The sequence below is a fragment of the Polaromonas sp. P1_F2 genome (assembly GCF_056405735.1).
The window spans coordinates 394,113-503,385 of sequence record NZ_JBFUBN010000003.1; the positions used below are offsets into that span (position 1 = coordinate 394,113).

Annotated in this window: 111 protein-coding genes and 14 tRNA genes (2 of these 125 only partly in view); 62 read left to right on the forward strand and 63 right to left on the reverse strand. The window is 64.3% G+C overall.

Features of this window, described 5'->3' with window-relative positions; genetic code table 11:
• The 5 genes from ctaD to AC1D0O_RS08830 form a co-directional block, all read left to right on the forward strand.
• Positions 1 to 1,541 carry the 3' portion of a cytochrome c oxidase subunit I gene (gene ctaD, locus AC1D0O_RS08810; RefSeq protein WP_477653153.1) on the forward strand. 94 nt of this gene lie to the left of the window's left edge, so 1,541 of the gene's 1,635 nt are visible here — the last part of the coding sequence; its start codon lies off the left edge, out of view; the stop codon is at positions 1,539 to 1,541.
• Positions 1,542 to 1,563: 22 nt separating this feature from the next.
• Positions 1,564 to 1,677, forward strand: coding sequence for a cytochrome oxidase small assembly protein (locus tag AC1D0O_RS08815; RefSeq protein ID WP_477653154.1), 114 nt, complete (start codon positions 1,564 to 1,566; stop codon positions 1,675 to 1,677).
• A 21-nt stretch (positions 1,678 to 1,698) separates the two neighbouring features.
• The gene (locus tag AC1D0O_RS08820) at positions 1,699 to 2,310 is read left to right on the forward strand and encodes a cytochrome c oxidase assembly protein (protein WP_477653155.1); all 612 of its coding nucleotides are present in this window, start codon (positions 1,699 to 1,701) and stop codon (positions 2,308 to 2,310) included.
• Between the two features lie 2 nt (positions 2,311 to 2,312).
• Positions 2,313 to 2,519 carry a DUF2970 domain-containing protein gene (locus AC1D0O_RS08825; RefSeq protein WP_477653156.1) on the forward strand — a complete coding sequence of 69 codons (207 nt, stop codon included), beginning with the start codon at positions 2,313 to 2,315 and terminating at the stop codon, positions 2,517 to 2,519.
• A gap of 77 nt (positions 2,520 to 2,596) precedes the next feature.
• Positions 2,597 to 3,514: a cytochrome c oxidase subunit 3 gene (locus AC1D0O_RS08830; protein ID WP_477653157.1), complete on the forward strand. Its 918-nt coding sequence runs from the start codon at positions 2,597 to 2,599 to the stop codon at positions 3,512 to 3,514.
• A 191-nt stretch (positions 3,515 to 3,705) separates the two neighbouring features.
• On the opposite strand, the gene AC1D0O_RS08835 is transcribed toward AC1D0O_RS08830, so the two are convergent.
• Entirely contained in the window at positions 3,706 to 3,936 is a 231-nt protein-coding gene (locus tag AC1D0O_RS08835; protein ID WP_477653158.1) for a twin transmembrane helix small protein, read from the reverse strand.
• 18 nt (positions 3,937 to 3,954) lie between these two features.
• Here AC1D0O_RS08835 and AC1D0O_RS08840 point away from each other — a divergent pair, with 18 nt between their 5' ends.
• From AC1D0O_RS08840 to AC1D0O_RS08860, 5 genes are all read left to right on the forward strand, one after another.
• Positions 3,955 to 4,716 (forward strand): SURF1 family protein, encoded by a 762-nt coding sequence (locus AC1D0O_RS08840; RefSeq protein WP_477653159.1) that lies wholly within the window; start codon positions 3,955 to 3,957, stop codon positions 4,714 to 4,716.
• A gap of 86 nt (positions 4,717 to 4,802) precedes the next feature.
• Positions 4,803 to 5,435 (forward strand): hypothetical protein, encoded by a 633-nt coding sequence (locus tag AC1D0O_RS08845; RefSeq protein ID WP_477653314.1) that lies wholly within the window; start codon positions 4,803 to 4,805, stop codon positions 5,433 to 5,435.
• A 39-nt stretch (positions 5,436 to 5,474) separates the two neighbouring features.
• Entirely contained in the window at positions 5,475 to 6,608 is a 1,134-nt protein-coding gene (locus AC1D0O_RS08850) for a COX15/CtaA family protein (protein WP_477653160.1), read from the forward strand.
• A gap of 10 nt (positions 6,609 to 6,618) precedes the next feature.
• Positions 6,619 to 7,539 carry a heme o synthase gene (gene cyoE / locus AC1D0O_RS08855; RefSeq protein ID WP_477653161.1) on the forward strand — a complete coding sequence of 307 codons (921 nt, stop codon included), beginning with the start codon at positions 6,619 to 6,621 and terminating at the stop codon, positions 7,537 to 7,539.
• A gap of 13 nt (positions 7,540 to 7,552) precedes the next feature.
• A complete protein-coding gene (locus AC1D0O_RS08860; protein ID WP_477653162.1) occupies positions 7,553 to 8,182 on the forward strand; it encodes an SCO family protein in 630 nt (209 codons plus the stop codon).
• 18 nt (positions 8,183 to 8,200) lie between these two features.
• Here the strand turns inward: AC1D0O_RS08860 and AC1D0O_RS08865 are convergent, their stop codons facing one another.
• The 3 genes from AC1D0O_RS08865 to AC1D0O_RS08875 form a co-directional block, all read right to left on the reverse strand.
• Positions 8,201 to 10,000: a 7TM diverse intracellular signaling domain-containing protein gene (locus AC1D0O_RS08865; RefSeq protein ID WP_477653163.1), complete on the reverse strand. Its 1,800-nt coding sequence runs from the start codon at positions 9,998 to 10,000 to the stop codon at positions 8,201 to 8,203.
• A 209-nt stretch (positions 10,001 to 10,209) separates the two neighbouring features.
• On the reverse strand, positions 10,210 to 11,145 hold the full coding sequence (gene rpoH / locus AC1D0O_RS08870) for an RNA polymerase sigma factor RpoH (RefSeq protein ID WP_477653315.1): 936 nt from the start codon (positions 11,143 to 11,145) through the stop codon (positions 10,210 to 10,212).
• Positions 11,146 to 11,382: 237 nt separating this feature from the next.
• Complete coding sequence (locus AC1D0O_RS08875) at positions 11,383 to 12,159, reverse strand: IclR family transcriptional regulator (protein WP_477653164.1); 777 nt, start codon at positions 12,157 to 12,159, stop codon at positions 11,383 to 11,385.
• Between the two features lie 94 nt (positions 12,160 to 12,253).
• Between AC1D0O_RS08875 and AC1D0O_RS08880 the strand changes: the two genes are divergently transcribed.
• The 3 genes from AC1D0O_RS08880 to AC1D0O_RS08890 are packed head-to-tail and all read left to right on the forward strand — an operon-like array spanning position 12,254 to position 14,892.
• Positions 12,254 to 13,225 carry a Bug family tripartite tricarboxylate transporter substrate binding protein gene (locus AC1D0O_RS08880; protein ID WP_477653165.1) on the forward strand — a complete coding sequence of 324 codons (972 nt, stop codon included), beginning with the start codon at positions 12,254 to 12,256 and terminating at the stop codon, positions 13,223 to 13,225.
• A 45-nt stretch (positions 13,226 to 13,270) separates the two neighbouring features.
• Positions 13,271 to 13,954: an RraA family protein gene (locus AC1D0O_RS08885; protein WP_477653166.1), complete on the forward strand. Its 684-nt coding sequence runs from the start codon at positions 13,271 to 13,273 to the stop codon at positions 13,952 to 13,954.
• Complete coding sequence (locus tag AC1D0O_RS08890; RefSeq protein WP_477653167.1) at positions 13,951 to 14,892, forward strand: NAD(P)-dependent oxidoreductase; 942 nt, start codon at positions 13,951 to 13,953, stop codon at positions 14,890 to 14,892. The genes AC1D0O_RS08885 and AC1D0O_RS08890 overlap by 4 nt, the downstream gene beginning before the upstream one ends.
• A 175-nt stretch (positions 14,893 to 15,067) precedes the next feature.
• Here AC1D0O_RS08890 and AC1D0O_RS08895 read toward each other — a convergent pair whose 3' ends face one another.
• The 7 genes from AC1D0O_RS08895 to AC1D0O_RS08925 form a co-directional block, all read right to left on the reverse strand.
• Entirely contained in the window at positions 15,068 to 15,355 is a 288-nt protein-coding gene (locus tag AC1D0O_RS08895) for a hypothetical protein (protein WP_477653168.1), read from the reverse strand.
• A gap of 81 nt (positions 15,356 to 15,436) precedes the next feature.
• Entirely contained in the window at positions 15,437 to 15,901 is a 465-nt protein-coding gene (locus AC1D0O_RS08900; RefSeq protein WP_477653169.1) for an Mpo1 family 2-hydroxy fatty acid dioxygenase, read from the reverse strand.
• Between the two features lie 135 nt (positions 15,902 to 16,036).
• On the reverse strand, positions 16,037 to 17,011 hold the full coding sequence (locus tag AC1D0O_RS08905) for a Bug family tripartite tricarboxylate transporter substrate binding protein (RefSeq protein ID WP_477653170.1): 975 nt from the start codon (positions 17,009 to 17,011) through the stop codon (positions 16,037 to 16,039).
• A gap of 26 nt (positions 17,012 to 17,037) precedes the next feature.
• Complete coding sequence (locus tag AC1D0O_RS08910) at positions 17,038 to 18,048, reverse strand: Ldh family oxidoreductase (protein WP_477653171.1); 1,011 nt, start codon at positions 18,046 to 18,048, stop codon at positions 17,038 to 17,040.
• Complete coding sequence (locus tag AC1D0O_RS08915; RefSeq protein ID WP_477653172.1) at positions 18,048 to 18,974, reverse strand: hydroxyacid dehydrogenase; 927 nt, start codon at positions 18,972 to 18,974, stop codon at positions 18,048 to 18,050. The genes AC1D0O_RS08910 and AC1D0O_RS08915 overlap by 1 nt, the downstream gene beginning before the upstream one ends.
• Positions 18,975 to 18,987: 13 nt before the next feature.
• Positions 18,988 to 20,163: a UxaA family hydrolase gene (locus AC1D0O_RS08920; protein WP_477653173.1), complete on the reverse strand. Its 1,176-nt coding sequence runs from the start codon at positions 20,161 to 20,163 to the stop codon at positions 18,988 to 18,990.
• A 148-nt stretch (positions 20,164 to 20,311) separates the two neighbouring features.
• Positions 20,312 to 20,593 carry a UxaA family hydrolase gene (locus AC1D0O_RS08925; protein WP_007862870.1) on the reverse strand — a complete coding sequence of 94 codons (282 nt, stop codon included), beginning with the start codon at positions 20,591 to 20,593 and terminating at the stop codon, positions 20,312 to 20,314.
• A gap of 68 nt (positions 20,594 to 20,661) precedes the next feature.
• On the opposite strand from AC1D0O_RS08925, the gene AC1D0O_RS08930 reads away from it, so the two are divergent.
• The 3 genes from AC1D0O_RS08930 to AC1D0O_RS08940 are packed head-to-tail and all read left to right on the forward strand — an operon-like array spanning position 20,662 to position 23,356.
• Positions 20,662 to 21,510: a GntR family transcriptional regulator gene (locus tag AC1D0O_RS08930; RefSeq protein ID WP_477653174.1), complete on the forward strand. Its 849-nt coding sequence runs from the start codon at positions 20,662 to 20,664 to the stop codon at positions 21,508 to 21,510.
• Between the two features lie 2 nt (positions 21,511 to 21,512).
• Positions 21,513 to 22,292, forward strand: coding sequence for an inositol monophosphatase family protein (locus tag AC1D0O_RS08935; RefSeq protein ID WP_477653175.1), 780 nt, complete (start codon positions 21,513 to 21,515; stop codon positions 22,290 to 22,292).
• A 50-nt stretch (positions 22,293 to 22,342) separates the two neighbouring features.
• Positions 22,343 to 23,356 carry a YeiH family protein gene (locus AC1D0O_RS08940; protein WP_477653176.1) on the forward strand — a complete coding sequence of 338 codons (1,014 nt, stop codon included), beginning with the start codon at positions 22,343 to 22,345 and terminating at the stop codon, positions 23,354 to 23,356.
• 9 nt (positions 23,357 to 23,365) lie between these two features.
• On the opposite strand, the gene ftsY is transcribed toward AC1D0O_RS08940, so the two are convergent.
• Positions 23,366 to 24,490, reverse strand: a complete 1,125-nt coding sequence (gene ftsY / locus AC1D0O_RS08945; RefSeq protein ID WP_477653177.1) for a signal recognition particle-docking protein FtsY — start codon at positions 24,488 to 24,490, stop codon at positions 23,366 to 23,368.
• 73 nt (positions 24,491 to 24,563) lie between these two features.
• Here ftsY and AC1D0O_RS08950 point away from each other — a divergent pair, with 73 nt between their 5' ends.
• The 5 genes from AC1D0O_RS08950 to AC1D0O_RS08970 all read left to right on the forward strand — a co-directional run bounded on the left by AC1D0O_RS08950 (position 24,564) and on the right by AC1D0O_RS08970 (position 28,984).
• A complete protein-coding gene (locus tag AC1D0O_RS08950; RefSeq protein WP_477653178.1) occupies positions 24,564 to 26,060 on the forward strand; it encodes a M16 family metallopeptidase in 1,497 nt (498 codons plus the stop codon).
• Positions 26,047 to 27,471 (forward strand): M16 family metallopeptidase, encoded by a 1,425-nt coding sequence (locus AC1D0O_RS08955; RefSeq protein WP_477653179.1) that lies wholly within the window; start codon positions 26,047 to 26,049, stop codon positions 27,469 to 27,471. Before AC1D0O_RS08950 ends, AC1D0O_RS08955 begins: the two co-directional genes overlap by 14 nt.
• Positions 27,468 to 28,121, forward strand: coding sequence for a 16S rRNA (guanine(966)-N(2))-methyltransferase RsmD (gene rsmD / locus AC1D0O_RS08960; protein ID WP_477653180.1), 654 nt, complete (start codon positions 27,468 to 27,470; stop codon positions 28,119 to 28,121). The genes AC1D0O_RS08955 and rsmD overlap by 4 nt, the downstream gene beginning before the upstream one ends.
• A 90-nt stretch (positions 28,122 to 28,211) precedes the next feature.
• Positions 28,212 to 28,712, forward strand: coding sequence for a pantetheine-phosphate adenylyltransferase (gene coaD / locus AC1D0O_RS08965; RefSeq protein ID WP_477653181.1), 501 nt, complete (start codon positions 28,212 to 28,214; stop codon positions 28,710 to 28,712).
• Positions 28,713 to 28,714: 2 nt separating this feature from the next.
• Positions 28,715 to 28,984, forward strand: coding sequence for a YfhL family 4Fe-4S dicluster ferredoxin (locus tag AC1D0O_RS08970; RefSeq protein ID WP_477653182.1), 270 nt, complete (start codon positions 28,715 to 28,717; stop codon positions 28,982 to 28,984).
• Between the two features lie 11 nt (positions 28,985 to 28,995).
• Here AC1D0O_RS08970 and pth read toward each other — a convergent pair whose 3' ends face one another.
• From pth to AC1D0O_RS09005, 7 genes are all read right to left on the reverse strand, one after another.
• A complete protein-coding gene (pth, locus tag AC1D0O_RS08975; protein ID WP_477653183.1) occupies positions 28,996 to 29,619 on the reverse strand; it encodes an aminoacyl-tRNA hydrolase in 624 nt (207 codons plus the stop codon).
• A gap of 149 nt (positions 29,620 to 29,768) precedes the next feature.
• Positions 29,769 to 30,464 (reverse strand): 50S ribosomal protein L25/general stress protein Ctc, encoded by a 696-nt coding sequence (locus AC1D0O_RS08980; RefSeq protein WP_477653184.1) that lies wholly within the window; start codon positions 30,462 to 30,464, stop codon positions 29,769 to 29,771.
• Positions 30,465 to 30,576: 112 nt separating this feature from the next.
• The gene (locus AC1D0O_RS08985) at positions 30,577 to 31,551 is read right to left on the reverse strand and encodes a ribose-phosphate pyrophosphokinase (RefSeq protein ID WP_477653185.1); all 975 of its coding nucleotides are present in this window, start codon (positions 31,549 to 31,551) and stop codon (positions 30,577 to 30,579) included.
• A gap of 231 nt (positions 31,552 to 31,782) precedes the next feature.
• A tRNA-Gln gene (locus tag AC1D0O_RS08990) sits at positions 31,783 to 31,859 on the reverse strand.
• An 85-nt stretch (positions 31,860 to 31,944) separates the two neighbouring features.
• Positions 31,945 to 32,865, reverse strand: a complete 921-nt coding sequence (gene ispE, locus AC1D0O_RS08995) for a 4-(cytidine 5'-diphospho)-2-C-methyl-D-erythritol kinase (protein WP_477653186.1) — start codon at positions 32,863 to 32,865, stop codon at positions 31,945 to 31,947.
• A gap of 36 nt (positions 32,866 to 32,901) precedes the next feature.
• Entirely contained in the window at positions 32,902 to 33,423 is a 522-nt protein-coding gene (locus AC1D0O_RS09000) for an outer membrane lipoprotein LolB (protein ID WP_477653187.1), read from the reverse strand.
• 15 nt (positions 33,424 to 33,438) lie between these two features.
• On the reverse strand, positions 33,439 to 35,229 hold the full coding sequence (locus tag AC1D0O_RS09005) for a tetratricopeptide repeat protein (protein WP_477653188.1): 1,791 nt from the start codon (positions 35,227 to 35,229) through the stop codon (positions 33,439 to 33,441).
• Between the two features lie 136 nt (positions 35,230 to 35,365).
• On the opposite strand from AC1D0O_RS09005, the gene mutM reads away from it, so the two are divergent.
• The 3 genes from mutM (at position 35,366) to mutY (ending at position 39,381) form a co-directional block, all read left to right on the forward strand.
• Positions 35,366 to 36,181: a bifunctional DNA-formamidopyrimidine glycosylase/DNA-(apurinic or apyrimidinic site) lyase gene (gene mutM / locus AC1D0O_RS09010; RefSeq protein WP_477653189.1), complete on the forward strand. Its 816-nt coding sequence runs from the start codon at positions 35,366 to 35,368 to the stop codon at positions 36,179 to 36,181.
• A 78-nt stretch (positions 36,182 to 36,259) separates the two neighbouring features.
• Complete coding sequence (locus tag AC1D0O_RS09015; RefSeq protein ID WP_477653190.1) at positions 36,260 to 38,236, forward strand: dynamin family protein; 1,977 nt, start codon at positions 36,260 to 36,262, stop codon at positions 38,234 to 38,236.
• Positions 38,237 to 38,298: 62 nt separating this feature from the next.
• The gene (gene mutY, locus AC1D0O_RS09020) at positions 38,299 to 39,381 is read left to right on the forward strand and encodes an A/G-specific adenine glycosylase (protein WP_477653191.1); all 1,083 of its coding nucleotides are present in this window, start codon (positions 38,299 to 38,301) and stop codon (positions 39,379 to 39,381) included.
• 13 nt (positions 39,382 to 39,394) lie between these two features.
• Here the strand turns inward: mutY and rapZ are convergent, their stop codons facing one another.
• From rapZ to AC1D0O_RS09035, 3 genes are read right to left on the reverse strand one after another with little or no spacing between them, the layout of a single operon-like run.
• Positions 39,395 to 40,261, reverse strand: coding sequence for an RNase adapter RapZ (rapZ, locus tag AC1D0O_RS09025; protein ID WP_477653192.1), 867 nt, complete (start codon positions 40,259 to 40,261; stop codon positions 39,395 to 39,397).
• Positions 40,261 to 41,904: a DNA repair protein RecN gene (gene recN, locus AC1D0O_RS09030; protein WP_477653193.1), complete on the reverse strand. Its 1,644-nt coding sequence runs from the start codon at positions 41,902 to 41,904 to the stop codon at positions 40,261 to 40,263. The genes rapZ and recN overlap by 1 nt, the downstream gene beginning before the upstream one ends.
• A gap of 17 nt (positions 41,905 to 41,921) precedes the next feature.
• Positions 41,922 to 42,797 (reverse strand): NAD kinase, encoded by an 876-nt coding sequence (locus tag AC1D0O_RS09035; protein WP_436156629.1) that lies wholly within the window; start codon positions 42,795 to 42,797, stop codon positions 41,922 to 41,924.
• A gap of 48 nt (positions 42,798 to 42,845) precedes the next feature.
• Between AC1D0O_RS09035 and hrcA the strand changes: the two genes are divergently transcribed.
• The 5 genes from hrcA to greB all read left to right on the forward strand — a co-directional run bounded on the left by hrcA (position 42,846) and on the right by greB (position 45,100).
• Positions 42,846 to 43,865: a heat-inducible transcriptional repressor HrcA gene (hrcA, locus tag AC1D0O_RS09040; protein ID WP_477653194.1), complete on the forward strand. Its 1,020-nt coding sequence runs from the start codon at positions 42,846 to 42,848 to the stop codon at positions 43,863 to 43,865.
• A 46-nt stretch (positions 43,866 to 43,911) separates the two neighbouring features.
• Positions 43,912 to 43,988: transfer RNA gene (locus AC1D0O_RS09045), tRNA-Ile, on the forward strand.
• Positions 43,989 to 44,015: 27 nt separating this feature from the next.
• A tRNA-Arg gene (locus tag AC1D0O_RS09050) sits at positions 44,016 to 44,092 on the forward strand.
• A 139-nt stretch (positions 44,093 to 44,231) separates the two neighbouring features.
• Positions 44,232 to 44,486, forward strand: a complete 255-nt coding sequence (locus AC1D0O_RS09055; protein ID WP_477653195.1) for a hypothetical protein — start codon at positions 44,232 to 44,234, stop codon at positions 44,484 to 44,486.
• Positions 44,487 to 44,530: 44 nt separating this feature from the next.
• Positions 44,531 to 45,100 (forward strand): transcription elongation factor GreB, encoded by a 570-nt coding sequence (gene greB / locus AC1D0O_RS09060; protein WP_477653196.1) that lies wholly within the window; start codon positions 44,531 to 44,533, stop codon positions 45,098 to 45,100.
• An 8-nt stretch (positions 45,101 to 45,108) separates the two neighbouring features.
• Here greB and AC1D0O_RS09065 read toward each other — a convergent pair whose 3' ends face one another.
• From AC1D0O_RS09065 to AC1D0O_RS09080, 4 genes are all read right to left on the reverse strand, one after another.
• Entirely contained in the window at positions 45,109 to 47,346 is a 2,238-nt protein-coding gene (locus tag AC1D0O_RS09065) for a RelA/SpoT family protein (protein ID WP_477653197.1), read from the reverse strand.
• A gap of 118 nt (positions 47,347 to 47,464) precedes the next feature.
• Entirely contained in the window at positions 47,465 to 47,668 is a 204-nt protein-coding gene (gene rpoZ / locus AC1D0O_RS09070) for a DNA-directed RNA polymerase subunit omega (RefSeq protein ID WP_348046396.1), read from the reverse strand.
• Between the two features lie 41 nt (positions 47,669 to 47,709).
• Positions 47,710 to 48,330 carry a guanylate kinase gene (gene gmk, locus AC1D0O_RS09075; protein ID WP_477653198.1) on the reverse strand — a complete coding sequence of 207 codons (621 nt, stop codon included), beginning with the start codon at positions 48,328 to 48,330 and terminating at the stop codon, positions 47,710 to 47,712.
• A 47-nt stretch (positions 48,331 to 48,377) separates the two neighbouring features.
• A complete protein-coding gene (locus tag AC1D0O_RS09080; protein WP_477653199.1) occupies positions 48,378 to 49,295 on the reverse strand; it encodes a YicC/YloC family endoribonuclease in 918 nt (305 codons plus the stop codon).
• 72 nt (positions 49,296 to 49,367) lie between these two features.
• On the opposite strand from AC1D0O_RS09080, the gene AC1D0O_RS09085 reads away from it, so the two are divergent.
• The 6 genes from AC1D0O_RS09085 to AC1D0O_RS09110 all read left to right on the forward strand — a co-directional run bounded on the left by AC1D0O_RS09085 (position 49,368) and on the right by AC1D0O_RS09110 (position 54,208).
• Positions 49,368 to 50,375: a serine/threonine protein kinase gene (locus tag AC1D0O_RS09085; RefSeq protein ID WP_007874747.1), complete on the forward strand. Its 1,008-nt coding sequence runs from the start codon at positions 49,368 to 49,370 to the stop codon at positions 50,373 to 50,375.
• The gene (locus AC1D0O_RS09090) at positions 50,372 to 51,274 is read left to right on the forward strand and encodes a PP2C family protein-serine/threonine phosphatase (protein WP_436156659.1); all 903 of its coding nucleotides are present in this window, start codon (positions 50,372 to 50,374) and stop codon (positions 51,272 to 51,274) included. Before AC1D0O_RS09085 ends, AC1D0O_RS09090 begins: the two co-directional genes overlap by 4 nt.
• A gap of 103 nt (positions 51,275 to 51,377) precedes the next feature.
• Positions 51,378 to 52,106 (forward strand): ribonuclease PH, encoded by a 729-nt coding sequence (gene rph, locus AC1D0O_RS09095; RefSeq protein ID WP_477653200.1) that lies wholly within the window; start codon positions 51,378 to 51,380, stop codon positions 52,104 to 52,106.
• Between the two features lie 49 nt (positions 52,107 to 52,155).
• A complete protein-coding gene (gene rdgB, locus AC1D0O_RS09100; protein ID WP_477653201.1) occupies positions 52,156 to 52,776 on the forward strand; it encodes an RdgB/HAM1 family non-canonical purine NTP pyrophosphatase in 621 nt (206 codons plus the stop codon).
• An 8-nt stretch (positions 52,777 to 52,784) separates the two neighbouring features.
• Positions 52,785 to 53,975, forward strand: coding sequence for a radical SAM family heme chaperone HemW (gene hemW / locus AC1D0O_RS09105; RefSeq protein WP_477653202.1), 1,191 nt, complete (start codon positions 52,785 to 52,787; stop codon positions 53,973 to 53,975).
• Positions 53,976 to 53,995: 20 nt separating this feature from the next.
• Positions 53,996 to 54,208, forward strand: a complete 213-nt coding sequence (locus AC1D0O_RS09110; protein ID WP_477653203.1) for a hypothetical protein — start codon at positions 53,996 to 53,998, stop codon at positions 54,206 to 54,208.
• 19 nt (positions 54,209 to 54,227) lie between these two features.
• Here the strand turns inward: AC1D0O_RS09110 and AC1D0O_RS09115 are convergent, their stop codons facing one another.
• Positions 54,228 to 54,539, reverse strand: a complete 312-nt coding sequence (locus AC1D0O_RS09115) for an I78 family peptidase inhibitor (protein WP_477653204.1) — start codon at positions 54,537 to 54,539, stop codon at positions 54,228 to 54,230.
• 354 nt (positions 54,540 to 54,893) lie between these two features.
• Here AC1D0O_RS09115 and AC1D0O_RS09120 point away from each other — a divergent pair, with 354 nt between their 5' ends.
• From AC1D0O_RS09120 to AC1D0O_RS09135, 4 genes are all read left to right on the forward strand, one after another.
• Positions 54,894 to 56,396: an MBOAT family O-acyltransferase gene (locus tag AC1D0O_RS09120; protein WP_477653205.1), complete on the forward strand. Its 1,503-nt coding sequence runs from the start codon at positions 54,894 to 54,896 to the stop codon at positions 56,394 to 56,396.
• An 11-nt stretch (positions 56,397 to 56,407) separates the two neighbouring features.
• Entirely contained in the window at positions 56,408 to 57,577 is a 1,170-nt protein-coding gene (locus AC1D0O_RS09125; RefSeq protein WP_477653206.1) for an alginate O-acetyltransferase AlgX-related protein, read from the forward strand.
• 176 nt (positions 57,578 to 57,753) lie between these two features.
• Positions 57,754 to 57,843 (forward strand) — tRNA-Ser (locus AC1D0O_RS09130).
• 362 nt (positions 57,844 to 58,205) lie between these two features.
• Positions 58,206 to 58,514, forward strand: a complete 309-nt coding sequence (locus AC1D0O_RS09135; protein WP_477653207.1) for a hypothetical protein — start codon at positions 58,206 to 58,208, stop codon at positions 58,512 to 58,514.
• Positions 58,515 to 58,570: 56 nt separating this feature from the next.
• Here the strand turns inward: AC1D0O_RS09135 and ureG are convergent, their stop codons facing one another.
• The 8 genes from ureG to AC1D0O_RS09175 all read right to left on the reverse strand — a co-directional run bounded on the left by ureG (position 58,571) and on the right by AC1D0O_RS09175 (position 64,496).
• Positions 58,571 to 59,242, reverse strand: coding sequence for an urease accessory protein UreG (ureG, locus tag AC1D0O_RS09140; protein WP_477653208.1), 672 nt, complete (start codon positions 59,240 to 59,242; stop codon positions 58,571 to 58,573).
• Positions 59,243 to 59,285: 43 nt separating this feature from the next.
• Positions 59,286 to 59,993, reverse strand: coding sequence for an urease accessory protein UreF (locus AC1D0O_RS09145; protein ID WP_477653209.1), 708 nt, complete (start codon positions 59,991 to 59,993; stop codon positions 59,286 to 59,288).
• 8 nt (positions 59,994 to 60,001) lie between these two features.
• Entirely contained in the window at positions 60,002 to 60,721 is a 720-nt protein-coding gene (gene ureE / locus AC1D0O_RS09150) for an urease accessory protein UreE (protein WP_477653210.1), read from the reverse strand.
• A 32-nt stretch (positions 60,722 to 60,753) separates the two neighbouring features.
• Entirely contained in the window at positions 60,754 to 62,472 is a 1,719-nt protein-coding gene (gene ureC, locus AC1D0O_RS09155; protein WP_477653211.1) for an urease subunit alpha, read from the reverse strand.
• 24 nt (positions 62,473 to 62,496) lie between these two features.
• A complete protein-coding gene (locus AC1D0O_RS09160) occupies positions 62,497 to 63,174 on the reverse strand; it encodes a LysE family transporter (RefSeq protein ID WP_477653212.1) in 678 nt (225 codons plus the stop codon).
• Between the two features lie 24 nt (positions 63,175 to 63,198).
• Complete coding sequence (locus AC1D0O_RS09165) at positions 63,199 to 63,504, reverse strand: urease subunit beta (protein ID WP_477653213.1); 306 nt, start codon at positions 63,502 to 63,504, stop codon at positions 63,199 to 63,201.
• A 9-nt stretch (positions 63,505 to 63,513) separates the two neighbouring features.
• A complete protein-coding gene (locus tag AC1D0O_RS09170; protein ID WP_477653316.1) occupies positions 63,514 to 64,116 on the reverse strand; it encodes a HupE/UreJ family protein in 603 nt (200 codons plus the stop codon).
• 77 nt (positions 64,117 to 64,193) lie between these two features.
• Positions 64,194 to 64,496 carry an urease subunit gamma gene (locus AC1D0O_RS09175; protein ID WP_007874763.1) on the reverse strand — a complete coding sequence of 101 codons (303 nt, stop codon included), beginning with the start codon at positions 64,494 to 64,496 and terminating at the stop codon, positions 64,194 to 64,196.
• A gap of 170 nt (positions 64,497 to 64,666) precedes the next feature.
• Here AC1D0O_RS09175 and AC1D0O_RS09180 point away from each other — a divergent pair, with 170 nt between their 5' ends.
• From AC1D0O_RS09180 to infA, 4 genes are all read left to right on the forward strand, one after another.
• A complete protein-coding gene (locus tag AC1D0O_RS09180; protein ID WP_477653214.1) occupies positions 64,667 to 68,197 on the forward strand; it encodes a hybrid sensor histidine kinase/response regulator in 3,531 nt (1,176 codons plus the stop codon).
• Entirely contained in the window at positions 68,181 to 69,242 is a 1,062-nt protein-coding gene (locus tag AC1D0O_RS09185; protein WP_477653215.1) for a response regulator, read from the forward strand. The genes AC1D0O_RS09180 and AC1D0O_RS09185 overlap by 17 nt, the downstream gene beginning before the upstream one ends.
• Positions 69,243 to 69,710: 468 nt before the next feature.
• Complete coding sequence (locus tag AC1D0O_RS09190; protein ID WP_477653216.1) at positions 69,711 to 69,947, forward strand: hypothetical protein; 237 nt, start codon at positions 69,711 to 69,713, stop codon at positions 69,945 to 69,947.
• A 60-nt stretch (positions 69,948 to 70,007) separates the two neighbouring features.
• A complete protein-coding gene (gene infA / locus AC1D0O_RS09195; protein ID WP_092132708.1) occupies positions 70,008 to 70,265 on the forward strand; it encodes a translation initiation factor IF-1 in 258 nt (85 codons plus the stop codon).
• A gap of 107 nt (positions 70,266 to 70,372) precedes the next feature.
• Here infA and AC1D0O_RS09200 read toward each other — a convergent pair whose 3' ends face one another.
• The gene (locus AC1D0O_RS09200; protein ID WP_477653217.1) at positions 70,373 to 71,728 is read right to left on the reverse strand and encodes a dicarboxylate/amino acid:cation symporter; all 1,356 of its coding nucleotides are present in this window, start codon (positions 71,726 to 71,728) and stop codon (positions 70,373 to 70,375) included.
• Between the two features lie 131 nt (positions 71,729 to 71,859).
• Positions 71,860 to 72,477 carry a DUF502 domain-containing protein gene (locus AC1D0O_RS09205; RefSeq protein WP_477653218.1) on the reverse strand — a complete coding sequence of 206 codons (618 nt, stop codon included), beginning with the start codon at positions 72,475 to 72,477 and terminating at the stop codon, positions 71,860 to 71,862.
• 395 nt (positions 72,478 to 72,872) lie between these two features.
• Here AC1D0O_RS09205 and AC1D0O_RS09210 point away from each other — a divergent pair, with 395 nt between their 5' ends.
• From AC1D0O_RS09210 to AC1D0O_RS09225, 4 genes are all read left to right on the forward strand, one after another.
• Entirely contained in the window at positions 72,873 to 73,235 is a 363-nt protein-coding gene (locus AC1D0O_RS09210) for a hypothetical protein (RefSeq protein WP_477653219.1), read from the forward strand.
• Positions 73,232 to 73,405, forward strand: coding sequence for a hypothetical protein (locus AC1D0O_RS09215; RefSeq protein WP_477653220.1), 174 nt, complete (start codon positions 73,232 to 73,234; stop codon positions 73,403 to 73,405). Before AC1D0O_RS09210 ends, AC1D0O_RS09215 begins: the two co-directional genes overlap by 4 nt.
• Before the next feature lie 209 nt (positions 73,406 to 73,614).
• Complete coding sequence (locus tag AC1D0O_RS09220) at positions 73,615 to 73,836, forward strand: hypothetical protein (protein ID WP_477653221.1); 222 nt, start codon at positions 73,615 to 73,617, stop codon at positions 73,834 to 73,836.
• A gap of 97 nt (positions 73,837 to 73,933) precedes the next feature.
• The gene (locus tag AC1D0O_RS09225) at positions 73,934 to 74,737 is read left to right on the forward strand and encodes a hypothetical protein (RefSeq protein WP_477653222.1); all 804 of its coding nucleotides are present in this window, start codon (positions 73,934 to 73,936) and stop codon (positions 74,735 to 74,737) included.
• 80 nt (positions 74,738 to 74,817) lie between these two features.
• Here AC1D0O_RS09225 and AC1D0O_RS09230 read toward each other — a convergent pair whose 3' ends face one another.
• From AC1D0O_RS09230 to AC1D0O_RS09285, 12 genes are all read right to left on the reverse strand, one after another.
• Positions 74,818 to 75,378 carry an HNH endonuclease gene (locus AC1D0O_RS09230; RefSeq protein WP_477653223.1) on the reverse strand — a complete coding sequence of 187 codons (561 nt, stop codon included), beginning with the start codon at positions 75,376 to 75,378 and terminating at the stop codon, positions 74,818 to 74,820.
• Between the two features lie 98 nt (positions 75,379 to 75,476).
• Positions 75,477 to 75,552, reverse strand: a tRNA-His gene (locus AC1D0O_RS09235).
• Between the two features lie 19 nt (positions 75,553 to 75,571).
• Positions 75,572 to 75,647, reverse strand: a tRNA-Asn gene (locus tag AC1D0O_RS09240).
• Positions 75,648 to 75,657: 10 nt separating this feature from the next.
• Positions 75,658 to 75,852, reverse strand: coding sequence for a hypothetical protein (locus AC1D0O_RS09245; RefSeq protein ID WP_477653224.1), 195 nt, complete (start codon positions 75,850 to 75,852; stop codon positions 75,658 to 75,660).
• A 38-nt stretch (positions 75,853 to 75,890) separates the two neighbouring features.
• Positions 75,891 to 75,969, reverse strand: a tRNA-Arg gene (locus tag AC1D0O_RS09250).
• An 11-nt stretch (positions 75,970 to 75,980) separates the two neighbouring features.
• Positions 75,981 to 76,066: transfer RNA gene (locus AC1D0O_RS09255), tRNA-Cys, on the reverse strand.
• A gap of 9 nt (positions 76,067 to 76,075) precedes the next feature.
• Positions 76,076 to 76,152 (reverse strand) — tRNA-Trp (locus tag AC1D0O_RS09260).
• A gap of 35 nt (positions 76,153 to 76,187) precedes the next feature.
• A tRNA-Asp gene (locus tag AC1D0O_RS09265) sits at positions 76,188 to 76,263 on the reverse strand.
• A gap of 28 nt (positions 76,264 to 76,291) precedes the next feature.
• A tRNA-Pro gene (locus AC1D0O_RS09270) sits at positions 76,292 to 76,367 on the reverse strand.
• 8 nt (positions 76,368 to 76,375) lie between these two features.
• Positions 76,376 to 76,461 (reverse strand) — tRNA-Tyr (locus tag AC1D0O_RS09275).
• 13 nt (positions 76,462 to 76,474) lie between these two features.
• Positions 76,475 to 76,554, reverse strand: a tRNA-Arg gene (locus tag AC1D0O_RS09280).
• A 1,137-nt stretch (positions 76,555 to 77,691) separates the two neighbouring features.
• A tRNA-Gly gene (locus AC1D0O_RS09285) sits at positions 77,692 to 77,767 on the reverse strand.
• Positions 77,768 to 78,245: 478 nt separating this feature from the next.
• Between AC1D0O_RS09285 and AC1D0O_RS09290 the strand changes: the two genes are divergently transcribed.
• Both AC1D0O_RS09290 and AC1D0O_RS09295 read left to right on the forward strand, forming a co-directional pair.
• Positions 78,246 to 78,653, forward strand: a complete 408-nt coding sequence (locus AC1D0O_RS09290; RefSeq protein ID WP_477653225.1) for a hypothetical protein — start codon at positions 78,246 to 78,248, stop codon at positions 78,651 to 78,653.
• A gap of 349 nt (positions 78,654 to 79,002) precedes the next feature.
• Positions 79,003 to 79,713, forward strand: a complete 711-nt coding sequence (locus AC1D0O_RS09295; RefSeq protein ID WP_477653226.1) for a hypothetical protein — start codon at positions 79,003 to 79,005, stop codon at positions 79,711 to 79,713.
• 10 nt (positions 79,714 to 79,723) lie between these two features.
• Here the strand turns inward: AC1D0O_RS09295 and AC1D0O_RS09300 are convergent, their stop codons facing one another.
• From AC1D0O_RS09300 to AC1D0O_RS09340, 9 genes are all read right to left on the reverse strand, one after another.
• A complete protein-coding gene (locus tag AC1D0O_RS09300; RefSeq protein WP_477653227.1) occupies positions 79,724 to 80,701 on the reverse strand; it encodes a Bug family tripartite tricarboxylate transporter substrate binding protein in 978 nt (325 codons plus the stop codon).
• Between the two features lie 31 nt (positions 80,702 to 80,732).
• Positions 80,733 to 81,437, reverse strand: a complete 705-nt coding sequence (locus AC1D0O_RS09305) for a class II aldolase/adducin family protein (RefSeq protein WP_477653228.1) — start codon at positions 81,435 to 81,437, stop codon at positions 80,733 to 80,735.
• A complete protein-coding gene (locus AC1D0O_RS09310) occupies positions 81,434 to 81,817 on the reverse strand; it encodes a nuclear transport factor 2 family protein (protein WP_477653229.1) in 384 nt (127 codons plus the stop codon). Before AC1D0O_RS09310 ends, AC1D0O_RS09305 begins: the two co-directional genes overlap by 4 nt.
• Before the next feature lie 2 nt (positions 81,818 to 81,819).
• Positions 81,820 to 82,668 (reverse strand): fumarylacetoacetate hydrolase family protein, encoded by an 849-nt coding sequence (locus AC1D0O_RS09315; protein WP_477653230.1) that lies wholly within the window; start codon positions 82,666 to 82,668, stop codon positions 81,820 to 81,822.
• A gap of 34 nt (positions 82,669 to 82,702) precedes the next feature.
• On the reverse strand, positions 82,703 to 83,707 hold the full coding sequence (locus AC1D0O_RS09320) for a Bug family tripartite tricarboxylate transporter substrate binding protein (protein ID WP_477653231.1): 1,005 nt from the start codon (positions 83,705 to 83,707) through the stop codon (positions 82,703 to 82,705).
• 34 nt (positions 83,708 to 83,741) lie between these two features.
• Positions 83,742 to 85,406 carry a bifunctional 3-(3-hydroxy-phenyl)propionate/3-hydroxycinnamic acid hydroxylase gene (locus AC1D0O_RS09325; protein ID WP_477653232.1) on the reverse strand — a complete coding sequence of 555 codons (1,665 nt, stop codon included), beginning with the start codon at positions 85,404 to 85,406 and terminating at the stop codon, positions 83,742 to 83,744.
• Positions 85,403 to 86,185, reverse strand: a complete 783-nt coding sequence (locus AC1D0O_RS09330; RefSeq protein WP_477653233.1) for an IclR family transcriptional regulator — start codon at positions 86,183 to 86,185, stop codon at positions 85,403 to 85,405. The genes AC1D0O_RS09325 and AC1D0O_RS09330 overlap by 4 nt, the downstream gene beginning before the upstream one ends.
• Positions 86,186 to 86,212: 27 nt before the next feature.
• Positions 86,213 to 87,037, reverse strand: coding sequence for a VOC family protein (locus AC1D0O_RS09335; protein ID WP_477653234.1), 825 nt, complete (start codon positions 87,035 to 87,037; stop codon positions 86,213 to 86,215).
• Positions 87,038 to 87,466: 429 nt separating this feature from the next.
• Positions 87,467 to 89,803, reverse strand: coding sequence for an ATP-dependent DNA helicase (locus AC1D0O_RS09340; RefSeq protein WP_477653235.1), 2,337 nt, complete (start codon positions 89,801 to 89,803; stop codon positions 87,467 to 87,469).
• Positions 89,804 to 89,975: 172 nt separating this feature from the next.
• Between AC1D0O_RS09340 and AC1D0O_RS09345 the strand changes: the two genes are divergently transcribed.
• Positions 89,976 to 90,914: a DedA family protein/thiosulfate sulfurtransferase GlpE gene (locus tag AC1D0O_RS09345; RefSeq protein WP_477653236.1), complete on the forward strand. Its 939-nt coding sequence runs from the start codon at positions 89,976 to 89,978 to the stop codon at positions 90,912 to 90,914.
• A 336-nt stretch (positions 90,915 to 91,250) separates the two neighbouring features.
• The gene (locus AC1D0O_RS09350; protein WP_477653237.1) at positions 91,251 to 96,413 is read left to right on the forward strand and encodes a PAS domain S-box protein; all 5,163 of its coding nucleotides are present in this window, start codon (positions 91,251 to 91,253) and stop codon (positions 96,411 to 96,413) included.
• A 15-nt stretch (positions 96,414 to 96,428) separates the two neighbouring features.
• Here AC1D0O_RS09350 and AC1D0O_RS09355 read toward each other — a convergent pair whose 3' ends face one another.
• Both AC1D0O_RS09355 and AC1D0O_RS09360 read right to left on the reverse strand, forming a co-directional pair.
• Positions 96,429 to 96,878 (reverse strand): VOC family protein, encoded by a 450-nt coding sequence (locus tag AC1D0O_RS09355; RefSeq protein ID WP_477653238.1) that lies wholly within the window; start codon positions 96,876 to 96,878, stop codon positions 96,429 to 96,431.
• A 31-nt stretch (positions 96,879 to 96,909) separates the two neighbouring features.
• Positions 96,910 to 97,791: a helix-turn-helix domain-containing protein gene (locus tag AC1D0O_RS09360; RefSeq protein WP_477653239.1), complete on the reverse strand. Its 882-nt coding sequence runs from the start codon at positions 97,789 to 97,791 to the stop codon at positions 96,910 to 96,912.
• A 241-nt stretch (positions 97,792 to 98,032) separates the two neighbouring features.
• Between AC1D0O_RS09360 and AC1D0O_RS09365 the strand changes: the two genes are divergently transcribed.
• Together AC1D0O_RS09365 and AC1D0O_RS09370 are read left to right on the forward strand one after the other, a co-directional pair.
• Positions 98,033 to 99,586: an ABC transporter substrate-binding protein gene (locus tag AC1D0O_RS09365; protein WP_477653240.1), complete on the forward strand. Its 1,554-nt coding sequence runs from the start codon at positions 98,033 to 98,035 to the stop codon at positions 99,584 to 99,586.
• A 191-nt stretch (positions 99,587 to 99,777) separates the two neighbouring features.
• Positions 99,778 to 100,071 carry a hypothetical protein gene (locus tag AC1D0O_RS09370; protein WP_477653241.1) on the forward strand — a complete coding sequence of 98 codons (294 nt, stop codon included), beginning with the start codon at positions 99,778 to 99,780 and terminating at the stop codon, positions 100,069 to 100,071.
• Positions 100,072 to 100,130: 59 nt separating this feature from the next.
• Here AC1D0O_RS09370 and AC1D0O_RS09375 read toward each other — a convergent pair whose 3' ends face one another.
• Positions 100,131 to 100,520: an EF-hand domain-containing protein gene (locus AC1D0O_RS09375; protein WP_477653242.1), complete on the reverse strand. Its 390-nt coding sequence runs from the start codon at positions 100,518 to 100,520 to the stop codon at positions 100,131 to 100,133.
• Between the two features lie 346 nt (positions 100,521 to 100,866).
• On the opposite strand from AC1D0O_RS09375, the gene AC1D0O_RS09380 reads away from it, so the two are divergent.
• Positions 100,867 to 101,244, forward strand: a complete 378-nt coding sequence (locus AC1D0O_RS09380) for a VOC family protein (protein WP_477653243.1) — start codon at positions 100,867 to 100,869, stop codon at positions 101,242 to 101,244.
• Between the two features lie 12 nt (positions 101,245 to 101,256).
• On the opposite strand, the gene AC1D0O_RS09385 is transcribed toward AC1D0O_RS09380, so the two are convergent.
• Positions 101,257 to 102,072 (reverse strand): hypothetical protein, encoded by an 816-nt coding sequence (locus tag AC1D0O_RS09385; RefSeq protein ID WP_477653244.1) that lies wholly within the window; start codon positions 102,070 to 102,072, stop codon positions 101,257 to 101,259.
• Between the two features lie 18 nt (positions 102,073 to 102,090).
• On the opposite strand from AC1D0O_RS09385, the gene AC1D0O_RS09390 reads away from it, so the two are divergent.
• From AC1D0O_RS09390 to AC1D0O_RS09415, 6 genes are all read left to right on the forward strand, one after another.
• Complete coding sequence (locus AC1D0O_RS09390; RefSeq protein WP_477653245.1) at positions 102,091 to 102,327, forward strand: hypothetical protein; 237 nt, start codon at positions 102,091 to 102,093, stop codon at positions 102,325 to 102,327.
• A gap of 44 nt (positions 102,328 to 102,371) precedes the next feature.
• Positions 102,372 to 103,817, forward strand: a complete 1,446-nt coding sequence (locus AC1D0O_RS09395) for a DHA2 family efflux MFS transporter permease subunit (protein WP_477653247.1) — start codon at positions 102,372 to 102,374, stop codon at positions 103,815 to 103,817.
• A gap of 112 nt (positions 103,818 to 103,929) precedes the next feature.
• A complete protein-coding gene (locus AC1D0O_RS09400; RefSeq protein WP_477653248.1) occupies positions 103,930 to 104,106 on the forward strand; it encodes a DUF3606 domain-containing protein in 177 nt (58 codons plus the stop codon).
• A 24-nt stretch (positions 104,107 to 104,130) separates the two neighbouring features.
• On the forward strand, positions 104,131 to 104,628 hold the full coding sequence (locus AC1D0O_RS09405) for a DUF421 domain-containing protein (RefSeq protein ID WP_477653249.1): 498 nt from the start codon (positions 104,131 to 104,133) through the stop codon (positions 104,626 to 104,628).
• Positions 104,615 to 105,214, forward strand: coding sequence for a cysteine hydrolase family protein (locus tag AC1D0O_RS09410; protein ID WP_477653250.1), 600 nt, complete (start codon positions 104,615 to 104,617; stop codon positions 105,212 to 105,214). Before AC1D0O_RS09405 ends, AC1D0O_RS09410 begins: the two co-directional genes overlap by 14 nt.
• Positions 105,211 to 105,588 (forward strand): GFA family protein, encoded by a 378-nt coding sequence (locus tag AC1D0O_RS09415; RefSeq protein ID WP_477653251.1) that lies wholly within the window; start codon positions 105,211 to 105,213, stop codon positions 105,586 to 105,588. The genes AC1D0O_RS09410 and AC1D0O_RS09415 overlap by 4 nt, the downstream gene beginning before the upstream one ends.
• Before the next feature lie 21 nt (positions 105,589 to 105,609).
• On the opposite strand, the gene AC1D0O_RS09420 is transcribed toward AC1D0O_RS09415, so the two are convergent.
• The gene (locus AC1D0O_RS09420) at positions 105,610 to 105,861 is read right to left on the reverse strand and encodes a SlyX family protein (RefSeq protein ID WP_477653252.1); all 252 of its coding nucleotides are present in this window, start codon (positions 105,859 to 105,861) and stop codon (positions 105,610 to 105,612) included.
• Positions 105,862 to 105,948: 87 nt separating this feature from the next.
• Here AC1D0O_RS09420 and AC1D0O_RS09425 point away from each other — a divergent pair, with 87 nt between their 5' ends.
• Positions 105,949 to 108,675 carry a hypothetical protein gene (locus AC1D0O_RS09425; protein WP_477653253.1) on the forward strand — a complete coding sequence of 909 codons (2,727 nt, stop codon included), beginning with the start codon at positions 105,949 to 105,951 and terminating at the stop codon, positions 108,673 to 108,675.
• A 99-nt stretch (positions 108,676 to 108,774) separates the two neighbouring features.
• On the forward strand, positions 108,775 to 109,273 hold the 5' portion of the coding sequence (locus AC1D0O_RS09430; protein WP_477653254.1) for a glutathione binding-like protein. It continues 218 nt past the right edge of the window; only the first 499 of its 717 coding nucleotides appear in the window; its start codon is at positions 108,775 to 108,777; its stop codon lies off the right edge, out of view.

The following is a 109,273-nucleotide window of genomic DNA, read 5'->3' on the forward strand; positions in this document are numbered from 1 at the left end:
ATAAAGATATCGGAACGCTGTACCTGCTGTTCAGTTTCTTCATGTTGATGTTCGGCGGCGTGCTGGCCCTGATGATCCGCGCCGAGCTGTTCCAGCCCGGCCTGCAACTGGTCAACCCCGAACTGTTCAACCAGCTCACCACCATGCACGGCCTGATCATGGTGTTCGGCGCCATCATGCCGGCCTTCGTGGGCTTCGCGAACTGGATGATCCCGCTGCAGATCGGCGCGGCCGACATGGCGTTCGCCCGCATGAACAACTTCAGCTTCTGGTTGATGATTCCCGCCGGCCTGATGCTGGGCGGCTCCTTCTTCATGCCCGGTGGCGCGCCCGCCGCGGGCTGGACGCTCTATGCGCCGCTCACGCTGCAGATGGGCCCGTCCATGGACGCCGGTATTTTTGCGATGCACATCCTGGGCGCCTCGTCCATCATGGGTTCGATCAACATCATCGTCACCATCCTGAACATGCGCGCTCCCGGCATGACGCTGATGAAGATGCCGATGTTCTGCTGGACCTGGCTGATCACCGCCTACCTGCTGATCGCCGTGATGCCGGTGCTGGCAGGCGCCATCACCATGACGCTGACCGACCGCCACTTCGGCACCAGCTTCTTCAACCCCGCCGGCGGCGGCGACCCGGTGATGTACCAGCACATCTTCTGGTTCTTCGGCCACCCCGAGGTCTACATCATGATCTTGCCTGCCTTCGGCATCATCAGCCAGATCATTCCCGCCTTCTCGCGCAAGCGCCTGTTCGGCTACGCCTCCATGGTGTACGCCACCGGCTCCATCGCCATCCTGAGCTTCGTCGTGTGGGCTCACCACATGTTCACCACCGGCATGCCGGTCACGGGCCAGCTGTTCTTCATGTACTCCACCATGCTGATCGCCGTGCCCACGGGCGTGAAGGTGTTCAACTGGATCGCCACCATGTGGCGCGGTTCCATGACCTTTGAAACCCCCATGCTGTTCGCGGTGGGCTTCATCTTCGTGTTCACCATCGGCGGCCTGACCGGCGTGATCCTCTCGGTCGCGCCTATCGACACGCAGCTGCAGGACACGTATTACGTCGTGGCCCACTTCCACTACGTGCTGGTGGCGGGCTCGCTCTACGCGCTGTTCGCCGGCTATTACTACTGGTCGCCCAAATGGACCGGCGTCATGTACAACGAAACCCGCGGCAAGATCCACTTCTGGTGGTCGCTGATTTCCTTCAACGTGACCTTCTTCCCGATGCACTTCCTGGGCCTGGCCGGCATGCCGCGCCGCTATGCCGACTACCCCATGCAGTTCGCCGACTTCAACGCCGTGGCCAGCGTGGGCGCCTTCTTCTTCGGCTTCGCGCAGCTCTATTTCTTCCTGTTCATCGTGGTGCCCACGATGCGCGGCAAGGGCGCACCGGCCAAGCAGAACCCCTGGGTGGACGAAGGCGGCAAGGGCGCCGAAGGCCTGGAATGGGAAGTCCCATCCCCCGCGCCTTTCCACACCTATGAAACCCCGCCCAAGCTGGATGCCTCGGCAACCCGCGTGATCGGCTGATTGAACCCATCGGTAAATAGCCATGGCGACACCTGAACAAAAGAAAAGCAACCGGAGGCTGGCCCTGATACTGGCCTCGGTCGCGATCGTCTTTTTTCTGGGCTTCATGGCCAAGATGATTTTTCTGGGCCGCTGAGCCAAAACCGGTACCACTGTGATGCGGCTCAAGCGCGAAAATTTCAACATGATGGGCAAGCTGGGCGTGATCGTGCTCGGCATGTTTGCCTTCGGTTACGCGCTGGTGCCTATTTACAAGGCGATCTGCGAGATGACCGGGATCAACGTGCTGGCACTGTCCGACCGCCAGATCCCCGGGGCGACGTCAAGCCAGCCGGCGAATACCCAGGTGGACTTCAGCCGCACCATCACGGTCGAGTTCGACGCGAACTCGCGCGGCCCCTGGCATTTCAAGCCCGCGAAAAATACGCTGCAGGTGCACCCGGGCGAGCTGACCACGGTGATGTACGAGTTCCAGAACGTGCAGAACCGGACCATGTCGGCCCAGGCCATTCCCAGCTATGCCCCGGCGCAGGCCGGCGCGCATTTCAACAAGCTGGAATGCTTCTGCTTCAGCCAGTACACCCTGGCGCCCGGCGAGAAAAAGCAGTGGCCGGTGGCTTTTGTCATCGACCCGAAGTTGTCAAAGGACGTGAGCACCATCACGCTGTCCTACACCTTTTTTGAAGTCGGCGGCAAGACGCCTGCCGCGCCGGCCACGTCCAAGGCGACAACCGCCGCCGTGGTACCTGAGAAACAGGCAGGCGCATGAGCATGGCCGCCGCACCCGCCAAAAAATCCTCCTTCTGGCGCACGGTCAAGGCCGTGGCCTGGTCCTTCGTGGGGCTGCGCGCGCGCGGCGACTACGAAGAAGATGTGAAGAATTTGAACCCCCTCCACATCATTGTGGTCGGGCTGATCGCCGTGGTGGTGTTTGTCACCGTCCTGGTGCTGCTGGCCAAGTGGATGGTCGCGCACTGAGGCCGGGCATCCGCCAGCCCATCACGGTGTGAATCAAGAAATTATTGGAAATTCGAGAGAAAAACAGGAGTCGAGCGATGTCATCAGCAACCCACGGGTCAACCCCCCACTATTTCGTCCCCAGCCCATCGAGCCACCCGGTAATGGCGTCTATCGGCCTGTTTTTTGTCATTCTCGGTGCCAGCCAATGGATCAACGGCCACGAGTGGGGCCAATGGTCGCTGGCTGTCGGCATGGTGTGGTGGCTGGTGACGCTGTTCCGCTGGTTCAGCCAATCCATCGGCGAAAGCGAAAGCGGCATGTACGGCCGCAAGATCGACATGTCCTTCCGCTGGAGCATGAGCTGGTTCATCTTTTCGGAAGTGATGTTCTTCGGCGCCTTCTTCACCGCCCTGTGGTGGGCCCGCGCGCACTCGTTGCCGGCGCTGGGCAGCCTTGAGAACGCGCTGCTCTGGCCGGACTTCAAAGCCGTCTGGCCCAGCCTCGCCGCCGGTGTGACCGCTTCGCCCGCCGACATCATCGAGCCCTTCACCGCGATGAAGCCGCTGATGATCGGCGGTGGCATCTGGGCCAGCATCATGGGTTCCCTGCCGACGGTCAACACGGCGTTGCTGCTGAGCTCCGGTGTCACCATCACCATCGCCCACCACGCGCTGATCGAGGGCAAGCGTGCCCGCACCATCGGCTTTATGTGGGCCACGGTGTTGCTCGGCGTGGTCTTCCTGTTCGTGCAGGGCTATGAGTACTTTCATGCCTACCATGAGATGAACCTGAAGCTGTCTTCCGGCGTCTACGGCTCGACCTTCTTCCTGCTCACCGGTTTCCACGGTTTCCACGTGTTCGTCGGCATGCTGATGCTGCTGTTCATCACCTTGCGCCTGCAAAAAGGCCACTTCACGCCTGAAAAGCATTTCGGCTTTGAAGGCGCCGCCTGGTACTGGCACTTCGTGGACGTGGTATGGCTGGGCCTGTACATCCTGGTGTACTGGCTGTAAGGCGGAACCAATTGCGGCTACGGCCGCTCAACCAAAGGCCGCTCGATGCGGCCTTTGTTCTTTATTTTCTATTCTTTACCGAACGTCACTCACAAAACCCAGCGAAGCGGTCCTGGCTAGGCGCGACGCCGCAGACAGTGCACCGGCACGGCAAGGCGGCGCAACAACGCCAGGAGGGTTTTTGAGTGGCGCTATTTGCCCATCGGGATGCCGGTGGGCTGGATGTAACCCAGTTTCCAGGCAATCAGAATGCAGATGAACAGCAACACCGAAAACCCGACGCGGAACGCCAGCGCGCGCGCCATGTTGCTGGTTTTGCGTTTGCTGCCTTCGGGGTCCTTGCCGCCTTTGAGCATGAAAAAAAGCGCGGAAGCCAGGCTGGCGAAGATGGCGATGAATGCCAGTGCAACGAGGTAAGTCATGAACAGGATTATCAGCGCATGACACCGGCTTTGCACTCCCCGCGCTTCTGGCTGCTGACCGCGGCTGCCGTGCTGGTGGCCGGCACCACGTTTTCGCTGGGCCAGTGGCAGCTGCGCCGCGCCGCGCAAAAGGAGGCGCTGCAGGCCGCCATCGAGTCCAAAGGCCGGCTTCCCGCGTTGGATGCGCAATCCCTGCTCACGGCCAAAAACAGCATCGACGACATCCACCGGCCGGCCGTGCTCAAAGGTGTCTGGCGGGCGGAGCACACGGTCTACCTCGACAACCGGCCCATGAGCGGCAAGACGGGTTTCTGGGTGCTCACGCCGCTGGTGCTGGAAGGCACATCCCAGGCCATCGTGGTGCAGCGCGGCTGGGTGCCGCGCAATTTCGCCGACCGCACCCGCCTGCCCGAGGTGGCGACGCCCGCAGGCATGGTCACGGTGGAGGGCCGCATTGCCCCGCCGCCCTCCAAGCTTTATGAGTTCCAGGGCCTAGAGACCGGCCGGATACGGCAAAATCTCGACTTGCTTGCCTACCGGTCGCAAACCGGCTTGCCGCTGCTGGAGGTTTCGCTGCTGCAGACCGGCGCGGCCGGCGAAGGCCTGTTACGCGAATGGGCGCCGCCCAATCTAGGCGTGGACAAGCATTACGGCTATGCCTTCCAGTGGTTCGGCCTCTGCGCTCTGGTGTTCATCCTCTATGGCTGGTTTCAGCTGGTTCTTCCCTTCCGTGCCCGTACTTCATCACGCCGCCCAAAAAGCCGCGATCAACTGCCGTGACCACTACGCCTACGCCTGACGCCTCCCCTCAGCCCGCAACCGCGCCTGCCCTGCAGGACCAGCCCCTGGGCCTGACCGTGCACACCATGCCCGTGCCGGACCAGTCCGCCACACGCGCGCCGAGCACCGTTGCCGGCCGCTGGAAGATGCTGGCCGTGTTGCTGATATGCGCCTCACCGGTGATCGCCTCCTATTTCACCTACTACGTGGTCCGCCCCGAAGGCCGCCGCAACTTCGGCGAGTTGATCGACCCGCAACGGCCTCTGCCGCCGCTGGCCACGCACGCGCTCGACGGCCGCGCCGGCACGCTGACGGCGCTCAAGGACCAGTGGCTGCTCATCAGCGTGGCCGGCGGCGCCTGCGATGCGCGCTGCGAGCAGAACCTGTATTTCCAGCGCCAGCTGCGCGAGTCGCTGGGCAAGGAAAAGGAGCGGCTGGACCGCGTCTGGTTGGTGGCCGATGATGCACCCGTGCGCGATGCTTTGCTGCCCGCGCTGGCCTCGTCGGCCGTGCTGCGCGTGGTGCCGGCCGAACTCGCGAAATGGCTGGAGCCCGCCGCGGGCAAGCGCCTCGAGGATCATCTGTACCTGGTCGACCCGATCGGCAACTGGATGATGCGTTTCCCGGCCGACATGGATGCCGCCGCAGCGGCCAAGGCCAAGCGTGACCTGGAGCGTCTGTTAAGAGCCTCCAGCAGCTGGGACAAGGAAGGTCGTTGAGCCGGCAAAGCCGGCTCAACGTCTAAATCCCGCATCACCATGTCAAGCACTACCCTCTACGACCTGAGCCCCGCCCTGCGCCTGATGATCATGGGCCTGGCGATCGCGCTCGCGCCGCTGGCCTGGGTGTGGGTGCACAACAAGAATGCGCCGTGGGCGCAGCGCCTGCGGGTGCTGACGCTGGTCACGCTGTTCCTCACCTTTGACCTGGTGATCTTCGGTGCCTTCACCCGGCTCACCGATTCGGGCCTGGGCTGCCCGGACTGGCCGGGCTGCTACGGCAGCGCCAGCCCGGTGGGCGCCCAGGTACACATCGAGGCCGCGCAGACCGCCATGCCGACCGGACCGGTCACGCATTCCAAGGCCTGGATCGAAATGATTCACCGCTACCTGGCCACCGGCGTCGGGGTGCTGATCCTCACGCTCACGGTGACCAGCTGGCTGGAGCGCAAGCATATATCCGTGTCACCCTGGTGGCCCACCGTTACTTTGGCGTGGGTGTGTTTGCAGGGCGCGTTTGGCGCGCTGACCGTCACCATGAAGTTGTTCCCCGCCATCGTCACGCTGCACCTGTTGGGCGGCCTGGTGTTGTTGGCATTGCTGCGGGCGCAGGCTGCGCGGTATGCGCAAGCGCAGGACGCCAACGCAACGACTCTTTCTGCCGGCCTGCACCTGGCCGTGATCGCGGCCTTCGCCTTGCTTTGGATCCAGATCGCCCTGGGCGGCTGGGTCAGCACCAACTACGCGGTGCTGGCGTGCACCGACTTTCCGGCTTGCCAGGGTTCGCTGTGGCCGGCCATGGACTTCCGCCAGGGTTTCACGCTGTGGCGTGAACTGGGCGCGGGCCATGACGGCGCCAACATCAGCTTCCAGGCGCTCACCGCCATCCACTATGTGCACCGCCTGGCGGCTTACCTCGTGTTTGCCGTGTTCCTGGCGCTGGCCTTCTTCCTGCATCGTGTCCCGGCCTTTCGCATGTCCGCGCGCTGGCTGGCAGGGCTCGTGCTGCTGCAGGCGGTCACGGGCATCAGCAATGCGGTTCTGGGCTGGCCCCTGCTCGCGGCGGTGTCGCACACCGGCGGCGCCGCGGCCCTGGTCATTGTGCTCAGCGGCGTGGTCTTTTCCGGCCGTAGCCGGTCCCCCGCGCCACATGCGTCAAAATTGAATGCCTAGCGACTCCCCCATGAACCCCAGCACCCCGTCCGCCGCCCCGGCTTCCGCCGCGCCCCACGTACCGTCGAAGTTCGCGCAGTTCTACGCGCTGACCAAACCGCGCGTGGTGCAGCTCATCGTGTTCTGCGCGCTGATCGGCATGGTGCTGGCCGTTCCCGGCGTGCCCGGCTGGGCCGACGTCAGGCTCGCGCTGGTCGCCTGTGCCGGCATCTGGCTGGTGGCCGGGGCTGCCGCAGCCTTCAATTGCCTGGTCGAGCAGCATATCGACGCGCGCATGCGCCGCACCGCCTGGCGCCCCACGGCCAAGGGCGAACTCAGCAACCCGCTCACGCTGTCCTTTTCCGCGGGGCTGTGCGCGCTGGGCTCCTGGATCCTGTATGTGTGGGTGAACCCGCTGACCATGTGGCTGACCTTTGCCACCTTCATCGGCTACGCGGTGGTCTACACCGTGATCCTCAAGCCCATGACGCCGCAGAACATCGTGATTGGCGGCGCTTCGGGTGCCATGCCGCCGGTGCTGGGCTGGGCCGCGATGACGGGCTCGGTCGGCCCCGAGGCTTTGATCCTTTTCCTGATCATCTTCCTGTGGACGCCGCCGCATTTCTGGGCGCTGGCGCTCTACCGCGTCGAGGACTACCGTAAGTCCGGCCTGCCCATGCTGCCCGTCACGCACGGCAACGAGTTCACGCGCCTGCAGGTGTTTTTGTACACGCTGGTGCTGTTTCCCGCCTGCCTGATGCCGTTCATCTTCAAGATGAGCGGCTGGCTCTACCTGGTGGCCGCCGTGGTGCTGAGCATCGGTTTCAGCTGGTACGGCTGGCGCCTGTTGCGCAATTACTCCGATGCGCTGGCGCGCAAGACTTTCCGTTTTTCGCTGATCCACCTTTCGGCTTTGTTCGCGGCCCTGCTGCTGGACCACTATCTCGTCTGATATCGGATACCGCATGAAAACCCCAAGCACCTTGCACACGCGCCGCGGCGCCGTCAAAACCCTGGCCGGCGGCGTGGCGCTTGCCGCCACGGCCGGCCTGCTGGCCGCCTGTGTGCCCGACAAACCGCAGTTCAAAAGCATAGACCTGACAGGCGCCGACTACGCCCAGGGCTTCACGCTGGCCGACCACAACGGCCAGGTGCGCACGCTGAAGGATTTCCCCGGCAAGGTGGTGGTGGTGTTCTTCGGTTTCACGCAGTGCCCCGACGTCTGCCCGACCTCCATGGCCGAGCTGGCCCAAGTCAAGAAGTTGCTGGGTACCGACGGCGACAAGCTGCAGGCCATCTTCATCACCGTCGACCCCGAGCGCGACACGCCTGAATTGCTCAAAGCCTATATGGGCAATTTCGACCCGGCTTTTCTGGCGCTGCGGCCCACCATGGCCCAGCTGCCCGAGGTCGCCAAGGACTTCAAGGTTTACTACAAAAAGGTCGACGGCAAGACCCCCGGCAGCTACACCATGGACCACTCCGCGGGCAGCTACATCTTCGACGGCAAGGGCCGCATACGCCTGTACAACCGCTACGGCAGCGGCGCGGAAGCGCTGGCGTCGGATATCCGCCTGCTGCTGAAGAACGCCTGAACGATCCGAGCGGCCGGGTTAAAAGTTCACTGTCTTGATGGACTTGCGCGTATTGGCCGGCATCTCTCGCAGGGACTTGAGCATATAGGCCAGGTGCAGCGCCGCGTCCGGCTGCGCGCCGCACTGCGCGTCCGGCACCATGGCAATCGCCACATGCAGCTTCAGGTGCGAGCCCACCGGTAGCAAGTCGGACGGCTGCAGCGCGCGCGCCGCCAGCTGCGTGGCCGCGGCCACGGCCTGCGCGGCGGTCACCGGCCCCTCGATCAGCAAGGCAAATTCACTGTCTCCGACCCGCGCCGCGATGTCGATGTCGCGCGCCAGCTTGCGCAGGCAGGAGCCCGTCAGTACCAGCGCGTAGTCGGCGATCTGCCGCCCGTGCTCCTTGGCGAACCAGCCGTGGTTGGAAAGGTCGATCATCAGCAGTGCACTGCGGTGCCGGTAGCGGCTGGAGCGCAGCAGCGCCTCCTGCAGCCGCGCCTCGAAGGTGTGCAGGTTGCTCAGGCCGGTCAGCGGCTCGGTCTGCGACAGCGCAGCGGCGCGTGCCCGGGCTTCGCGGCGCTGGGCGGCCCGCTGCAGCAGGCCGTAAAACAGCAGCGGCGCCTCCAGCGCCGCGCCCAGCGTGAGACCGTATTGCGTGAGGAAGCTGATGGGAATCAGGCCGAGGTTGCGCAGGAGGGGGAAAGGCACCATCACCGCCATCGGCACAAAGCCCAGCGCGATCCAGCGCATGGTGGGGTCGCCGCTTCGCCACGCCATGAAGACCATCACGCAGATCAGCGCCATGGCCACGATGATGACGGCCGTGACGGCGAGGAAGCCCGCGCGTGTCGGGAACAAGATATCCAGCGCGCCCAGCAGCGCCAGTACGGTGACCAGTTTGAGCGACAGCTGGTCCAGCACGACCGAGAACTGCCGCGGCCGGGTCACCACGCGGGCAAACCAGATGCCGCTGCAGGCCGCCAGCACCGGCAGCAGGAAGGCCGACAAATCGTTCCAGACCGCCGAGTCCGGCCAGAGGTATTGCCCGCCTATGCCCAGCAGCGCGGCCTGCGCAGCGGCCAGCGCGGCGATGTAGACCGCATAGGCCGCGAAGCTCCTATCCCTGAAAGCCACGGCATTGGCGCTCGCCACCAAGGCCATCAACAGCGCGAGGCCAAAATAGGCGCCCAGCAGAAATTGCTCCTGCATGCGCTGCGCCAGCAAGGCAGGGTGCTTGTAAATAAACAGAGGTGCAGAAAACGGCCTGCGCGCATGTTCGATGCGTATGAAGTAGGTGACCGGCCGGGTTTGTTCGCTGTCCAGGTCGAAAACCGGGAAGCGGTCGGGGCGCGGCCACTGGTTCACCGGGATTTTGTCACCCGCCGATTGTTCGACCCAGTTTCCGGCGACGTCACGGTAGTGCAGGCTCACGCGGTCTACACCCGCGCTGCTGACCTCCAGCGCCCAGCGCTGTGACAGGTCCGGCTGCATGGCGTTAAAGCGCAGCCACATCACCTGGCCGTCCAGCAGGACGGTATGGCCGGCCGGGCGCATCGCGAACGGCAGGTCGTACTCCCAGGCCTCCACCTGCTCCAGCACGGCCTGGCCGGTCGCATCGATCCAGAACTGGCTGTGTTCAGCCAGGGGAATCTGGCCGTCGGGCGCGTTGAGCTGGAGTACCGGCAGCCGCGCGTCGGCGCCGTGCTGCGCCCATCCCGGCATGACGCAAGCCAGCAGGCACGCCGCCAGCGCTCCCCTGATGCCGTTGCCGCAGAGAAGGGCGCGCACGAACTGCTGAAAGCGTCCGGGCTTGCCGGTGAGCGCGTGAAAGATCCGCACGAATTCATTGTGCGGCCGCGCGTGGACAAAAAAGTTTTAAATTTTCGCCGGCCTTCCACGCCTGCGCGAAGTGGCGTTCGTGCGCAACGGCAATTTATTGCGGCAAAAACCGGATCAGGCGAGGCGTGCCCACAAAAAAGCCCGCACTGTGGAGGGTGCGGGCTTCGGGAAGCGGGCTTGCCTGGGACTCCCGCTTTATGCGTCTTCGCTTATGCGTAAGCCGCAAGCACTTTTTTCATCTTCTTCATCGCGGCGACTTCGATCTGGCGAATACGCTCGGCGCTGACCTTGTACTCGGCGGCCAGGTCATGCAGCGTCATGCCGCCTGAACCGTCGTCGTTTACCTTGAGCCAGCGCTCTTCCACGATGCGCCGGGCGCGCGGATCCAGTTCCTCCAGCGCGGCCGTGATGCCGTCCGAGGCCAGGTTGTCGCGCTGGCGCGATTCCATCAGCGCGGTCGGTTCCTGCGTCGCGTCGGCCAGGTAGGCGATCGGGCCGAAGGCGTCTTCGCCGTCGTCGCCGGGACTGGGGTCCAGCAGCACGTCGCCACCCGACATGCGCTGCTCCATCTCGATGACTTCCTCGCGCTTGACGTTCAGCGTCTTCGCCATGGAGTCGATCTGGCCTTCGGTCAGGGTGTCGCGGTGCGTCGCCACGTCGGCGTCGTCCTTGAAACCCTGCTTCATGGAGCGCAGATTGAAAAACAGCTTGCGCTGAGCCTTGGTCGTGGCGACCTTGACCATGCGCCAGTTTTTCAGGATGTACTCATGGATCTCGGCCTTGATCCAGTGCATGGCATAGCTCACCAGGCGCACGTTCTGGTCCGGGTCGAAGCGCTTGACGGCCTTCATCAGGCCGATATTGCCTTCCTGGATCAGGTCGCCGTGGGGCAGGCCGTAACCCAGGTATTTGCGCGAAATCGACACCACCAGGCGCAAGTGAGAAAGCACTAACTTACCGGCCGAGTCAAGATCGTTGTTTTCCTTGAGGTTTTTGGCGAATTCCTGCTCCTGCTCCAAAGTGAGCATGGGTAGGCGGTTGACGGCGGAAATATAGGCGTCCAGGTTGCCCAGCGGGGGAACCAGCGACCAAGGGTTGACGGCTGCGACGGCGCCCGAATTGGGCACGGCCACGGCAGCGGTCAGCGATTGGGGGGAAAGAGCATATGACACTGCAGAACTCCTTTTCTCTAGTGCTAAATATTAGCACTCTGTTGGAGCGAGTGCTAAGCAATAGGTTCAATGACTCGGATAGCGCAAGGCTAATAAGTAGTAACCCTTGGTCCCCAGTATGAGCGCGGTGCCCGTGTTTTGGTTCAGGCGCTTTGGTTTCCGGGATGTAAATGCGGGTAATTCTTCCAATTACCAGGCGGGCAAACGATCCTAAGGATGCCAGGCGGCCGGGGACCCTGTTGGCCCGGCCGTGGGTTTGCGGCTTCCCGCCAGCGCATAGGACAACTGGTTGGCCGCCTGAATCACGGTTTGGGCCAGCTCCGTCAGACGCGGTTCCGTCAGGCGTGAGGTAGGGCCTGAAATGCAGACCGAGCCCAGCAGCCGCCATCCCATGCTGAAGACCGGCGCCGACACGCTGGACACCTCCGGTTCGCGTTCGCCCAGCGACAGATGGTAGCCGCGCTGCCGAATCGTTTCATAGGGCTCGCCGGGCTCTCCCGAGAAGGCCAGGATCACCCGGCCCGGCGCGCCCAGGTCCAACGGCAGCCCGATGCCGACGCGCACGTGGTGGCGAATGGTACGCGGCCCGTCAACCCGGGCCAGGCAGGTGCGCTGATTGCCTTCGCGCACATAAAACGAGGCGCTTTCACCGGTCTCTATGGTGAGTTCCCGCAGCACGGGCTCGACCACTTCATGCACGTTGAAGGTCGCCTGGTAGCAGGCGCCCAGCCAGCCGGCGGCCCGGCCCAGCCGCCAACTGCCATCTTCCTTTTGCACCAGGTAGTGGTCCGTCGCCAGCGTGCGGGCGATTCGCAGTGCTGTGGTCTTGTGCATGCCGGTGCGGCGGCTCAATTCAGCCAGTGTCAGCTGGGCATCGCTGGTGCCGAAGGCCTCCAGCAGCCGCAGCGCACGGGTGACCGCGTTGACGCCCGTGGATTCTTCTTCAGCTGCTGCCGGGCTGGGGGTGTGGGGCGGGGATGAGCTCATAAATGAACTTTGTTGCGACAGGTGAAACTGTATTTTAGCAAACGGAACACTGCATGACAATTTGCGAGCCAGTCCATAACTACGGAGACATTTCATGATTTTTCTGCGCCGCGGCCTGCTGGCCGCCCTGCTCGCCATGCTGGCGATTCCCGCGCTTGCCCAGCAGGCCTACCCCAACAAACCGATCCGCCTGGTCGTGCCCTTCCCGGCGGGCGGGGGCACGGACATCATTGCGCGGGAAGTAGCCCAAAAGCTGTCCACCACGCTGGGCTGGACTTTTGTCATCGACAACAAACCCGGCAGCGGCGGCAACCTGGGCGTGGACAGCGCAGCCAAGGCGGCCGCTGACGGTTACACGCTGGCGCTGGGGCAAACCAGCAACCTGGCCATCAACCCCGCGCTTTACAGCAAGATGCCCTATGACCCGGTCAGGGACCTGGCGCCGGTCGGCCTGGTGGCCAGCGCGCCGCTGGTGTTGGTGGTGGCCGCCGATTCACCCTACAAAACGCTGGCCGACGTGGTGAATGCCAGCAAGGCCAAACCAGGGTCCCTCAACTTCGCGTCCCCCGGCAACGGCACTGTGGCCCACCTGGCCAGCGAGCTGTTCCAGAAGACGGCGGGGATCAAGTTGACCCATGTGCCGTACAAGGGCATGGCCCAGGCGGCGACCGACGTCATAGGCGGCCAGGTGCAGCTGTACATGTCGTCGGTGCCGACGCTGCTGGGCCACATCAGGGGCGGCAAGATGCGCGCCATTGCCGTCACCTCCCTGAAGCGCGTGAACGACCTGCCGCAGGTTCCGACGGTGGCCGAGTCGGGCTACAAGGGTTTCGAGGCGGTGACCTGGTTTGGCGTGGTCGCCCCCGCGGCCGTGCCCAAGGACATCGTGCTGCGCCTGAACACCGAACTCAACAAGGCGCTGCAAACCGCCGACGTCAAGAAAAAACTCGCCGATCAAGGCGCTGATGTACAGGGCGGAACGCCCGAGCAGTTTGGCGCGCTGATCAAGGCCGAAATCACGCGCTGGGCACCGGTCGTCAAAGAGTCCGGCGCCAAGCTGGATTGAGCACACCGGCAGATCTTTTTAGCCACTTCCTTATTGAGCACTCCCATGAACCAACAAGACATCAACAAAACCTTTGACCGCGTACCCGCCGGCATCATCGCGCAGGCCGCCCAATACCAGCCCGCCATCCTGGCCGATGTGGCGGGCCGCCGCGGCACGCTGCATGGGCGCATCAAAGCCCTGCGCCCGCGCATGAAGTTCGCCGGCACGGCCTTCACCGTGGAGGTCCGCCCGGGCGACAACCTCATGATCCATGCCGCAATGGCATTGGCCCAACCGGGCGACGTGCTGGTGATTGACGGCAAAGGCGACCAGACCGCCGCGCTCATGGGCACCATCATGATGACGGCATGCCGGCAACTGGGACTGGCCGGCGTGGTGATTGACGGCGCGGTGCGCGACAGCCTTGAAATCGACGAGATGGACTACCCGGTGTTCTCGGTCGGCACCAATCCCAATGGCCCGACCAAGCAGGTCGGCGGCCGCATCGGCCACCCGGTGTCGGTGGGCGGCGTGACGGTGAACCCCGGCGACTTCATCAGCGGCGACGGAGACGGCGTGGTGGTGGTCGAGCGCGAAAAAATCGAATCGCTGCTACCGCTGGCGGCGCACAAGGTGGCGGCCGAGGCCAAACGCATTGCCCAGATCAAGGAGGGGAAAACCAGCGCGCCTTGGCTCACGGAAGCGCTGGTGACCGCCGGCGTGCTGCAAGCGGGGGAAGCCCTGTGAGCGCCAAGCCCGTCATTCTGGTCACCGCCGCCGACCTGGCTCCCCAGGCGCAGGTCTTGCTCGAGGACTTTGAGGTGGTCTATGCCGGCAAGACGCCGCAGGTGGGCGATCTGGTGGCCCTGTGCCGGCGCCACAACCCGGTGGCCATCATCGTGCGCTACAGCAGCATCACGCCCGAGGTCATGGATGCCGCACCGGCCCTGAAGGTCATCTCCAAACATGGCAGTGGCACGGACACCATTGACAAAACGGCGGCCGCCGCGCGCGGCATCGAGGTTACCGCCGCCGTGGGGGCCAACGCCGCAGCGGTTGCCGAGCAGGCGCTGGCCCTGCTGCTGGCCTGCGCCAAGTCGGTGGTCCAGCTCAATACCCGCATGCACGCGGGACACTGGGACAAGGCCACGCACAAGAGCGTGGAGCTGGGCGGGCGCAGCATCGGCTTGATCGGTCTGGGCGCTATCGGCCTGCGCTTCGCGAAGATGTGCGACGCCGTGGGCATGCGCGTGCTGGGATTCGATCCGTTCGCCAAAAATGTGCCTCCCTATATTCAGGCGGTTGATCTGGACACGCTCTGGCGCGAGTCCGATGCCATTTCCCTGCACTGCCCGCTGACGGCCGACAACAAGCAGTTGCTGAACGCGAACACGCTGGCGCAGTGCAAAAAAGGCGTGATGCTGGTGAACACCGCCCGCGGTGGGTTGGTTGACGAGCCCGCGCTGCTGGCGGCCGTGCAGTCGGGCCAGGTCGGCATGGCCGCGCTCGACAGTTTTGCGGTGGAGCCCATGACCGCGCCGCACATCTTCCACAACCAGCCCGGTTTCATCCTCAGCCCGCACATCGGCGGCGTCACCAGCGATGCTTACGTCAATATGGGCGTCGCCGCCGCGCACAACACGTTGGCGGTGCTGCGGCAAAGCCGTTCACTCGTTGCGACCTGAGGCGCGGGATTGATGCGGGTCGATATTCGGGCCAAGCGGCCGATCGCGCGGTGCGCCCAACATCGCTCTTGTGGCCAACGGCGCGAATGAGCCGGCCGCGCGAAAAATCGCCGCGTGGAACTGGCGGGGCAGTAAGGAAAAAGCGGAGGCCCTGGAAACGGGGTCCGCGCGAGGCTCAGGGCAGGCGCTTGTCGTCGCGTACTTCGCGCACCTCGACGTCAACAACGTCGCCTGGCGCGCGGCCGGCGTCACGGCCTGCGCCGCCCGGCCACATGCCCTGGGGCGAGTAGCGCTGGAAGCGGCCGAACACCACGGCGGGCGCCGGCTTGCGGCCGGTGACCAGGGACTTCAGCAGGCTGAGGGCAACGACGATCAGCGCGGCCACCAGCAGGCTGACGGCAAACACCGCCGCAAACAGGCCCAGCATGAGCTTGAGGAAAAAACGCAGGATTTTGCTGATCAAGGCGGAGCACCCGTTAAAAGGTTTAAACCTTTTAGGTGGAGCCGGGAGCTGCTATTTCAAGCTGGGAAGCTGCTGGATGGATCACCAGCGAATGCCCAGTCTGGCGAACAGCTTGCTCAGTACAAACAGCGGGCCGACCCAAAGATACTGGACGTCTTCAAAAAACGAGGGCTTTTTGCCTTCTATCTTGTGGCCGATGAACTGCAAAATCCAGGCGCCGACAAAAATGGCGATACAGATCGGCAGCACCAGCGAGCCCATGGCAAATATCACGCCCAGGAACACCGCAGACCACAGCGCCATGGTCGCAAAGAATACCGCGGACAGCCGGGCGTAGTACACCATGCTGGCCGCGACAAAGGCATAGGCCACATAGGGATGCAGTGCAAACAGCATGCCGACCAGGCTCAGCATGATGAGCGGGATGGCGATGAAATGGATCAGTTCGTTGCGCGGGTTCCGGTGGCTTTCGCCATAGTGCGCCAGCAATTGGTCAACCTTGCGCGGCCCGGCAATGGCATCGGGGATGTCCGCTATGTCGTTCATGTATGTCTCCAGCGGCGGGGATCGCCTGTGGGCGGATTTTCCGCCAGGCCGCCAGAACCGGAGCGGCGATTTACACAACGTAACGCAGGCCGCGAGCGGCCTGCGAACTTTGTACTTAGCGGCTGTGCTTGCCGATCAGGTCGGCGTGATTTTCGCGGTCTTGATAATCCGGCTCCAGCGGTCTATTTCGCTTTTCAGGAAGCGGCCGAACTCTTCTGAACCCTTTTGTGAGACACGAAAGCCTTGCTGCTTGGCGCGCTCTTCCACTTCCGCGCTGTACATGATCTTGATCATCTCGCGTGAGAATTTATCCACGATGTCATCCGGTGTCTTGGCCGGGAGCATGGCTCCCGTCCAGTTTTCGACAAAGAGGCCAGTCATACCGGCCTCGAAAGCAGTCGGGACATCAGGCACCCCCGGGTGCCGGCCCAGACTGCAGATCGCGATCGCGCGCAGTTTTCCACCTTTGACGTGAGCGATCGATTCCGGATAGTTGGAAAAAATCACGTCCAGCTGGCCACCGATCAGGTCGACCATCGATGGCGCGCCGCCGCGGTAGGGCACATGGATCATCTTCGTTTTGTTCAACTCGCAGAACAAGGCCATGGTCAGGTGTGCCGGAGTACCGTTGCCGCTCGAGCCCGCGCTCAACTGCTTGGTTTTAGACACCGCCATCAGGTCCTTGAAGTCCTTGATGGGACTGGCAGCGGGAACAACCACAAGCATCGGCGAATTGGCCAGCAGGGCGACCGGGCGCAGGTCCTTGGTGAAACTGTAAGCCGCATTGGGATAGAGAGACACGTTCGCGGCGTGCGTCAACGTGATGGCCAGGATGGTATTGCCGTCGGGCGGTGATTTGGCGACCAGTTCGGCGCCGATCTGCGCGTTTCCGCCGGCCTTGTTTTCGACAATCACTGAAGTTTTCCACGCTTCAGACAGCTTTTGGGCGACCGTTCGGGCCATCATGTCGGTCAGGCCGCCAGGCGTGAACGGGACTACATACTTGATAGTGCTGCCCGGTTTGGGAAAGGCCTGTTGAGCCATCCCAAGGCCCGGAACGCCTGTGAGGGCTGCACCTGCTGATGCCAATACGATGTCGCGACGTTTCATGCCTACTCCTGTTGATTGAATAATTGTTAACCCACTAACTGATCCAACTGTGATTTGAGTGCGTCGGGAATGTTGAGTCCCGTCTGTAGTGCTTTCGTTTCGAGTGCGAGACGCCGCGCGCCGGCCAGGCGTACGCCGTCATCCAGCAGCATTTCGGCGATCACGGTTTCCATGCGTTCAAAATAAGTGTCTGTGCCTGCAAGCGCGCCCGGGTCAATCAGGATGAAAGCCTGACCGATGCGCGGCTGATTACCTTCATCGACAAAAAACGATGATGCCTCAAAAGCAAACTGCGCGCCAATCAGGGCTGTCACCAACAGCTCCACCATCAGCGCCAGCATGGAACCTTTGGGGCTGCTCACGGCACCCAGCGGCAGCATGGAGCCCTCCAGGGCCGCCTGTGCGTCCGTTGTGGGCCGGCCTTGTGCATCCAGCGCCCAGCCCAGCGGAATGGCCTTGCCTTCCTTGGCCGCAACCATGACCTTGCCGCGCGCCACTTCGCTCAGTGACAGGTCAATCAACAGGGGGTCGGCATTCCTGCGGGGAAACGCTGCGGCAATCGGGTTGGTCCCAAAGACGGGGTGCTTGCCGCCCGCCGCCGGCATGGCTGCCGGTGCATTGGCAAAGCCCAGTCCCACCAGGCCCGCATCGGTTGCGGCGCGCAGATGGTCCACCAAGACGCCGCAATGGTGGCTGTTAGTCACCCCGACAAAACACACGCCCAGTTCCCGGGCGGTCGTGATGGCTGTGGAGATTGCCAGGTCGCAGGCGGGAAAGGCGAGGCCCTGCCTTGCATCCACCAACACGGCCGCACCTTTTTTGTGCGCCACGACGGCCACGGCATGGCCGTCTGCCCGGCCGTTGCGAAGATGGGTGGCGTATTGCGGCACGCGGCTTAAACCGTGCGAAGCGAGCCCTTGCGCTTCGGCGCGAACCAGTGCTCTCGCGGTGGCGGCCGCCATGGCCTCCGCCGCGCCCGCCTTGCGCAGCGCCTGCGTGGCAAGACGGCTTGCTTCCTCAATAGACAGTTGGACCATTACTTCAGGTTCTCCAGCACCTTGTCCGCGATCATGAACGATACGCGTTCATTTGATTGCATGCTTACACCCGAAATGTGTGGTGTAAGCAACAGGTTGGGGCAACTTTGCAAGGCCGCGCTCACCGGCAGGGGCTCGACGTCGAACACATCGATGGCCGCACCGCCCAGGTGCCCCGACCGCAGTGCCGCGCTGACAGCTGCGATGTCCACGATGTGGCCGCGCGATGTATTGATCAGCACGGCCCCTTTTTTCATCTGGCCGATGCGTGCCGCGCTGAACAGCCCGCGCGTCGTATCAACCAGGGGCACGTGCAATGTGACGGCATCCGCATTGCTGATGAGTTCGTCCAGCCCCGCATAAGGAACGCCGGCTTGCGCGAAGACGGGCGCATCGGGCGCCAGCATCGCGTCGTAAGCGATCACTTGCATGCCGAGGCCGTGCGCCAGGCGCGCCGTGGTCTGGCCTATGGAGCCGAAGCCTATGATGCCCAGCGTCTGCCCCGCGGTTTCGCGCCCGCTGCCCAGTGCCGCCCGCGGCCACTCGCCGGCGGCAACCGCCGCGCTGGAAGCAAAGGCGCCTCGCAGCAGCAGCATGGTGCTGGCGATCACGTATTCGGCCACGCTGAGCGCATTGGCGCCGGTGGCTGGGATCACCTTGATGCCTTTGGCCTCGCAGGCCGGCACGTCGATGTTGTCCAGGCCTACGCCGAGCCGGCCCACCACCTTGCAGCGCGTGAGCGCGGCCAGCAGCTCGCCGCGCACCTGCGTCAGGTTGCGCACGACCAGCGCATCGGCCGTCGCCGCCTCGGCCCGCAAACGCGCGGCATCGCCGACCAGCTGCGGGTCGTAGAACACATCGTGTGCCGCCTCAAGCCGCGCCACGGCGCGCTCGTCCATGAATTCGCAGATGACAATGCGCGCCATGCGTCCTCCGCGTTCAGGCTGATTCGAACAGGCGCGTCAGCACGAACTCCCGATGGCCAAGCGCTTCAGCCGCGGTCAGGCGGCCGTTGGCCGTGCGCAGCATGTTCTCCAGCAGCTTGTCGCCGGCCTGGTCCAGCGTGATCTCGCGCTGCAGCAGGCCCGAGGTGTCCACGTCGATGTGTTCGCTCATCAGTCGCACGGTGCGCGGGTTCGAGCAGATCTTGATCACCGGAACGATGGCGTTGCCGATCACATTGCCCTGGCCCGTGGGGAAGAAGTGCACGGCATAACCGGAGGCGGCGCACAAAGTCACCATCTCGGCGGCGGCGCTGGACGAATCCATGAACCACAGGCCGGGGTGCGTGGGCTTCTCGGCCTTGTCGATGACGCCGTCGACCGTGCAGACCTTGCCGATCTTCTGGATGTTGCCCAGGGCTTTTTCCTCGATGGTCGTGAGGCCCCCGGCGATGTTGCCCTTGGTCGGCTGCGAGTCGGACAGGTCGCTGGTCTTGTGGCGGTTGATCATGTCCTGGTAGCGGTTGAACATGAACATGAACTGGTCGCGCACCGCGTCGCTGGCGCAGCGGTCGGCCACGATTTTTTCGCCGCCGGTGATTTCCGAGGTCTCGCCGAAGCACAGGTAGTTGCCTAACGGGTGCAGTTTGTCGAAGGCGTTGCCCACCGTGGGGTTGGCGCCGCAGCCGGACGTGGTGTCGGACTCGCCGCACTTGGTGGAGACCCAGAGTTCGGAGATGCCGCAGACCTCGCGCTGCTTCTCGCTGGCCCACTGCACGTATTCGCGCGCCGCCTTGGAGGCCTTCATGATGGTTTCGTGGTCGCCGTGGCCTTCGATGCCGAAGCCGATCACCGGCTTGCCGGTGGTCGCGATGCCGTCAACCACCTTCTTGGTCCAGCTGTCTTCAATACCGATCACCACCACGGCCGCGACGTTGGGGTTGCAGCCCGCGCCTATCAGCGTGCGGAAGTGCAGCTCCAGGTCGGCGCCGAACTGCAGGCGGCCGTAGGGGTGCGGGATCGCCATGCTGCCCTTGATGTTGTGGGCCACGGCTTCGGCCGCCGCATTGGACAGGTCGTCCAGCGGCAGGATGATGACGTGGTTGCGCACGCCGACTCGGCCGTTCTCGCGGCGATAACCCAGGAAGGTGGTGTCTTTGTTAATCACTGACATAAAAAATCCTTAAAAAGTAACTTGGATTGATGGTGCACCCGGCGTAGCGAGCGGGCCGCAGGCAAGGCGCAAACCGCAGACGGGCTACTGCCCGGCGAGGATTTGCAACGCAGCATCCCGCCCGCGCAGTAGCCAGGCAAGCCATCAACTACCAGCGTTTGGTTTTGATGTTGTGCACATGCGCATGCTGGCCCGCCTTGATGTTGGCGACGACCTTGCCCATGTCGATGCCGTACTTCAGCACGGTGTCGCCGACGGCCATGTCCTTGAGCGCCACCTTGTGGCCTATGGGGATGTCCTGCTGGGCCTGCACGTTGATCATGCGGTCCTCGTCCATGATCCAGCCGGTCATGGCGGTTCCTGCTTTCACACCTTCCACCACCACAACGGCCACGGTGTCTTTGGCGTCATGCAATACAAAATGAATCATGGGTTCTCCATCAAGGGGCCTGGGTTAATTCGAACTGCCAGTTTTATGGACGCCCAGCACCTTGTCAATTGACTCATATATATGACTTGTACGACCCGGCCATCGGTGTTTCAATGGCGGCCGTGACCGAAAAAAAACTATCCACTCCCCTGCGCCCGCTGGCGGGCGGGGACACGCTGCCGCTGTACCGCCAAGTCAAGCGCGAACTGCAAAAGCTCATAGAAGCGGGGCACTACGGTCCGGGTAAACCCCTGCCCAGCGAAGCCGAAATCGCCGGGATTTTGCAGGTTAGCGTGGGAACCCTGCGCCATGCGGTGGACGAACTGGTGCATGAGCATGTGCTGGTGCGCAGGCAGGGCAAGGGCACTTTTGTGGCGCCCCACACCAGCGCACGCTTCATGTTCCAGTTCTTCCACGTGGAGCCGCGCTGGAATTTCGGCGATGACGACGATGCGGCGCATGACCGCGACTATCCCGAGATCGACTGCATCGCCTTTGCGCGAGAACGGGCGACCGAGCTCGAAGCCGGCGCCCTGCGCATCAAGGCCGGCGAGGCCGTGTTCAGGGTAGAGAACCGGCTCGCCTTGCGCGGCCGCGTGGTGATGCACGACAGGCTCTCGATTTCGGCGGCTCTCTTTCGCAACCTCACTGAAAAGCGCTTCGTCGAAAGGCCCAGCACGATTTACGCCCTTTACCAGACCGACTTCGGCATCACCGTGCTGCGCGCCCAGGAGCGCGCACGCGCGGCGGCGGCCGACAAGGCCACGGCCCGCGTGCTGGGCGTGGTGGCGGGCGCCCCGGTGATGGAGGTGCACCGGCTGGCCTTGACCTTTGGCGACAAGCCGGTGGAGTACCGCGTGTCGACCATCAACACTCAGGCACACGACTACGTCAGTGTGCTGTCCAAGAAAGCATGAGCATGGACCTTGTTTTTCTGCTCGCAAAAGCCCGGCTGGCCGGCATGGAAGCAGCCATCCGCATCAAGCAGGCGCGCGCCGCCCTGCAGCCGGCGGACGTCAGCCAGAAAGCACCCGGTGACTGGGTCACACGCTTTGACCGCGAGGTGGAAGAGGACCTGCAGGAAGCCTTGCAGCAGGCCCTGCCGGAGGGCCGCTTTGTCGGCGAGGAGGGCGGCGGCGAGTTGACGGACGCGCCCACCTGGCTGGTCGACCCGATTGACGGCACGGCGAACTTTGCGCGCGGCTATCCGCAGTACGCGGTGTCGATTGCACTCTGCGTGGGGCGCGAGCCGGTGCTGGGCGTGGTGGTCGATCCTTCGCGCGACGAAGTCTTCACGGCCGCGAACGGCCTGGGTGCGTGGCTGAACGGACAGCGCATCACTTGCGCCGGGCCGCACCTGCCGGGGCAGTGCCTGGTCGCCACGGTGTTTCCCAAACCCGGTGCGCCGTTCATGGACGACTACCTTGCCGAATTTGGCCGCGTGCTGAAGACCTTCGGGCAGGTTCGCCGTAGCGGCGCGATGGTGCTGGAGCTGGCCTATGTCGCGGCCGGCAGGGCCGATGCCTTCTGGGAGCGAGGCATGGGCGCCTGGGACGCGGCGGCCGGCGCGGTGCTGCTGCGCGAAGCCGGTGCCGTGATGCATGCGATGGACGGCCTGCCGCTGCTGGAAAGCCGCATGCTGGTGGCCGGCAGCCCGGCCGGCGCCGCCTTGCTCGAAGGCGTGCTCAATCACCCATGAGGCTGGCATCGCCTCGCTGATCTCTTCCTGATTATTTTGACTGGGTCCCGATGATTCTCAAATGGCGCTTGCAACTGGCTTCGTATTTCCCCGGTGTGCTGGTGTGCATGGTGATTGCGCTGGCGGCTACCTTCGTATCCGAGCATTACGGCGGGCCGCAGCTGCTGTATGCGCTGCTGATAGGCCTGGCTTTTCATTTCCTCAACAGCAACCCGCAGACGGCCAAGGGCATAGGTTTTTGCGGCCGTGTGGTGCTGCGTGTTGGCGTGGCCTTGCTGGGGGCGCGCATCACGTTTTCGCAGGTGGCCCATCTGGGCCTGGAGACTGCGGCGGTGATCGTGCTGGCCGTGCTGCTCACGATAGGACTGGGCCTGCTGCTGGCGCGCTGGCTCAAGTGCTCGCGTGACGAGGGCCTGCTCTCGGGCGGCGCGGTGGCGATTTGCGGCGCGTCGGCGGCGCTGGCGATTTCGTCCGTGCTGCCTCAGACCAAAGAGAACGAGCGCTTTACGTTGCTCGCCGTCGTGGGCGTCACGGTGCTGTCGACGCTGGCCATGGTGGTCTACCCCTTCAGCCTCCAGGCCATAGGCCTGCTGCCGGGGCAGGCCGGCATCGTGCTGGGCGGTTCCATCCATGACGTGGCCCAGGTGGTGGCGGCCGGCATGATGCTGGGCCCGCAGGCCGGCGACACGGCGACGGTGGTCAAGCTGTTCCGCGTCATGATGCTGATGCCCGTGGTGCTGGTGGTGGCGGTGATGTACCGCAAGCACCCGGCGGTGAAGGTGCCGGAAACCGAGGTGCCGCTGGTGCCGGGCTTTTTGCTGGCTTTTGTTGTGCTGGTGATGCTGGCCAGCGCCGGACTCATCAACCCGCCGCTGGTTCAGCTGGCAGGGGACGCCTCGCGCTGGATGCTGGTGACGGCGATTGCCGCCGCCGGCGTCAAGACCAGCTTCGAGGACCTGCTCAAGCTCGGCTGGAAGCCGGTCGTTCTGCTGGTCACGGAAACGGTGTTTATCGTGGTCTTTGTGGTGGCCGCGGTGTTGCTGCTGCGGCTCGGCGGCGCCTGAAAAGGTGCTTCAGCCCAGCAGGGCCTGCGCGAACTCGCGCGCGTTGAAGGTTTCCAGGTCTTCGAGCTGCTCACCGACGCCGATGAAATACACCGACACGGGGCGCAGCGCCGGCGAGGCCAGGGCGCGTTCGCGGGCCCACAGCGCGATGGCCGCCAGCACGCCACCCTTGGCCGTGCCGTCCAGTTTGGTCACGATGAGGCCGGTCAGCTGCAGCGTGTCGTCAAAGGCTTTGACTTGCGCCAGGGCGTTCTGGCCGGTGTTGCCGTCTATCACCAGCAATACCTCATGTGGTGCGGTGGCGTCCGCCTTTTGCACCACGCGTTTGATCTTGCGCAGCTCTTCCATGAGGTGCAACTGCGTTGGCAGGCGGCCGGCGGTGTCGACCAGTACCACGTCCTTGCCGCGCGCCTTGCCGGCACTCACAGCGTCAAAACTCACGGCGGCCGGGTCGCCGCCTTCCTGGCTCACGATCTCGACGGTGTTGCGGTCGGCCCAGACGCTGAGCTGCTCGCGCGCCGCCGCGCGAAAGGTGTCGGCCGCCGCCAGCAGCACCGAAGCGCCCTCGGTGGCCAAGTGGCGCGTGAGTTTGCCGATCGACGTGGTCTTGCCGGCGCCGTTCACGCCGGTCACCATGATCACGGTGGGCTGGTACTGGCCAATCACCAGTGGCTGCTCCAGCGGTTTGAGCAGTTGCGCGATGGAGTCCACCAGTGCGTTCTTGACGGCCACGGGGTGGGTCATGCCGCCTTCGCGCACCCGGCGCTTGACGTCGGCCAGCAGGTGTTCGGTGGCCTTGGTGCCGGCGTCGGCCATCAGCAAGGCGGTTTCCAGATCTTCGTAAAGCGCATCGTCGATGCGGCTGCCGGTGAACACGGTGGAGATGCTGGAGCCGGTCTTGCGCAGGCCGGCCTGCAGCTTGCCCAGCCAGCGCTCACGCTCCGGCGCGATGGCGCCCGGGACCGGAACCGGAATGGCGATGGGTGTGACCAGCGCGCTGCCTATCAACCCACCCCCGGCAGGCGCCGGCGCGGGGGCGGCCGCTTCTGCGCCGTCCGCAGCGGGCGGGGCGGCAGGGGCCGGAGAAGGCGCGGCGGCGGGGGGCGGGGATTTTTTCTTGAAAAAACTGAACATTGGGTATGCTTGCGGAGTCCTAGTGGGCTGTTGCACCATTGCGGGGCAACGTGCGGCGCCACCCAGCTATTCTATGAAACACCCCAGACAAACCCTTTTGACGCCCCCAGTACCCCTTTCCCACCCTGTTTTTCGCTTTCCCCGTGCCCCGGCCCTTCTGCTGGCGCTGTGCCTGGGGGGCACCGCCTTTGCGCAGGCCGCCGCCCCGGCGCCGGTGGAGAAATTCACGCTGGCCAACGGCCTCACGGTGATTGTCAAACCCGACCACCGCGCGCCCACGGTAGCGCACATGCTGTGGGTGCGGGTCGGTTCCATGGACGAGGTGGACGGCACCTCCGGTGTGGCCCATGCGCTGGAGCACATGATGTTCAAGGGCACGCCGACGGTGAAGCCCGGCGATTTTTCCAAGCGGGTTGCCGCGCTGGGCGGCCGTGACAACGCCTTCACCAGCCGCGACAGCACCGGTTACCACCAGCAGATTCCCGCCGGCAAACTTGAAGAGGTGATGCGGCTGGAGGCCGACCGCTTTGCCCACATGCAGTGGCCGGATGAAGAGTTCAAGCGCGAGATCGAGGTGGTCAAGGAGGAGCGCCGCCTGCGCACCGAGGATTCGCCGCGCGCCATGTTGTACGAGCAAGGCACGGCCATGGCCTTCATGACCTCGCCCTACCGGCGCCCTGTCGTCGGCTGGATGAGCGACCTGGACGCCATGACGCCGGCCGACGTGCGCGATTTCCACCGGCGCTGGTATGTGCCGGCCAATGCGGCCGTGGTGGTGGCGGGCGACGTGGAAGTCGCGCAGGTCAGGAAACTGGTCGAGAAATACTACGGCGGCATCCCCGCCCGGCCGGTGCCCGTGCGTAAGCCTCGCGATGAGCCAGAGCAGGACGGCCTGCGCCGCCTCGACTACAAGGCCCCGGCGAGCCAGGCTTACGTCGGCATGTCTTTCAAGGTGCCCAAGCTGGAGCCGGCCGACCTCGCGGATGCGGTCGCCGGCGTACCGGTTTCGCCGACGGCGGCGGGTAGCCGCGACGCTTTGGCACTGACCGTGCTGGCCGCGGTGCTCGACGGCTATGGCGGTGCGCGCCTGGAGCGGGCCCTGGGGCAGGGCGATAACCGGGTGTCCGACGGCGCGGGTGCCTCCAATGGCCTGATGGGGCGAGGGCCGCAGCTTTTTGTGCTCGACGGCGTTCCCGCGGACGGCAAGACCACCCAGCAGGTGGCCGAGGCCCTGCGCCGCGAAGTGGCGCTCATCGCGCGGGAAGGCGTGAGCGAGGCGGAACTCAAGCGCGTCAAAACGCAGTGGCTGGCCAGCGAGATCTACAAGCTCGACTCCGTCTTCAGCCAGGCGCGCGAACTGGGTTCCAACTGGGTACAGGGCTTGCCGCTGGACGGCAGCGAACGTGTGATTGCCGGCCTGCGCCGCGTCACGGCCGCTGAAGTGCAGGCGGTGGCGGCCAAATACTTCGGCGACGACCAGATGACCCAGGTCACCTTGCTGCCGCAGCCCGTGGATCCCAATCGCAAACCCCGCAAGCCGGCGCTCCCCATCCGCCATGACGGCTCCTGAACCCGACACCCGAATCCTCATGAACATCGCCACGACAAACAGGGCTCGCAGCTCTCTCACCCTCTGGGTTGCCGGCTTTTTTTGCCTGTGCCTGCAGGCAACGGCCGGCGCGGCCATCCCCATCCAGCAATGGACACAAGCGAACGGCGCGCAGGTTTATCTGGTCGAAAGCCCGGCCATCGCCATGCTGGATGTGCAGATCGATTTTGACGCCGGCACCCGGCGCGACCCGGCCGCCCAGGCGGGCCTGGCGAGTATGACCACGACCATGCTGGACAAAGGCGTGCATGCGTCCGGACCAGAAATATGCGGGGGGCTGTGCGCTTCAGAGCCGGCGCTTGACGAGAATGCGCTCAGTGAGGCCTGGGCCGACCTGGGGGCGCAGTTCGGCGCCAGCGCCACCGGTGAGCGCCTGGGTTTTTCGCTGCGCTCACTGACTGATCCGGAGCTGCTCGACAAGGCCGTGGCGCTTGCGGCGCGCCAGATCGCGGAGCCGTCCTTCCCCAACGCCATCTGGCAGCGTGAACGTGAGCGCATGGTGGCTTCGCTCAAGGAGTCCTACACCCGGCCTGGCAGCGTCATCGCCCGTGCCTACGCCAAGGCGGTGTACGGCACTCACCCCTACGGCTACGAAGTGACCGAGGCCACGCTGGCGCGCATCAGCGTGGCCGACATGCGCGCTTTCTACAGCGCCGGCGTGGTGGCTTGCCGCGCGCGCGTCAGCATGGTGGGCGCCGTGACGCGCGCGCAGGCCGATGCGATCGCGGCGCGCCTGCTGTCGCGCCTGCCGCAGGTGGCGTGCGCCGGCCTGCCGCCCTCGCCGGAGGTGGCCGAAGTGGCGCCGTTGGCCCAGGCCGAGGAAAAGCGCATCCCCTTTGATTCGGCGCAGGCCCATGTGCTGATAGGCCAGCCCGGCTTCAAGCGCGCCGACCCGGATTATTTCGCGCTGACCATCGGCAACTACATCCTGGGCGGCGGCGGGTTTGTCTCGCGCCTGACGCGGGAAGTGCGTGAAAAGCGGGGGTTGACTTACGGCGTTACCAGCTATTTCTCGCCCGGCCTGCATGCCGGCAGCTTCACCGTGAGCCTGCAGACACGGCCCGACCAGGCCGGCCAGGCGGTGAAACTGGCGCGTGAGGTGGTCAAGGACTTTGTCGCCGACGGCCCCACCGAGGCCGAACTGAAGGCCGCCAAGGACAACCTCATAGGCGGCTTCGCGCTGCGCATCGACAGCAACCGCAAGCTGCTGGACAACATCGCCAGCATCGCCTGGAACAAGCTGCCGCTGGATTATCTGGACACCTGGACGCAGCAGGTGGACAAGGTGACGGCGGCCGACATCAAGGCCGCCTTTGCGCGCAAGTTGCAGCCTGAGAAAATGGTCACTGTTATCCTCGGCGCCGCACCATGAAATACACCCCCGCACCCACAGAAACCCCCGCCGGCAAAAAACCGCGTCCCAAGGGCGGCAAGGTGGTGGGCCGCAAGACCGTGCCGCCCGGCGAAATCCGCATCATCGGCGGGCTGTATAAACGCACCAAGCTGCCGGTGCCCAGCAAGCCCGGCCTGCGCCCCACGCCTGACCGCGTGCGCGAAACCTTGTTCAACTGGCTGGGCCAGGACCTGACGGGCTGGCGCTGCATGGACGTGTTCGCCGGCACCGGTGCGCTGGGTTTTGAGGCCGCCTCGCGCGGCGCCGCCGACGTGCTGCTGTGCGAGCAGGACCCGGCCCTGGTGCTGCAGCTGAAGGCGGTGCAGGCCAGGCTCAAGGCCGATATGTGCCGCATCGAGCGCGGCGACGGGCTCAGTGCGCTCAAGCGCGTTTCTCCCGGCAGCCTGCAATTGGTGCTGCTGGATCCGCCCTTTGAATCCACCCTGTACGAATCCGCGCTGCAGGCCGCGGCGCGGGCTATAGGCCCGACCGGCCTGGTCTACCTGGAATCCCCCAAAGCCTGGACTGACGAGGAATTGCTGCCCCTGGGCCTCAAGCTACACCGCAACGGCAAGGCCGGCGCTGTGCATTTCCACCTGCTGGCCGGGCTGGGCGCGCCCGCGGCCTGATACCGTTCACGAGTCCGGCAGCCTTGCCTGCCGCGTGGTTACAAGAGGCCAGCCGGCTGGTTGCAGCGGTGGGGCGGGCATAATTCCAGCATGGCCACCCCGCGCATCGCTGTCTATTCCGGCACTTTTGACCCTTTCACGCTGGGCCATGGCGACGTGGTGCGCCGCGCGGCCGGGCTGTTTGACCAGATCGTCATCGCCGTGGCCGCGGCCCACCACAAGAAAACCCTGTTCTCGCTGGAGGCCCGCGTGGCGCAGGTACTGGCCGAAACACAGGGGATTGCCGGCGTGGCCGTGCTGCCTTTTGACGGCCTGATCATGGATTTTTGCGCGGCGCAAAAGGCCTCGGCCGTGGTGCGCGGCATCCGCAACCTGACGGATTTCGACTACGAGGCCCAGATGGCGGCCATGAACCGCAAGCTGCGCCCGCAGGTGGAAACCGTGTTTTTGCTGCCTGACGCGCCGCTGCAATGCATCAGCAGCACGCTGGTGCGCGAGATCAGCAAGCTGGGCGGCGACGTCGCCCAGATGGTGAGCCCCGCGGTGGCCTCGGCCCTCGCGGCCGCGCACCGGTCGGTGAAAGGAGGCTGAGCATGGCCTTGATGATCACCGACGAATGCATCAACTGCGACGTTTGCGAGCCTGAATGCCCCAACCAGGCGATTTACCTGGGCAAAGAGATCTACGAGATCGACCCGCACAAATGCACCGAATGCGTCGGCCATTTCGACGAACCGCAGTGCGTGCAGGTCTGCCCCGTGGCCTGCATTCCCCTGAACCCGCAGCACATTGAAACGCGGGAAACCCTGTGGGAAAAATACCAGCGCCTGCAGGCCGTGATTCCCATCATTGCAGCCCGTTAAGGGCTTGATCTTCAGTCTTCAGATTCGGGCTCGACGACCTTGCGCGGCGGCTTGGGCCGCGGCGGCGTGCTGGTGTGAATCATCATCGTGGCCTTCTCCATCTCACCCTTGAGCAGCTCCGGCACCGCCTTGAGGCAGCGGGTGATGCAGTCTTCAATGGCGATGCGGTGCTCGGCCGAAGGCTTTTTCAGCACCCAGTCGACCACTTCCGCCTTGACGCCGGGGTGGCCCACGCCTATGCGCAGGCGCCAGTAGTCGGGCGTGCCCAGCTGCGCATGGATGTCGCGCAGACCGTTGTGGCCGGCGTGGCTGCCGCCGAACTTGAGCTTGACTTGCCCCGGCACGATGTCCATCTCGTCGTGCGCCACCAGCACTTCCTCGGGCGCGACCTTGAAAAACCGCGCCAGCGCCGCGACCGACTTGCCCGATACATTCATGAAGGTCAGCGGCTTGAGCAGCCAGACGTTCTGGCCGTTCACCGTGATACGTGCAACCTGACCGTGATAACTCTTGTCGAGGCTGAGAGGGGCCTTGAGCTCTCGCGAGAGGGCGTCTATCCACCAGAAACCGGCGTTGTGGCGCGTGGCTTCGTATTCAGGGCCGGGATTGCCCAGACCGACGAACAATTTGATCATTTGGAGATTTCCATCCGCTCGATTCTAGGTGCGCATAGCCCGGCGTTTTGCGGAGGCTTGCGGTTCAGATTCGCCTTGGCAGAAAAACGGCCCTTGTCCCGCAAGAGGACAAGGGCCGTGGGCCTTTTCAGGCCTGCGCGTGAAGTGAATTACTTCTTGGCGGCAGGCTTGGCGGCGTCAGCCTTGGCGCCGGCTTTGGCTTCCTTGGCGGCGGCGGCCTTGGCGGCTTTCGGGTCCACCGGTGCGGCTGCTGCAGCGGCTGCTGCGGCATCGGCCTCGGCTTCGTCGGAAACGGCGGACACGGACACCAGAACCGGGTTTTCCTGGCCCTTGGCGACAAACTTCACGCCCTTTGGCAGCGTGATGTCCTTGACGTGCAGCGGCGAACCTTTCTTCAGGCCCTTCAGGTCGACGGCGATGAATTCGGGGATGTCGGCAGGGAAGCAGGAGACGGTCAGCTCGGTGATCACGTGGTTGACCAGGCAGTTCTCGGTCTTGACGGCCGGCGACTCTTCTTCACCGCTGTAGTGCACAGGCACCTTGACGGTCATCTTGGTCTTGGCTTCCACGCGCTGGAAGTCGATGTGCAGGATCTGCTGCTTGTACGGGTGCATTTGCAGGTCGCGCAGCAGAACTTTTTGTTCTTTGCCGGCCAGTTCCATCTCGAGGATGGAAGCATGGAACGCTTCTTTCTTGATGGCGTGGAACAACGCGTTGTGATCGAGTTCGATCAGCGTGGGTTCACCGGTGCCACCGTAAACGATACCGGGCGTGCGGCCCGTGATGCGGAGACGGCGGCTCGCACCCGTGCCCTGCTTTGCGCGCTCAAAAGCGACGAATTTCATAATCTTCTCCAAAAAGGGCAGGCCGCGACCAGCTCACCCCGACTTTAAAAAGCTGCCTGGATTCCGTGAAGCCTGAAGCTTCGCGGGCCGTGCAGCCGCTTTTTGTTTCAGGTCAGAACAGGTTGTCCTGGTCCGAAAACAAACTCATGACCGACTCTCCCTTGGCGATGCGCTGTATGGTCTCAGCGATCAGCGGCGCCACGGAGAGCTGGCGAATCTTCTTGCAGCCTTCTGCATTGGGGCTCAGCGGAATGGTGTTGGTGATCACCACTTCATCAAGCGCGTCGCCCTTGGCGATGCGGTCTATGGCCGGGCCCGAAAAAATCGGGTGCGTGCAATACGCGTAAACCTTCTTGGCGCCGCGCTCCTTGAGCACCTCGGCCGCCTTGACCAGCGTGCCGGCCGTGTCGATCATGTCGTCCATGATCACGCAGTTGCGGCCTTCGATATCGCCGATCACGTGCATCACTTCCGACACGTTCGCCTTGGGGCGGCGTTTGTCGATGATGGCCATGTCGCAGCCCAGCTGCTTGGCCAGCGCCCGGGCGCGCACCACACCGCCCACGTCGGGCGAAACGACCATCAGGTCGGCGTAATTCTTCTGGCGCAAATCGCCCAGCAGCACCGGCGACGCATAAATGTTGTCGACCGGGATGTCGAAAAAGCCCTGGATCTGGTCGGCGTGCAGGTCCATCGTCAAGACACGCGACACGCCCACGGCCTGCAGCATGTTGGCCACCACCTTGGCCGTGATGGGCACACGCGCCGAACGCGGACGGCGGTCTTGCCGCGCATAGCCGAAATACGGGATCACCGCGGCGATGCGCTCGGCCGAAGCCCGCTTCAGCGCGTCGACCATGATGAGCAATTCCATCAGGTTGTCGTTGGTCGGCGCGCAGGTCGACTGAACCACAAACACATCGCGAGCCCGCACGTTCTGCTGAATCTCTACGGTGACCTCACCATCCGAAAAACGACCCACATGGGCCGCACCCAGCGAAATGCCCAGGTGCTGGGAGATCTCAAGGGCCATGCTCGGGTTGGCATTGCCGGTAAAAACCATGAAGTCGGGATGGTGCGTTTGCATGTGGGGCCCAGCTGCTACAAGGACTTGAACGTGGCTGAAATTTCTGATCGAAGCAAAATACGCACGGGGACAACACGTAGCAACGGGGCTTGGCAGTGAGCGCCGCTTGCCTGCCGTGTTTCCAAAAACACACAGACCCGCTGATACACATCATGCGGGTCTGTCAGGAGTCATGCGGGCCCGCGCCGGGCGGGTCCGCAACACCGAGGCTGTGGCCCTCAGTCTTAAATTTGGCAGGGGTGGAAGGATTCGAACCTGCGAATGCCGGAATCAAAATCCGGTGCCTTAACCAGCTTGGCGACACCCCTACACAGGACAGTTGTTGTTGCCAACAACAGACCTATAACTTATTCATTTATGGTCGCTTGGAAACACATTTCGAGAGCGGTTATTTTACCAACCGGCCAAGGGATGCGCCTCCAAATTACCGCATTTTCGGACTTTCCAGCCCTCAGGCAATCCTGAGGTGTCCGGCAAATCCATTTCATGCGGCAGTTGCGCAAATACAGCACTTCCGGAGCCGGTCATGCGCCCTTGAAGATGTCTGCTTTTCAGCCAATCGAGCGATTGGCCAATCTGCGGGCACATCTCCTGCGCTACCGGCTGCAAGTCGTTGCGGCCGAATCCGAAATCAAACGATTTCGACTGGCCTTCAGCATTTGCAGCAAAGCCTTGGATTGTAGCAGTTTCTGTGTCGCGTTTGAGCCCGGGCGCGCTGAAAATACCTTGCGTGGGGAGCCCGGCCGCCGGTTTGACCACCAGGAAACGAGCCGACGGCAAGGCCAGCGGCGTGTTTTTTTCGCCTATGCCCTCCACCCAGGCATGGCCGCCCGAGAGGAAGAAAGGCACGTCGGCGCCCAGCGAAAGTGCCAGGGCGCGCAGTTCCTGCGGCGGCAGGCGCACGCCCCACAGCCGCTGCAGGGCCAGCAGGCAACTGGCCGCATCCGATGAGCCGCCGCCCATGCCGGCCTGTGAAGGAATCCGCTTTTGCAGGCCGATGTGCACGCCCAGCGAGGTGCCGCAGGCGGCTTGCAATGCCCGGGCGGCCCGCACCGCAAGGTCGTCCGCGGGCAAAGCTTCTACCGCGTGGCCGTCCGTTTCCAGGTCCTCCCGGCTGATCCGGCCATCTGTGCGCAACTCAAAGTGCAGGGTGTCGCACCAGTCGATCAGCATGAAAACGGACTGCAGCAGGTGGTAGCCGTCCGGCCGGCGGCCGGTAATGTGCAGAAAAAGATTGAGCTTGGCGGGTGCCGGCACGTCATACAGGGCCTTGAGCGGCGGCACGGTGCCTGAGGCGGGAGCGATGGAGGTCATGAAAAAGAGCGAAGGCCGGGCAGGGCGGCGGAGTAATTACTGGTCAAGCACGACACGCAGGTCGGCCTGCGGTGCCGGTTGGGTCCTTTTGGCCGAAATGCGGCCTTCCTGGTGGCGCGAAAGGTCGGCTGACCAACCGGCGGCAGCGGCATTGTCGCCGCGCAGCCAGGCAAACAGCGCATCTATCGGCACGGCAGCGCCCGTGGCCTGGGCCATCAGTTCGTCGACGGAGGCAAAACGCTGGACTTTGCCGCCGCCCGAGTCCAGTACCGCTTCGCCGGGCGACCAGCGCAGCACGCCCAGCACATTGCCCAAGGGACTGATCAGCGTGAGTTCACCGCGGTCGGCCCGGCCTTTGAGTTCGAAGCTGGCTGAAAAAGACTGCGCCGGCTCGCTCTGCACCTGCAGGCTGATGCGACCAGTCCAGAAATCGTTTTTCAGCCCATCCTGGGCTGTTGCCCTGGGCATCTGCGCGCAGCCGGCAACGAAAAACACGGTGAAGAGGGTTGCAAAAACAAGGGCCAGCCGGGCCAGGCGCATATGGAGGGTGAGCGGCAAGATGGATGTCCCGGCTTACAGCTTCACGCGCAGGCGCTTGAGCGTTTCCTGCAGCGTTTCGTTCTCGGGATTGAGCAATCGGCCTTCTTTCCAGATGGCAATGGCGCGGTCGCGCTGGCCCATGGCCCATAGCACTTCGCCGAAATGCGCGGCGATCTCCGCATCGGGTTTGGCCTTGTAGGCCGCCTCGAAGATCTGCGCGGCTTCTGCCTTGTTGCCCAAGCGGAATTCCACCCAGCCCAGGCTGTCCCGGATAAACGGGTCGGCGGGGGCAAATTCCAGCGCCTTGCGGATCAACTCGCGCGCCTCGGGCAGCCGCACGCTGCGATCGGCCAGCGAGTAGCCCAGGGCGTTGTAGGCGTGGTGGTAATCGGGCTTGAGCTGGATGACCTTGCGCAGCAGGCTTTCCATCTCATCGAGCTTGCCCAGCTTTTCGGCCATCATGGCCTGGTCGTAAATCAACTCGGTTTCTTCCGGCGCCTTCACCAGCGCCTCGGCCAACACCTTGTGGGCCAACTGGTACTGCTTGAACTCGCGCAGCAGGGACACTTCCGCATTGAGTTTGACCCTGGCCTCGGCCGGGTTGCGCTCGGGCAGCTTGCGGATCAGCTGGCGGCCCTCGTCGAGCTTGCCCTGGCTGGCCAGGATGGAAGCGCGACGGGTCTGCGCCAGCGCCAGGTCGGAGGCGTTGTCAATCTTGGCCAGCCAGCTTTCCGCCGCGGCGTAATCCTTGCGTTTTTCCGCAATTTGCGAGAGAGACAAATAAGCCTGGGCCAGGCCGCGGTTGCGTTCGCCTTCGGCAGTCTGTTGCTGCGCCAGGCCGACATAGCGCTCCAGCGAGCTTTGCGCCTGCGCCAGCTGGTTGTCCTGCAACTGCAGGGAACCCAGCACCAACCAGCCTTCAGGGAGGTCGGGCTTGTCGCGCGTCACGACCTGCAACTGGGCGGAGGCCTCGGCATAACGCTGGGCGTCCAGCAGCGCCCGGGCATAACCCATCCTGATTTCAGGCATGGCTTTGGGGTTGCCTTCGAAATAATTGCGGACCACGGTTTCGGCTTCGGGCAGCTTGGGGTCCATCAATTCAAGCGCCACCAGCGCCGGGCCTTCGGCGCGCGGGGCGGTGGCCTGGCCGCGCCGGGCTGCGGCAAGCGCGCCGCTGGCATCGCCCGCGGCCAGGCGCATGCGCGCGACGGTGGTCCAGGCGGCGCCCGCGGTGGCGGGATTGCCCAGGTAGTCAGCCAGGGCCTCTTCCACCACGGTGCTGGCCAGTTTTTTGTCTGTTGCGCGGGCATACACGCGCGGCACAGCCGCCAGGACGGACGGCCGCTCCATATCCGGGGCCAGTTTGATTTCGGTTTGCAACGGCTCCACCGTGTCGGCAATCCGGTTGAGCGCCACCAGGATCTGCAGCACGTAACGGTTGGCTTCGCGCGAGGTGGGTTGGTCCTGCTTCCAGGCCCGGGCCGACTGCAGGGCGGCGTCGCCCGAGCGCGACTGCAGGGCGATGTCAGTGGCGCGCTGGTAAAGCTGGGCGTCGCCGGTTTTCCGGGCGGCATCCAGCATGAGTGCGAAGCCGGCGGCGGGCTCGCCGTCCTGCAGGGTCATTTCACCGACCAGCAGTTGGTAAAACAGGGCGCTGTCCAGAAGCGAGGACGGGGTGGATTCCTGCGCGGCCTTGGCTTCGACCAGTGTGGCGGGCGCGGCGGAAACCGGCTCGTCGGTCTGCGCCAGGGCCAGGGGTACGACAAACCACAGGCCGCTGAGGGCAAGGCCGGCAAGGCCGGCAAGGCCAGATTTTTTCTTCATCGAACCATGATAATTGATGCTTCCGGGTCGCGCTCCCGCTTTACCCTGCCGCCTTGAAAGCTTTTGTGGCCGGCCTTGCGTGCTGCCGTGAACCGTCCCCTGCGCCAGCTGACCGGCGCCCCTAACTGCCATCCCTATGCCTGAACTGCCGGAAGTCGAAGTCACCCGCCTGAGTTTTGCGGACCGCATCGCGGGCGCGCGCATCGAGCGGGTCGAAATGGGCAAACCCCTGCGCTGGCCCTTGGGCTGCCAGCCGCGCCAGCTGGTCGGCCGGCAGGTGCTCGCGGTTCGCCGGCGCGGCAAATACCTGTTGGTGGACTTGAGCGACGGCCTGTTGATGATCCACCTGGGCATGTCCGGCAGCGTGAGTTTTGGCACCGGCCTTCCCGCGCCTGGCAAGCACGACCACTTCGACATGGTGACCAGCCTGGGAACCCTGAGGCTTAACGACCCGCGCCGTTTTGGTGCGGTGGTCTATGCCGGCGGCGAAAACACCCCGGCTGCGCAAAAGTTGCTCGGCCGCCTGGGCGTGGAGCCGCTCAGCGACGCGTTTGACGCGGCCGGCTTTCACCAGGCGCTCAAACTGCGGCAAGCGCCCATCAAACAAGTCCTGCTGGGCGGTGAGGCGGTGGTGGGCGTCGGCAATATTTACGCCTCCGAGGCCTTGTTCCTGGCGGGCATACGGCCCACCACGCGGGCCAGCCGCATCAGCAAGCCGCGCGCGGCGCTGCTGCACGCGGCCATTCGCCAGGTGCTGGCGCAGGCTGTTACAAAGGGCGGCAGCACCTTGCGGGATTTCTCGAATGCCTGGGGCGAATCGGGCTATTTCCAGCTCGAAGCCATGGTCTACGACCGGGCCGGCCAGCCTTGCCGGGTGTGCGCCGCGCCCGTCAAAAGCATCCGCCAGGGCCAGCGCTCGACTTTTTATTGCGCGACCTGCCAGAAACCTTGAACCCGGATACGTAGAGGCGCCAATAGGCCTTTCGGGGCGGCGATGCTATATTGACCGATCACACTTAACGGAAGACCGATGTCTTTTAACGAACAATTTGACCAGCATGGCCAGTGGCGGCGTGAATTTGCGCTTCGCCTAAAGCTGCTTGCTGAGTGGATGAAAGACCATGACCTGCTCGACGCTGCCGTCGAGGAGCGTTTGCAGCGGCTGGAGTCCCAGGTGCGTTCCGACAAGGTCATGGTGGCTTTTGTGGCGGAATTCTCGCGCGGCAAGTCTGAGCTGATCAACGCGATCTTTTTTGCCGGCTACGGCCGCCGCATCATGCCGGCAAGCGCCGGCCGCACCACCATGTGCCCGACCGAGCTCGGCTACGACGCGGACGTGCCGCCCTGCCTGCGCTTGCTGCCCATCGAGACGCGTTTGCAGAAACAGGCGCTGATGGAGTGGCGCTCGGCCCCCGAAAAGTGGACCCGGCTGGACCTGGACGTCAACGACCCGGCCCAGCTGGCGCAAGCCCTGGAAAAAGTCGCCGAAGTGCGCCATGTCACCAAGGACGAAGCCCGCGCGCTCGGCTTCTGGCACGACAACAGCCCGGACGACAACCCGCTGGCCGGCCCCGACGGCCTGATCGAAGTGCCCAAGTGGCGCCATGCCCTCATCAACATCGCTCATCCGCTGCTCAAGCAGGGCTTGGTGATCCTCGACACGCCGGGCCTGAACGCCATAGGCGCTGAGCCCGAGCTGACGGTGAGCCTGATCCCGCAGGCACATGCCGTGGTGTTCATCTTGGCCGCCGACACCGGAGTCACCAAGTCCGACCTGGCCATCTGGCGTGAGCACCTGATCACCGAGGGCGAGGGCAGCGACGCGCGCCTGGTGGTGCTCAACAAGATAGACACGCTCTGGGACGCGCTGAGCACGCCCGAGCAGATCAAGGCGCAGATCGACCGGCAACGCGCGACCTCGGCCGAAATCCTCGGCCTGCCGGAGTCCCAGGTCATCCCCGTCTCGGCCCAGAAGGGCCTGGTAGCCAAGGTGACCCGCGACAAGGCCTTGCTGGAAGCCAGCCACCTTCCGGCGCTCGAGCTCGCGCTGGGCCAGGGCGTGATGGGCCAACGTCAGAAAATCCTGCGCTCGGCGGTGGCCGCCGGCATCGGCGAACTCCGCACGGAAGCCGGACGGGCTATGCACATACGCCGGCGCGACCTGGCCGAGCAGATGATCGAACTGCGCGGCCTGCGCGGCAAAAACGTGTCGGTGATCAAACACATGCGCAGCCGCATCGAGCAGGAACAAGCCGAATTCGATACCAGCGGCTCGAAGATCCACGCGGTGCGTTCGGTCCACCTCAAGATGCTGCGCGACCTGTTCAACCTGCTCAGTACGCCGACCCTCAAGGCCGAATTGGCGGAGCTCACGCAGGCGCTGAAGCAGCCGGGCATCAAGCTGGGCGTCAAAAAAGCCTACGGGCAGACCTTCTCTCGCCTGCGCGAGGGCCTGCAGAAATCCCAGATCCTGAGCGGCGAGATCCAGTCCATGCTGACCGCGTCCTTCCGCCAGCTCAATGCCGAATTCAGTTTCTCGCTGCAGGCGCCCAAAGAGCCGGAACTGATCCGCTACGAACACGACCTCGAACTGATAGAGCGCAGCCACCTGCAGTATCTGGGGCTGAGCAATGTGATCAAACTGTCCCAGGCGGACTTTTCCGAGCGCCTGGTGCGCGCGCTGGCCACGCGCCTGCGCGTGGTTTATGAGACGGCCCTCGGCGAGGTTGAGCTCTGGAACAAGTCGGCAGCCTCGCAGCTGGATGCCCAGCTGCGCGAGCGTCGCCGCAATTTCGGACGCAGGCTGGAGGCCATTGAGCGCATCCAGCAGGCGGCATCGGGCCTGGACGAGCGCATCGCCGAGATCGACGAGCAGGAAGGCGTGCTCAACGAGCTGGACAACAAGCTCACCGAGCTGACCGCCCACCTGATGGGTGGCACTTCTGCGCAAGACAAGGCGCAGGCCGCCGCAGCCGCCCAGAACGCGGCTGTTCCCGAGGCAGCCTGAGCCTTGCCGGCAGGCCAGTCAGCCATCCAGCGCCTTTTCCCCCTCAGGGCGCAAAGCCGGCGATGAAGCAATCCGCCTTGCAAACCCTGCCTCCCGGTTTTTCCGGGGAAATCGTACGCTGGCAAAGCACGCACGGGCGCAACAGCCTGCCCTGGCAGAACACGCGCGACCCTTACCGCGTGTGGTTGTCCGAGATCATGCTGCAGCAGACCCAGGTCGCCACCGTCCTCGATTACTACGCGCGCTTTCTTGAGCGCTTCCCCACGGTCGCCGAACTGGCTGCCGCGAGCGAAGACGACGTGTTGGGCTTGTGGAGTGGGCTGGGCTACTACAGCCGGGCGCGCAACCTGCATCGCTGCGCCAAAGATGTCATGGCCCTGCACGGCGGGCAATTTCCGGGCACCTCGGAGCAATTGCAGACCTTGCCCGGCATAGGCCGCTCGACGGCGGCCGCCATCGCCTCTTTTTGTTTCGCCGAGCGTGTGGCCATCCTGGACGGCAACGTCAAGCGGGTGCTCACCCGGGTGCTGGGTTTTTCCGCCGACCTGGCGCAAGGCGCCAATGAGAAAGCACTGTGGAACCATGCGACGGAACTGCTGCCCACGCGCAAGCTGGCCGACACCATGCCGCGCTACACCCAGGGCCTGATGGACCTGGGCGCGACGATTTGCGCCGGGCGCCAGCCGCAGTGCCTGCTGTGCCCGGTTCAGAAGCTGTGCCGCGGTTTTGCCGAAGGCGACCCCGGCAAGTACCCCGTCAAGACGCGCAAGCTCAAGCGCAGCGCCCAGGGCCTGAGCCTGTTGTGGGCGCAGCGGCCCGACGGCTCGGTCTGGCTTGAAAGGCGTCCCGGCCGGGGCGTCTGGGGCGGCCTGTATTGTCTGCCGGTATTCGACAGTGACGACGAGCTGAAAGCGGTGCTGCCGCCCGGGCTGCAATCGCGGCTCGATCCCCTGCCGCAGTTTGTCCATGTGCTCACGCACAAGGATTTGTATTTGTCGCCGTGGGTCGCGGGCTTTGGCGCCGGCCAGGCGCTGCCCAAGGCCGTGGTGTCGGAAGAGCGGCCGGGCGCCTGGTTCGGCCCCGAAGCGTGGCCCGCGCTGGGCCTGCCCGCACCTATACGCAAGCTGCTCGCGCAGGACGCCTGAGACCGGTGTCCTCTTAGCCGGCGTCGAGCTCGCGGTGCCGCTTCAGCGTGCGCCAATGCGGGCTGAAAGCCGTCGCCAGTTCCTCGACCAGGTAGACCGAGCGGTGCTGGCCGCCTGTGCAGCCGATGGCGACCGTCACGTAGCTGCGGTGGTCGCGCACCAGCGCGTTCAGCCAGTGGCTGAGGAATTGCTCGATGTGCCGGAACATGTCGCCGACCTCGGGATGCGCCTTGAGGTAATCCATCACAGGCTCATCCCGCCCCGTCAGGTGGCGCAGGCCGGACTCATAGTGCGGATTAGGCAGCATGCGCACGTCGAAGACATAGTCGGCGTCCAGCGGCACGCCGCGCTTGAACGCGAAGGATTCGAACACCAGCGTCAGCTGGGTGGTGGGCGCGGAAATCAGCGACTTCACATAGCCTTGCAACTGCGAGGACCGGATCATGCTGGTGTCCAGCACATGGGCCTGCTCGCGCATTTCGCCGAGCAGTTCGCGCTCCAGTTCGATGGCGTCCACCAGCGCGCGGTGCTGGTCGGACGCGTCTATGCGCGACAGCGGGTGCAGCCGGCGCGTTTCCGAAAAGCGGCGCACCAGGGTCTCGGTGTTGGCGTCCAGGAACAGCGACTGCACCACCACGCCGGACTCGCGCAGCTGCCGCAACTGCTGGGGTACCAGCGGCAGCGAGGTCGCGCTGCGCACGTCCATGGCAATCGCCACCTTCTGCGCGCCGTGCTTCTGTTCCAGCGCGACGAAAGGCGTGAGCAGCTCGGGGGGCAGGTTGTCGACGCAGTAGTAGCCGGCGTCCTCCAGCGCATGCAGGGCGACGGATTTCCCCGAGCCCGACATGCCGGTGATGAGGACCATTTCCAGCGTCGCCATCACTGCCCCAGCATTTCCTTGGCGTGGGCCAGCGTGGTGCCGGAAAGGCGTTCACCGCCCAGCATGCGGGCGATCTCGGCCACGCGCTGCTCGCCGTTGACATGATCGACGGTGCTCAGGGTGGCGCCGTTCTCGGAGCGCTTGGCGACCACCAGGTGCTGGTCGGCGCAGGCCGCCACCTGGGGCAAATGGGTGACGGCCATGACCTGGCGGTCCTTGCCCAGCTGTTTCATGAGGCGGCCAACGGTTTCGGCGACGGCGCCGCCCACGCCTGAATCCACCTCGTCAAAAATCAGGGTTTCGGCCTGCCCGAGCTGGCTGGTGGTGACGGCAATGGCCAGCGCGATGCGCGACAGCTCGCCGCCCGAGGCTACTTTGCCGACGGGGCGCGGCGTGCTGCCGCTGTGGCCGGCCACCAGGAATTCGGCTTGCTCGAGGCCATGCTGGGCGGGTTGTTCAAGTTTTGCCAGCGCCACGTCGAATTTTCCGCCCTGCATGCCCAGGCCCTGCATGGCCTGGGTGATGGCCTTGGCGAGCTTGGGCGCGGCTTTGGCGCGGGCCTTGGACACCTGGCCGGCTTCCTCGAGGTAGGCGGCCTTGGCCGCGGCTTCGTTCTTTTCAAGCTGGGCCAGGTCGGCCGCGGCATTGAGTTTTTGCAGTTCGGCCTGCCAGGACGCCAGCAGCTCGGGCAGCTCGGCCGGCGTGCGCTTGTAGCGGCGCGCCAGGCTGACCCACTGTGACAGGCGCTCGTCGAGTTCGGCCAGCCGCTGCGGCTCGAGTTCGGCATGGCGGGCATAGCCGTTGAGCGAGTGGACCGTGTCTTCCATCTGTGCCAGCGCGCCGTTCAGGACTTCCACCATGGCCTTGAACTCGGGCTCTATGTGTTCCTGGTTTTGCAGCGCCGCAATCGCGCGGCCCAACAGCGCGTTGGCGTTGTCGTCGGATTCCTGCAATGCATCGACGGCGGTTTGCACCGCGTCGCGCAGGGCCTGGGCATTCGACAGGCGCCCGTGCTGGGCATTGAGTTCGTCCCACTCGTCGGCGCCGGGAGCGAGCTTGTCGACTTCGCCGATCTGCCAGGCCAGTCGCTCGCGTTCGCGCTGCAGGCTGTCCTGGGCGTCGCGCGCTTCCAGCAGCGTCTTCTGCGCCAGACGCCACTGCTGCCAGCGGCGCGAGAGTTCATCCGTGGAAACGTCCGCATAGGAGTCCAGCAGGCCGCGCACCGCGTCGGGCCGCGTCAGGCTTTGCCAGGCATGCTGGCCGTGGATGTCCACCAGGTGGTCGGCGATCTCCTTGAGCTGCGTGGCGGTTGCCGCGCTGCCGTTGATCCAGGCGCGGCTTTTGCCTTGCACGTCTATCGTGCGGCGCAAGAGCAGGCTGTCGCCGCCATCGAAGCCGGCTTGCTCCAGCCAGGCGGCCAGGCCCTTGGGGCTGTCGAACTCGACGCTGATCTCGCAGCGCGCCGCGCCTTCACGTATCACACCGGCATCGGCACGCGCGCCCAGGGCAAGTTGCAGGGCGTCGATCAGGATGGATTTGCCGGCGCCGGTCTCACCGGTCAGCACCGTGAACCCGCCGGACAGGTCCAGCTCGAGTTCGTGGACGATGACGAAATCGCGAAGCGAGATGCTTTTGAGGCTCATAAATAAATCCGTGCCATTCAGGCTACGCCTTCATTCCAGTGAAGTTTTTTGCGCAAGGTGTCGAAGTAGCTCCAGCCCTTGGGGTGCAGAAAGCGCATCTGGTGCTCCGAGCGCCTGACGGTGATGCGGTCGCCGTGCAGCAGGCTGGCCAGCGACTGCATGTCGAAGTTGGCGCTGGCGTCCCGGCCGGCGACGATCTCAATCGTGATCTCGCCGGAGTCCGATAGCACGATGGGCCGGTTCGACAGTGTGTGCGGCGCGATGGGCGCCAGCACCCAGCCGGCAATCGAGGGATGGAGCAGGGGCCCGCCGGCGGACAGCGCGTAGGCCGTGGAGCCGGTGGGCGAGGCGATGATCAGGCCGTCGGCGCGCTGGTTGGCCACGAAGCGGCCGTCGACCTCGACGCGAAGCTCCACCATGCCGGCGGTCGCGCCGCGGTTGACCACCACGTCGTTCATGGCGGTGGCGCTGAAGACGCAGCGGCCGTCGCGCACCACCTTGGCCTGCATCATCCAGCGGCGGTCCTCCTCGTATTCGCCGCGCAGCATGGGAATCAGGGTGTTCTGGTAGTCCTCGAAGGCGATGTCGGTGATGAAGCCGAGCCGGCCCTGGTTGATGCCCACCAGCGGGATGCCGAACTGGGCCAGCAGCCGGCCTATGCCCAGCATGGTGCCGTCGCCGCCCACCACCAGGGCCAGGTCGCACTGGGCGCCTATGCCGGCCGCGTCCAGCGTCGGGAATTGCGTGAGGCCGGTGTTGCTGGCGGTGTCCTGCTCGATCGCTACCTCGCAGCCCTGGGTGCCCAGGAAATGCGCGATGTCCTCCAGCGCCGACCGGGAACCCTGTGCGTGGTACTTGCCGATCAGTGCGACATGGCGGAATTGCGATTTCATCGGCAAATTACATCACAACATCCGCCCCAAGCTTCGTAGAATGTCGGCATGCTTGATGATCGTGCGCGGTTGCTTCTCAAGGCGCTGGTGGAGCGCTACATTGCCGATGGGCAGCCGGTGGGTTCACGCACGCTGTCCAAGGCCTCCGGCCTGGAGCTGTCCCCCGCCACCATACGCAACGTGATGAGCGATCTCGAGGAGCTCGGCCTGATCGTCAGCCCTCACACCTCGGCCGGCCGCATCCCCACGGCGCGCGGCTACCGCCTCTTCGTCGATACCATGCTGACCACGCAGCGCGACTCCTTTCCTGCCGCGGGTCAGATAGGCGCCCCCCGGCTGGCGCCCGACCAGCCGCAAAAGGTGCTCAGCAACGCGGCGCACATGCTCTCCAGCCTGTCGCAATTCGTCGGTGTGGTCATGGCGCCGCGCCGCACTTCGGTGTTCCGCCACATTGAATTTTTGCGCCTGTCCGAAAAACGTTTCCTCGTGATCATCGTGTCGCCCGACGGCGACGTGCAGAACCGGGTCATCTTCACCGAGGCCGACTACAGCCAGTCGCAGCTGGTGGAGGCCGCCAATTTCCTCAATTCACACTACGCCGGCATGGCGATCGAGGAAGTGCGCGAGCGCCTGAAAAACGAGGTCGAGGCGCTGCGCGGCGAGATCGCCACGCTAATGCAGGCCGCGGTCAAGGTCAGCTCCGAAGCCATCGAATCGCGCGACGAAGTCGTGATCTCCGGCGAGCGCAACCTGCTGGCCGTCAGCGATTTTTCCGGCGACATGGGCAACCTGCGCAAGCTGTTCGACCTGTTCGAGCAAAAGGCGCAGCTGATGCGCCTGCTCGACGTGTCCAGCCGCGCCGAGGGCGTTCGCATCTACATAGGCGGCGAAAGCCAGGTCATTCCCTACCAGGAGCTGTCGGTGGTGACGGCGCCTTACGAAGTCGACGGCCAGGTCGTGGGCACGCTGGGCGTCATAGGCCCCATGCGCATGCCCTACGAAAAAATGATCCAGATCGTCGACATCACCTCCAAACTGGTCAGCACGGCCCTGAGCCACAGCAAGTAGGCCCGCGAGCAGGTCCCCGCAGGCCCTTACAATCTCTCTCTTGTGTGGGGCGTTAGCTCAGTTGGTTAGAGCAGAGGACTCATAATCCTTTGGTCGAGTGTTCAAGTCACTCACGCCCTACCATTTAAATAAGCTATAATTTGAGGCTTAGCGGCTGTAGCTCAGTTGGATAGAGTACTTGGCTACGAACCAAGGGGTCGTGGGTTCAATTCCTGCCAGCCGCACCACTTTTATTAGTGATTTCAATAGCTTAGAGGCTCACCCCTCTAGGCTATTTTTCTTTGCGCAGGGCTTTTTAGTGGTTTTCCGGGGCTGTACGTGCACCAGCCGCTCCGCTATTCTGGAGGCTCATTCCGGAGGAGAAACATGGGATCACTGAACGTCGAGGACCACGGCGACTGGCTGAGTTTTGGCCTGTCGCATGCAGGCAGCACCATTCCGGTCAGGATTTCGCGCGAGGCGATGGAGGAGTTCTTCGGCGCCGTGCCGGAGCCGGACTCCCTCAAAAAGGCCTACGAGCGTGATGCTGAAATGATTCACGCCCGGGCCGCCGACATGGTCGTGGCGGGCGTCAACTACACGCCCGACAATCCCCTGGTCCTGAAGATGGAAGATTTTTAGAGGCATTCACGGCCGGCCGCCATGAATGCTATGGTGGCTGGAGCATGAACAAAGCCTTTACCAAAGAAACCGATGAGTCCGAGGACGACGAGCCCGCGCTCGCCCCCTTGCCCGCGGGCGGCAAAAACTACATCACGCCGCAGGGCTATGAGCGCCTGCGCAGCGAACTGCTGGACCTGATCGACAACGAGCGACCCAAGATGGTGGAAATCGTCCACTGGGCGGCCAGCAACGGCGATCGCTCGGAAAACGGCGACTACCACTACGGCAAAAAGCGCCTGCGGGAAATCGACAGGCGCATCCGCTTCCTGACGCAGAGGCTGGAGATCGCGGAGATCAGCAATCCCTCTATCCACCACGGCAGCGACCAGGTCTTCTTCGGCGCGACCGTGAGCTATGCCGATGACAGCGGCGCAGAGCGCATGGTGACCATCCTCGGCATCGACGAGGCCAACAGTGCCCTGGGACAAATCAGCTGGATATCGCCCGTCGCCAGGGCGCTGCTCAAGTCGCGAGTGGGGGATGAGGTGAGCCTCGTGACGCCGCAAGGCCTGCAGACGCTGGAGGTGCTGAAGGTGGACTACCCGGCGCCCGACGAACGCACGGCCGGTTAAGCGGCAGGCTAGCCGGTCGACTTGGCTCGCTGAACCCGCAGGACTGAGGGTGTGCGCTTGACACTGCGCAGGGCCGAAGCCAGGTGCACGCGGTCACGTACCGCCACGCCAAAACGCAGGTCGGTCGCATCGTGCGAGGGCTCTTGCTCCATGTCGACGTGGGTGATGTCGGCCTCGGCGCTGGCCAGCGCGGCCGCAACGCGTGCCAGCACCCCCTTGCCGTTGGACACCGTGACCAGCAGGTTGGTCTCAAAAGTGCGCACCGGCTCGTCCGACCAGTCGACAGCGATGAAGCGCTCACTGTCGCGGTGCTGCAGGCGCTTGGCGACGGCGCAGTCGTCGGTGTGTATGACCAGGCCCTCGCCGCGGCCCAGGTAGCCGACGATGCCGTCGCCCGGAATGGGCCGGCAGCAGGGGGCGAACTGCACCGAGGCGCCTTCGCTGCCGTCGATCACCAGGGCGCCTTGCGACACCGACTCGTGGGCGGTGTAGCGCTCGCGGCTCATCAGCAGCGCATTGGGCTTTTCGCCGGTCTCGGCGAGCAGGGTCACGATGCGCTTGGCGACCATGCTGGCGATCCGCTTGCCCAGGCCGATGTCGGTCAGCAGGTCGGCACGCGTGCGGTTGCCGGTAAAACGCAGGATTTTTTCCCAGGTGCCGTGATGGGCCTCGTCGTCCTCGGGCAGGCGATCGCGCTCTATGCCCTCGGCGCGCAGCGCCTGGGCCAGCATTTTTTCGCCCAGGTCCTGCGATTCCGACAGCGCCATGGTCTTCAGGTGGTGGCGAATTTTGGAACGCGCCTTGCCGGTGCGTACGAAGCCGAGCCAGCCGGGGTTGGGGCTGGAGACGGAAGCCGTGATGATCTCGATGACGTCGCCGTTGTGCAGTTCGGAGCGCAGCGGCACCTGCTCGCCGTTGACCTTGGCGGCCACGGCGCGGTGGCCCACATCGCTGTGGATGGCATAGGCGAAGTCCACGATCGTCGCGCCGCGCGGCATGGCCATGATCTGGCTTTTCGGCGTGAACACATAAACCGCCTCGGGGAACAGGTCGATCTTGACGTGGTCCCAGAACTCGGCCGCATCGCGCGTTTCATGCTGGATGTCGAGCAGCGACTGCAGCCACTGCGTGCCCAGGCGCTGCGAGGCGTCGCTGTCCGGGTCCGTAGCCTTGTACAGCCAGTGAGCCGCCACGCCGGACTCGGCCACCACATGCATGGCCTCGGTGCGCATCTGGAACTCGATATTCGTGCCGAAGGGCCCGACCAGGGTGGTGTGCAGCGACTGGTAGCCGTTGATCTTGGGGATCGCGATGTAATCCTTGAACTTGCCGGGCAGGGGCTTATAGAGCTGGTGCAGCACGCCCATCGCCGTGTAGCAGGCGGTCAGGTCCTTCACGATCACCCGAAAGCCGTAGAGGTCGGTGACCTGGGCGAAGGACAGGTGCTTCTCGTCCATCTTGCGGTAGATGGAATACAGGGTCTTTTCGCGCCCCGAGATCAGCACGGGTACCTTCGCGCTGGTAAAAGCCGACTCGACTTCGCCCTGAACCCGCTTGATCACGTCGCGCCGGCGGCCGCGGGCCTTTTGCAGTGCCTTGGTCAGGGTGGCGTAGCGCCAGGGGTGCAGGTGCTGGAAGGACAGGTCCTGCAGCTCGCGGTAGGTGGTGTTCAGGCCCAGGCGGTGGGCGATGGGCGCGTAAATATCGAGGGTTTCGCGCGAAATGCGGGTCCACTTGGCGCGCGGGACGTCGCCCAGCGTGCGCATGTTGTGGGTGCGGTCGGCCAGTTTGATCAGGATGACCCGCACGTCGCGCGCCATAGCCAGCAGCATCTTGCGGAAGGATTCGGCCTGGTTTTCCTCGCGGGTGTTGAATTCCAGCTTTTCGAGCTTGGTCAGCCCGTCCACGAGTTCGGCCACCGGGGCGCCGAAGCGCTCTATCAATTCCGGTTTGGTAACGCCGCAGTCTTCAATCGCGTCATGCAGCAGGGCGGCCATGAGGGCCTGCGCATCCAGTTTCCATTCGGCGCACTGTTGCGCCACGGCGATCGGGTGGGTGATGTAGGGTTCGCCGCTGTTGCGCAGCTGGCCCAGGTGCGCCTCATCGGCAAAACGGTAGGCGCGGCGGACATTGTCGATGTCGGCGGCGCTCAGGTAGTCCAGCCTGGCCGTGAGCGCGGCAAAACTCGCGGCCGCGGCATTGGCGGCGGCCGGGGTCGATTTGCTGGCAACAACGGGCGAAAGCATGGCGCTCATGCCTTAAATGTATCGCGGCATGAAAAAAATCTGGAAAAAATGGACTTTAGAGACTCGGAAATGAAAAAAGCACCGATATTCGGTGCTTTTTGCGAGCCTGAACAGTGTTTCAGGAGGGGACTTTTTTCAGCATTTCAAGGCCGATCTTGCCGTCGGCGATTTCGCGCAGGGCGGTCACGCCGGGCTTGTTCTTGCTTTCGATCTTGGGGGCATGGCCCTGGCTCAGCATGCGCGCGCGGTAGGTTGCGGCCAGCACCAGCTGGAAGCGGTTCGGGATTTTTTCGAGGCAATCTTCGACGGTAATGCGGGCCATGGTGATCTCCGGTGTGATCGATAAGGTGAAAAGCGCTGAAATCAGGGAATTTGAAGGGCCTGGAAGGTCTCGGCACGGGCGCGTCGCTGGGCCGAAAACTTGAGCCGCTGGGCATGCACAATGGTTTTCAGGTCGAAAACTGCCCGCTCAAACAACTCGTTGATTATAACGAAGTCGAATTCCCGGGCCTGGGCCATCTCGGTGCCGGCGTTTTTGAGCCGCAGCTCGATGACCTCGGCACTATCCTCGCCGCGCCGTTGCAGGCGGGAGCGCAGTTCCTCCCAGCTGGGCGGCAGGATGAAGATCAGCACCGCATTGGCGAAAATCCGCTTGATGTTGATGGCACCCTGGAAGTCGATCTCCAGGATCACGTCGGCGCCATGGGCCACTCGCTCCTCGATGGTCTGCCGCGAAGTGCCGTAGCGGTGGCCGTGCACGTGAGCCCACTCCAGGAAGGCGTCGCGAGCCACCATGCCGTCGAATTCCTCGGGCGACAGGAAAAAGTACTCCCTGCCGTGCTTTTCCTGCCCGCGCGGAGGGCGGGTGGTGTGCGACACCGAGGGCTGGATGCGCGAATCCAGCTCCATCAGGGCCTTCACCAGGCTGGATTTGCCCGCCCCGCTGGGGGCGGCCACGACAAAAAGGTTTCCGGGATAGTCCATGCGTTCGGGTCGTTGAGTGCTTATTGAAAGAGGGGGCTGCCGGGGCGCTATTCGATGTTCTGGACCTGCTCGCGGATCTGCTCGATCAACACCTTCATGTCCACGGAGATGCGGGTCAGTTCCAGGGACGCGGATTTGGAGCCCAGTGTATTGGCTTCGCGGTGCAGTTCCTGGATCAGGAAATCCAGGCGCTTTCCCAGTTCCCCGCCGCCGGCGAGCAGGCGGTCGATCTCGTCGAGGTGGGACGACAGCCGGGTGATTTCTTCCGCCACGTCGATCCGGATGGCGAAGGCGGTGGCCTCGGTCAGGGCCCGGTCCTGGGCGATTTCCGGCAGCGCGCCGCCGTCGGACAGGGCCATGGCTTCTTTCCATCGCTCCAGGAAGCGGGTTTTCTGCTGCTCCACCAGCTTGGGGACCATGGGCACGGCCAGCGCGGCCAGTGCCCGTAGCTGCGCAGTACGGTCCAGCAGCATCTCCGCGAGGCGGGCGCCTTCCCGTTCGCGGGCCGTCATCAGCTCTTTCAGGGCCTTTTTGGCCAGCTTGAGCAGCTCATCGCTGTAGTCGTGTGGTTTTTTGTCTTCATTCGTCGCAATTCTGAGAATATCTGCGACGCTGAGCGCCCCGGCCTGTGGCAGCCAGGACTTGATGCTGTCTTCCAGCGAGCCCAGGCGCTGCAAGGTGGCCGACGAGGGCGCGCGCAGGTTGCCCGACGAGGCGCTTTCCAGCGACACCCGTACTTCGACCTTGCCGCGCTTGAGCTTGCCGGTGAGCAGTTCGCGCAGGGCTGGTTCGGCCTGCCGCAGTTCGTCGGGCAGGCGGAAGGCCAGGTCCAGGAACCGGCTGTTGACGGAGCGTATTTCGACGCCCAGACGGGAGCTGGCGTCCGGGCCCGATTCAGTTTCCGGGGCGGACTGCGCCATGCTCGATTGCACGGTTGCATAACCCGTCATGCTGTAAACTGACATTTGTAGATACGCTTTACTAGAGAGAGAACCAAGACCCAGGCCGACATTGTCTCGCCCGGGCAAGCCCAAATTATGTCAAAGGTCAAGCCTGCACCGTTGCCGCCCGACACCGTGATTGGTGGCTATCGTGTTGTGCGAAAGCTTTCGGCCGGAGGCTTCGGGGTAGTTTACTTGGCTGTCGACAACGAGGGCCAGCAGGTTGCCATCAAGGAATACCTGCCGTCTTCCCTGGCCAGCCGCTCGCCGGGCGAACTGCTTCCCCAGGTCCAGCCTGAAAAACTTTCGCTGTACCGCCTGGGCCTCAAGAGTTTCTTTGAAGAAGGCCGCTCCCTCGCCCAGATTTCCCACGGTTCCGTCGTCAGCGTGCTGAATTTCTTCCGCGAGAACGAAACTGTCTACATGGTGATGAACTACCTGGAGGGTGGCACCCTGCAGGACTTCATCATCACGGCCCGTGAGCTCAAAAAGCAGAAGGTTTTCCGCGAATCGACCATCCGCTCGCTGTTCGACGAAATCCTGCGCGGCCTGCGCATCGTGCACCAGCACAAGATGCTGCACCTGGACATCAAGCCCGCCAATATCTTCATCACCGACGACAACCGCGCCGTGATGATCGACTTCGGCGCCGCCCGCGAGGTGCTGAGCAAGGAAGGCAACTTCATTCGTCCCATGTACACGCCCGGCTTCGCCGCGCCCGAGATGTACCGCCGCGATTCCTCCATGGGCCCCTGGACTGACATTTACGCCATCGGCGCCTGCATTTACGCCACGATGCAGGGTTACCCGCCCAACGACGCGCCCCAGCGCCTCGAAAAAGACCGTCTGTCGCTTGCCCTGTCGCGTTTGCGTGGTGTCTATTCCGATAACCTGATCGAGGTTGTAGAGTGGTGCATGTCGCTCGATCCGCTGTCCCGCCCGCAGTCGGTTTTCGCCCTGCAAAAAGAGCTGAGCCGGGAGGGCGAGCGCCGCTACACCAAGCTCACCGTCAGCGAAAAGGTTCGCCTGCAGTTTGACAACATGGTGTCCGACACCAAAAAATCAGCGCGCAAGGCCACCGGCTACGCGACCAAATTCAAATGAAATTCTCAGTCTTTCAGGTCAGCCGCAAAGGCGGGCGCGAAAAGAACGAAGACCGCATGGGCTATTGCTACACGCGCGAATCGGGCCTCTTCGTGCTGGCCGACGGCATGGGCGGCCACCCTGAAGGCGAAGTGGCGGCCCAGCTCGCCCTGCAGACCATCTCGGCGCTCTACCAGAAGGAAGCGCGCCCCGTCATTGAAGACACCACCGAGTTCCTCTCCACCGCCCTGATGGCGGCGCACCACCAGATCATCCGCTACGCCAGCGAAAAAGGCATGCTGGACACCCCCCGCACCACGCTGGTGGCCGCCATCCTGCAGGGCACGGGCGCCACCTGGGTGCACTGCGGCGATTCGCGACTTTACGTCGTGCGTGACGGCGAACTGCTCACGCGCACCCGCGACCACTCCTACCTCGAACAGCAAAGCGCCGGCGTGATCAAGCTCGAGCGCATCAACCGCAACATTCTGTTCACCTGCCTGGGATCGCCCACCAAACCCGTCTTCGACGTCGCCGGCCCCGTCACCTTGCAGCAGGGCGACAAGCTGCTGCTGTGCTCCGACGGCCTTTGGGGCAGCCTCAGCGACGCCGAAATCGTGCGCCAGCTGGCCAGCAAGGGCGTGTCCGACGCGGTGCCCGACCTGGTCGAAAACGCCCTGCGCACCGGCGGCGAGCACAGCGACAACGTCACCGTGCTGGCCATGGAGTGGGAAACGCCCGACGCCTTCGAGTCCACCCGTGGCGTCTCCACCGACAGCATCATGGACGGCGTGTTCGCCTCGACGATCCAGGCCGGCGTGCTCGACACCATGGTCGACGACCTCGACGAGGCAACCATCGAACGCTCGATCGCCGAGATCAACGAAGCCATTCGCCGCTCGGCCGCCAGAAAAGCCTGATACCGGGGCCGGCGCTGCAAGGCGTCTCGTTCCCTTCTCTCCTTTTCGTTTTACCTTTTCTTCCGCTTTATTTTCTCCGGCGTTTTGCCAGAAAGCCATTTTCATGAGCCAGTTTGAACGAAGCGGCGCGCGCGCCGCCGACGCCCTGCGCAGCGTGCGCATCACCCGCCACTACACCGCCTACGCCGAAGGCTCGGTGCTGATCGAGTTCGGCGGCACCAAGGTGCTGTGCACCGCCTCCGTCGAAGAAAAAGTCCCCGGCCACAAGAAAGGCAGCGGCGAAGGCTGGGTCACCGCCGAATACGGCATGCTGCCCCGCGCCACCCATACCCGCAGCGACCGCGAGGCCGCGCGCGGCAAACAAAGCGGGCGCACGCAGGAAATCCAGCGCCTGATCGGCCGCTCCATGCGCTCGGTGTTCGACCTGAAGAAACTCGGTGAACGCACCATCCACCTCGACTGCGACGTCATTCAGGCCGACGGCGGCACCCGCACCGCCAGCATCACCGGCGCCTTCGTCGCGGCGCAGGACGCCGTCAACACCTTGATCGCCGGCGGCAAGCTCACGCAAAGCCCCATCATCGACCACGTCGCCGCCATCTCGGTCGGCATCGTGCAGGGCACGCCCTTGCTGGACCTTGAATACACCGAAGACTCCGCTTGCGACACCGACATGAATGTTGTCATGACCGGCGCCGGCAATTATGTGGAAGTGCAGGGCACGGCCGAAGGCGCCGCGTTTTCGCGGAAGGAAATGGACGCGCTGCTTGTGCTCGCCGAAAAAGGCATCACCGAGCTGGTCGCGCTGCAAAAGCAGTCGCTGGCTGCCTGAGCGTCCGTCCGTCGCGTAGCTTCCGGCGCTTTTCGCCCCATCGACTCCCATGAAAAAAATCGTTTTAGCCTCCAACAACCAGGGCAAACTCGCCGAACTCAAGGCCATGTTCGCGCCTCTGGGGCTTGAACTTGTCAGCCAGGCCGAACTGGGCCTGCCCGAGGCCGAAGAACCCTTTCGCACCTTTGTCGAAAATGCCCTCGCCAAAGCCCGACAGGCCTCGCGCCTCAGCGGCCTGCCCGCGCTGGCCGACGATGCGGGCCTGTGCGTCGAGGCTTTCGGCGGCCTGCCCGGCGTCGACACCGCTTTTTACGCCACCCGCTATGGCTACACCAAGGGCGATGACAACAACGTCAAGGCCTTGCTTGAACAGATGGCGCACCTGGCGCAGCCTTCCGAACGCCGCGCCGCGCTGGTCAGCACGCTGGTGGCTGTGCGCTCCGACAAAGACCCCGAGCCGTTGATTGCCTCCGGCCGCGTGGCCGGGCAGATCGCCGCACAGCCTGTGGGCGACAACGGCTTCGGCTTCGACCCGGTGATGTTCATCCCCGAGTTCGGCAAAACCTTTGCGCAACTGCCGGTCGAGGTCAAGAACGCCAACAGCCATCGCGGCAAGGCCGCGCGCCAGATGATCGCACTGATGCGCGGACAGTGGCCGCTCACCCCCTGACACTCGCCATGGCGCAGCAGGACATCCAGCACTACATGCGCAGCGGCACGCTGCGGCTGGCCGCGCTGCCGCCGCTGTCGCTCTACGTGCACCTGCCCTGGTGCATACGCAAGTGCCCCTACTGCGACTTCAATTCGCACGAAGCCGTGGGCGAGATGCCTGAGCAGCGCTACATCGACGCGGTGATCGCCGACCTTGAGGCCGCGCTACCCCTGGTCTGGGGCCGCACCGTGCACAGCATCTTCATAGGCGGCGGCACGCCCAGCCTGTTTTCGCCGCAAGCCATAGATCGCCTGCTGGCCGACATACGCGCGCGCTTGCGGCTCGAGGCCGATTGCGAGATCACGCTCGAAGCCAACCCCGGCACCTTTGAGAAAGACCGCTTCAAGGCCTTCCGCGCCGCGGGCGTGACCCGCCTGTCCGTCGGTGTGCAAAGCTTTGACGACCGGCACCTCAAAGCCCTGGGCCGCGTGCACGACCGCGCCCAGGCCATCGCCGCGGTCGAGGAAGCCGCGCAGGCCTTTGACACTTTCAATCTCGACATCATGTACGCGCTGCCCGGGCAGACCATGGAAAGCCTGGAGCAGGACATGCGACAGGCCCTGGCCCTGCAGCCGCCCCACATCTCCATCTACCACCTGACGATTGAGCCCAACACCTACTTCGCCAAATTCCCGCCCGTGGTGCCAGAAGAAGACACGGCCTACGCCATGCTCGACAAGATTACAGAGATGACCGGGGCCGCGGGCCTGCAGCGTTATGAAGTGTCGGCCTATGCCAAGCCAGGCCACCGCTGTTTCCACAACCTCAACTACTGGCAGTTCGGCGATTACCTCGGCATAGGCGCGGGCGCCCACAGCAAGCTCAGCTTCGCGCATCGCGTGGTGCGCCAGGTGCGTTATCGCGAACCCAAGCTGTACATGGAAAAAGCCTTGGCCGGCGAAGCCGTGACGCAAGAGACCGAAGTCGGCCGCGCCGACCTGCCTTTTGAATTCATGCTCAACGCCCTGCGCCTGCGCGACGGTTTCAAGCTGCAGGACTTCAGTGAGAAGACGGGGCTGCCCATCACCGCCATCCAGCAGGGCCTCGAAGAAGCCGAACGCAAGGGCCTGATAGAGCGCGATTTCGTGCACGTCAAACCGACCGAACGCGGCTTTGATTTTTTGAACGACCTGCAGTCACTGTTCCTGGCCGGCTGAACAAGCAAGGCCCGAATCGCATGGAAACTCCCGCCCTTATTTTTCTCGTTGTCAGCTGCGCCATCAGTTTCGGCCTGGGCCGGCTTTTTGTGCATTTCCGCGACAAGAAGCGCAGGAAGGCGGCCGAGGAGCGCGCCGCCGCGGCACTCCGCAACCGGCCGGCCGAGCCCGAATCGCTCAACAAGGCCAAGCGCAAACGTCAGCTTCAGCAAGCCGCCAAAGGCAAGCGCTGAATCATCGGCGCAGGGCTGCTCAACCGCAGCTGACCCGCGTCACCCGGCCCGCATCATCCACCGTGAGGTTCAGCCGCTCGGCATTGAACTCCATGGTCACCACCTGGTTGGGCCTGAGTGTCCGTACGGTCTTGGCGCCGGCGCGCGTGCGCGCTTCATTTTCGAGCGTGGCATCCACATTGCGGCCCATGGCGAACTGGGCCGGGGCGGCATTGCAGCGGGTTGACACGGGGGCGGGATCGGATGGCTGGCTGGTAGCGGGGGTGGTTCCGCAGGCCGACATCAACAGGACGGCGGTGGTGGCAAGGGCTGCCAATACTGGTAAACGCATAGTGGGTCCTTTCAAAAACAGCGGCTGCATTCAACGCCGCACAATAGCTTGTCGTCGTAAAGTCCTTTCGTCGAGAAGATATCGCTCGGCGGGGCATCGCCAGATGGGGTAATGCCGGTAATTACTGTAGGTGCAGGCCCGCGTATGAAATCAACAAGTCATGGGCGGCAAACATCCATAATCCGGGCTGGCCCCAGGCAAGTATGAAATGTTCTAAAACCATTGCCCGCATGTGAAGCCTGCCCTGCCGAGCGACAAGCCCGCAAGCTGAACTGCGCCGCCAGCTTCCGAACACGCCATTCCTGCCTATGCTCGACTATCCTCCTCGCTCGCGTCCAGCCGGCAGCACCAAATATGATTTTTAATTCCTGGCAGTTCATCCTGGTGTTCCTGCCGATCTCATTTGGCGTCTATTTTTGGCTCAATCACCGCCGCCTGATTACCGGGGGGAAAGTCTGGTTGGTGGCCACAAGCCTGTTTTTTTATGCCTATTGGGACATCAAGCACCTGCCGCTGATGTTGGGTTCAATTTTTCTGAACTTCGTCATCGGTTCATGGCTGGCCCGGACGCACGAGACATTTCTTCGGAGGATGAAAAAGTCTCAATGCGGCTTTGACCGGCGCCGTGTTCTCGTTATGGGCATCGCGGCCAATCTAGTCGTGCTCGGGTATTACAAATACACGGACTTCCTGCTCAGCAATGTCAATGCCGTCCTTTTTGGGACGGGCTACTACTTCCCGGATATTGCTTTGCCGCTTGCGATCAGCTTCTTTACGTTTACTCAAATCATTTATCTGGTGGATAGTTATCGGGGGGAGACAGCCGAATACGGCTTGCTGAACTACTCGCTATTCGTGACCTTTTTCCCGCATCTCATAGCAGGCCCCATTGTTCACCATCGCCAGATCATGCCGCAATTCTCCTCACGCTGGACAATGGCACGGCGGTATTCAAATATCATGAAGGGCCTGTTTATTTTCTCCATCGGGATGTTCAAGAAAGTTGTCATCGCCGACAGTTTTGCGATCTGGGCGACGGCCGGGTTCGATGGCAGAGAGGCTCTTGGGTTCTTTGATGCGTGGAAGACAAGCTTGTCATACACATTCCAGCTGTACTTCGATTTCAGCGGCTATTGCGACATGGCGATTGGGGCTTCTTTGCTTTTCAATATCCGGCTTCCCATCAACTTCAACTCGCCCTACAAGGCCCTGGACATCCAGGATTTCTGGCGCCGCTGGCACATTACCCTGAGCAGTTTCCTGCGCGATTATCTTTACATCCCTCTAGGCGGGAATCGGCACGCGGAATATCGCACCTACCTGAATCTTTTCATTACGTTCTTGCTGGGCGGCTTATGGCACGGGGCGACCTGGATGTTTTTGATCTGGGGCGCCATGCACGGTGGCGCCGTTGCCATCCACCGACTCTGGAAAACACTCAACCGACCATTGCCTCCGGTGCTGGCGTGGATTGTGACTTTTGCCTTTGTGAATGTCGCATGGGTATTCTTCCGCGCAAAGACACTGAACGATGCCATGCGCGTACTTCGCGGAATGATTGACTTTGGTTCGGTGCTCGACCCCCCGACAGCTTTGATTTTCACATCCAACCTTGCTTGGGCGGGAATACACCCCGATACGCCAGGGAAGATTTTTCTTGCCGGGTTTTTCTGGCAAATCCCCGCGTACGTAGCGATCGCCGCAGCCTTCGGAATAATCGTGCAACAGAATTCTATGGAGATCGTAAACAGTCCTCTCGGAACCAGGAAATTGATCTACGGCGCTGCCATGCTCTCGGTGGCGATGTACTTCACCTTGGTGACAACCAGTTCTGTGTTTCTCTATTTCAATTTTTAGTTCTACTGATTGTGAAAAATCGAGCATTCATTTTTCTGTCTTTTTTCATCAGCTTGTTGGTTATTCCTGCGATCAACATTCTCTGCGCACCTGATTTTTCGAACTTGAAATGGTCTAAGGCCTTTTTCTACAACATGGATTTTTCGGTGAGTTGGATTTCCAGGTCGCTTTATCCATATGGCATCAGTGTGAGTCCGAAGCAGGTAATCATCGGCCATGATGCTTGGCTTTACTTGGGTGATAAAGAGGAGAAAACATTAACCGTGGATCGAAGTCCGCCGACAGAGGCTGATAGCGCCTTGGGCAAAAAAATTGGAAGCTCTGCGCAGGCATGGGATGTCTATCTTTCAAGCAAAGGCGTCAAGGTGTACAGGATCATGGTGGGGCCGAACAAGGGCTCCATATACCCTGAGTACTTGCCAGTGTGGGCGAGATCGCCGTCGCCCAACGTTGCGGACATGTTGTTTGCTGAAGCGGGAGAACTTCGTTACGTCGATCTCAGAAAGCCTTTACTGGCCGCTAAGGCCAGCCGGCCGGAAGCGCTTTATTACCGGGCGGATACCCACTGGAATTCCTTGGGTGCGGGGATTGCATTTCGCGCATTTGGTCGGCAGGTTGCCGAGGCTGCCCCGGAGGTAAGGTGGCCGCCAGAGACAGCCTATGACATCATTCGCGTCGAGCCGAGAGTGGGCGGCGACTTGGCAAATCTCCTGCGCATCCGTGATCTGCCGGATGTCGAGCCGGTTGCCCGGGTGTCGGATCCTCCAGTCCAAACCACCCAGTTCTATTTACATACTAAAACTTCCATTCGCCCTGGCGGCAATCCCATGATTGAAACACCTGTGAAACCGCTTCGGGTCAGATCGGAAAGCGCCCTCAATAACAAAAAAGTCCTTTGGCTTAGGGATTCATTCGGGACTGCAATGTCCCCCTTTATGGCGGCAACGTTCAGCGATGTTCTGCAGGTGAATTGGCATGACGTGAAGTCGCCTGAAAATTTTTCCCAGTTGATCGATGAATTCGAGCCGGAGTACGTTTTTGTCACTGTGGTCGAACGTGAATCCCGCAGTAGATTTTTTACCACTTTTCCTCCAGTAGTGTCCGTTTCGAGCGCAAGAGAGGGCAAACCGGCACAGGCGGCAATTCCGCAAGGACCAAGCTATGGAAACAAGCAGTATTGAGCACCCAATTCAGGCTGCCAATGTCTGCAGGGTTGTCGCCATTTGCAGGCAACCGGGCATGACGTGGAACTGGGCACCATTGGCAGCGCATGCTGGTTCGATACCCGTCAGAGCATCCGTTTGAACTGGCCGTGGTTCTGCGGCATCACAAACGATGCGGTTAAACTACCCGACTCGGAAGCGTGGCAGAGCGGTTGAATGCAGCAGTCTTGAAAACTGCCGAGGATGCAAGTCCTCCGTGAGTTCGAATCTCACCGCTTCCGCCACTTGTGTGGCACAAGTTCAGCCCTGCCAACAGCGCACCTCCGGTTCGGCCTGGCGCCGTAACCGCACCGCAGTGCTCTGACCCTCTCTCGCTCGACAGCAAGTCCTACGGCCAGCACGCATGCCGGCTGCCCAGGTTATTGCTATGCGCAAGCCAATTTCCGGCTAAGCCCGCAACTCATGCTTTTGGCCGCCAAGGGGATTCCCAAGCCCCTCAGCAACAAACAGACCAAAAAAACCGGAACTATTACCCGGAACTATTCCCGCTACCATTTGAAAACCTTTTTCAGGGCAGTGACGAAAAGCGCGGCTCGCGTCATCATGGAAACATTCAGTTACAGCATCCTTCCAACCGAATACTCCTATGACTATTCCTGCTTTCCACCCCGAAGTCGCCGAAAAGGTGGCCACCGCTTTTGTCAAGGCAACCGCAGCCCGCTGGTCGTTCCCGCGGGTGGATATGCAAGACAGGGGCACATTCATGCTGATCAGCGTCGACGCCCTGACGCCGGACGCCCAGGAGATCGAACTGCCGGTCAAGAAGTCGATCGCGCAGGCCTTGAACGAGGTGATTCCCACCCATCCTTCGCAAAAGTTCGGCAACTGGATGGTGGTCTTTTTCCGCGACGGCAAGATGTACGAAACAGTGCATCCCAGCGAATTCCAGAGCTAAGCGCCCTGGCTCACCGGCGCTTGTCGCCGCCGCCCGTTTAATGCTTTAGGCCCGCTTCAGGCGGCCGTTGTGTTGGGCTGCAACAACATTCCTCGGGTTTCGATGAAAGCAATCACCTCGGCCAGGCCGACCTGGGTTTTGAGGTTCGTCATTACAAATGGTTTCAAACCCTTGGGTGTCGTGCGCATGCGGGTGGTGTCTTTTTTCATTACTTCCAGGTCCGCACCAACATAAGGCGCCAGGTCGGTCTTGTTGATCACGAATAAATCGCTCTTCGTAATGCCCGGGCCGCCCTTGCGCGGGATCTTCTCGCCTGCGGCCACGTCAATCACGTAAATCGTCAAATCGCTCAGTTCGGGGCTGAAGGTGGCCGCCAGGTTGTCGCCGCCGGACTCCACGAACACGACGTCGGCATCGGGGAAATCCACCAGCATGCGGTCAATCGCCTCCAGGTTGATGGAGGCATCCTCGCGGATCGCGGTGTGCGGGCAGCCGCCGGTCTCCACGCCCATGATGCGTTCGGCGTCGAGCGCGCCGCTCACGGTTAACAGGCGCTGGTCTTCCTTGGTGTAGATGTCGTTGGTGATGGCGACCAGGTCGTACTTCGCCTTCATGCCCTTGCACAGCATTTCGAGCAGCGTGGTCTTGCCGGAGCCCACCGGGCCGCCTATGCCCACGCGCAGGGGGGGCAGTTTTTTGGTGCGGTTGGGGATGTGGTGCAGGCTCATGGGGATACCTTGAAGATCGTGAAAGAGGGCGGCGTGGACGGGATCAGGAGCGGAACAGCCGCGAATACTGGGTTTCGTGCTGCGACGACAGAATCGCCAGCATGGGGGAAAAAGCCTGGCGCTCGCCGTCGGGCAGGCACATCGCCGTCTCGACCGCGCCGGGAATGTCGCGGCTCAGCTGGGCCAGTATGCGCTGGCCGGCGCTCTGGCCCAGCGGTACGGACTTGATCGCCGCCTGCATCATGTTCTCGGCCCAGCCAAAGGCATAGGCCAGCAGGCAGTCGCGCACGGCGGCAGCGGTTTGTGAGGCAGCGAGCGCATAGGCCACGGGATAAGTCGGCTGCATCTGGGCGCAGGCCGCGATGTGCGCGGCGCTGGCGCCTTCATGGTTGCGCAGCCATTCGAGCAATGACCGGCCCATTTGTTCGGCCTGCGCGCGCAGCTCGCTGGTCTCGCGCGTCTGCAACACCCAGGCGTTCAATTCGGCGATGCGCTCCAGGTCACCTTCGCGCCAGGCCGGAATCGCCTGGGCAATCACGGCCAGGTCGCCGCGGGTGAGGGCCAGCTGGAGCTGGTCGCTGAGCCAGCGCGCGGCCATGTCCTCGGTTGTGACCTCGCCGCAGTCGACGGCGGCTTCCAGGCCTTCCGAATAAGAAAAGCCGCCCACGGGCAAGGCGGGTGAGGCCAGCCAGATCAGCTGGAGCAGGCTGGACGCCGGCAAGGAGGTCGCGGGCGGTGTGGGCGTGTCCACGGGTGGGCCTAGTGGCTGTGCGGCTTGTGTTTGTGGACCTGGACGGCCACGGGCTTGACCTCGTGCGCATGGTCGTGATGGTCATGGTCATGGTCATGGTCATGGTCGTGGTCGTGGTCGTGGTCGTGGTCGTGGTCGTGGTCGTGGTCGTGGTCGTGGTCGTGGTTGCAGCCGGGCCCGTGCGCGTGCGGCATCGGCTCGGCGGTAGCGGCCGCGGCAACAGGCGCATGACTGTGCGCATGGTCCCCGTGATCGTGCCCATGCCTATGTCCGCCCGAGCTGTAGGCGCCACCTTCTGGCTCGAAGGCCTCCTCCGCCGCATTCACGATCAGATGCATGGCGCGCAGCATGTCGGCCAGCACGTGGTCGGGCTCTATCTTCAGGTGATCGGGCTTGAGCTCTATCGGCACATGCCGGTTGCCCAGGTGGTAGGCCGCGCGTGTCAGGTCAAAGGGCGAGCCATGCGATGTGCAGGCGGTGATGCGCAGCACCGCCTGCGGCGCGGCAATCACCTTGACCATGGAGCCGTCTTCAGCCACCAGCACGTCGCCGCCGCGCACCAGTGTGCCGCGCGGAAGGAACACGCCGAGCTGGCGGCCCAGCGAGTCGGTCGCGTCGAAACGGCTTTTCTGGCGCACGTCCCAGTCGAGCTCGACGGTGGCGGCGCGTTTGACGAGGACGGGGGCCAGACCCGCGCCTTGTGGAATGACTTTGGAAACCTGGAGCATGGGGCCTTAAAAACAGGACGGGAGAGCGGGATTCAGAACAGGAAGTAGCGCTGCGTCATCGGCAGGCTGCTGGCCGGCTCGCAGGTCAGCAGCTGGCCGTCGGCTCGCACAGCGTAGGTCTGCGGGTCGACTTCCATGCTGGGCAGGTAGGCATTGTGGACCATGTGCTGCTTGCGCACGCCGCGCACGTTCTTCACGGCGCTCAGGGTCTTGGCCAGGCCGAAGCGCTCCTTGACGCCGGCGTTGAGCCCGGCCTGCGAAACAAAGGTCAGCGAACCCCTGGCGATGGCGCCGCCAAAGCCGCCGAACATGGGGCGGTAATGCACAGGCTGCGGCGTGGGGATGGAGGCGTTTGGGTCGCCCATGGCCGCCATGGCGATAAAGCCGCCCTTGAGGATCACCGAGGGCTTGATACCGAAGAAGGCCGGCTTCCAGACCACCAGGTCGGCCCACTTGCCGGGCTCGACCGAGCCGACCTCGTGCGAGATGCCGTGGGCGATGGCCGGGTTGATGGTGTATTTGCTGATGTAGCGTTTGGCGCGGAAGTTGTCGTGGCGCTCGCTGTCGCCGGGCAGCTTTCCGCGCTGCAGCTTCATCTTGTGCGCGGTCTGCCAAGTGCGGATGATGACCTCGCCGACGCGGCCCATGGCCTGGCTGTCGGAGCTGAACATGCTGATCGCGCCCAGGTCGTGCAGCACATCCTCGGCGGCGATGGTTTCCTTGCGGATGCGGCTCTCGGCGAAGGCCAGGTCTTCGGCGATGCCGGCATCCAGGTGATGGCACACCATCAGCATGTCGACGTGTTCGTCGAGCGTGTTGACGGTGTAGGGCATGGTGGGGTTGGTGGAGGAGGGCAGGAAGTTCTCCTCGCCGACCACGCGCAGGATGTCGGGCGCATGGCCGCCGCCCGCGCCTTCGGTGTGGAAGGCGCACAGGCTGCGGCCCTTGGTCGCGGCAATCGTGTTCTCGACAAAGCCCGACTCATTGAGCGTGTCGCTGTGGATGGCGACCTGGGTGTCGGTTTCTTCCGCCACGTCCAGGCAGTTGCTGATGGCGGCCGGCGTGGTGCCCCAGTCTTCGTGCAGCTTCAGGCCGATCACGCCGGCGTTGATCTGCTCATGCAGCGCGGCGGGCAGGCTGGCGTTGCCTTTGCCCAGGAAGCCCAGGTTCATCGGGAAGGCGTCGGCCGCCTGCAGCATGCGCTCGATGTTCCAGGGGCCGGGCGTACAGGTGGTGGCGAAGGTGCCGGTGGCCGGGCCGGTGCCGCCGCCCAGCATGGTGGTGATGCCGGCGGTCAATGCTTCCTCGATCTGCTGCGGGCAGATGAAGTGGATGTGGGAGTCGATGCCGCCGGCGGTGACGATCATGCCTTCGCAGCTGATGATCTCGGTGCCGGGGCCGATAATCATGTCGACGCCGGGCTGGGTGTCGGGGTTGCCGGCCTTGCCGATGGCGGCGATGCGCCCGCCCTTGAGGCCGATGTCGGCCTTGATGATGCCCCAGTGGTCGATGATGAGCGCATTCGTCATCACGCAGTCCATGCTGCCTTCGGCCCGGGTTTTCTGCGACTGGGCCATGCCGTCGCGAATGGTTTTGCCGCCGCCGAACTTGACTTCCTCGCCGTAGCTGCCGGCGCGCAAGGTGTAGTCAGCCTCGACTTCGACCACCAGCTCGGTGTCGGCCAGGCGCAGGCGGTCACCGACCGTGGGGCCGAACATTTCCGCATAGGCGCGGCGTCCAATCGTTGCCATCGTTGTGTCCTTGATTCAGAAAAATTACGGCGTAGGCCTTGTGGGTTGGCTGGTGCGCGGCCCGTTCGCCGCACCGCCGGCCACCGGATAAAAAAGCTCGCGCAGCGTGCCCAGGGCCAGTGCCAGCAGGGCCACCGCGCAGAGGCGGTAGGTGAACCGGGCCCAGCGCGCGCCCAGGCGGCGGAACACGCGGTCAACCACGGCGGCACACACAAAACACCACACGACGGACGCGACCATGAAGCCGGAAAAAAAGACGGCGTAGTCCGCTGCGCCGGGGTGGGCGACGCCTACCGCACCCATCGCGCCGCCTATGGCGGCCCAGTAGGCGATGTTTTGCGGGTTGGTCAGCGACAGCGCCATGCCTTTTTCCAGGGCGCCCTGGCCGGCCGTTGCAGCGCCGGCGTCCATCGTGTGTTCAACCCGCGCGGCCTGCCAGCTGTCCCAGGACAGCCAGGCCAGGTAGGCGGCGCCCGCCAGGCCCAGCGGCCAGCGCAAGGCATCGAATTGCATGGCCATGCCTATGCCTGCAAGGCCCAGGATTGCCCACACGGCGTCTCCCACCAGCGAGCCCGCCTGCACCAGGAAGGCCGGCCGGAAGCCGCCGCGCACGCCCTGGCGCACCGTCTCGGCAAATACCGCTCCGGGCGCGGCATTAAAGACCAAGCCCAGGAAAAACGCGGAGATGAACAGTGTCGTCATGGCTTTGCCCTGGGTTGGCGGGGCTCAGAGCCCGCCTTGGACCAGGCCGCGAAAGCCATAGACGTTTCGTTCACCGGCGAAATCCACCAGCTCAACCGTGCGCTGCTGGCCGGGCTCAAAACGCACGGCCGTGCCCGACGCGATGTTGAGCCGCATGCCGCGCGCCGCATCGCGGTCAAAGCCGAGCGCACCGTTGGTTTCAGCGAAGTGGTAATGCGAGCCGACCTGGATGGGCCGGTCGGCCGTGTTTTGCACGACGACGGTCAGCGTGCGCCGGCCAGCGTTGAGCACGTGGTCCGCGCCGTCGGTGATGAGTTCTCCGGGAATCATGTTGAGTCCTCAGGCCAGCCGGGCCAGCAGGGCCACACCGAAGAGAGCGACGGCGGCGCCGGCCGCGCGCGGCAGCCATACATTGGCGCTGCGCAGCGCCCAGCCGGTACTCAGGCCCGCCAGGTGCAGCAGCACGGTCGCGGCCAGCATGCCCGACAGCGTGGCCCAGGCGCTGGGTGCCTCGGCCAATTCATAGCCATGGGCCAGGCCGTGGAAGGCCGCGAACACGCCGACGATGAGCGCGGCAGCGATACCAGTCACCTGCCAGCGCGTCACGACCAGCAGGCCGGTGACCAGCAGCGAGGCCGCGATCATGGGCTCGACCGCTGGAATCTGCACGCCCTGCAGGCCCAGCACCGCGCCCGCCAGCAACATGCCCGCAAAGCCCAGCGGGCCCCAGAGCAGCCCGGGTCCGGCGCGGCGCGCGGCCAGTGCGCTCCACAGGCCCACCGCCACCATGGCCGCGAGGTGGTCCATGCCCGTCAGCGGGTGCAGGAAACCGGTCATGAAATCCAGGTGCGAGTGGCCGTCCACGCCGGTGTGCGCGAAGGCGGCGGCGGGCAGCACGGCTCCCAGGACCAGCAAGGCGCGCAGGGCGCGGGATGGGGGCAGGTAGGAACTCACGGCAATCTCCTGTTGAGCGGATGTTCTGGGTTTGAAGCGGAAATGCGAAGCGAGAAAAACGGCCTTCAGACGATGGGCTGGTGCACGGTGACCAGCTTGGTGCCGTCGGGAAAAGTGGCTTCGACCTGGATATCGGGGATCAGCTCGGGGATGCCGTCCATCACATCGGCGCGGGTCAACACCGTGCGGCCCTCGCTCATGAGCTGGGCGACGGATTTGCCGTCGCGCGCGCCTTCCATGACCGCCGCGCTGATCAGTGCCACGGACTCAGGGTAGTTGAGCTTCAAGCCGCGGGCGCGGCGCCTTTCGGCCAGCAGGGCAGCCGTAAAAATAAGCAGCTTGTCTTTTTCGCGGGGCGTCAATTCCATGGGGCTCTCTCAGGGCAGGCTGCCGGCTTGGGGATGCTTGCCGGGGTGCAAGAATGGTGCCATAAGAAGCCGTCCACGGTCCAGCCTGGCCGGGCTCACGGGGAGGCATGGCACAGAACATGCACTTGAGCAGGGTCAATCACCACGCGCCCGGCGCATCTGCCCACCCCATGGACGCCCCGCTCACGCCCCTGTCGCCGCCACCGCCGCCCGAGACGGCCGCGGCCGCGCCGTTGGCGGGCGGCGCCGAAGCGCCGCTGCAGCGCATCATCAAGGTCAGGCGCGACTACAACAGCTGGGTGGCCAGCGAAACCATGGAAGACTACGCGCTGCGCTTCACGCCGCAGCGCTTTCGCAAGTGGTCGGAGTGGCGGGTCGCCAACACCGCCTTCGGCGCGGCCTCCTTCCTGATCCTGGAGGCGGTGGGCGCCACCTTGCTGGTCAAGTACGGTTTCACCAACGCCTTCTGGGCCATCGTCGCCACCGGCCTGATCATCTTCCTGGCCGGCCTGCCCATCAGCATTTACGCGGCGCGCTACGGCGTGGACATGGACCTGCTGACGCGCGGCGCCGGTTTCGGCTACATAGGCTCCACGCTGACCTCGCTGATCTACGCCTCCTTCACCTTTATCTTTTTCGCGTTGGAGGCGGCCGTCATGGCCTATGCGCTGGACCTGGCGCTGGGCATCCCGCCGAGCTGGGGCTATTTGATCTGCGCGCTGGTGGTGATTCCGCTGGTCACCCACGGCGTGTCGGCCATCTCGCGCCTGCAGGTCTGGACGCAGCCCTTGTGGCTGGTCATGCTGGTCGTGCCCTTTGTATTTGTGCTGCTGCGCGATCCTGGTGCTTTTTCGGGCGTGCTGCACTACGGCGGTGAGAAGGGCGTGGGCGGCGAGTTTAATTTGCACCTGTTTGGTGCTGCGCTGACCGTAGGCATCGCGCTGATCACCCAGATGGGTGAGCAAGCCGACTATTTGCGCTTCATGCCGGTGCAGACGACGGCCAACCGCTGGCGCTGGTGGGGCGGCGTGCTGGTGGGCGGGCCGGGCTGGGTGTTTTTGGGCGTGGTGAAGATGCTGGGCGGCGCCTTTCTCGCCTACCTGGCGATTTCCAACATGGTGCCGCTGGACCGCGCGGTGGACCCCAACCAGATGTACCTCGCGGCTTACGAATACGTGTTCCCGCACTACGGCATGGCCGTGGCCGCGACCGCGCTCTTCGTGGTGGTGTCGCAGCTCAAGATCAACGTGACCAACGCCTATGCGGGCTCGCTGGCCTGGTCGAATTTCTTCTCGCGCATTACGCACAGCCACCCGGGCCGCGTGGTGTGGGTGGTGTTCAACACGCTGATCGCCTTCATGCTGATGGAGATGAACGTGTTCCAGGCGCTGGGCGACGTGCTGGGCCTGTATTCGAACATCGCGATCGCCTGGGTGATGGCGGTGGTGGCGGATCTCGTCATCAACAAGCCGCTGGGCCTGAGCCCGCCGGGCATTGAATTCAAGCGCGCGCACCTGTATGACATCAACCCGGTCGGTGTCGGCGCGATGGCCCTGGCCTCGGTGTTGTCCATCACGGCGCACCTGGGGTTGTACGGCGATATGGCGCAGGCCTTTTCCGCGGTGATCGCTATGGGGACGGCTTTTGTCACGGCGCCGCTGATTGCCTGGGCCACCAAAGGCCGCTACTACATCGCGCGCACTTCGGGCGCAGCCTCAGGGGAGGGCACCTACAAGCGTTATGCGACGCAGCAATGCGTGATCTGCGAGCGCGCCTACGAAGGCCCGGACATGGCGCATTGCCCGGCCTACCAGGGCCCCATCTGCTCCCTGTGCTGCACGCTGGACGCGCGCTGCGGTGACCTGTGCAAGCCGCACGCAAGTTTGTCGGCGCAATGGTCTGGCGCGCTGCGCTGGCTGCTGCCGCGCCGCGCCTGGCCTTACCTTGATACGGGCCTGGGCCACTTCCTGCTGCTGATGCTGATCATCGTGCCGCTGCTGGCCAGCGTGTTCGGCCTGCTCTACCACCAGGAGCTCAGCGCACTGTCGGATTTGACGCCGTCCGAGCCGGCCCTGAAGTCGGGTTTCCTCAAAGCCTATATGGCGCTGCTGGTGATTGCCGGCCTGGTCGCCTGGTGGCTGGTGCTGGCGCACAAGAGCCGGCAGGTCGCGCAGGAAGAATCGAACCGCCAGACGCATCTGCTGATGCGCGAGATCGAGTCGCACCGGCAGACCGACGAGGCGCTGCAGCAGGCCAAACTGGTGGCCGAAGAGGCGCGCCACCATGCCGACCAGGCCAACCAGGCCAAGAGCCGCTATATCAGCGCCATCAGCCACGAGCTGCGCACGCCGCTCAACAGCATCCTGGGTTATGCGCAGTTGATGGGCGAGGACAGCGCCATCCCGCCGCACCGCAAGCAGGCCGTCAGCGTCATCAAGCGCGGCGGCGAGCACCTACTGTCGCTGATCGAAGGCACGCTGGACATCGCGCGCATCGAGGCCGGCAAGCTCACGCTCAACGTCAAGCCCATGCATTTCGCGGATTGTGTGCACGAGATGGCCGGCATGTTCGAGCTGCAGGCCGCGGCCAAAGGCCTGGCCTTCCACTTCGAGGCCAGCGGCAACCTGCCCGAGCTGGTGCGCGCCGACGAAAAGCGCGTGCGGCAAATCCTCATCAACCTGCTGGGCAATGCCATCAAGTTCACGGCGCAGGGTCAGGTGACCTTCCGGCTGCGCCATGCGCGCGAGATGGCCTACATCGACATCGAGGACACCGGCCCCGGCATGCGCGAGGCGGAACTCGCGCGCATCTTCGAGCCCTTCGCGCGCGGCGCGGCCGCGGGCCAGACCGCCGAAGGCACGCCGGGCGCCGGCCTGGGCCTGACCATCGCCAAGATGCTGACCGACCTGATGGGCGGCGAGATGACGGTGGTGAGCACGCCGGGCCAGGGCTCTGTCTTCCGCATCCGGCTGTTCCTGCCCGAGGTGCACCTGCCGGCGGGCGCCGCCAGGGACACAGCCGCCCCGCCGGTGCGGCGCCGGCCGCGCGGCTACGAGGGCCCGCGCCGTAAGCTGCTGGTCGTCGACAACGAGGAGCCCGACCGCGAGCTGCTGGTGCAGCTTCTGCAGCCCATGGGCTTTGAGCTGCGCACCGCCGCCAGCGGCCACGACTGCCTGGACCTGCTGGCCGCCGGTTACCAGCCCGACGTGATCTTCATGGACCTGGCCATGCCGGGCATAGACGGCTGGGAGGCGCTGCGCCGCGTGCGCGGTTCCGGCCATCAAGGCATACACCTGGCCATTGTGTCGGCCAATGCCTTTGACAAGGGCATGGACAACGACGCCGGCATCCTTCCCGAGGACTTCATCCTGAAGCCCGTGCGCCACACCGAGCTGATCGCCTGGCTGGAGCGGCGCTTGTCGCTGGTGTGGCGTTATGACACGCCGGCCGCGGAAGCCTCGCCCGCGGCAACGCCCCCGCGGCGCGTGCTGCCGAACGCCTCACAATTGGCCGCCTTGCAGGAGGTGGTCAGCCTCGGCTTTTACCGGGGCATCATGAACATGCTGGCCGAAATAGAGCGGCAGCAACCGGACACCGCCGCGTTTGTCGACGACATGCGCGTGCTGGCGCGGCAGTTCCAGTTCGAGGCCATGGGCCGCCAGCTCGCCAACCAGGAGGCCAGCCATGAGCCGCGTGCTTGAAGATTCCCCCGTGCTCAACCGCAGCCTGGACCGCACGCTGGACCGGGCCAACAGCGACGTCGTGCTGATCGTGGATGACGTGCCCGACAACTTGTCGGTGCTGCACGACGCGCTCGATGAATCGGGCTACACCGTTCTGGTGGCCACCAGCGGCGAGGCCGCGCTGCAGCGCGCGCTGCAGGCCAGGCCCGATATCGTGCTGCTGGACGCCATGATGCCCGGCATGGACGGCTTTGAAGTCGCCAAGCGCCTCAAGGCCATGGCCGAGACCACCCACATCCCCATCATCTTCATGACCGGCCTCACCGAAACCGAGCACCTGGTGGCCGCGCTGGAAGCCGGCGGCGTGGACTATGTGACCAAGCYCATCAAGCCCAAGGAAGTGATGGCGCGCATGGGCGTGCACCTGCAGGGCGCTCGCCGCGCCCGCCAGGAGGCGCGCCAGGCCGGCCAGGCGCGCAACGCGCTGGACGCCTTCGGTTATGCCAGCATCACGGTGCGCATGGGCGGCACGGCCGACGGCCGGCTGGTCTGGCAGACGCCGCTGGCGCGCGAGCTCCTGATGCGCTATTACGGCACCTCGGCGCCGCAGACGCCCGAGCCCGTGCTGGACTGGCTGCGCAACCACGTAGCGGACGCGGAACGGCAGGTCGAGCCGCCGCGCCTGGCGGTGGAGCAGGGGCCGCGCCGGCTGACCTTCCGGCTGCACCGGCAGACCGGTGACGGCGAAGGCGGGGTTGGAGGTGGAAGTGGAGGGGGTGTCAGCGGCGACTGGCTGATCGTGATGCGCGAGATATCCGACGATGCGGTGGTGGAGGCCATGAGTCTGAGCTTCAAGCTCACGGCCCGCGAGGCCGAAGTGCTGTACTGGGTGGTCAAGGGCAAGACCAACCGCGACATCGGCGACATCCTGGGCTCCAGCCCGGCCACCGTGAAGAAGCACCTGGAGCGTGTCTACGCCAAGCTGGGCGTGGAAACCCGCACCGCCGCAGCGGGCATGGCCATGAACCGGATCCGCCAGCTGCACCCGCAGTTTGAAGGCTAGAGATAGAGCCCCCACGCTTGTCGCTTCGCGTACTGCGCTGCCCCCCGAGGGGACGCTGCGCCTGCGGCCCGGCAAAGCCGGTTCCGCGGCCCCTGCTTGCAAGAAGACAGGGCCCGCCGTTGGTTGTGCCAGGTCAAAAGCGCGATTTGCGTCGGGCGGTTATAATGAGAGCTTCGGTAAAGCATCAGCTTTTTACATTGAGGCCTCCTCCCAACAGGCTTCCTTCTCAATTGCGGCGCTTCCCAGAGCCCGAATCCACAGTGTTTTCAGTGCCCATACAGCCCTGAACCCTCTCAGCACTGTTCCGTTTTTCCGGCGAGCACTATTCCCGACAGTGCCCACGCATGGCTCAACCAGCCCAGCCCCTGCCAAGGGCCAGGTGGGTGGACACCGAACACCCGCCGGCTTGCTCGCAAGCCGATTCTCCTTATTTATCAAGCCGGGACACATACCTGGCATGGACTTTTTATGAACGTAGATCACACCAAAATCGCGGTGGGCAAGTACCTTGTCTCACCACTGGCCAAACAGCAAGGCGAAGGCTTCGCTGCATCGGTCTCCATCCGCTCAGGACGCGGCAGCGCCACGCACGACCGCGTGCTGCGTTTCAGCGGCCTCTTCGACAGCGCGGCCGCGGCCGTGCACTACGCGACGGAACACGCCCTGCGCTGGATCAACGAGCGCTCGGCGCCCGCCTGCGCCTGAGGCTTTGCCCGCCGCAACAGACATCACCGACAATTTTTTCAATTCCCTAGGAGTTACATCATGGCCAAAGAAGAACTGATTGAAATGCATGGACTGGTTGACGAAGTGTTGCCGGATTCGCGCTTTCGCGTCACGCTCGACAACGGCCACAAGCTTGTGGCTTACACCTCGGGCAAGATGCGCAAGAACCATATCCGCATCCTTGCCGGCGACCAAGTGTCGCTGGAACTGTCGCCTTACGACCTGAGCAAGGGCCGGATCACCTTCCGGCACATCGCAGGCCGCGGCCCAGGCCCCGCGCCACGCCAGGCCCGTTAAACCAGCGGCTTGCCCCCATAAAGCACAAAGCCCGGCAGGTGGAGATTTTTCTCCTCCTGCCGGGCTTTGTCATTTCTGTCTCAATCTTGCCTGGGTCGTGAACAGCTTCAGTGGTGGCCGGTCGCCATGTGTTCGGTCTTTTTATCGAGCAGCACCTCGGGTTCCTGGGCCTCGACCCAGTTCTCGTTGTCGAGCGCGGCCTTGAGCCGGCCGGTATCCAGCTCGTTGGTCCATTTGGCCACTACCAGCGTGGCCACGCCATTGCCGATCAGGTTGGTCAGCGCCCGCGCTTCCGACATGAAGCGGTCTATGCCCAGGATCAGCGCCAGCCCGGCCACCGGCACGGTGCCCACGGCCGACAGCGTGGCGGCCAGCACGATGAAACCGCTGCCGGTGATGCCGGCCGCCCCCTTGGACGTTAGCAGCAGCACCGCCAGCAGCGTGAGCTCCTGCGTCAGCGTCATCGGTGTGTTGGTGGCCTGCGCGATGAACACCGCCGCCATCGTGAGGTAGATGGACGTGCCGTCCAGGTTGAAGGAATAGCCGGTCGGGATCACCAGGCCTACAGTGGTCTTTTTCGCGCCCAGGTTCTCCATCTTTTCCATCATGCGCGGCAGCACGGATTCGGAGGAAGAGGTGCCCAGCACGATCAGCAGTTCTTCCTTGATGTACTTGATGAACTTCCAGATGCTGAAACCGTGGATGCGCGCGATGGTCCCCAGCACCACGAAGATGAAGATGAGGCAGGTCGCGTAGAAAGCGGCCATCAGCTTGCCCAGCGACACCAGGCTGTCCACGCCGTACGCGCCTATGGTGAAGGCCATGGCGCCGAAAGCGCCTATGGGCGCCACCTTCATGATGAAGCCGACGATGGTGAACAGCACGTGCGAGGCCTTCTCGACGAAATCGAACACCAGCGTGCCGCGCCCGCCGAAGCGGTGCAGCGCGAAGCCGAACATCACCGCGATCAGCAGCACCTGCAGGATTTCGCCCTTGGCGAAGGCGTCTACCACGGTGGTCGGGATGATGTTCAGGATGAAGTCGGTCGTGCCGACCATCTTCCCGGGACCGGTATAGGCCGCGATGGCCTTGGTGTCCAGTGTGGAAACGTCGACATTCATGCCCTGGCCCGGCTTGAACACGTTGACCAGGACCAGCCCGATGATCAGCGCGAAGGTGCTGACGACTTCAAAGTACAGCAGCGCCAGGCCGCCGGTCTTGCCGACCTTCTTCATGTCCTCCATGCCGGCGATGCCGATCACGACGGTGCAGAAGATGATGGGTGCGATCATCATCTTGATGAGCTTGATGAAACCGTCGCCCAGCGGCTTCATGTGCTTGCCGGCCTCGGGGTAAAAATGCCCCAGCAGCACGCCGGCGATCACGGCGCAGATCACCTGGAAGTAGAGTGATTTGTAAAGGGGCGGCTTGCGGCTTGTTGTCTCTGTTGTGTTTGTTGTCATGGCCGGGGCGCATCAGGCTGTGCGCGGTGATGATCGGACTGCCCAATATAGCCCTGCCGTGCGATTTGTCCAATGTGGGAAACCACAGATCACAATCTTTACGCAATCCGCCCGGCGCGGCGATGAAGTCCTCAACCGGCGTGGCTGCCGCCGCTCGCACCCGTGGCCGGCGGGCGCGCCATCCAGGCGATCAGCGAGGAGCGCATGGCTTCCTCCACCGACATGTCTATGGGCTGCACCCAATCGGCCGGCACGAACACCGTGTAGCCGCCGATCATGTAGCCCATGGGCAAATACACCGCCACACGCTCGCCGGGCAGAAAACCGGCGGGCAGGTCGGCGAAGCCGCGGCGCGTGATCAGGCCTACGATTTCCATCGCATGGCCGGGCATGCGCAGGATCACCACACTTTGCTCGCCCTGTTTGCCCGAAGGCGAAAAATAGTCGGCGAAGCTCTTGAGCGAGGAATAGATGCTTTTGACGACCGGCAGGTTGGTGAAAGGCATTTCCGCGAAAGACAGCAGCTTGCGCACACTCTGCTTGGACACCAGATAGCCGATCACCAGGATGCTGAGCACGCCGAACACCAGGCCCAGGCCTGGAATGTAGAAGCTGCCGATCAGCGGCCGCAGCACCCACAGCGCCGCGGTTTCCATCCAGGCCAGGAAGATATACAGCAGGTAGACCGTCAAGGCCACCGGCAGGATGGTGATGAGGCCGCGAAAGAAATATTTGTAAAGGCTTTTCATGGGTTCTTTATTCGTGCCGCCCCGCAACGTGCGGGCCTGGCGATGCCTGCAATATAACCATTTCAGTTGACGCTTCCGCCGTCCGGCGCTTGTCGGCCTTCTCCTACATTTTTCGGGTACTAATCACCGCAGCCTGTCATATTTCCATGCTTAAACTGGCGGCATTGCAAATAACCCGATATGGAACCCGACGTGGCTGCAGAGATGAAACCGGACACAGGCCCGCATGCCTTTGCCGTTTCGTTTTTTTTGTCGCCCTCGCCATCGTTCCCGCCACTGTCAGCCCCTGCGCTGAAAGTTACGTTTGCATCCCTTGATATTTTTTTGCCGCGCTCCAAGCTGCGCTGCAAGGCCACGTCCGGCCTGCCCGGATATTTTTGGAGGATTCCTGTTCCATGAGCCATTCCACACTGGTCAAAGCACAACTCAAAGCCCCCTTGCGTTCCCTGGCCCTCACCGTCGAGGAGCCCACGCCCGGCGAATTCTGCTGGCGCATTCTTGAAAGCCTCCAGGATCCGCGAGTGTTTGAATCCGTCTCCTGTTCCGACATCACCTTCGAAGCCTATGACACGGCACTGGCCACCGGCTACGGCGAGCTGCAGCGCCTGGTCGGCCCGGACCTCCAGTACGGGCCGCGCAGCGAGAACGACTTGCAGGCCGAACTCTTCGCCGCGACCGCGCCCAACTCCGCTTCAAGCGCCCCCGACAAGCGCGCCGCCATCAACGGCCACCTCAAGCCGGGCGCGGTGCCGGCATGAAGCGCGACCTGGAGGCCGACTATGCGCGCCTGCGCGTACAGCTGCAAGCCTTGCAGGCCGCACCCGTCAAGGATTTCGCGAAGATAGACCAGCTCATTGAAGAGCTTGAGAAACTTCAACTCGCCATCAAGGCCGAACACGGCATCCACGGCAATAATCCTCTTGAATAAGGGGCTCCACGGCGGCGCCCTCATGCCGGCCGCATGCATCAGCCCGTGAGCCTCGTAGCATTTTGTGACCTCGCTTGTCCTACACCTCGCGCTGTAGCAGGCCGACGAAACCCACCCCGCTCCTCGCCGTAAATTGAACCTAGCTGGCAATCAGGCCAGCGATTTACCAACCCGATTGCCCGTGATGGGCATGACCTTAGGAGTACACCATGAGAGCATCGAAACCCCTGGCTTCCGTCGTCGCCGCAGCCGCGGTGGTTGGCGCTATCGGCCTGGCTTATGCCCAGGACACCAGCACCACGACGCCTGCCACGCCGGCAGACCAGACCATGCAAAACCAGGGCAGCACGACCACCCCCAGCACGCCCTCGACCAGCACGGACACGGCTGTCACGCCAACTGAGCGTCCCGCACAGGCTGACCGCAACTAAGCCAGATCCGTCATGCAATTCCGCATGAAAACGCTCCGGATCGCCTTTGCGGTCCGGAGCGTTTTATGCGATCGATTGCATTTTTCCACCCCAAGCCATGCCCGCCCCCGTGCCTGATCTTCAGCCGCAGTCTGCCGCCGCAGCCCCGGGGCCGTCGGGCACGCGGCGTTCCGATATTTTTGACGGCATCAAACAAGGCGTCCTTGTGGGCGCCGCCATCGCGGTGCTGGTCTTGCCGCTCTTCAGGCCCCATCCGGTTGCGCCTGCACCGGCAGTTGCTGCCGCCCAGGCCGACGTTTCCCGGCAGACACCGCGCACCGCGGATTTCGGTGGCGAACCCGCCTCGGCCGAAGCACGCGAAGTCGCCAACTGGGTCGTCACATCGGGCGACAACCGCAAACTCTTTTTTGTGATCCTCGACAAACTCAACACCAAGGTGTTTGTCTTCGAGCCCTCCGGCAAGCTGCGCAGTGCCACGCCGGTGCTGATAGGCGCGGCGCGCGGCGACGACTCGGTGGACGGCATAGGCGGCCGGCCCATCGCCCAGGTGCAGCCCCAGGAACGCACTACGCCCGCGGGCCGTTTCGTCGCCGAGCCTGGGCGCAACGCAACGGGTGAAGACGTGGTCTGGGTCGACTACGACGCAGCCGTCTCCATGCACCGCGTGCGCACCACCGAGCCCAAGGAGCGCCGGCTGGAGCGCCTGGCATCGCCCACCACCGAGGACAACCGCATCTCTTACGGCTGCATCAACATGCCGGTGGAATTTTTTGAAAACGTACTCAAGCCCGCTTTCAACGCCAGCTATGGCGTGGTCTACGTGCTGCCCGAAGTCAAGCCGCTGGCCGAGGTGTTTCCGGCCGCGCATGCGCTTGCGCTCAAGCAGGGCGGCGCCGTCTAATCTGGCCGCTGGACACACCGCCAGCAGGACAAAAAAAAGCGGTGCACTGCTTTCGCAATGCGCCGCTTTGGCTGCCGGACTCAGTTCAGTCGCGATCCTTTCGGAAGCCTTGCCGACAGCCATTCGTGGACGTCGGCACGGACGTTGCGCCCTCGCAGCAGGAAATCCTCATACCGGCTCGGTACATAGGGCAGGTACACCAGGGGCATACCGGCTTGCTCGGGTGTGCGGTCTTTCTTCCTGCCATTGCAGTGGCGACAGGCGCTGACCAGGTTGGTCCAGGAATAGGCCCCGCCCTTGCTCTGCGGAACGATGTGCTCGGCTTCAAGATCCTTTTCCAGGAACACCTGGGCGCAGTAGGCGCAGGTGCAGCGGTCGCGGCGCAGCAGCTTCGGCTTGGTGACCGCGGGCTCCACGTCATGGAGATTGCGGCGGGGCGCGCCGCGCAGCGCGACGATAGGGTGGATCACCAGGATGGACTGCCGGCCGCGCGCGACATTCCAGCCGCCGCGCAGTGTCACCAGCGGGCTTTCGCCTTGCTCCCAGGCGACGCTGCCGGTGGCGTAGTGCAGGGCAGCCTCTTCAGCCGTGATCCAGGCTTGGGGCGTCCCCTGGATGTCGAGCTGAAGAACGTGGTGCATCGTGGCCTCCTGAGTTGAATGAATGATGGATGGTGCGGGCAGGGAATTTCGAAATCCCGGCCTGCCGGTTAAAAGCCGGCTATGCCCGCGTATGAAGATGGGGTGCACGACCGGACTCGAACCGGTGACCCGCGGGGTCACATCCCGCTGCGCTGCCAACTGCGCCACATGCACCAAAAAAAACAAAAAGGACTGGCTCCACGGCCTGGGATCGAACCAGGGACGACGCGATTAACAGTCGCGCGCTCTACCTGCTGAGCTACCGTGGAATGGAATCGCTCACCACTCACCGCATTCACGCACGCGCTGGTCCAGGTCGCGGTCGTCGCGCTCCTGCCTGCGTTTGGGCAAGGTGTGGCCGATGTGGCCGAGCCGGACGCGGCCGGCGGCGATGACGCCGCTCAGGAGCGCGCGAACAATGCGCTTGCGGGCTTGGGCGGGCCTCTTGGAGGCTGCTGTGTTTCTGGCTGTCATGGCAATCTCCTTGAGGTCGGGTTTTGATGTGGAAGAAGTGGCGCGCCTGGGCCGATTCGAACGGCCGACAAACCGGTGTAGAAAACCGTCGCTCTATCCGGGCTGAGCTACAGGCGCTAGAGGGAATCTGGAGGCGGTGGTCAGATTCGAACTGACGTGTGCTGACGCAGGCGGATTTGCAATCCGCGCCCTTCGACCACTTGGGTAAACCCCCGGAGATCATTGGCTGGCACGGGAAGAATCGAACTTCCAACCTTCGGTTTTGGAGACCGCTGCTCTGCCTGGTTGAGCTACGCACCAATGGGAATGCGCCCGGTGGATTCCGGCGGGGATACTGGCGGCCTGTACGGGAGTCGAACCCGTGACCACATCCTGGACAGGGAAGTGCTCTACCAGCTGAGCTAACAGACCAAAAGGTGAAGTGATATCGAAAAGAGGGTGGTCCGTGTAGCAGGTCTCGAACCTGCGACCTCATGCTCCCAAAGCACGCGCGCTACCAGCTGCGCCACACACGGATTAAAAATGGTGGAGTGCCAGGGACTTGAACCCCGTATGCCCGAAGACGCCGGATTTACAGTCCGGTGCAGTAGCCGGCTCTGCTCGCACTCCGTAAAAAATTGAATGGCCTCGCGTGAAAGATTTGAACTTCCGACCCTCTGCTTCGTAGGCAGATGCTCTGATTCCGGACTGAGCTAACGCGAGAAAAAATGAATGGCTGGCCGTAGGCAGGTTCTTGACTTGGCGAACGGCCTTCAAAGGTCTGGAGGAAGATAAGGGATTCGAACCCTTGAGCCCGCTTTCGCGGGCTCTCGCTTAGCAAGCGAGTGCTAAGAACCTGTTCACGGTCTAAACGGGGCCGCGTTGGGGTGCAATCGGGATGAGTGGGCCGACCGGGAACGCCGCATGGGCTAATGCCCATGCAAGGGCCTGGGTGGCTCAATCGCCCGACCGCCCAGCCGGCCGGCTGGGCGTCGTGCGGCTGCCCCAACGGGGATGCAAACGCGACCGCGTTTGCGTCACCCCAACCCGGAGGGCAAGCGCCTTCTCGGGCGGTCTGCGGCGTTGCGGCGCTAGCCCATAGGTGAACTATGGGCGTCGCACCGCGCCTTGCATCCCATCCCGAGAAGGTGCTTGCGCGGCCCCGTTTAGGCCGTGAACAGGTTCTGACTCTCAGCCAATCTTCCAAAAAATCTCCGGTTACGAGTTCCGGTGCCACCCTATCTTTGAGGCCGGTTTCCGCACTACGCCCTCTCGGGCACTGCGCTTCTTTACTGATTGGCGGGAAGTCGAATACTTCGGTTTCCCGCCCTGGAATTGGCGTCACGTAGGGGATTCGAACCCCTGTCTACAAGAATGAAAATCTTGTGTCCTGAGCTAGGGCCTGTTAACGCTATTTATGCAGATGCGTTGCGAGTCAAAAAGGCCTTGAGCAAGGCGCAAAACGCAGGCGGGGTGAACCCCGTCAAGGCTTTGCAACGCCGCGCAAGGCCTTTTTGATCGCAACCCGGAGGGAATGGGGTGAGGAAGGCGCCACTCGGCGTTGCGCTCCTAGCCCAGACGCCCGGTCTGGGCGTCGTCGCGCGCCTTGATTGGCGCCTTCCTCACCCCATTCGCATTTGCATAAATAGCGTTAACAGGCCCTGGCTAGACGAACGTGAAAAATACTTTGAAAAAAATCCATTTCGGCTGTACCCGCATGCGGGCGGCCGGCATGACGCCGGACCGGAATCTCCCGCTGCACTGCTTTCCCGAGGGCCATGAACCCCCGTCTGCAGCACACGCGCCACCAAACCGTCTCCTCGGTTTCGCGCAGGTGACGTGAAACAGGCACACCCGAAATGGAGCGGACAGACGGCTTCGAACCGACGACATTGAGCTTGGAAGGCTCACGCTCTACCCACTGAGCTATGTCCGCAATTTTTTGCAGGGTCGCCGCCATCCAGTGGGTGGCCGCGGTCCTGCTGCTTAATTTTTAAAGAGCCCCGCGCTTGAAGCGCACAGACGGCACGATCACCGTCAGGGGAAAACAAAAAGGCCCGGTTCCTTGCGGATACCGGGCCTCTGGGTGTCAGAGATTTAGAAGGTACGCTCAGGCGTCTCCTCCTCCCGGTGGTGTGCAATCCTCGTGGTTCTGTTTGGGCATGGCGGTCCGCAAAACGGACGGCGCAAATGAACTCTGCCCACCACATTGGCCCAGATAAACGTCAAGGCGACGCACGCCAGCACCGCCCCAAACGGGGGTACTGTTTCTTGCGATGGCGGCTATCGGTTTCATGATGGATGTGCGGAAAGAGTTGATGTCAAAAAGTAGCGATGGAAGGTAATGTAAAATCTTTTTACGTCATCGTCAACGAGGCGATGGAAAATAATTTTGATTGTTGCAATCACGTCACATGGACTCCCCGGACATCAACCGAACCCGGCGCAATAACCTGCTGATCATCATTCGCGAATACAGCGAAAGGGAGTTGGCCGCCGGTGAATCACCGGTCGGCATGCTGGGCAGGCTCGCAAAAGAACTGGGCCTGAGCGCCGGCGGGCTGAGCCAGTTCAAGGGAGACGCCAACGGTTCGGGCAGAAACATCGGTGATGCCGCCGCTGCCCAGATCGAGAGCCGGTCGGGAAAACCCAAAGGGTGGATGGATGAGGACCATGGCGGCGACGCCTTCAATCCCGCCGAAAACGCATTCATCGAAATGGCTCGCGCGGCATGGCGCACCACGGACGCCAAGGGCCGGCGGCATCTGATGCAGCTAGCAAGGCGGGGCTTTGCTGGGCTGCCTAGGTCCGGCAAGCAATGACGGAATTCCCTGCCCCGGATTTGTAACTTGTAACGGCATCGGTCCGACCTCGGTCACAGCTGTTGCGCGCCCGCATCTGATCCGCGAAAAAAATCCGCATCTGGCGACTGTTACAGTCCAGGCCGACGAATTTTTAATCCCCATAAATTCCGGAGAGTGGCCGATAGATAAAAGTCCCGCTGCTCCTTAAAAGATAGCGATTGTCCGAGGCGGCTCAGGGTTTTTCCATTGAGCACAATTGCTTGCATCGTTAACATGGCGCAACCCCGCCGGGCACGCGTCAAAGGACAAACGACCCGGTTTTTCATGTGCGTTCGCGCACTCGAACGGCGCAATGCACAGGACCCGGATGTTGTTAACAGGCAAGAGCAGGAAGCACGCACGCATCGCCCGCACGGCGATCCTTGTCGCCTTTGCCGCCGTCCCTTTGCTGTCCCAGGCCTTTCCCCTGGCGCCCTACACCGACAGTGCCGCCACGCCGGCCGCAAGCCCCGACACTGGCATGGCGCTGGTGTCCGCCTCCGCCGACGCACGCCAGGCCTTGCGCTGGGTGGTGGCGGCGCACGACAACGAAGGCCTGCCTTTTGTGATCGTCGATAAAAAAGGCGGGCGCATTTTTGTGTTTGAAGCCGGCGGCCAATTGCGCGGCGCATCGCCCGCGCTGACGGGCCTGGCGCCCGGCGACCACAGCGTGCCCGGCATGGCGCAGCGCAGCGTGGCCAGCCTGCGCGAGGACGAACGCACCACGCCCGCGGGCCGCTTTGTGTCCGAGCCCGGCCACAACCTGCAGGGCGAGGCCATCGTCTGGATCGATTACGCGGCCAAGCTCGCCATTCACCGCCTGCGCCCCGCGGCTGCGGCCGAGCGCCGCGCGGAGCGGCTGGCATCGGAGACCCCCGACGACAACCGCATCTCCATGGGCTGCGTGGTGGTGCCGGTCAGCTTTTATGAAAACGTCGTCGGCCCCATCCTCGGAAAAAGCCGCGGCATCGTTTACGTATTGCCGGAAACCCAGCCGCTGCAGCGCATGCTGGGCGCGCTGCAGTTAAGCCAGCGCTAAAGAGCCGCGCTCACTCCGGCTTGATGTTGGCCGTCTTGGCCAATTGCTCGTAGCGCAGCTTGTCCGACCGGATCAGCTTGACCAGCGCCGCCCCATTGCCCGCATAGGACTCCACCCCCGCATTCGATAGGCGCGATTGCACCGCCGGGTCGGCCAGCACCTTCTGCACGTCGGCGACGATTTTGGCGACCACGGCCGGCGGCATTTTGGCCGGCCCCATCAGCGCGAACCAGGTCGAAAAATCCAGCGGCTTGAGGCCTTGCTCCTCCAGCGTGAGGGCATCGGGCAGCAGCGAATAGCGCTTCTGGCTGGCCACGCCGATCACCTGCAGCCGGCCCGACTTCGCATAGGGCGCGGCAAGGTTGGCGCTCATGATGGCCAGGGGGATCTGGCCGCCCACCACGTCCTGCACCACGGGTGCGCAGCCCTTGTAGCCGGCATGCACCGCGTCCAGCGATGTCTTCTGCTTGACGAGCTCCATCACGAAATGCATGGGCGTGCCCACGCCACAGGAACCGTAGCTGAGTTTGCCGGGATTGGCTTTTGCGTAGTCCTGCAGTTCCTTGAGGTTTTTGACGTTGAGGCTGGGATGGGCCACCAGCGCGATCGGCGTGGTGCCCAGCAGCATGATGGGCGTCAGGTCTTTTTCGGGGTCGTAATTGACTTTGACGCCCAGGCCCATGTTGGCCACCATGGTGCTGTTCTGCAGCAGCAGGGTGTAGCCGTCGGCCGGCGCATGCACCACCGCTTCCGAGCCGATGTTGCCCGAGGCGCCGGTGCGGTTCTCCACCGCCACGCCCTGGCCCCAGGCCTGCTGCAGGCTGGCGCCCAGCTGGCGCGCCAGGATGTCGGCGCCACCGCCCGTGCCGTAGGGCACGATGATGCGCACTGGTTTCGTGGGCCAGGTCTGGGCCAGGGCTACCGGCGCCAAGGCGTGGCAGGCCAGCGCGACGCAGCAGGTTTTCAGAATGGCATTCAATGTCTTCATGCGGTACTCCAGGGATGAGGTCGTTAAGGAATCAAAGTGCCAGCTCGTGCCGCCACAGCGCCCAGGCGCGCGGGATCTGCGCGTCGTTGGCGGCGGCGGCCAGGCCGGCTTCGGTCTCCGTCAGGTAGCTCACGGGGCCCATGGCCATGGCCGAGGCCTGCAGGCCGGCGTTGATTTCTGTGTAGACGGCGCGATAGACGGCATGCTCGAGCGAGCCGCCCACCACCGTGCTGCCGTGGCCGCGCATCAGCACGCAGGCGCAATCGCCCAGCGCGGCGGCGAGGGCCTTGCCGAGGGCAGGGCTGCGTATCAGCAAATCGCTGTCGCCCACCGCATCGCGGATCTCGAAATGCGCCGAGCCGCTGCCGAGGAAGCCGGACATGTGGAACACCGGTTTTAATCGCTGGCCTGTGATGCCGAAGGGAATCACGCGCGGCGAATGGCTGTGCACCACGGCCATCACGTCGGGCCTGGCGCGGTAGATCTCGCTGTGGATGAAGCGCTCCAGGTAGGGCTTTCCCGTGGCGGCGCCCAGCGGCTCGCCGTCCAGGCCGTAGCAGCCCACGTCGGCCGCCTCGACCAGCGCCGGCGCGCGGCTGCAGGACAGCAGAAAAACTTCTTCAGCACCGGGCTGGCGCACGCTGACGTGGCCGAAGCCGTCCACCACGCCGCGCGCATACAGGATGCGGTTGGCCAGCACCAGCTGCCGGGCCAGGGCCGGGTCGGGCGTCATCATGTTTTGCCCGGCAGCGCCGTGGCCTGCACGGCCTGCAGCACCCAGCCCGAAGCCGTGTGTTCCCACACCGCCAGGTAACTGCTCGCGATGTCGCGGCGAACGTCACCCTTGCGCACCGTGGCCCGCATCACCGCGCTGACCAGGCCTGCAGTGCCCACCAGGCGCACTTGCGGCGCTACAAATTCCAGCGATTCATAACGCAGCGCGCCGCCCGCCAGCGATTGCAGGTAGCCGGCCTTGCTGTCGGTCACGCCGGTCGCGTGTGTGTAAACCAGTGCATCCGACAGCAGCGTGTCCAGCACGGCCGTGTCCGCGGCCAGCATGGCCAGCCGCCTGGCCTCTTCGGCGGCCAGCAGGCCGTCTTCAAGGGCGAGCGGCATGTTCAAAAGCGCGTGGCGTCTGCCGCGATGGTGTTGAAGAGCACGCCCACCTTGCTGACCTCCACCTCGACCTGGTCGCCCGGCTTCATCCACACCGGCGGCGTGCGCTTGACGCCGACGCCGCCCGGCGTGCCGGTCACGATCACGTCGCCGGGTTGCAGCGAAGTGAAGGCCGAGATGTATTCGATCAGCACCGGGATGCTGAAAATCATGGAGGCCGTGGTGGTGTGCTGCATGACCTGGCCGTTGAGCCGGGTTTCCAGCGTGAGCTCCTCGCCGTCGGCGATCTCGGCGCGCGTCACCATCCAGGGGCCGAAACTGCCGGTGCCGCTGAAGTTCTTGCCGGCGGTGAACTGCAGCGTGTGCTTTTGCCAGTCGCGCACCGAACCGTCGTTGTAGGCGCTGTAGCCCGCCACGTGCTCCCAGGCATCGGCCTCGCGTATGCGCCGCCCGGCCTTGCCGATGATGATGGCGATCTCGCCCTCGTAGTCGAGCTGCGTCGATTCGGCCGGCATCAGGATGGGCTGGCGATGCGCCGTCTGCGACTCGGCCACGCGCATGAACAACAAGGGGTGCTGGGTCGGGTCGCGCTGGGTCTCGATGCGGTGCGCCTCGTAGTTGTGGCCCACGCAAAAAATCTTGCCCGGCGCCGGGATCACCGGCAGGAACGCTATGGCGTCCAGCGGCAGCGCGGGCGCGGCGGTCGGCGTGGCGGCGATCTCGTCCAGCTTGCCGGCCTGCAATGCGCTGAGCAGCGTCGGGTATTGCGCCGAGTGCAGGGGCAGGACGCCGGCCTCGGTGGCCACGCCCCAGCCAGGCTGTCCCTGATATTGGTAACTGCTGAATTTCACGATGTACTTTCTGTGGTGGGATAAAAAGGGTGGCTCAGTCCAGCGAGATGTTCAGGCGCTTGAGGGTCTCGCCATAACGCTGCGAGTCATTGCGCAGCTGCTGCAGGAACTGCTCGCTGTTGAGGAAGTAAGGCTCGTAATACATCGCGGCGTACTTGTCTTTCAGGTCCGGCTCCGACAGCACGGCGGCCACGTCTTTCTGGATTTTTTCGACCACGGCCTTGGGCGTTCCCTTGGGCGCCAGCAGCGCCGTCCAGGCGCTCAGCTCAAAGCCCGCCGGGCCGCCCGATTCGGCGACGGTGGGCACGTCCGGAAAACCGGCCACGCGTCTGGGCGCGGCCACCGCGAGATAGCGCGTGCGGCCCGCGCGCTGCATGGCGCCCGCGCTAGCGGCGCTGCCGAAAGCCCAGTCGACTTCCTGGTTGCCCACGGCCACGTAGAGCTGCGACATTTCCTTGTAGGGCACGTGTGTCATCCTGGTGCCGGTGGCGGTCTCCAGCATGGCCGCGCCTATGTGGCCGGGGCTGCCGACAAACCAGGAGCCGTAGTTGACCTGGCCCGGGCCGGCCTTGGCGGCGGCGCCCAGGTCGGCCATGGTCTTGTAGCGGCTGCCCACCGGCACCGTCACAAAAAAGTAGTTGCGCAGTATCGGCGTGACGGGCTCGAAGTCGCGCAGCAGCTCATAAGGCAGCTTCTTGAACAGGAAGGGCTGGGCCGCCATCTGCGCGTTGTCCATTTGCAGCAGCTCATGGCCGTCGGGCGCGGCGCGCTTGATGGCTTCTATCGCGATAAAACCGCTCGCGCCGGGCCGGTTGTCGACGATGACGGGTTTGCCCCAGATTTTTGACAGCTTGTCGGCCACCAGCCGCAGCGCGACCTCGGGCCCGCTGCCGGCCGGGAAGGGCGTGACCACGCGCACCGGCTTGCTTGGGAAATCCTGTGCGTGGGCGGTGGCGGTGATCGCGGCCAGCAATGCGGCGGCCAGAGCCAGGCCAGGCCTGCGCCAGGTTGTGAAAGAAGTCGGGAAAGCGTGCGTCATAGTTTTGTCTCCAGGGGTGGATAGAAGTAGCGGTCTACGCCGCTTGGGGGATGGAAGTCGAATGCGGCTGCAGCAACTGCCGTAATTGCGCGATGCTTTGTTCGTCGCCGCGGCGCAGGTAGGCCAGCACATAACGGTCGGGCCGCAGCAGCACGGCTTGCGCGCCGGCGCTGCGGATGATGGCTTCCAGCGTGCCGTCGCAGTCGCGCAGCGTGGCGTCCGGCCCGGTGTGCTTCAGGAAGTCGTCGCTCTGCGCCACCACCGGGATGTGGCGGCAGACCAGGCCTGCTCCGGCCAGCACCGCCAGCGTGGCGGCCACGGCGCTGCCGTCGGCGTCGGCCAGGGACAGCAGGGCAAAGCCGCTGCCGAGCATGTCGTCCAGCGCGGCCAGCGCGCCGCCCGGCAGTTCCACGTTCGGCTGCGGCAACAACTGCCCGGCGGGCACCAGCGCGGCAGCCGCATGGCGGGGCACAAAGAAGCCCTCAAAGAAGCGCGGCTTGGGCTTGAATTTGAGCTGCAGCACGTAGTCGCGCACGGGTGGAAAGACGCTGAAGAGCTTGAGCGCGCCCTGCGTCAGCATGGCGGCCGGCACCGATTTTGGCTGCATGAAGGTGCCTATGCGCACGGCCATCTGGATCAGCGACCAGGCGTGCGGCTTGCGCTCGGTTTCGTAGCTGTCCAGCAGCGAGGCCGGCAGGCGGCCCTTGACCACGGCGGCCAGCTTCCAGGCCAGGTTGGCCGCGTCGCGCACGCCGCTGTTCATGCCCTGGCCCGCGAAAGGCGGCGTCAGGTGGGCGGCATCACCGGCCAGCAGCACGCGGCCGGCTTTCCAGCGGCTGGCCACGCGCGCGTGGAAGGCATAGACCACCTTGCGCGTGATGGGCAGCTGCGCATCGGCCGGCTCTCGCGCATGGATCCAGGCGCGCACACGGGCCTCGTCCAGCATTTCGTCGGGGTCTTCGCCCTCGTGCAGCATGAACTCATAACGCAGCGTGCCGTCCGGCCCGGGCAGGCGTATCGCCGGGCGCGCCGGGTCGCAGTAAGTGCGTGTGTGGCGAAAGGCCGAGTTGCGCTCCAGCAGGTCGACGATCAGCCATTTTTCGTCGTAGCTGCTGCCGGTCAGCGGTATGCCCAGCTGCTCGCGCACGCCGCTGCGGCCGCCGTCGCAGGCCACCAGCCAGTCGCAGTGGATGTGTTTTGTCTCACCGCCGTGGCGCAGTTCAAGCTGGACGCCATTGCCCTCATCACCATCGTCGCGGAATTTCACGAGTTCATGGCCGAACCAGATCGCCGAGCCGCTAAAACGCCGCAGCCCGTCGCGCAGCTGGCCCACCAGCACCTGCTGGCGAAAGGCGTTGCGCTTGGGAAAGCCGTGCTCCATGGCCTGCGGCTCGATGCGCGCGAACACCTTGCCGCGCCACGAGTAGTAATGCACGCCGTAGCCTTGCACCACATGCGGCAGCACTTCGGTGATCAGGCCGGTGGCCTGCACCGTGCGCAGGCTCTCATCGTCGATGGTGACCGCGCGCGGCTCGCCCACGGTGCTGGTGTTGCGCTCGATGACCAGGGCCGCCACGCCCTGCCTGCCCAGCAGGTTGGCCAGCATGAGGCCGGTAGGCCCCGCGCCCACGATCACGACGGGAAAATGCGGCGGGCCCGGCAGGACCGGCATAGCCGACAAGGGGAGGGGGGCGTTCATGGGGTTTCCGTTTTTCGGGTGGCGCGGGCTTTGTCGCGCTGGTCCTGCAGCCGGCCTTCGATGCGGCCGGCGGCGCTTTGCAGCCGAGCCAGCGTGGTCTTGCGCAGGGCGGTGGTCAGCGAGGCCCCCGGCATCACCACGCTGAGGCTGCCCAGCAGGTGCTCGCCGTCGCGCAGCGCCACCGCAAAACCCACGGCGTCGGGGTCGACCTCGCCTTCGGTGATGCAGTGGCCGACTTCGCGTATGCTGCGCAGCACCTTGGCCAGCAGGGCGTAGTCGTCGGGCAGGCCGGCGGCCACCAGGGTCTTGCGCTCCGAGGCCCAGAGCTGCTTGAGCTGCGTGGCCGGCAGGTAGGCCAGGATGATCTTGGAGGTCGCGCCGCGGTACAGCGGCATGGCGCGGCCGCGTTCATAACTGACCGACAGGGCAGGGTTGCGGCCCTTGACCTGGTGCAGGCACATCACCTTGCTGCCGTGAAAGCGGCATAACAGCACCGTGCCGCCGGTCTGCTCCGCGAGCTTGCCGGGCAGCTCGCCGGCGGCCTGCAGCAGCGGGTCGGCCAGGCGTATCTGCCGGTCCAGTTCCACCACCATGGGGCCCAGCACATAACCGCGGTCGGTCACGCGCTCCAGCATGCCGGCGGCGGCCAGCTGGCCCAGGTCGCGGTAGACGCTGGCGCGCGACACGCCCAGCTCCTGCATCAGCCATTCGGGCGTGATGACCGGCCTCTCCAGGCTGAACAGCCCGAGGATGCGCAGCATGCGGTTGGTGCTTGCCATGGTGTGTCTTTCAGTGAGCCGTGCGGGCTAGCTGCGCAGGATGGCCTTGCCCCAGAGGTTGAGCGTGCGCTCCTCGTGCGGCCAGGTCCCGGCGGGGCGGCCGGGCGCGCAGTGCTCGATCTCCGAGGAAATCTCGGCCAGGTTGCCGTCGGGGTCGCGCACCATGAAGAACACGTCGTTGCCCGGGCCGTGGCGGCCTATGCCCCAGACAATGGGCACTTTGAGTGCCGCCATGTGGTCGCCCCAGTCCTTCATGCCGGCCCAGTCGGGGGTTTCGAAGGACTGGTGGTCGAAGCAGGCGGCGGGCGCGAAGAACAGGGCCAGCGCATGGTGCAGCGCGTCGGTGCGCAGGAAGCAGGCGCGCAGCGTGCCTTCGGGGTCTTTCACCGCGTCCGACAGCACAAAGCCCAGTTGCTCCGTGTAGAAGGCCAGCATGGCCGGCAGGTTCGGTGTGCGCAGCGCGAAGTGCTGCAGTGTGGCGGATGGCAGTGCCGTCGCTTCCGCAGCGGCCGGGGCCGCGGGCGGCGTGAACACCACGAGGTTGCCGTCGGGGTCCTTTAATGCGATGGCCTCGCCGCCGGCGAAATCGGTGGGCAGCGCTTCACGCGGCAGCCCTTGCACGCGCGCCGCGAAAGCCTGCCAGGCACCGGTGTTCGCCAGGGCGTAGTGGGCGTACTGAAGCTGGTTGGCCGGGCCTTCGGAGAGCCGCAGCTCACGCCCCGGGCCGCGGCACAGGTAGCCGCCCGCCGCGGGCGCCATCGCCATGCCGTAGGCGCTGCTGTAAAAGCGCGCGGCCTGCAGCGGGTCGGGCGAATAAAGGTGAAGGCATTGCAGCGCGGCTTGCGGTTCCATGGGGGCGGCTCTCGGTGTAAATCGGTGCCTCCACTGTCGCCGTGGCCTCAAATGGTGTCAAACGTAAATCTCAATAGGTGAGATTTGAATAATATTTCCCCAGAGGCGGATTTGCGGCGCTCCGTGCGGCGCAGGCCTGCAAATGGCTGCCCGTACAACTACACGCGCGTCAGCCATCCCTTACTTGCAGCAGGCCTTCAGGCTGGCACCGGCCGCGAGGCGTGCTGCCTACATTGGACTTGTGTTTAAACCCTGACTACTTTTAGGAGAGACAAATGCCCATCATTGCCTGGCTACTCGGCGTTCCACTTAGCGTCATCCTTATTCTCATGCTACTGGGCGTGTTTTAGGCCCCGCAAGATTGACCGGCCTTCACGGCTGTTCAAACAAAAGCCCGCGAATGCGGGCTTTTGCGTTTGGGAAGAGTGTTTAGAGCGCGGCTGCCGGTTCCCTGCGCCTGGCGCGTACCCGCATCACCTTCCACCAGCCCGGCAGCAGGCTCTGGATTTCGGGCCGGGTAAAGCGGTCGTCGATCAGGTAGACCACGCCGCGGTCCGAGGTCGTGCGTATCACCCGCCCGGCCGCCTGCACCACCTTCTGCAGGCCGGGGTAGAGATAGGTGTAGTCATAACTCTGGGCCGCGCCGAAATTGGCGCCCATGCGTTCGCGGATCTGCTCGTTCACCGGGTTGACCTGCGGCAGGCCCAGCGTGGCGATGAAAGCGCCTATCAGTCGAGCGCCCGGCAGGTCTATGCCTTCGGCGAAGGAGCCGCCCAGCACGGCAAAGCCTATGCCCTGCGAGTCCGGCGTGAAGCGCGCGAGGAAGGCGTCGCGCGCGGTTTCCTCCATGCGGCGCGTCTGCTCCCACACCGGGATGTGCGGGTAGCGCTGGCGGAACAAGGTCACCAACTGCTGCAGGTAGTCGTAGCTGCTTAAAAATGCCAGGTAGTTGCCGGGCTGGCCCTCATACTGACGCGCCATCAGGTCGACGATGGGCGAGAGCGAATCGCCCCGGTGCTGGAAACGCGTGGAGACGTCGCTGACCACCGAGACCCGCAACTGCTCGGCCAGGAAGGGCGATTCCACCTCGGTCCACACCGTGCCGGCCGGCAGGCCCAGCGTGTCGGCGTAATAGTTCTGCGGGCTCAGCGTGGCGGAAAACAGCGCCGCCGACTGCGCCGCCGCGAAGCGCGGCGCCAGGAAGGGCGCGGGCACCACGTTGCGGATGTTGAGCACCGCGAGCGGTTGGCCCAGCGCTTGGCCGAAAGTGTTGGACCCTGTATCGGCTTGCAGTGTCACGTCGAACAGCGAATGCTCGCCGAAGGCCTCGGCCATGCGCGAGAAATGCAGGGCCTCGAAATAAAAATCCTGCAGCTCGCCGTCCATGCGCGTCGGGTTGGCCATCAGGAAGTCGGTGACCTGGGTCAGCGCCTGCCCCAGTGTCTTGAGGAAAGGCGCGGGCAGTTCGGGATGCACCTGGTAGGGCTCGTCCTGATATTGGTGGAGCTCCTGCAGGCTGCGGTTGAGCCGCTCCAGCGCGCCGCGCACGGCACGCGGCGCGCCCGCGTGCACCTGCTGTAGCTGCGCCTGGCTCAGCGTGGCCGAATACATTTTCCGCGCGCGCTCCACCAGGTTGTGCGCCTCGTCCACCAGCACGCTGATACGCCACTGGTTGCCCTGGGCTTGGCCGTGCAGCAGGGCGCTGGTGTCGAAGTAGTAGTTGTAGTCGCCCACCACCACGTCCGACCAGGTCACCAGTTCCTGGCTCAGGTAGTAGGGGCACACGTGGTGGGCCAGCGCCAGTTCGCGCAGCGCGGCCTTGTCCATCGGGCCTTGCGCGGCGGCGTGCTTCACGGCGGCGCTGCGCGCCTGCGGCAGGCGGTCGTAAAAGCCCTTGGCCAGCGGGCAGGCGTCGCCGTGGCAGGCCTTGCCCGGGTGCTCGCAGGCCTTGTCGCGCGCCACCAGTTCCAGCACGCGCAGCGGCAAAGCCTGGCTGCTGCCCTTGATGCGGTCCAGCGCGTCCAGCGCCAGCCGTCGGCCCGGTGTTTTGGCCGCCAGGAAAAACAGCTTGTCGAGCTGCTTCTTGGGCACCGCCTTGAGCAGCGGAAACACCGTGCCTATGGTTTTGCCTATGCCGGTCGGCGCCTGCGCCATCAGGCAGGTGCCGGCCTGCGCGGTCTTGTAGACGGCCTCGGCCAGTTCGCGCTGGCCGGGCCGGAAGTCCGGATGCGGAAACTCCAGCGTCGTGAGCGCCGCGTCGCGTGCCTGGCGGTGCGCGAGTTCCTGCGTGGCCCAGGCCAGGAAGCGTTCGCACTGGGCTTCAAAATATTCCTTGAGTGCGGCGGCCGTGAAATGCTCGGTCAGCGGCGTTTCCTGCGCGCTGGCCACGTCGAAGTAGACCAATGTCAGGTTGATGTCGGGAAGCTTCCTGTCCTGGCACAGCAGCCAGCCGTAAATCTTGAGCTGCGCCCAGTGCAGGTGCCGGCGGTTGTCGGCCATGGCATGCAGGTCGCCGCGGTAGGTCTTGACTTCCTCCAGCTGGTTCTGCTCGGGGTCGTAGCCGTCGGCGCGGCCGCGCACCGTCAGCGCCTGGTACTCGCCCTCCAGGCTGACTTCGGACTGGTAGGACTCGCCACGGCGCGATGCGACCAGCGCATGGCCGGCCATGCCTTCCTGGGCGGAAGGCGAGGGGGTGAAGCGCAGGTCCAGGTCGCCATGCTTGGCGGTGAACTCGCACAGGGCCCTGACGGCCACGACATATTTCAAGGGGGAGCGCTCTCTGGGTAACGGGAATTGGGGGAAGAGGTTCATGGTAGCGCAGGCGCCGCCGGCCCCCATCCCAGCCTTCCCCCAGCGGGGAAAAGCGCAAGACCCCGTGAAATAGAGCATTAATGCGCCCGCCATTTACCGATGCGCCGCCGCCGTCTACATTGAAGCCATGGACCAGATCATCTTGTGGCTGCAGCAATACGGGCTGGCCGCCGTCTTTCTCAACATCGTGCTGGAGCAGCTCGGCCTGCCGATCCCGGCCTACCCGGTGCTCATACTGACCGGCGCCCTGAGTTTCAACGGCCAGTATTCGGCCGGCGGCCTGCTCGCCACGGCGGTGGGGGCCTGCCTGATCGCCGACAGCATCTGGTACTGGGCCGGCCACCGCTACGGCAGCCGCGTGCTCAAGACCTTGTGCCGGATTTCGCTGTCGCCCGATTCCTGCGTGCGCCAGACCGAATCGATCTTCACGCGCTGGGGCGTGAAGTCGCTGGTGCTGGCCAAGTTCATCCCGGGTTTTGCCTCGCTGGCCACCGCGCTGGCTGGCCGCACCGGTGTGCCCTTCGGCCGCTTCCTGTTGTTTGACGCCATAGGCGCGGCGCTGTATGCCGGTGTCGGCTTGGGCCTTGGCATGCTGTTCCATGACGCGGTGGCCGACGTGCTGGCCATCTTCGAGCAGATGGGGCGCATAGGCCTGATGGTGCTGCTGGCCGGTTTCGCGCTTTTCCTGGCGCACAAATGGTGGCAGCGCCAGCGCTTTTACCGCCAGCTGCGCATGGCGCGCATCACGCCGCAAGAGCTGCTGCAACTCACGCAAGGCGAGCAACCGGCCGTGATCCTCGACGTGCGCACCGAACTCAGCCGCGGCGGCGGCGGCATCATTCCGGGCGCGCTGCTGTGGTCGGACCCGGACCGCAAGATGGCCACGCTGGACCTGCCGCATGACGTGGCCGTGGTGGTTTACTGCGCCTGCCCCAACGACGCCTCGGCCGCCCAGGTGGCCAGGCGGCTGATGGCCGCGGGTTTCAAAAACGTGCGCCCGCTGCATGGCGGCATAGACGCCTGGCAGGCCGCCGGGCTGTCGCTGGAGTATCCGCACGCCGTGTGAAAGGGTAAAAAACACCTTTCGCGGGTGCGCCCAGGCCATTCGCCTGAAATTTGCAAAAAAAGAGGTCTTAAGTTTGCAAATTCTGCGGGGGCTGGTTAACCCCTGCACCCAAAAGAAGACAGGGTGTTGTCCTATGGCGGATTTTCTTGCGGCCCAGCACACTCGAGCAGCGCAACGCCGTGCAAAATGCACCAAGGCGACTTGCCTTTGACAAGAAAGTTAACAGCCGCGCATGAAGCCCCGTCCGCCAGGCGCATTGACCGCAGCCCACCGCCAGCATGGCTCGCCGGGATGGCCCGCCGCCGTGCCGCGGAACCCGCGCGCCGGGGAGCGCCGGTGAAAAGGGACGAAACCCTGGCCGAGGCCAACGAGCGCCTGGAGGCCGAGGCGCTGGCGCTGGCCGCGGCCAACCAGGCCCTGGCGCAGGAGCTCGCCGAGCAGCGCCGCGCCGCCGAGGCGCTTCAGGAGGACGTCGAAAGCCTGCGCAGCCTGGCATCGATTTCCTCTGACTGGTACTGGGAGCAAGACGCCGATTACCGCTTTACCGACTTCACCGCCGAACGCGGCATGCGCCCCACACCCACAAGCAGCATGGCGGACCCGGACCTCAAAAGCGCCATCGGCAAGCGGCGCTGGGAACTGGCCGGCGCCTATCCCGTGAGCATGTCCTGGGACCACCACCGCGCGGTGCTCGAGGCGCACCGGGCGTTTCGCGATTTCGAATACATCCGGGTGCTCGACGGCGTGGCCCATTATTTTTCCGCCAGCGGCGTGCCGGTGTTCAACAAGCAGCAGGAGTTCGCCGGCTACCGCGGCATCACGCGGGACATCACGGTGGCCAGGCGCATCGAGGAAAAAGAACGCAAGGCCGCGCGCTTCCTCGACGACGTCGTCGACAACATGCCGGTTGCCGTGCACCTGAAGTCGGTGCAGGACGGCCTGCGCGTGGTGGCATGGAACAAGGCTGCCGAAAGCCTGTACGGCATCCGGCGCGAGGACGCCATGGGCCGCACCGTGCACGACCTCTGGCCGCAGGAGCACGCCGACCGGATCAACGTGTCCGACGTCGAGGTGGCCAACAGCGGTGTCATGCAGGATTTCCCCGACAGGGTCATCATGACGCGGGACCGCGGAAATATCCGCGTGCACATGCGCAAGGTCCCGCTCAAGGACGGGGGCGGCGCCGTCACGCACGTTCTGCTCACGGCCGAGGACATCACCGAGCGCCTGGCCGCCGAGGACCGCCTGCGCCGCAGCCAGGCGCGGTTCGAAAGCCTCACCCAGCTCTCGTCCGACTGGTACTGGGAACAGGACAAAAACTTCCGCAATGTCTTTGTCTCCAACGATCCGCAGCGTTTTGCCCTGGGAACTCAGGTCATCGGGGAGGGATTATGCCGGTGGGACCTGCCCAACTCCGCGCCGCTTGTCGGCACGTGGGAAGATCACAAGGCCGCCTTGCAGGCGCATTTGCCGTTTCGTAATTTTGAGTACCGGCTGACCAAGGCGGATGGGAGCGCCATTTACCGCAGCGTCAGCGGAGAGCCGGTGTTTGGCGACGACGGAGCCTTCGAAGGCTACCGCGGCGTGGGAAGCGACATTACCGAGCGCAAGCAGACCGAAACCGCGCTGCGCGCGAGCGGCGCGCGTTTCCGGGTGGTGGTCGGGGCGCTTGCCGAAGGCGTGATATTGCGCGACGCCGAAGGCAAAATCATCGACTGCAACACCAGCGCGGAGCGCATTTTCGGCAAGAGCCTGGCACAGATGAAGGGGCTGTCCTCGGCCGCGCTGGATTGGGAGCGCTTGCGCGAGGACGGCACCCACATGCCCGAAGTTGAATGGGCCAGCGTGCGCGCCAAAACCAGCGGCCAGGCGCAGAGCAACGTCGTGCAGCGTTACCGCAGGCCCGACGGCAGCACCTTCTGGGGCCTCATTAACGTGCAGCCGCTGTTCGACGGCAACAGCGACGTTCCCACCGGCTTTGTCACTTCGATCTCCGACATCACCAAGCGCAAGCAGGCCGAGGTGGAAATCGTCCGGCTCAACGTCGACCTGGAAAACCGCGTGCTGCGCAGGACGGCGCAGCTCGAAGCGGCCGGTAAGGAAATGGAGGCCTTCTCGTATTCGGTGGCGCACGACCTGCGCACGCCCCTGAGCACCATAGACGGCTTCTGCGCGCTGCTCGAAAAACACATGCCGCCCGCCGCCGGCGAGCGCGCCCTGCATTTCCTCGAGCGCATACGCAGCAGCGTACGCCGCATGGGCGAGCTCACCGACGGGCTGCTGGCCCTTACGCGCCTGTCGCGCACCAGCATGGTCTGGGACACGGTGGACATCAGCGCCGAGGCGCTGCGCGTGGCCAAGCAGCTCAAGGACGCCGAGGCCGGGCGCGACGCGCGCATCACTGTCGAGCCCGGGATGCTCGCGCGCGGCGACCAGGCCATGCTCTCCCAGGTGCTGGATCAGCTGATCGCCAACGCCTGGAAGTTCAGCGCGAAGAAAGAGCATGTCGAGATCACCGTCGGCAGCCAGCGCGGCAAGGATGCGCAGACCGTGTTCTTTGTGAAGGACAAGGGGGCGGGCTTTGACATGGCCTATGTCGACAAGCTGTTCGGTAACTTCGAGCGCCTGCATTCGCCCGAGGAGTTCGCCGGCAGCGGCATAGGCCTGGCCACGGCCAAGCGCATCATCGACCGGCACGGCGGAAAGATCTGGGCGCAATCGGTGGTTGGCGAAGGCAGCACCTTTTATTTCTCGCTCGGCGGCGACCAGACAGGCATCGGGCAACCCGCCCAGCCCGCCCGGGCCGCCGAGGCGGAACAGGACTCGGGCTTCTCGACGCTGGAGGCGCCCACCGGCGAGCTCTTCAGCAGCGACAACGACGCCTTCATGCTCAACGACCAGCAGTTCCAAAACGCGTTCGAACACGCTGCGATCGGGATGACGTTGATCGGCATAGACTCGCGCCGCCTCAAGGTCAACAACGCCTTCTGCCAGATGCTCGGTTATTCCGAGGCGGAGATGCTGGCGCGCACCATCCACGACCTGACCCACCCCGACGACATCGAATGGGACCTGGAGCAGCGCAAGCGCGCGCTGGCCGGCGAGATCGAATCCTTCCACACGGAAAAGCGCTACATCCACAAGGACGGCCACACCGTCTGGGGTTACATGAGCTGTTCGCTGGTGCGCGACGAGGACCGCAAGCCGCTGCGCTTCATCGCGCAGATCCAGGACATCACCGAACGCAAGGAGACCGAGAAGGTGCTTCGCGAGAGCGAGGAACGCTTTCGCGCGCTCACCGCGCTGTCGTCCGACTGGTTCTGGGAGCAGGACGAGAACTTCCGCTTTGTCGAAGTTTCCGGCGAGGCCCCGACGGCGTCGGGCCTTCAGAAATCGGCTTATGGCAAGACCCCCTGGGAGCTCGATTACAGCCAGATGACCGACGCCGGCTGGGCCGACTACAAGGCCATAGTCGCGCGGCGCGAGGTTTTCCGCGACATGGAAACCACACGGCGCGACTCCAAGGGCCGGACTCGCTACTTCAGCATCAGCGGCGTGCCGAAATTCGATGCCGACGGCAAGTTCACCGGCTACCGGGGAACCGGCCGCGACATGACCGAAATGCGCCGCGTCACTGAGGCGCTGCGCACCAGCGAAGCGCAACTACGCGAAATCACCGACACCATACCCGCCTGGATTACCTACGCCGATGCAGACCAGCACCTGCGTTTTCACAACCGGGCCTACGAGGAAGTCTTCGGCATGACGAGCGAGCAGCTCGCAGACAAGACCATCCGGCAAATCGTGGGCGAGGAGATGTACGCGCTGATCAAGCCCCGGGTGGACGAGGTGCTGCAGGGCTATCCGGTGGTCTATGAACGTGCGCAGAAGACCGCGCGCGGCGGCATGCGCGACTACGTGGTCAATTACTTCCCGCGCTACGGCGACGGCGCCGACGAAGGAAAGGTGATCGGTTTCTACACGCTGGCCAACGACGTGACCGAACTCAAGCGCATAGACCGCATGAAAAGCGAGTTCGTCTCCACCGTCAGCCATGAGCTGCGCACGCCGCTCACCTCGATACGCGGCTCGCTGGGCCTGATCTCCGGCGGCGTCGCCGGCCAGCTGCCCGAGGCCGTCAAGACCCTGGTGGGCATCGCCAAGAGCAATTGCGAGCGCCTGATCCGGCTCATCAACGACATCCTGGACATCGAGAAAATCGAGTCCGGCAAGATGACCCTGGACCTGCAGATCATCGAACTCAAGCCCCTGCTGGAGCAGGCGCTGGCCGCCAACGAGGGTTACGGCGCCGCCAAGAACGTCAGCCTGAGCCTGCAGTTCCCCGACGACGAGGAGTTGATGGTCAGGGCCGACGGCGACCGCCTCACGCAGGTCGTGACCAACCTGCTGTCCAACGCCATGAAGTTTTCGCCCAACGACGGCGTGGTGGAGATCCGCGCGATGCGCACTGCGATCGGCCTGCGCGTCGAGGTGCGCGACCATGGGCCCGGCATTCCCGAGGAATTCCGCAAGCGCATCTTCCAGAAATTTTCCCAGGCCGACTCCTCCGACACGCGCCAGAAGGGCGGCACCGGGCTGGGCCTGAACATTTCACGCGCCATCATCGAGCGCCTGGGTGGCAGCATAGGCTTTGAAACCCACACCGGCGAGGGCACCACCTTTTACTTCGAACTGCCCGAATGGGTGGAGCCGCCACCCACGCGCCCCGTGGAGATCAGCGGCGACCGCCCGCGCGTGCTGGTCTGCGAGGACGACCCCGACATCTCCCGCCTGATCGGCATGATGCTGGACAAGGGCGGTTTCGACGCCGACCCGGCCTACAGCGCCGAGGCGGCCCTGGCCATGCTGGAGCAGCAGCACTACGCCGCCATCACGGTCGACCTCAAGCTGCCCGGCCAGGACGGCATCGCGCTGATCCGTGCGCTGCGCGGGCGGCTACTCACGCGCGACGTCCCGGTGGTCGTGGTCTCGGCCTGGGCCGGCGAGGGGAAGGTGCAGTTCAACGACCAGGCGCTGACCGTCTCGGACTGGCTGGAAAAGCCCATCGACGAAAACCTGCTGGTGCTGGGCGTGCGCCACGCCATCGCCGGCGCCGCCGAAAACAAGCCCGTCATCCTGCACGTCGAGGACGACCCCGACATCCAGCGCATCGCTGCCACCATCGCGCAGGACTTCGCGACCTTCGTCTTCGCGGCCACGCTGCAGGAGGCGCGCTCGCGCCTGCATAGCCAGCCCTTCGACCTGGTGCTGCTGGACATCAACCTCAAGGAAGGTTCGGGCTGGGACCTGCTGACCGACATCGAGGCGCTCGAGTCGCCGCCGCCGGTGGTGGTGTTTTCCGCGATCGAGGCGACCCGGGCCCAGGCCGCGCGCGCCACCGCCGTGCTGGTCAAGGCCAAAACCTCCAACCAGGAACTGCTTGAGACCCTCAGGCGGGTGCTGGGCCTAGCCCGTCCGCCTGAAATAGAGCTCGAGTAAGGCTGCCGGTAGTTCCTAGGCGCCCGGCGATTCCATCATCGCCGTGTAGCGCCGCTGCATCTCCTCGGGTGTCACCGTTTCAATGCTGTGGCCCACGCTCCAGCGGTGGCCGAAGGGGTCGCGAAAACTGCCAGAGCGTTCGCCGTAGAAATGGTCTTGCGCGGCCATCTCCAGCGTGGCGCCGGCCTGCAGCGCGCGGGCGATGACCGCGTCGCAGTCATCGACGTGCAGGTGCAGGGTGACGCTGGCCGGCATGTCCCGCGCCGGCGCCGCGACGCCGCATTCCGGGAACTCGTCGGACAGCATCAGCGTGGCGCCGCCGAAGTCCAGTTCGGCGTGGCCTATGCGGCCGCCGGGCTCCGTCAGGCGGAATTTTTCGGTCGCCCCGAACACCGAGATGTAAAAAGCCAGGGCTTCTTCAGCGCCCTTGACGTGGATGTAAGCGAACAGTTCGTGAATGGCCATGCCGGCTCCTCTGAAAGGGAATGCGGCCAGTCTATCGCCCGGCATTCGCCAGGTCTTGAACAAAATTGACATGCGGCCACGAAGAGGCCGCACCGGCTGCGGGCGGCACCGGCACATGGTTGGCCGAGGCCGGCCGCGCCAGCCGGTACTGCTCGGGTGTGAGGCCGGCGAATTCACGGAACTCGCGGTTGAAATGCGGCTGATCGCTGTAGCCCGCCTCCATCGCCACGGCGGCCAGGGCCAGAGGGCTCTGCACCCCCGGCAGGGCTTTCTGGAAACGCCGCACCCGGCAATACAGCTTGGGAGCCAGGCCCACGGCCTGCGAGAAGATGCGTATGAACTGCCGATGGCTGTAGCCGCTGCGGGCCACCGCATCATTCACGTCCATGCCCGCCTCGAATTGCCGCAAGGCCAGCATGGCCACCGGGTGCGCGGCCCGCGCCGGGCCGGCGCTCAGGCGCTGCAGCAGCAGGGCCTCAAGGCGGTGCAGGGCATCCCGCGGTGTCGCGGCGGCCAGCAACTGCTCGCGCGCCACGGCGGCATGGCTGCCCCACAGGTCTTCCAGGCTCACGTGTTGTCCCGCCAGTTCATCGGCCGGCAGGCCCAGCAAGGCCTGCGCCGCGCCGGGCAGCAACTGCACGCCCACCGAAGGGGAGGGTGCGGTAATGTCTTTGGCGTAAAACACCGCGCGCGGCCCGCCCACCAGCGTATGGCCGAGCTGCCGTCCCTCGCCGTCGGCGGCGCTGTCGAAGATGCGCACGGACGGCCCCGAGAGGCGGAACACCAGGTGCATCAGGCCGGTCGGCAACACATGCTCGCGCGCCGGCTCAGTCTTGGCCTCCAATGCCGCAGGCAAGCTGGCCCACGCCGTCTTGACGAAGGGTGCAAGCAGAGGATGGGGCGCACGTTGCATGAACTTATGGACTTTGAAGCCTGGGCTTGTCTTCAGTCTAGGCCCTGGCGGCGGCCCTGTCATGCCGCCGGCCATGCGGCGGCGCAGCCTGCGGCTATTCCTGGCTGCGAATTCAACTTCCCTGTGCAACGAAATTTAATTTCAAACTAAACGCACATTCTTCAGGGTAATCACTTACATAATCTCACAATTAGCCAAATATCCTACGATTTCTGAAATTAACTTTCACGTAGGAGTGCTTATGGCTTACCGCATACAGACACGCCGGCTGCTGCCGGCACTGGTTTTTGGCCTGATGGCCGCTTGGCAGGGCGCCGCCCCGGCGCTGGCCCAGACCACGGCCTCGGCGGCCAACCTGGCCATGGTGGGCGAGCCGCCCTCGCTGGACCCGATGCAGGCCACCACCGACCTGGTCGGCACCATCATGCAGCACGTGTACGAGCCGCTCTACACCTTTGACGCCAAGTGGAATGTCGTGCCCATGCTGGCCGAAGGCATGCCGCGCTTCTCGGCCGACGGCAAGGTCGTCACCATCACCCTGCGAAAGGGCGTGAAGCTGCACTCGGGCCGCGCGCTGGACGCCGAGGACGTGGTCGTCAGCCTCAAGCGCTGGATCAAGGAAGCGCCGCGCGGCAAAGCCGTGGGCAAGGAAATCACCGATCTCAAGGCGCTCAACGACACCACCGTCGAACTCACGCTGAAGTCGGCTTACGCGCCGCTGCTCGCGCAGCTGGCCCTGCCCAGCGGCATGGCCGCCATCATGGCCAAGGAAGCCGTGCAGATTCCGCTGCGCGACTTCATCGGCACCGGCCCCTACAAGTTCAAGGAACGCCGCACCGACCAGTACGTGGTGCTCACGCGCTTTGACGGCTACACCTCGCGCAAGGAGCCGGCCAACGGCTACGGCGGCAAGCGCGAAGCCTTCATCGAAGAGCTGCGCTTCATCCCCGTGCCCACGCCCAACACGCGCGTCGAAGGCGCCATGTCCGGCCAGTTCCACTTCGCCGACCTGCTGCCCATAGACGCGCTGGCCCGCCTCGAAAAAGCCGGCGGCCGCGCCACCGCCGTGATCACACCGGCCTTTGGTTTCCCCTACCTGGTGTTCAACACGCGTGAGGGCATCAACGCCAACAAGGGCATGCGCCAAGCCATCCAGACCGCCATAGGTCCCGGCGAGATGATGGCCGCCGGCTTCGGCGACACGCGTTTCTTCACGGCCGAGGCCAACCACTTCCCGCAGGGCTCGCCTTATTACTCCGCCGCCGGCGGCGATAACTACAACCAGCGCGACCCCGCCAAGGCCAAGAGCCTGGCCGAAGCCGCCGGCTACAAGGGCGAGACGGTGCGCATCCTGACGAGCCGCCAGTACGACTTCCACTACAACATGGCGATGGTCATGGCCGAGCAGCTCAAGCGCGCCGGCATCAAGGCCGAACTCACGGTGGTCGACTGGGCCACGCTGGTGCAGCGCCGCAACGACTCCGCCGCCTGGGACATCTACGTGACGCACTCGGGCCTGCTGCCCGAACCGATGCTCTCGCCGCCGCAGCTCGGCGACGGCGCGCCCGGCTGGTGGAACACCCCCGGCAAGCAGGCCGCGCTGCTCGAGTTCAACCACACGCCGGTTCCCGCCAAGCGCGCGCCGCTGTGGGGCAAGGTGCAGCAACTCGTGTATGACGAAGTGCCCTACATCGACATCGGCAAGTTCAACAGCCTGTCGGCCAAGTCCACCAAATTGGAAAATTACCAGCCCGCGTTGTGGCCTTTCTTCTGGAATGTGAAGCTGAAGAACTGAGACTGAGCGTGAGCGTGAGCGGCTCCTGATGCAAAAAGCCGTACGGCTGCAAGCCGCACGGCTTTTTTTTGGAGAGGTCCTCGAGGTCCGTTTTGGATCCAGGCATATGTTACGTTCGCGGCTGCCCAGCCCCAGTACCTCAAAAACCAGGAGATCCCTTGTTCACACGAATTTCGCTAACCCGCCTGTACGTGGGTTCCGTCTACAAACTGGTTTTTGTCGGGACGGCCTTCTCCCTGATACCGCTTTGCCTGGTGTTTGGCCTTCTCGCCGCATTCGGCTTCAACACGGTGCAATGGGAGGGCCGGCATATGCACGGCGTGATGGGTTTCCTTCTGGGGCCCCTCATAGGAATCATGATGACCGGATTTCTCACGGCCGTTATTGGAACCGCCTGCGTTGTCGGCCTCTGGCTTTTCTCGAAATTCAGGCCGCTCTCGCTCTGGGCCAAAAACATCACCCATCATGCCGATGAGGTGGCTTGAGCGCCTGCCCTGACGCGAGCGGCCACAAGCCGCACGGCTTTTTCATGGGTGAGAGGCAATCAGGGCTGTTTGCTTCGGTTCATCGCGTTGTCGAACTCTTCGCGTGACAAAAAACCGTCCTTGTTGGTATCGGCCTCGTCAAAGTGCTTCGAGACACCGCGAAAGTTCGACGCCTCGTCGCGGCTGATCTTGCCGTCGCCGGTCTTGTCCATGAACTTGAAAGCGCGCTCCAGGTCCTTGGGGTCGTAATAGACGACGGCCGGTGCTGCGGGTGTTGCGGCGGGCGCTGAGGCTGCCGCCGCCGGCTCCGGAGTCTGGGCGTTCGCCTGCGCGGCCAGCAAGGCGGCCGCAGCGGCCAGGGCCAGCAAAGACCCCAGCATCAGGATGCGGGGACGGTTCAGGCCGGCGGGCGCGTAGGTGGGAACGGTCGTGGGCGTGGTCTGTTTCATGGGCTTCCTGCGAGAGTGGTCAGTCATTCATTGAATGCTACCCCCGGCCCCAATGCCAGTGTTCTTGCAGGGTGTTGCGCCGGTTTACCGCAGGGCGGACGCTGGACACATTTCTTTGCGCGATATCCCCGCGCCAAAGCTTGAATTTGAGGAAAACGGCGCAATGGTTCGATGCCACGTTGCCGCTCTCGCTCCTTCCCCCAGCGGGGGAAGGAGCGAGAGGAAGAGCCGCCCGCGCGCCAATGTGGACAGACCTCGCGCGACAACACAAAAAAACATCTTCCTGCAGCAGCCCGGTTGACAAGCCCCGGCACCGTGACAAACATGGGCATGAAAGGAGATTCCCATGCTTGCCAACCGAAACGCCATGGCCACCATCGCGGTCAAGGACCTTGCCGCCGCGAAGAAATTCTATGAGGGCACGCTAGGCCTCACACCGCTCGAAAGCGGCGAAGAGGAAGTGCTGACCTACCAGAGCGGCACCGCCACCATCCTGGTTTACGTCTCGCAGTTCGCCGGCACCAACCAGGCGACTTCCTGCACCTGGGGTGTGGGCGACGAATTCGACAACATCATGAAAGCGCTCAAGGCCAAAGGCGTAGCGTTTGAGCACTACGACATGCCCGGCATGGCGCTGCAGGGCGGCGCCCATGTCGCCGGCGACTTCAAGGGCGCCTGGTTCAAGGACCCGAGCGGCAATATCCTGCACATCCTCAACCGCTAATCCGGCCGGATGTCAGAAGCGCACTTTGAGGAAGGCCGATGGCCCCTTGAGCTTCACGCGAAAGCGCGCATTGTTGCTGTCGCGGCGCAGGTCGATGTCGGTCAGGCCGTAGTCCAGCACCACGCCGACGTTCTTCATCGGGAACCATTCCACGCCCACGGCGGCGTTGTAGATTTCTCCGCGCGCGCTGCCGCCGGTTTTTTTCACGCCCGAGGCGTCGGCGAACAGGCGCAGGTCCGGCGAAATCGCATGCCTGAGGCCCACTTCCACCAGCGGCGCCACCGCGTCGTCGCTGTCGCTTTGCCGGATGCTGCCGGTGCCGCCGCCGGTGACCGCCGCGGTGGCGTTCAGGTCCAGCCCCACGCGGTAGTAGGCGGCGCCCAGGCCCAGGCCCAGCACGGTGTTGCCCGAACCCAGCCACCATTTGTAGGCCAGCTTGGCGAAGTCCACTTTCACGTCGAGGTTCGCCGTGCCTGTGGTCGTCACCGTGCCGCTGCCGATGTTGAAGTTGCTGGCCAGCGAATCCCCGTAGCCGCGCTTGAACTGGTAATAGTCGAAGGACAGGCCCTGGCTCTCGAACAGCAGCACGTCGGCCTTGATGCGCGGCATGGTCACGCTGCTGCTCTTGGAGTCGCCCGAGTCCAGCCGGCCGAAGTTGGTGTTCACCGCCGCGTTGAAGGTCGGGTCGGCGTGGAAAGCGCCTATCGAGAAACTCGCGCGGTCCAGGGCCGGCGAGGGTTGGGCCAGAGCCGCGCCGCCCAGCAGCGCCAGGGCGCCAAGCCCGGCCATCTTCAGGGCCCGGCCGGCAAGGCGGGGCAATGGAGTCATCCGCATGAAATACATCCCATGGCTAAAAGTGCGCGGCGTGCTGCGAGTGTTTTAAAAATGCCGCAAGGCTCCCGTTTCCTGTCCTCAAGAATCCGTTCTAAATTAGCCAGCGCAATCCCGTCCGGCTATCCGCCAAAATCCGAGGCGCTTGTAGGACAGGGCGCGACGCATATTGCCCGCCGGCTTCGCCTGCCATGGCGTAACATGCGCGGCCACGGCATGGTTTCGCGCCGGATCGACCAGAACCTGCCCTGATTTGACGGACAACATTCATCCATGAAGCAGAGGAGAAACCGCAAATGAGACAACACATGGACAGCCGCAAGCGCTGGTGGGCCCTGATGGTGCTGTGCCTCGGGGTGCTGATGATCGTGCTCGACACCACCATCGTCAACGTGGCCCTGCCTTCCATACGCACCGACCTGCATTTCACCGAGACCTCGCTGGTCTGGGTGGTCAACGCCTACATGCTGACCTTCGGCGGCTTCCTGCTGCTGGGGGGCAGGCTCGGCGACCTGTACGGCCACCGCCGGCTTTTCCTGGCCGGGCTCAGCCTGTTCACCGTGGCCTCGCTGGCCTGCGGCCTCGCCAACTCGCAGGCGCTGCTGGTCGTCGCGCGCGCGGTGCAGGGCCTGGGCGGTGCGGTGGTCTCGGCGATCTCGCTGTCGCTCATCATGAATTTGTTCACCGAGCCGGCCGAGCGCGCCAAGGCCATGGGTGTTTACGGCTTTGTCTGCGCCGGCGGCGGCAGCATAGGCGTTCTGCTGGGCGGCCTGCTGACCGACGCGCTGAGCTGGCACTGGATCTTCCTGGTCAACCTGCCCATAGGCGGCGCGGTCTTCGCGCTGTGCCTCATGCTGCTGCCCGGCGGCAAGGGCGAGGCCACCGGCGCGAAGCTCGACGTGGGGGGCGCCGTCACCGTCACCAGCTCGCTGATGCTGGCCGTCTACGGCATCGTCAACGGCAACGAGGCCGGCTGGCTCTCGGGCCAGACCCTGGGCCTGCTGGGCGCGGCCGCGGTGCTCATGGCCGTCTTCCTGGCCATCGAGTCCAAGGTGCAGACGCCGCTGATGCCGCTGGGCCTGTTCCGCCTGCGCAACGTCGCCACCGCCAACGTGGTCGGCGTGCTCTGGGCCGCCGCCATGTTTGCCTGGTTCTTCATCTCGGCGCTCTACATGCAGCTGGTGCTGGGCTACAGCGCCATGCAGGTCGGCCTGGGATTTTTGCCGGCCAACCTCATCATGGCCGCCTTTTCGCTGGGCCTGTCGGCGAAGATCGTCATGCGCTTCGGCATACGCGCGCCGCTGGCCGCCGGCCTGCTGCTGGCCGCCGTGGGCCTGGCGTTGTTCGCGCGCGCGCCCGTGGGCGGCAGCTTCGCGTTCGACGTGCTGCCTGGCATGCTGCTGCTGGGCCTGGGCGCCGGCATGGCCTTCAACCCGGTGCTGCTGGCCGCCATGAGCGACGTCGACCCGGCGGAGTCCGGCATTGCCTCCGGCGTGGTCAACACCTCCTTCATGATGGGCGGCGCCCTGGGCCTGGCCGTGCTGGCCAGCCTCGCGGCCGCACGTACCACCGCGCTGGCCGGCACCGGCGTGGATGCGGTCGCGGCGCTCAACGGCGGCTACCAGCTGGCCTTTGTGATCGGCGCGGTCTTCGCGGCCGTGGCCGCGGTGCTGGGCGCCGTGCTGCTCAGGCCCGCGGGCGCGGCGGCCGCCGGCGCCAAGCCGGCCGCAGTCACGCACTAGGCGTCACGCCGTCCGGCCATGGGAAAGCGCTGCCCGCGCAAGGCGTTGCCGTCCTACAGGCCGGGCGAAAGGGCCAGGCCTACGATCCGGTTTTTCCCTCCAGGAGAAACCCATGTCCGACGACAAAAGCAAGACAGGCGCAGACCGCAAGCTGATCTCTCTCGAGCAGGCCCATGAGCTGCGCGACTGGATGAAGTCGCTGGGCTGCACCGAGCAGCAGCTGCGCGACGCCGTCAAGGCGGTGGGCCATTCGGCCGAGGCCGTGCGCGCCCACCTCGCGAAAAAATAAACGGCCATCCGCCGCGCACCCAGCATGTTCGACCTCCATGCCGACTGGTGGGAATTGCCTCTGCGCGCCGTGATCATCTACGGCGCACTGCTGGCCATGGTCCGCTTCTCGGGCCGGCGCACCGTCGGGCAGTTCACGCCCTTTGACCTGCTGGTCGTGATGCTGCTCAGCGAGTCCGTCTCCAGCGGCCTCAACGGTGGGGAAGAATCGGTGACCGGCGGCCTGCTGGCCGCCGCGACACTGGTGGCCCTGAACGTGCTCGTCGCCTTCGCCACCTCGCGCAGCGCCCGCCTGCAGACGCTGATGGAAGGCCGGCCGGTGCTGGTCGGGCGCGACGGGAAAATATTCGCCGACGTCCTCAAGAAGCACCGCATCCCCGTGGAGGACATCGAGCAGGCCCTGCGCGAGGCCGACTGCGAGCAGTCCGACATGAAGTTCGCCTGTCTCGAGGCCGACGGGAAAATCAGCATCCTCAAAGAAGCCAGCAGCCCGCCGCTGGCCCTGTCCCGTGAACACGGATGAGCTTCCGCGCAGCCGCCGTGTGCTGCTGCTGATCGACTTCATCAACCCCATGGATTTTCCGGGCGCTGAGGACTTGGCCGAAAGCGCCGTCCAAGCCGCGCGCGCCACCGCCGCCCTCAAAGCCGTGCTGTGCGAGCAAGGCGTACCCGCCATCTATGCCAACGACAACTACGGCGGCTGGCAGTCCGACTTCCAGAGCCTGGTCGAGCGCTGCGCCGGCAGCCCCGGCGCTTCCGGCGAGATGGCGCGCCTGCTGCGCCCCGGGCGCGGCGACCTCACCGTCCTCAAGCCCAGGCACTCGGCCTTTCTGGGCTCGCCGCTGGACCTGCTGCTGTCCCGCATGGACGCCAAGGACATCATCATCACCGGCGTGGCGACCGACATGTGTGTGCAGCTGACAGCGATGGACGGCTTTCTGCGCGGCTTCAAGCTGCAGGTTCCCTCCGATTGCTGCGCCGCTGAATCGGCGGAATACCACAAGCAGTCGCTGGCCTATATGGCACGCATCCTCAAGTGCGACATTTCGCCCTCGGCCTTCATCCAAAGCGCCGTCACCCCCGCATCCCAACACAGGAGAAGCGCATGACCACCCTCACCGGAAGCTGCCATTGCGGCAAAAACGCCTTTCGCATAGACGGCGACATGCCGGACCAGCTCACACGCTGCACCTGCTCCTTCTGCAGCAAGCGCGGCGCGCTGCTCGCGTACTACACCCCTGAGCAGTTTCACGTCACCACGCCCGCGGCCGCCGACGCGATCTACCGCTGGAAGACCAAGCTGGTCGACCATCACTTCTGCCCCGAGTGCGGCATTGCCACCTATACCGACAGCCCGGCCTTCGAGATGGACGGCAGCTGGGACGGCAGCACGCGCCGCATAGGCGTCAATGCGCGCCTGTTCGATGATTTCGATGCGGCCACCGCGCCCGTCACCGTGATCGACGGCAAGAACCTCTGGTAGCCGGCGCGGCCGCAACAACCCTCAGAAATGCGGCGGCAGTTCATCGCGCAGGCTGCGCGCGGTGGTGATGTCGCCGTCGCGCACCGGCGCGGCCTTGAGGTCGGCGACCTCGCGCAGCAAGGCGTCGATTTGCTGCTGCTGGCGCACGATGATCTTGTCGAGCTGGTCCAGCAGGTCTTCGGCAAAGCTGGCCTTGATCTCGAGTTCGGTCAGGCGCTGCTCGGTGTCGCTGCTGCCATGCGCAGCCTGCGGGTCGTTTTTGGGGTGTTCCATGCCCGTATTGGACACGAAGCCCGGCCATTGCCTTTTCCCCAGGCCTTGTCTAAGCTGGCCCCATCTTTCGCAGAAGGGGGGGGCAACATGGTGGAACAAACCATTGAGAAACCGGAAGCGCCAGGAGGAGCAAGACAAGCAGAAGGCGGCCTGCAGGCCGAGCGTGACGCCATCGCGTCACGCCGCGCGTTTGTCTATGCAGACGGCAAGGGCCCCGAAGAAAACTGGGGCCTGGCCCTGTCGGGCGGCGGCATCCGCAGCGCGACCTTCTGCCTGGGCGTGCTGCAGGCGCTGGCGAAAGCCCCGTTCAAGCTGCCGGCGGAAACCAATAACCCCTTGCCCAAGTCCCTGCCGGCTTCCTCCATCAGCGCATGGCCCCTGCTGGCCCGCTTTGATTTCTTGTCCACTGTCAGCGGCGGCGGCTACACCGGGGGTTTCTTCTCCGCGCTGTTCCGCGCCAGGGAGCCGCTGGAGCCGTCCMCGCCCGCAGCCGCGCCGGCGCCCACACCGATGGAACTTGCGAGCGAGGCCTACGCGGCGCTCGCCACCGATCCCCCCGGCAGGCTCAGCAAGCTCCAGGTCTCCTTGGCCAAGGCGCCGCCCGCCACACCCGACCGCCCCTTGCGCTGGCTGCGCGAAAACGGCCGCTACCTCGCGCCCAACAACACCGGCGACCTGTTCTACGACGTCGCCATCGCCATCCGCAACCTGTGCGCCGTGCACTACGTGATGGGCGTCACGCTGCTGGCCGTGTTCCTGCTGATGTTCGCCCTGCGTTTCGCCAGCCTGCAGATTCCGGTCGATGCGGTCAGCCATGCGGCGGCCGGGCTGGAGCGTTTCATGCAGCCGGCGCTGCCGCTCAAGGATTTCCGGGTCTGGTACAGCCCCTGGTTCGGCGTGCTGGGCGCCTGGTTCCTGGTCGCGGTCGTCCCCTGTGGCGTGGCCTACTGGCTGGACCAGGACAAGCCCATGGCCCAGGCCGAAGAGCCCATCCCCAAGCCGGCCCTTGCGGCGGCCGCCTTGCTGGCGCTGGGCATCGCCGCCGCCTGGCTGCTCTGGCCCAAGGCGCCGGGCGTTCCCTCCGGGCTCCTCGATGTTCCGCTGCCGCTCACCCTGCTGGCGCTGATGGACCTCTCGCTGTTCGTGTCCCTGCTGGTGTTTTGTGCCGCGAAATATGTCCCGTGGCAATCATCCAGGCTGTTTCGCAACCGCATCACGCGGTGGCTGTCGAATGTGCTCACCGTGTTGTGGGTCGTCGGCCTGCTCGCGCTGCTGGAGACCGCGGGCCAGACCCTCTACCTCTGGATGGCGGCGAGCGCTCCGGGGCCCGGCATGGTGTTCAGCGTGGCGGGTGCCGTCACCGCGCTGGTGGCGGCGATACGGCAGTTCGCCCCCATGCTGGCCCAGCCCGGCAAGGACAGTTGGCTCGGCAAGCTTCCGCTCAACGCCATCCTCGGCGTTGTCGGCCTGGCGCTGGCCCTGCTGCTGGCCGTGGCCTGGAACTGCGTGGCCGCCGCCTTGCTGCTCGGCCTGCAGCCGCCGGCCCCGGGGCTCATCGTCGAAGCCATGTTCACTCAGGCCGGCGCCGGCCTGGGTTTCACCGGACCGCTGCGCTATGTGTACCCGGCGGTATTGATGGGCTTCTGCCTGCTGGCCACGGTGGCGGCGGGCTGTTTCCTGGGTTTCATCAATTTGTCCAGCCTGCAGACCATGTACGGCGCACGCCTCACGCGCGCTTACCTGGGCGCCTCGAACAAAAGGCGCTTCGACCCGGCGCAACCCAAGATGGACGTGACCGAGGCCGACGCCAGCGACGACTTTACGCGCGAGGCCTACTACCGAAACAATCATCTCGGGCCGGCCCACCTCATCAACGTGACCATCAACGCCACCACCGGTACCGGCGACCAGCTCACGCAGCGCGACAGGCAGGGCCTCCCGATGGCGGTCACGCCCGCGGGCATCACCGTGGACGGCCTGCCCTGGGATTGCCGCACCGGCCACGTCGCGGGCATGCCGCCGCCCGCCAAAGTCCCCAGGCGCCCGCCGCCCGAGCTGTCCATAGGCCAGTGGATGGGCATATCCGGCGCGGCGTTCTCGACCGGCCTGGGCCGCGGCACTTCGCTCGGGCAAGCCATGCTGTTCACCCTCATCAACATACGCCTGGGCTGGTGGTGGAATTCCGGAAAAAGGGATGCCAAAAAGCTGTCGCCGCTGTGGCGCAACCAGGCCTATCTGCAGCGCGAACTGCGTGCGCGCTTCCTCGGGACCGACGGCTCGCACTGGTACCTCAGCGACGGCGGGCATTTCGAGAACACCGGCGTCTTCGAGCTGCTGCGCCGGCGCGTGGGCTTTATCGTGTGCTGCGATTGCGGCGCCGACCCCCACTACGGCTTCGCGGACCTGGCCAACCTCATGCGCCTGGCGCGCATCGACTTCGGCGCGGAATTTGAATGTGTCAGGCCCGCCGACGTTCCCCGTTTCGCCCCGGATGCGGAGAGGCTGGCGCCTTACTTCGCGAGTGATGAAGCCGAGCTGTGCCCGCCAGCCGGCCCTGAGGGCAAGCTTTCGGCCGTTGCCGACGACAAGTGCGCCTTGCTTTATCGCGTGCGTTACGCGGGCAGCGCCGACGAGAGCATCGTGCTGGTGCTCAAGCCGCGCCTGATCCAGAGCGCCCCGCTGGACCTGTTCCAGTACCAGGCCAGAAACCCCTCGTTCCCGCAGCAGACCACCTTTGACCAGTTTTTTGACGAAGCCCAGTGGGAAAGCTACCGCAAGCTGGGGGTGCTGATCGGGTCACGCGTCTTTCGATGAGGGACGCCGGCCCTGCGCGGGGAATACCCGTTTCCGCCATCCGGAATACAGTGGGCGCTGCGCCGTGCAGCCGCCTTTCGTTTCACAATCCGCCACACCATGACCCAACTCCAGAACTTCCCCCAAGACTTCCCCATCACCCAGAAATGGCCCGCCCAGCATCCTGATCAGATCCAGCTGTATTCCTTGCCCACGCCCAACGGCGTCAAGGTCTCCATCATGCTCGAGGAGACCGGCCTGGCCTATGAGCCGCACCTCGTGAGCTTCGAGACCAACGACCAGATGTCGCCGGCCTTTCTCTCGCTCAACCCCAACAACAAAATTCCCGCCATCATCGACCCCAAGGGCCCAGGCGGCCGGCCGCTGCCCCTGTTCGAGTCCGGCGCCATCCTGGTCTACCTGGCCGAGAAGACCGGCAAATTCATCCCCCAGGACGCCGCAGGCCGTTATGAAACCCTCCAGTGGGTGATGTTCCAGATGGGCGGCATTGGACCCATGTTCGGCCAGCTCGGGTTCTTCCATAAGTTCGCCGGCAAGGAGTTTGAAGACAAGCGGCCTCGTGACCGGTATGTTGGCGAGTCCAAGCGGCTGCTTGGGG

Coding starts and splice junctions, on each gene's coding strand:
- AC1D0O_RS08815 (WP_477653154.1), top strand. CDS start 1,564: ATGGCGACACCTGAACAAAAGAAAAGCAACCGGAGGCTGGCCCTGATA.
- AC1D0O_RS08820 (WP_477653155.1), top strand. CDS start 1,699: ATGCGGCTCAAGCGCGAAAATTTCAACATGATGGGCAAGCTGGGCGTG.
- AC1D0O_RS08825 (WP_477653156.1), top strand. CDS start 2,313: ATGGCCGCCGCACCCGCCAAAAAATCCTCCTTCTGGCGCACGGTCAAG.
- AC1D0O_RS08830 (WP_477653157.1), top strand. CDS start 2,597: ATGTCATCAGCAACCCACGGGTCAACCCCCCACTATTTCGTCCCCAGC.
- AC1D0O_RS08835 (WP_477653158.1), bottom strand. CDS start 3,936: ATGACTTACCTCGTTGCACTGGCATTCATCGCCATCTTCGCCAGCCTG.
- AC1D0O_RS08840 (WP_477653159.1), top strand. CDS start 3,955: ATGACACCGGCTTTGCACTCCCCGCGCTTCTGGCTGCTGACCGCGGCT.
- AC1D0O_RS08845 (WP_477653314.1), top strand. CDS start 4,803: ATGCCCGTGCCGGACCAGTCCGCCACACGCGCGCCGAGCACCGTTGCC.
- AC1D0O_RS08850 (WP_477653160.1), top strand. CDS start 5,475: ATGTCAAGCACTACCCTCTACGACCTGAGCCCCGCCCTGCGCCTGATG.
- cyoE (WP_477653161.1), top strand. CDS start 6,619: ATGAACCCCAGCACCCCGTCCGCCGCCCCGGCTTCCGCCGCGCCCCAC.
- AC1D0O_RS08860 (WP_477653162.1), top strand. CDS start 7,553: ATGAAAACCCCAAGCACCTTGCACACGCGCCGCGGCGCCGTCAAAACC.
- AC1D0O_RS08875 (WP_477653164.1), bottom strand. CDS start 12,159: ATGAGCTCATCCCCGCCCCACACCCCCAGCCCGGCAGCAGCTGAAGAA.
- AC1D0O_RS08880 (WP_477653165.1), top strand. CDS start 12,254: ATGATTTTTCTGCGCCGCGGCCTGCTGGCCGCCCTGCTCGCCATGCTG.
- AC1D0O_RS08885 (WP_477653166.1), top strand. CDS start 13,271: ATGAACCAACAAGACATCAACAAAACCTTTGACCGCGTACCCGCCGGC.
- AC1D0O_RS08900 (WP_477653169.1), bottom strand. CDS start 15,901: ATGAACGACATAGCGGACATCCCCGATGCCATTGCCGGGCCGCGCAAG.
- AC1D0O_RS08905 (WP_477653170.1), bottom strand. CDS start 17,011: ATGAAACGTCGCGACATCGTATTGGCATCAGCAGGTGCAGCCCTCACA.
- AC1D0O_RS08910 (WP_477653171.1), bottom strand. CDS start 18,048: ATGGTCCAACTGTCTATTGAGGAAGCAAGCCGTCTTGCCACGCAGGCG.
- AC1D0O_RS08915 (WP_477653172.1), bottom strand. CDS start 18,974: ATGGCGCGCATTGTCATCTGCGAATTCATGGACGAGCGCGCCGTGGCG.
- AC1D0O_RS08920 (WP_477653173.1), bottom strand. CDS start 20,163: ATGTCAGTGATTAACAAAGACACCACCTTCCTGGGTTATCGCCGCGAG.
- AC1D0O_RS08925 (WP_007862870.1), bottom strand. CDS start 20,593: ATGATTCATTTTGTATTGCATGACGCCAAAGACACCGTGGCCGTTGTG.
- AC1D0O_RS08935 (WP_477653175.1), top strand. CDS start 21,513: ATGGACCTTGTTTTTCTGCTCGCAAAAGCCCGGCTGGCCGGCATGGAA.
- AC1D0O_RS08940 (WP_477653176.1), top strand. CDS start 22,343: ATGATTCTCAAATGGCGCTTGCAACTGGCTTCGTATTTCCCCGGTGTG.
- ftsY (WP_477653177.1), bottom strand. CDS start 24,490: ATGTTCAGTTTTTTCAAGAAAAAATCCCCGCCCCCCGCCGCCGCGCCT.
- AC1D0O_RS08950 (WP_477653178.1), top strand. CDS start 24,564: ATGAAACACCCCAGACAAACCCTTTTGACGCCCCCAGTACCCCTTTCC.
- AC1D0O_RS08955 (WP_477653179.1), top strand. CDS start 26,047: ATGACGGCTCCTGAACCCGACACCCGAATCCTCATGAACATCGCCACG.
- rsmD (WP_477653180.1), top strand. CDS start 27,468: ATGAAATACACCCCCGCACCCACAGAAACCCCCGCCGGCAAAAAACCG.
- coaD (WP_477653181.1), top strand. CDS start 28,212: ATGGCCACCCCGCGCATCGCTGTCTATTCCGGCACTTTTGACCCTTTC.
- AC1D0O_RS08970 (WP_477653182.1), top strand. CDS start 28,715: ATGGCCTTGATGATCACCGACGAATGCATCAACTGCGACGTTTGCGAG.
- pth (WP_477653183.1), bottom strand. CDS start 29,619: ATGATCAAATTGTTCGTCGGTCTGGGCAATCCCGGCCCTGAATACGAA.
- AC1D0O_RS08980 (WP_477653184.1), bottom strand. CDS start 30,464: ATGAAATTCGTCGCTTTTGAGCGCGCAAAGCAGGGCACGGGTGCGAGC.
- AC1D0O_RS08985 (WP_477653185.1), bottom strand. CDS start 31,551: ATGCAAACGCACCATCCCGACTTCATGGTTTTTACCGGCAATGCCAAC.
- ispE (WP_477653186.1), bottom strand. CDS start 32,865: ATGACCTCCATCGCTCCCGCCTCAGGCACCGTGCCGCCGCTCAAGGCC.
- AC1D0O_RS09005 (WP_477653188.1), bottom strand. CDS start 35,229: ATGAAGAAAAAATCTGGCCTTGCCGGCCTTGCCGGCCTTGCCCTCAGC.
- mutM (WP_477653189.1), top strand. CDS start 35,366: ATGCCTGAACTGCCGGAAGTCGAAGTCACCCGCCTGAGTTTTGCGGAC.
- AC1D0O_RS09015 (WP_477653190.1), top strand. CDS start 36,260: ATGTCTTTTAACGAACAATTTGACCAGCATGGCCAGTGGCGGCGTGAA.
- mutY (WP_477653191.1), top strand. CDS start 38,299: ATGAAGCAATCCGCCTTGCAAACCCTGCCTCCCGGTTTTTCCGGGGAA.
- rapZ (WP_477653192.1), bottom strand. CDS start 40,261: ATGGCGACGCTGGAAATGGTCCTCATCACCGGCATGTCGGGCTCGGGG.
- recN (WP_477653193.1), bottom strand. CDS start 41,904: ATGAGCCTCAAAAGCATCTCGCTTCGCGATTTCGTCATCGTCCACGAA.
- AC1D0O_RS09035 (WP_436156629.1), bottom strand. CDS start 42,797: ATGAAATCGCAATTCCGCCATGTCGCACTGATCGGCAAGTACCACGCA.
- hrcA (WP_477653194.1), top strand. CDS start 42,846: ATGCTTGATGATCGTGCGCGGTTGCTTCTCAAGGCGCTGGTGGAGCGC.
- AC1D0O_RS09055 (WP_477653195.1), top strand. CDS start 44,232: ATGGGATCACTGAACGTCGAGGACCACGGCGACTGGCTGAGTTTTGGC.
- greB (WP_477653196.1), top strand. CDS start 44,531: ATGAACAAAGCCTTTACCAAAGAAACCGATGAGTCCGAGGACGACGAG.
- AC1D0O_RS09065 (WP_477653197.1), bottom strand. CDS start 47,346: ATGCTTTCGCCCGTTGTTGCCAGCAAATCGACCCCGGCCGCCGCCAAT.
- rpoZ (WP_348046396.1), bottom strand. CDS start 47,668: ATGGCCCGCATTACCGTCGAAGATTGCCTCGAAAAAATCCCGAACCGC.
- gmk (WP_477653198.1), bottom strand. CDS start 48,330: ATGGACTATCCCGGAAACCTTTTTGTCGTGGCCGCCCCCAGCGGGGCG.
- AC1D0O_RS09080 (WP_477653199.1), bottom strand. CDS start 49,295: ATGTCAGTTTACAGCATGACGGGTTATGCAACCGTGCAATCGAGCATG.
- AC1D0O_RS09085 (WP_007874747.1), top strand. CDS start 49,368: ATGTCAAAGGTCAAGCCTGCACCGTTGCCGCCCGACACCGTGATTGGT.
- AC1D0O_RS09090 (WP_436156659.1), top strand. CDS start 50,372: ATGAAATTCTCAGTCTTTCAGGTCAGCCGCAAAGGCGGGCGCGAAAAG.
- rph (WP_477653200.1), top strand. CDS start 51,378: ATGAGCCAGTTTGAACGAAGCGGCGCGCGCGCCGCCGACGCCCTGCGC.
- rdgB (WP_477653201.1), top strand. CDS start 52,156: ATGAAAAAAATCGTTTTAGCCTCCAACAACCAGGGCAAACTCGCCGAA.
- hemW (WP_477653202.1), top strand. CDS start 52,785: ATGGCGCAGCAGGACATCCAGCACTACATGCGCAGCGGCACGCTGCGG.
- AC1D0O_RS09110 (WP_477653203.1), top strand. CDS start 53,996: ATGGAAACTCCCGCCCTTATTTTTCTCGTTGTCAGCTGCGCCATCAGT.
- AC1D0O_RS09115 (WP_477653204.1), bottom strand. CDS start 54,539: ATGCGTTTACCAGTATTGGCAGCCCTTGCCACCACCGCCGTCCTGTTG.
- AC1D0O_RS09120 (WP_477653205.1), top strand. CDS start 54,894: ATGATTTTTAATTCCTGGCAGTTCATCCTGGTGTTCCTGCCGATCTCA.
- AC1D0O_RS09135 (WP_477653207.1), top strand. CDS start 58,206: ATGACTATTCCTGCTTTCCACCCCGAAGTCGCCGAAAAGGTGGCCACC.
- ureG (WP_477653208.1), bottom strand. CDS start 59,242: ATGAGCCTGCACCACATCCCCAACCGCACCAAAAAACTGCCCCCCCTG.
- ureE (WP_477653210.1), bottom strand. CDS start 60,721: ATGCTCCAGGTTTCCAAAGTCATTCCACAAGGCGCGGGTCTGGCCCCC.
- ureC (WP_477653211.1), bottom strand. CDS start 62,472: ATGGCAACGATTGGACGCCGCGCCTATGCGGAAATGTTCGGCCCCACG.
- AC1D0O_RS09160 (WP_477653212.1), bottom strand. CDS start 63,174: ATGACGACACTGTTCATCTCCGCGTTTTTCCTGGGCTTGGTCTTTAAT.
- AC1D0O_RS09165 (WP_477653213.1), bottom strand. CDS start 63,504: ATGATTCCCGGAGAACTCATCACCGACGGCGCGGACCACGTGCTCAAC.
- AC1D0O_RS09175 (WP_007874763.1), bottom strand. CDS start 64,496: ATGGAATTGACGCCCCGCGAAAAAGACAAGCTGCTTATTTTTACGGCT.
- AC1D0O_RS09180 (WP_477653214.1), top strand. CDS start 64,667: ATGGACGCCCCGCTCACGCCCCTGTCGCCGCCACCGCCGCCCGAGACG.
- AC1D0O_RS09190 (WP_477653216.1), top strand. CDS start 69,711: ATGAACGTAGATCACACCAAAATCGCGGTGGGCAAGTACCTTGTCTCA.
- infA (WP_092132708.1), top strand. CDS start 70,008: ATGGCCAAAGAAGAACTGATTGAAATGCATGGACTGGTTGACGAAGTG.
- AC1D0O_RS09200 (WP_477653217.1), bottom strand. CDS start 71,728: ATGACAACAAACACAACAGAGACAACAAGCCGCAAGCCGCCCCTTTAC.
- AC1D0O_RS09205 (WP_477653218.1), bottom strand. CDS start 72,477: ATGAAAAGCCTTTACAAATATTTCTTTCGCGGCCTCATCACCATCCTG.
- AC1D0O_RS09210 (WP_477653219.1), top strand. CDS start 72,873: ATGAGCCATTCCACACTGGTCAAAGCACAACTCAAAGCCCCCTTGCGT.
- AC1D0O_RS09215 (WP_477653220.1), top strand. CDS start 73,232: ATGAAGCGCGACCTGGAGGCCGACTATGCGCGCCTGCGCGTACAGCTG.
- AC1D0O_RS09220 (WP_477653221.1), top strand. CDS start 73,615: ATGAGAGCATCGAAACCCCTGGCTTCCGTCGTCGCCGCAGCCGCGGTG.
- AC1D0O_RS09225 (WP_477653222.1), top strand. CDS start 73,934: ATGCCCGCCCCCGTGCCTGATCTTCAGCCGCAGTCTGCCGCCGCAGCC.
- AC1D0O_RS09230 (WP_477653223.1), bottom strand. CDS start 75,378: ATGCACCACGTTCTTCAGCTCGACATCCAGGGGACGCCCCAAGCCTGG.
- AC1D0O_RS09245 (WP_477653224.1), bottom strand. CDS start 75,852: ATGACAGCCAGAAACACAGCAGCCTCCAAGAGGCCCGCCCAAGCCCGC.
- AC1D0O_RS09290 (WP_477653225.1), top strand. CDS start 78,246: ATGGACTCCCCGGACATCAACCGAACCCGGCGCAATAACCTGCTGATC.
- AC1D0O_RS09295 (WP_477653226.1), top strand. CDS start 79,003: ATGTTGTTAACAGGCAAGAGCAGGAAGCACGCACGCATCGCCCGCACG.
- AC1D0O_RS09300 (WP_477653227.1), bottom strand. CDS start 80,701: ATGAAGACATTGAATGCCATTCTGAAAACCTGCTGCGTCGCGCTGGCC.
- AC1D0O_RS09305 (WP_477653228.1), bottom strand. CDS start 81,437: ATGATGACGCCCGACCCGGCCCTGGCCCGGCAGCTGGTGCTGGCCAAC.
- AC1D0O_RS09310 (WP_477653229.1), bottom strand. CDS start 81,817: ATGCCGCTCGCCCTTGAAGACGGCCTGCTGGCCGCCGAAGAGGCCAGG.
- AC1D0O_RS09320 (WP_477653231.1), bottom strand. CDS start 83,707: ATGACGCACGCTTTCCCGACTTCTTTCACAACCTGGCGCAGGCCTGGC.
- AC1D0O_RS09325 (WP_477653232.1), bottom strand. CDS start 85,406: ATGAACGCCCCCCTCCCCTTGTCGGCTATGCCGGTCCTGCCGGGCCCG.
- AC1D0O_RS09330 (WP_477653233.1), bottom strand. CDS start 86,185: ATGGCAAGCACCAACCGCATGCTGCGCATCCTCGGGCTGTTCAGCCTG.
- AC1D0O_RS09335 (WP_477653234.1), bottom strand. CDS start 87,037: ATGGAACCGCAAGCCGCGCTGCAATGCCTTCACCTTTATTCGCCCGAC.
- AC1D0O_RS09345 (WP_477653236.1), top strand. CDS start 89,976: ATGGACCAGATCATCTTGTGGCTGCAGCAATACGGGCTGGCCGCCGTC.
- AC1D0O_RS09355 (WP_477653238.1), bottom strand. CDS start 96,878: ATGGCCATTCACGAACTGTTCGCTTACATCCACGTCAAGGGCGCTGAA.
- AC1D0O_RS09360 (WP_477653239.1), bottom strand. CDS start 97,791: ATGCAACGTGCGCCCCATCCTCTGCTTGCACCCTTCGTCAAGACGGCG.
- AC1D0O_RS09365 (WP_477653240.1), top strand. CDS start 98,033: ATGGCTTACCGCATACAGACACGCCGGCTGCTGCCGGCACTGGTTTTT.
- AC1D0O_RS09375 (WP_477653242.1), bottom strand. CDS start 100,520: ATGAAACAGACCACGCCCACGACCGTTCCCACCTACGCGCCCGCCGGC.
- AC1D0O_RS09380 (WP_477653243.1), top strand. CDS start 100,867: ATGCTTGCCAACCGAAACGCCATGGCCACCATCGCGGTCAAGGACCTT.
- AC1D0O_RS09385 (WP_477653244.1), bottom strand. CDS start 102,072: ATGACTCCATTGCCCCGCCTTGCCGGCCGGGCCCTGAAGATGGCCGGG.
- AC1D0O_RS09390 (WP_477653245.1), top strand. CDS start 102,091: ATGGCTAAAAGTGCGCGGCGTGCTGCGAGTGTTTTAAAAATGCCGCAA.
- AC1D0O_RS09395 (WP_477653247.1), top strand. CDS start 102,372: ATGAGACAACACATGGACAGCCGCAAGCGCTGGTGGGCCCTGATGGTG.
- AC1D0O_RS09400 (WP_477653248.1), top strand. CDS start 103,930: ATGTCCGACGACAAAAGCAAGACAGGCGCAGACCGCAAGCTGATCTCT.
- AC1D0O_RS09405 (WP_477653249.1), top strand. CDS start 104,131: ATGTTCGACCTCCATGCCGACTGGTGGGAATTGCCTCTGCGCGCCGTG.
- AC1D0O_RS09415 (WP_477653251.1), top strand. CDS start 105,211: ATGACCACCCTCACCGGAAGCTGCCATTGCGGCAAAAACGCCTTTCGC.
- AC1D0O_RS09420 (WP_477653252.1), bottom strand. CDS start 105,861: ATGGAACACCCCAAAAACGACCCGCAGGCTGCGCATGGCAGCAGCGAC.